General features: G+C 70.8%; 82 protein-coding genes (2 of these 82 only partly in view). 42 read left to right on the forward strand and 40 right to left on the reverse strand.

Annotated elements, in window-relative coordinates:
* The 5 genes from WMF45_RS42755 to WMF45_RS42775 all read right to left on the reverse strand — a co-directional run.
* A protein-coding gene (locus WMF45_RS42755) for a DUF1585 domain-containing protein (RefSeq protein ID WP_437712228.1) crosses the window boundary here: on the reverse strand, window positions 1-802 show its start. It extends 1,193 nt beyond the left edge of the window; only the first 802 of its 1,995 coding nucleotides appear in the window; the start codon lies at window positions 800-802; its stop codon lies beyond the left edge, outside the window.
* On the reverse strand, window positions 799-2,355 hold the full coding sequence (locus tag WMF45_RS42760; RefSeq protein WP_437712230.1) for an ABC transporter ATP-binding protein: 1,557 nt from the start codon (window positions 2,353-2,355) through the stop codon (window positions 799-801). The genes WMF45_RS42755 and WMF45_RS42760 overlap by 4 nt, the downstream gene beginning before the upstream one ends.
* Window positions 2,352-3,434, reverse strand: coding sequence for an ABC transporter permease (locus tag WMF45_RS42765; RefSeq protein ID WP_437712231.1), 1,083 nt, complete (start codon window positions 3,432-3,434; stop codon window positions 2,352-2,354). Before WMF45_RS42765 ends, WMF45_RS42760 begins: the two co-directional genes overlap by 4 nt.
* A 69-nt stretch (window positions 3,435-3,503) precedes the next feature.
* Window positions 3,504-4,622, reverse strand: coding sequence for an ABC transporter permease (locus WMF45_RS42770; RefSeq protein WP_437712233.1), 1,119 nt, complete (start codon window positions 4,620-4,622; stop codon window positions 3,504-3,506).
* Window positions 4,623-4,641: 19 nt separating this feature from the next.
* Complete coding sequence (locus WMF45_RS42775) at window positions 4,642-5,676, reverse strand: BMP family lipoprotein (RefSeq protein ID WP_437712235.1); 1,035 nt, start codon at window positions 5,674-5,676, stop codon at window positions 4,642-4,644.
* A 272-nt stretch (window positions 5,677-5,948) separates the two neighbouring features.
* Between WMF45_RS42775 and WMF45_RS42780 the strand changes: the two genes are divergently transcribed.
* The 5 genes from WMF45_RS42780 to WMF45_RS42800 all read left to right on the forward strand — a co-directional run bounded on the left by WMF45_RS42780 (window position 5,949) and on the right by WMF45_RS42800 (window position 10,697).
* The gene (locus tag WMF45_RS42780; RefSeq protein WP_437712237.1) at window positions 5,949-6,635 is read left to right on the forward strand and encodes a hypothetical protein; all 687 of its coding nucleotides are present in this window, start codon (window positions 5,949-5,951) and stop codon (window positions 6,633-6,635) included.
* Window positions 6,636-6,640: 5 nt separating this feature from the next.
* Window positions 6,641-7,945 (forward strand): c-type cytochrome, encoded by a 1,305-nt coding sequence (locus WMF45_RS42785; RefSeq protein ID WP_437712239.1) that lies wholly within the window; start codon window positions 6,641-6,643, stop codon window positions 7,943-7,945.
* Between the two features lie 195 nt (window positions 7,946-8,140).
* Window positions 8,141-9,571 carry a sensor histidine kinase gene (locus WMF45_RS42790; protein ID WP_437719635.1) on the forward strand — a complete coding sequence of 477 codons (1,431 nt, stop codon included), beginning with the start codon at window positions 8,141-8,143 and terminating at the stop codon, window positions 9,569-9,571.
* A gap of 14 nt (window positions 9,572-9,585) precedes the next feature.
* A complete protein-coding gene (locus WMF45_RS42795; protein WP_437712240.1) occupies window positions 9,586-9,960 on the forward strand; it encodes a response regulator in 375 nt (124 codons plus the stop codon).
* Window positions 9,961-10,076: 116 nt separating this feature from the next.
* Entirely contained in the window at window positions 10,077-10,697 is a 621-nt protein-coding gene (locus WMF45_RS42800) for a DUF1349 domain-containing protein (protein ID WP_437712242.1), read from the forward strand.
* Between the two features lie 159 nt (window positions 10,698-10,856).
* Here WMF45_RS42800 and WMF45_RS42805 read toward each other — a convergent pair whose 3' ends face one another.
* Window positions 10,857-11,768, reverse strand: a complete 912-nt coding sequence (locus WMF45_RS42805) for a LysR family transcriptional regulator (protein ID WP_437712244.1) — start codon at window positions 11,766-11,768, stop codon at window positions 10,857-10,859.
* A gap of 141 nt (window positions 11,769-11,909) precedes the next feature.
* On the opposite strand from WMF45_RS42805, the gene WMF45_RS42810 reads away from it, so the two are divergent.
* Window positions 11,910-12,680: an SDR family NAD(P)-dependent oxidoreductase gene (locus tag WMF45_RS42810; protein WP_437712246.1), complete on the forward strand. Its 771-nt coding sequence runs from the start codon at window positions 11,910-11,912 to the stop codon at window positions 12,678-12,680.
* Between the two features lie 184 nt (window positions 12,681-12,864).
* Window positions 12,865-14,376 (forward strand): hypothetical protein, encoded by a 1,512-nt coding sequence (locus WMF45_RS42815; RefSeq protein WP_437712248.1) that lies wholly within the window; start codon window positions 12,865-12,867, stop codon window positions 14,374-14,376.
* Between the two features lie 44 nt (window positions 14,377-14,420).
* Here WMF45_RS42815 and WMF45_RS42820 read toward each other — a convergent pair whose 3' ends face one another.
* Window positions 14,421-14,894: a MarR family winged helix-turn-helix transcriptional regulator gene (locus WMF45_RS42820; RefSeq protein WP_437712250.1), complete on the reverse strand. Its 474-nt coding sequence runs from the start codon at window positions 14,892-14,894 to the stop codon at window positions 14,421-14,423.
* A 190-nt stretch (window positions 14,895-15,084) separates the two neighbouring features.
* Between WMF45_RS42820 and WMF45_RS42825 the strand changes: the two genes are divergently transcribed.
* The gene (locus WMF45_RS42825; protein ID WP_437712252.1) at window positions 15,085-16,251 is read left to right on the forward strand and encodes a serine hydrolase domain-containing protein; all 1,167 of its coding nucleotides are present in this window, start codon (window positions 15,085-15,087) and stop codon (window positions 16,249-16,251) included.
* A gap of 165 nt (window positions 16,252-16,416) precedes the next feature.
* Here WMF45_RS42825 and WMF45_RS42830 read toward each other — a convergent pair whose 3' ends face one another.
* A complete protein-coding gene (locus WMF45_RS42830) occupies window positions 16,417-18,516 on the reverse strand; it encodes a substrate-binding domain-containing protein (RefSeq protein ID WP_437712254.1) in 2,100 nt (699 codons plus the stop codon).
* Window positions 18,517-18,531: 15 nt separating this feature from the next.
* Between WMF45_RS42830 and WMF45_RS42835 the strand changes: the two genes are divergently transcribed.
* Both WMF45_RS42835 and WMF45_RS42840 read left to right on the forward strand, forming a co-directional pair.
* Window positions 18,532-19,047, forward strand: coding sequence for a glucuronyl esterase domain-containing protein (locus tag WMF45_RS42835; protein WP_437712256.1), 516 nt, complete (start codon window positions 18,532-18,534; stop codon window positions 19,045-19,047).
* Window positions 19,032-19,211, forward strand: coding sequence for an SDR family oxidoreductase (locus WMF45_RS42840; RefSeq protein ID WP_437712258.1), 180 nt, complete (start codon window positions 19,032-19,034; stop codon window positions 19,209-19,211). Before WMF45_RS42835 ends, WMF45_RS42840 begins: the two co-directional genes overlap by 16 nt.
* 28 nt (window positions 19,212-19,239) lie before the next feature.
* Here WMF45_RS42840 and WMF45_RS42845 read toward each other — a convergent pair whose 3' ends face one another.
* From WMF45_RS42845 to WMF45_RS42870, 6 genes are all read right to left on the reverse strand, one after another.
* The gene (locus WMF45_RS42845) at window positions 19,240-20,163 is read right to left on the reverse strand and encodes a response regulator (RefSeq protein WP_437712260.1); all 924 of its coding nucleotides are present in this window, start codon (window positions 20,161-20,163) and stop codon (window positions 19,240-19,242) included.
* A complete protein-coding gene (locus WMF45_RS42850; RefSeq protein ID WP_437712262.1) occupies window positions 20,157-23,036 on the reverse strand; it encodes a response regulator in 2,880 nt (959 codons plus the stop codon). Before WMF45_RS42850 ends, WMF45_RS42845 begins: the two co-directional genes overlap by 7 nt.
* A gap of 238 nt (window positions 23,037-23,274) precedes the next feature.
* Window positions 23,275-24,135 (reverse strand): sugar ABC transporter permease, encoded by an 861-nt coding sequence (locus WMF45_RS42855; RefSeq protein WP_437712264.1) that lies wholly within the window; start codon window positions 24,133-24,135, stop codon window positions 23,275-23,277.
* A complete protein-coding gene (locus WMF45_RS42860; protein WP_437712266.1) occupies window positions 24,132-26,414 on the reverse strand; it encodes an extracellular solute-binding protein in 2,283 nt (760 codons plus the stop codon). Before WMF45_RS42860 ends, WMF45_RS42855 begins: the two co-directional genes overlap by 4 nt.
* A gap of 7 nt (window positions 26,415-26,421) precedes the next feature.
* Window positions 26,422-27,501 (reverse strand): ABC transporter ATP-binding protein, encoded by a 1,080-nt coding sequence (locus WMF45_RS42865; RefSeq protein WP_437712268.1) that lies wholly within the window; start codon window positions 27,499-27,501, stop codon window positions 26,422-26,424.
* A gap of 39 nt (window positions 27,502-27,540) precedes the next feature.
* Entirely contained in the window at window positions 27,541-29,502 is a 1,962-nt protein-coding gene (locus WMF45_RS42870) for an alpha-amylase family glycosyl hydrolase (protein WP_437712270.1), read from the reverse strand.
* A gap of 605 nt (window positions 29,503-30,107) precedes the next feature.
* Between WMF45_RS42870 and WMF45_RS42875 the strand changes: the two genes are divergently transcribed.
* From WMF45_RS42875 to WMF45_RS42895, 5 genes are all read left to right on the forward strand, one after another.
* Window positions 30,108-33,644: an AAA-like domain-containing protein gene (locus WMF45_RS42875; protein WP_437712272.1), complete on the forward strand. Its 3,537-nt coding sequence runs from the start codon at window positions 30,108-30,110 to the stop codon at window positions 33,642-33,644.
* A gap of 327 nt (window positions 33,645-33,971) precedes the next feature.
* Window positions 33,972-37,631, forward strand: coding sequence for a protein kinase domain-containing protein (locus tag WMF45_RS42880; protein WP_437712274.1), 3,660 nt, complete (start codon window positions 33,972-33,974; stop codon window positions 37,629-37,631).
* Window positions 37,628-40,894, forward strand: coding sequence for a hypothetical protein (locus WMF45_RS42885; protein WP_437712276.1), 3,267 nt, complete (start codon window positions 37,628-37,630; stop codon window positions 40,892-40,894). The genes WMF45_RS42880 and WMF45_RS42885 overlap by 4 nt, the downstream gene beginning before the upstream one ends.
* Window positions 40,894-41,508, forward strand: a complete 615-nt coding sequence (locus WMF45_RS42890) for a hypothetical protein (protein WP_437546227.1) — start codon at window positions 40,894-40,896, stop codon at window positions 41,506-41,508. Before WMF45_RS42885 ends, WMF45_RS42890 begins: the two co-directional genes overlap by 1 nt.
* 168 nt (window positions 41,509-41,676) lie before the next feature.
* The gene (locus WMF45_RS42895; protein ID WP_437712278.1) at window positions 41,677-42,594 is read left to right on the forward strand and encodes a hypothetical protein; all 918 of its coding nucleotides are present in this window, start codon (window positions 41,677-41,679) and stop codon (window positions 42,592-42,594) included.
* Window positions 42,595-42,693: 99 nt separating this feature from the next.
* On the opposite strand, the gene WMF45_RS42900 is transcribed toward WMF45_RS42895, so the two are convergent.
* Complete coding sequence (locus tag WMF45_RS42900; protein ID WP_437712280.1) at window positions 42,694-44,217, reverse strand: MFS transporter; 1,524 nt, start codon at window positions 44,215-44,217, stop codon at window positions 42,694-42,696.
* A gap of 513 nt (window positions 44,218-44,730) precedes the next feature.
* Here WMF45_RS42900 and WMF45_RS42905 point away from each other — a divergent pair.
* The 5 genes from WMF45_RS42905 to WMF45_RS42925 all read left to right on the forward strand — a co-directional run bounded on the left by WMF45_RS42905 (window position 44,731) and on the right by WMF45_RS42925 (window position 51,537).
* Window positions 44,731-45,843: a tyrosine recombinase XerC gene (locus tag WMF45_RS42905; protein WP_437719636.1), complete on the forward strand. Its 1,113-nt coding sequence runs from the start codon at window positions 44,731-44,733 to the stop codon at window positions 45,841-45,843.
* Window positions 45,840-48,152 carry a sulfatase-like hydrolase/transferase gene (locus tag WMF45_RS42910; RefSeq protein ID WP_437712282.1) on the forward strand — a complete coding sequence of 771 codons (2,313 nt, stop codon included), beginning with the start codon at window positions 45,840-45,842 and terminating at the stop codon, window positions 48,150-48,152. The genes WMF45_RS42905 and WMF45_RS42910 overlap by 4 nt, the downstream gene beginning before the upstream one ends.
* A gap of 216 nt (window positions 48,153-48,368) precedes the next feature.
* Entirely contained in the window at window positions 48,369-48,794 is a 426-nt protein-coding gene (locus tag WMF45_RS42915) for a MarR family winged helix-turn-helix transcriptional regulator (RefSeq protein WP_437712284.1), read from the forward strand.
* A 54-nt stretch (window positions 48,795-48,848) separates the two neighbouring features.
* Window positions 48,849-49,832, forward strand: coding sequence for a TerB family tellurite resistance protein (locus WMF45_RS42920; protein ID WP_437712285.1), 984 nt, complete (start codon window positions 48,849-48,851; stop codon window positions 49,830-49,832).
* Between the two features lie 169 nt (window positions 49,833-50,001).
* A complete protein-coding gene (locus WMF45_RS42925) occupies window positions 50,002-51,537 on the forward strand; it encodes an Eco57I restriction-modification methylase domain-containing protein (protein WP_437712287.1) in 1,536 nt (511 codons plus the stop codon).
* Window positions 51,538-51,554: 17 nt separating this feature from the next.
* On the opposite strand, the gene WMF45_RS42930 is transcribed toward WMF45_RS42925, so the two are convergent.
* Entirely contained in the window at window positions 51,555-52,811 is a 1,257-nt protein-coding gene (locus WMF45_RS42930) for a formylglycine-generating enzyme family protein (protein WP_437712289.1), read from the reverse strand.
* 240 nt (window positions 52,812-53,051) lie between these two features.
* Here WMF45_RS42930 and WMF45_RS42935 point away from each other — a divergent pair, with 240 nt between their 5' ends.
* Both WMF45_RS42935 and WMF45_RS42940 read left to right on the forward strand, forming a co-directional pair.
* A complete protein-coding gene (locus WMF45_RS42935) occupies window positions 53,052-54,137 on the forward strand; it encodes an ATP-binding protein (RefSeq protein WP_437712291.1) in 1,086 nt (361 codons plus the stop codon).
* Between the two features lie 9 nt (window positions 54,138-54,146).
* On the forward strand, window positions 54,147-56,603 hold the full coding sequence (locus WMF45_RS42940; RefSeq protein ID WP_437712292.1) for a DUF5682 family protein: 2,457 nt from the start codon (window positions 54,147-54,149) through the stop codon (window positions 56,601-56,603).
* 72 nt (window positions 56,604-56,675) lie between these two features.
* Here WMF45_RS42940 and WMF45_RS42945 read toward each other — a convergent pair whose 3' ends face one another.
* Window positions 56,676-57,632: a hypothetical protein gene (locus tag WMF45_RS42945; RefSeq protein WP_437712294.1), complete on the reverse strand. Its 957-nt coding sequence runs from the start codon at window positions 57,630-57,632 to the stop codon at window positions 56,676-56,678.
* A gap of 171 nt (window positions 57,633-57,803) precedes the next feature.
* Window positions 57,804-58,733: a LysR family transcriptional regulator gene (locus WMF45_RS42950; RefSeq protein ID WP_437712296.1), complete on the reverse strand. Its 930-nt coding sequence runs from the start codon at window positions 58,731-58,733 to the stop codon at window positions 57,804-57,806.
* Between the two features lie 162 nt (window positions 58,734-58,895).
* Between WMF45_RS42950 and WMF45_RS42955 the strand changes: the two genes are divergently transcribed.
* The 9 genes from WMF45_RS42955 (at window position 58,896) to WMF45_RS42995 (ending at window position 66,541) form a co-directional block, all read left to right on the forward strand.
* Complete coding sequence (locus WMF45_RS42955) at window positions 58,896-59,216, forward strand: putative quinol monooxygenase (RefSeq protein ID WP_437712298.1); 321 nt, start codon at window positions 58,896-58,898, stop codon at window positions 59,214-59,216.
* 63 nt (window positions 59,217-59,279) lie between these two features.
* Entirely contained in the window at window positions 59,280-59,762 is a 483-nt protein-coding gene (locus WMF45_RS42960) for a hypothetical protein (protein ID WP_437712300.1), read from the forward strand.
* Window positions 59,763-59,848: 86 nt separating this feature from the next.
* The gene (locus tag WMF45_RS42965) at window positions 59,849-60,121 is read left to right on the forward strand and encodes a hypothetical protein (protein ID WP_437712301.1); all 273 of its coding nucleotides are present in this window, start codon (window positions 59,849-59,851) and stop codon (window positions 60,119-60,121) included.
* A 169-nt stretch (window positions 60,122-60,290) separates the two neighbouring features.
* Window positions 60,291-61,751, forward strand: coding sequence for a sensor histidine kinase (locus tag WMF45_RS42970; protein ID WP_437712303.1), 1,461 nt, complete (start codon window positions 60,291-60,293; stop codon window positions 61,749-61,751).
* Entirely contained in the window at window positions 61,748-63,133 is a 1,386-nt protein-coding gene (locus WMF45_RS42975; protein ID WP_437712305.1) for a sigma-54-dependent transcriptional regulator, read from the forward strand. The genes WMF45_RS42970 and WMF45_RS42975 overlap by 4 nt, the downstream gene beginning before the upstream one ends.
* Before the next feature lie 194 nt (window positions 63,134-63,327).
* Window positions 63,328-63,996 (forward strand): UPF0158 family protein, encoded by a 669-nt coding sequence (locus tag WMF45_RS42980; protein WP_437712307.1) that lies wholly within the window; start codon window positions 63,328-63,330, stop codon window positions 63,994-63,996.
* A gap of 23 nt (window positions 63,997-64,019) precedes the next feature.
* Window positions 64,020-64,652: an OmpA family protein gene (locus WMF45_RS42985; RefSeq protein ID WP_437712309.1), complete on the forward strand. Its 633-nt coding sequence runs from the start codon at window positions 64,020-64,022 to the stop codon at window positions 64,650-64,652.
* Between the two features lie 50 nt (window positions 64,653-64,702).
* Window positions 64,703-65,089, forward strand: coding sequence for an AgmX/PglI C-terminal domain-containing protein (locus WMF45_RS42990; RefSeq protein ID WP_437712311.1), 387 nt, complete (start codon window positions 64,703-64,705; stop codon window positions 65,087-65,089).
* Between the two features lie 210 nt (window positions 65,090-65,299).
* Window positions 65,300-66,541, forward strand: a complete 1,242-nt coding sequence (locus tag WMF45_RS42995; protein WP_437712313.1) for a VWA domain-containing protein — start codon at window positions 65,300-65,302, stop codon at window positions 66,539-66,541.
* Between the two features lie 960 nt (window positions 66,542-67,501).
* Here the strand turns inward: WMF45_RS42995 and WMF45_RS43000 are convergent.
* The 5 genes from WMF45_RS43000 to WMF45_RS43020 form a co-directional block, all read right to left on the reverse strand.
* Window positions 67,502-69,691: an ATP-binding protein gene (locus WMF45_RS43000; protein WP_437712315.1), complete on the reverse strand. Its 2,190-nt coding sequence runs from the start codon at window positions 69,689-69,691 to the stop codon at window positions 67,502-67,504.
* A gap of 16 nt (window positions 69,692-69,707) precedes the next feature.
* A complete protein-coding gene (locus WMF45_RS43005) occupies window positions 69,708-74,042 on the reverse strand; it encodes a HAMP domain-containing protein (protein ID WP_437712317.1) in 4,335 nt (1,444 codons plus the stop codon).
* Between the two features lie 111 nt (window positions 74,043-74,153).
* Window positions 74,154-74,594: a response regulator gene (locus WMF45_RS43010; RefSeq protein ID WP_437712319.1), complete on the reverse strand. Its 441-nt coding sequence runs from the start codon at window positions 74,592-74,594 to the stop codon at window positions 74,154-74,156.
* Complete coding sequence (locus WMF45_RS43015; protein WP_437712321.1) at window positions 74,591-76,192, reverse strand: ATP-binding protein; 1,602 nt, start codon at window positions 76,190-76,192, stop codon at window positions 74,591-74,593. The genes WMF45_RS43010 and WMF45_RS43015 overlap by 4 nt, the downstream gene beginning before the upstream one ends.
* Before the next feature lie 384 nt (window positions 76,193-76,576).
* Window positions 76,577-76,981: a winged helix-turn-helix transcriptional regulator gene (locus WMF45_RS43020; protein ID WP_437546281.1), complete on the reverse strand. Its 405-nt coding sequence runs from the start codon at window positions 76,979-76,981 to the stop codon at window positions 76,577-76,579.
* 142 nt (window positions 76,982-77,123) lie between these two features.
* On the opposite strand from WMF45_RS43020, the gene WMF45_RS43025 reads away from it, so the two are divergent.
* Both WMF45_RS43025 and WMF45_RS43030 read left to right on the forward strand, forming a co-directional pair.
* Entirely contained in the window at window positions 77,124-78,254 is a 1,131-nt protein-coding gene (locus WMF45_RS43025; RefSeq protein WP_437712323.1) for an alkene reductase, read from the forward strand.
* Window positions 78,255-78,445: 191 nt separating this feature from the next.
* Window positions 78,446-81,385 carry a HEAT repeat domain-containing protein gene (locus WMF45_RS43030; protein WP_437712325.1) on the forward strand — a complete coding sequence of 980 codons (2,940 nt, stop codon included), beginning with the start codon at window positions 78,446-78,448 and terminating at the stop codon, window positions 81,383-81,385.
* A 120-nt stretch (window positions 81,386-81,505) separates the two neighbouring features.
* On the opposite strand, the gene WMF45_RS43035 is transcribed toward WMF45_RS43030, so the two are convergent.
* The 11 genes from WMF45_RS43035 to WMF45_RS43085 form a co-directional block, all read right to left on the reverse strand.
* Window positions 81,506-81,928 (reverse strand): response regulator, encoded by a 423-nt coding sequence (locus WMF45_RS43035; protein ID WP_272102242.1) that lies wholly within the window; start codon window positions 81,926-81,928, stop codon window positions 81,506-81,508.
* Window positions 81,929-82,033: 105 nt separating this feature from the next.
* Window positions 82,034-82,696, reverse strand: coding sequence for a hypothetical protein (locus tag WMF45_RS43040; protein WP_437712327.1), 663 nt, complete (start codon window positions 82,694-82,696; stop codon window positions 82,034-82,036).
* Entirely contained in the window at window positions 82,647-83,369 is a 723-nt protein-coding gene (parA, locus tag WMF45_RS43045) for a ParA family partition ATPase (protein WP_437712329.1), read from the reverse strand. Before parA ends, WMF45_RS43040 begins: the two co-directional genes overlap by 50 nt.
* A gap of 374 nt (window positions 83,370-83,743) precedes the next feature.
* Window positions 83,744-84,142 (reverse strand): type II toxin-antitoxin system VapC family toxin, encoded by a 399-nt coding sequence (locus tag WMF45_RS43050; protein WP_437712331.1) that lies wholly within the window; start codon window positions 84,140-84,142, stop codon window positions 83,744-83,746.
* A 455-nt stretch (window positions 84,143-84,597) separates the two neighbouring features.
* Window positions 84,598-85,155 carry a flavin reductase family protein gene (locus WMF45_RS43055; protein WP_437712333.1) on the reverse strand — a complete coding sequence of 186 codons (558 nt, stop codon included), beginning with the start codon at window positions 85,153-85,155 and terminating at the stop codon, window positions 84,598-84,600.
* Window positions 85,156-85,301: 146 nt separating this feature from the next.
* A complete protein-coding gene (locus tag WMF45_RS43060; protein ID WP_437712335.1) occupies window positions 85,302-86,096 on the reverse strand; it encodes a glutathione S-transferase family protein in 795 nt (264 codons plus the stop codon).
* Between the two features lie 120 nt (window positions 86,097-86,216).
* A complete protein-coding gene (locus WMF45_RS43065) occupies window positions 86,217-86,708 on the reverse strand; it encodes an N-acetyltransferase family protein (protein ID WP_437712337.1) in 492 nt (163 codons plus the stop codon).
* Between the two features lie 60 nt (window positions 86,709-86,768).
* Window positions 86,769-87,065 (reverse strand): MafI family immunity protein, encoded by a 297-nt coding sequence (locus tag WMF45_RS43070; protein WP_437712339.1) that lies wholly within the window; start codon window positions 87,063-87,065, stop codon window positions 86,769-86,771.
* Between the two features lie 39 nt (window positions 87,066-87,104).
* Window positions 87,105-87,533 carry a hypothetical protein gene (locus WMF45_RS43075; protein WP_437712341.1) on the reverse strand — a complete coding sequence of 143 codons (429 nt, stop codon included), beginning with the start codon at window positions 87,531-87,533 and terminating at the stop codon, window positions 87,105-87,107.
* A gap of 112 nt (window positions 87,534-87,645) precedes the next feature.
* The gene (locus tag WMF45_RS43080) at window positions 87,646-88,440 is read right to left on the reverse strand and encodes a hypothetical protein (protein WP_437712343.1); all 795 of its coding nucleotides are present in this window, start codon (window positions 88,438-88,440) and stop codon (window positions 87,646-87,648) included.
* 337 nt (window positions 88,441-88,777) lie between these two features.
* The gene (locus tag WMF45_RS43085) at window positions 88,778-89,821 is read right to left on the reverse strand and encodes a hypothetical protein (RefSeq protein WP_437712345.1); all 1,044 of its coding nucleotides are present in this window, start codon (window positions 89,819-89,821) and stop codon (window positions 88,778-88,780) included.
* Between the two features lie 1,153 nt (window positions 89,822-90,974).
* Here WMF45_RS43085 and WMF45_RS43090 point away from each other — a divergent pair.
* The 3 genes from WMF45_RS43090 (at window position 90,975) to WMF45_RS43100 (ending at window position 97,561) form a co-directional block, all read left to right on the forward strand.
* Complete coding sequence (locus WMF45_RS43090) at window positions 90,975-92,213, forward strand: PAS domain S-box protein (RefSeq protein ID WP_437719637.1); 1,239 nt, start codon at window positions 90,975-90,977, stop codon at window positions 92,211-92,213.
* A 138-nt stretch (window positions 92,214-92,351) separates the two neighbouring features.
* Window positions 92,352-96,404, forward strand: a complete 4,053-nt coding sequence (locus tag WMF45_RS43095) for a hypothetical protein (RefSeq protein WP_437712346.1) — start codon at window positions 92,352-92,354, stop codon at window positions 96,402-96,404.
* Entirely contained in the window at window positions 96,401-97,561 is a 1,161-nt protein-coding gene (locus tag WMF45_RS43100) for a UDP-N-acetylmuramate dehydrogenase (RefSeq protein ID WP_437712348.1), read from the forward strand. Before WMF45_RS43095 ends, WMF45_RS43100 begins: the two co-directional genes overlap by 4 nt.
* Before the next feature lie 37 nt (window positions 97,562-97,598).
* Here WMF45_RS43100 and WMF45_RS43105 read toward each other — a convergent pair whose 3' ends face one another.
* The gene (locus WMF45_RS43105) at window positions 97,599-98,348 is read right to left on the reverse strand and encodes a trypsin-like serine protease (protein ID WP_437712350.1); all 750 of its coding nucleotides are present in this window, start codon (window positions 98,346-98,348) and stop codon (window positions 97,599-97,601) included.
* A 221-nt stretch (window positions 98,349-98,569) separates the two neighbouring features.
* Between WMF45_RS43105 and WMF45_RS43110 the strand changes: the two genes are divergently transcribed.
* A complete protein-coding gene (locus WMF45_RS43110) occupies window positions 98,570-99,433 on the forward strand; it encodes a nicotianamine synthase family protein (RefSeq protein ID WP_437712352.1) in 864 nt (287 codons plus the stop codon).
* Window positions 99,430-100,326 (forward strand): ATP-grasp domain-containing protein, encoded by an 897-nt coding sequence (locus WMF45_RS43115; protein ID WP_437712354.1) that lies wholly within the window; start codon window positions 99,430-99,432, stop codon window positions 100,324-100,326. The genes WMF45_RS43110 and WMF45_RS43115 overlap by 4 nt, the downstream gene beginning before the upstream one ends.
* 10 nt (window positions 100,327-100,336) lie before the next feature.
* On the opposite strand, the gene WMF45_RS43120 is transcribed toward WMF45_RS43115, so the two are convergent.
* The 4 genes from WMF45_RS43120 to WMF45_RS43135 all read right to left on the reverse strand — a co-directional run bounded on the left by WMF45_RS43120 (window position 100,337) and on the right by WMF45_RS43135 (window position 106,295).
* Window positions 100,337-101,926, reverse strand: coding sequence for an IS1182 family transposase (locus WMF45_RS43120; protein ID WP_437712356.1), 1,590 nt, complete (start codon window positions 101,924-101,926; stop codon window positions 100,337-100,339).
* Between the two features lie 101 nt (window positions 101,927-102,027).
* The gene (locus WMF45_RS43125; protein ID WP_437712358.1) at window positions 102,028-104,157 is read right to left on the reverse strand and encodes a 2-aminoethylphosphonate--pyruvate transaminase; all 2,130 of its coding nucleotides are present in this window, start codon (window positions 104,155-104,157) and stop codon (window positions 102,028-102,030) included.
* A 25-nt stretch (window positions 104,158-104,182) separates the two neighbouring features.
* Window positions 104,183-105,253, reverse strand: coding sequence for a TauD/TfdA family dioxygenase (locus tag WMF45_RS43130; protein ID WP_437712360.1), 1,071 nt, complete (start codon window positions 105,251-105,253; stop codon window positions 104,183-104,185).
* Window positions 105,254-105,257: 4 nt separating this feature from the next.
* The gene (locus tag WMF45_RS43135; RefSeq protein ID WP_437712362.1) at window positions 105,258-106,295 is read right to left on the reverse strand and encodes a TauD/TfdA family dioxygenase; all 1,038 of its coding nucleotides are present in this window, start codon (window positions 106,293-106,295) and stop codon (window positions 105,258-105,260) included.
* Window positions 106,296-106,964: 669 nt separating this feature from the next.
* On the opposite strand from WMF45_RS43135, the gene WMF45_RS43140 reads away from it, so the two are divergent.
* Window positions 106,965-107,117, forward strand: coding sequence for a hypothetical protein (locus WMF45_RS43140; protein WP_437712364.1), 153 nt, complete (start codon window positions 106,965-106,967; stop codon window positions 107,115-107,117).
* 2,487 nt (window positions 107,118-109,604) lie between these two features.
* Here WMF45_RS43140 and WMF45_RS43145 read toward each other — a convergent pair.
* Complete coding sequence (locus WMF45_RS43145; RefSeq protein ID WP_437712365.1) at window positions 109,605-109,841, reverse strand: hypothetical protein; 237 nt, start codon at window positions 109,839-109,841, stop codon at window positions 109,605-109,607.
* 243 nt (window positions 109,842-110,084) lie between these two features.
* On the opposite strand from WMF45_RS43145, the gene WMF45_RS43150 reads away from it, so the two are divergent.
* The 3 genes from WMF45_RS43150 to WMF45_RS43160 all read left to right on the forward strand — a co-directional run.
* Window positions 110,085-111,701 (forward strand): hypothetical protein, encoded by a 1,617-nt coding sequence (locus WMF45_RS43150; RefSeq protein WP_437712367.1) that lies wholly within the window; start codon window positions 110,085-110,087, stop codon window positions 111,699-111,701.
* 980 nt (window positions 111,702-112,681) lie between these two features.
* The gene (locus tag WMF45_RS43155; protein WP_437712369.1) at window positions 112,682-113,452 is read left to right on the forward strand and encodes a hypothetical protein; all 771 of its coding nucleotides are present in this window, start codon (window positions 112,682-112,684) and stop codon (window positions 113,450-113,452) included.
* A 1,181-nt stretch (window positions 113,453-114,633) separates the two neighbouring features.
* Window positions 114,634-115,343 carry the 5' portion of a hypothetical protein gene (locus WMF45_RS43160; protein ID WP_437712371.1) on the forward strand. The gene runs 394 nt beyond the window's last position, so 710 of the gene's 1,104 nt are visible here — the first part of the coding sequence; the start codon lies at window positions 114,634-114,636; its stop codon lies beyond the right edge, outside the window.

Consider the following 115,343-nt stretch of genomic DNA (forward strand, 5'->3'; position numbering starts at 1 on the left):
TCGCATAACGGTCCTCGCGCACCGGCGGGCGCGCGCGGCCCGGCGGCGGGGCCCCCTTCGGCGGCGGGGGGATGTCGCTCGCGTAGATGTGGCCGACCTCGGCGGTCTGCGCCTCTTCCTTGCAGACCCGGACCTCGACGGTCGGCGTCTTGCCGTCCGGCTCGACAAGGAGCTGCGGCAGGGGGACATAGGCGCTGTCCGGGTCCTTCCACCCGTCGCCATAACGCTGCGTCGGGACGACGGAGAGGTAATCGCGATAGAGCCAGTAGGGGCGCACGAGCGTCGTCCGCTCGTCGAGCAGCTTCTGGGAGATGCGGGCGGGCGTCCCCTTGATGGGCGCGTAGGCCGCCACCCCGAGCCCGCTCTCGGCGTCGGAGAAGCAGAACTCGCCGTCGATCACCGGGTTCAGACGGCGCTGGTTGACGCGGTAATAGACATAGAGCGGCTTGCCCTCCGGGCCGAGCACCTCCACCCGGCGGAGCGTCGTCGCAGACGGCGTGAACAGCCCCGCCGGGCCGAGCTCGAGCCGCAGGACATCCATGTAGATGCGCGTGAGCCGCTCGGCATATCCCGGGCCGTCGAGGTGGCGCTCTATCCAGGCGTCCAGATCGAAGCCCGGCGACTCGAGCTCGGCGAGCTCCTCGCGCGTCGGGAGCCGCCCCTTCAGATCGAGGGAGAGCGCCCGGAAATACCGGTACTGCTCCAGCGCCGGCGCTGCGGCGGACGGCGGCGCGAACGAGGCCGCGGCCGCCGCCGCGAGCGGCGCCGCCACGGCCAGCGCGCGCAGCGCCCTCCCCGTCATGCGTCGACCTCCTCCGCGGCGGGCGGCGGGGCCTCCTCGCCGGGGAGCACCCCGGCCATCAGCATCCCGAGCTCCGTCCGCGAGACCGCGCCCGCGTCCCGCGTCGCCACGATCTCGCCCCGGTACATGACCGCGATCCTGTCCGACAGCGCCAGGATCTCGTCGAGCTCCGCCGACACGAGCAGCACCGCCGCCCCCGCGTCGCGCGCCGCCACGATCTCGCGGTGGATGTGCTCGATCGACCCGACGTCCACGCCCCGGGTCGGCTGGCTGGCCACGAGCAGCTCCACGGGGCGGCTCATCTCCCGGGCGAGGATCACCTTCTGCTGGTTGCCGCCCGACAGCGCGGAGACGGGCGTCCCCGGGCCGGGCGCGCGGATGTCAAAGGTCTTTATCAACCGCCTCGCGTTCTCCTCGCGGGCGTCGTCGCGGAGCACGCCCCGCACGGCGAACGGAGCCTTGTAGTAGGTGCACAGCACGAGGTTGTCCGCGATCGCGTACGAGAGCACGAGCCCGTGGCGCTGGCGATCCTCGGGCACGTGCGATACGCCGCGCTCGATGAGCGCGCGGGGCAGCGCGCCGGTGACGTCGCGGCCCCGGAGGAGCACGCGCCCGGCGCGGGGCGGCGAGAGGCCGGTGATGGCCTCGCAGAGCTCGGTCTGGCCGTTGCCCTGCACGCCGGCGATCCCCAGGATCTCGCCCGCGCGCACCGAGAAGCTCACCTCGCGCACGACGTCGGCGCCGGATCCGCGGCGGCCCGCGACGCCGAGGCGCTGCACCTCGAGCACGACGTCCTTGGGGCTCGCCGGGGCCTTGCTCACCTGGAGCGCCACCTCGCGGCCCACCATCATCGCCGCGAGGCCCCGCTCGTCCGTCTCCGCCGGGATCGTGGCGCCCACCACGCGCCCGGCGCGCATGACCGTCACCCGGTCCGCGACAGCGAGCACCTCCCTGAGCTTGTGCGTGATGAACAGGACCGAGACCCCCCGCGCCGTCAGCCCCCGCAGCACGCGGAACAGCTCGTCCGCCTCCTGGGGCGTGAGCACGGCCGTGGGCTCGTCGAGGATCAGGATCTCCGCCTTCCGGTAGAGAGCCTTGAGGATCTCCACCCGCTGCTGCACGCCGACCGGGAGGTCCTCCACCCGGGCGTCGGGATCGACGTCCAGCCCGTGGCGCGCCGAGAGCTCGCGGACCTCGGCGCTCGCGCGCCGGCGGTCGAGCAGGGCCCCGCGCACCGGCTCCGCGCCGAGCACGACGTTCTCGGCGACCGTGAACACCGGGATCAGCATGAAGTGCTGGTGCACCATGCCGATCCCGAGCGCGATCGCGTCGCTCGGCGAGCGCAGCGCGACCGGGCGCCCGCTCCGGAGGAGCGACCCCTCGTCCGGGCGCAAGAGCCCGTAGAGGATGTTCATCAGGGTCGACTTGCCGGCGCCGTTCTCCCCGAGCAGGGCGAGGATCTCGCCCTTGCGGAGGTCGAGATCGACCTTGTCGTTCGCCAGGACGCCGGAGAACCGCCGGGTGATCCCCCGGGCCTCGAGGACGACCGTCACCGCCGCCCCTCCCGCTCGTACGGCAGGCCGTCGGCGGCCGGCGGCGTGGTCTTGCCGATGACGCCGGTCAGGAGCAGCAGCGTCAGGAGATAAGGCACCAGCCCGACGACCGACGATTGCTGCAGGAACGACCACGACGGCGGGATCTGGTCGCGGAAGAGCTGCAGGTTGATCTGGAACGCCTGCGCCGCGCCGAAGACGAGCGCAGCGGCCCACGAGCCGAACGGCGTCCAGTCGCCGAAGATCATCGCCGCGAGGGAGATGAAGCCGCGCCCGTTCGTCATCAGCGGCTCGAACGAAGGCACCGACTCCAGCGTGAAATACGCCCCGCCGAGCCCGGCGATCGCCCCGCCGATCACGACGTTCACGTAGCGCACGCGGGCCACGTCGATCCCGACCGTCGCGGCAGCGCGGGGGTGCTCGCCCACGGCCCGCGCGCGCAGGCCCCACCGCGTGCGGAAGAGCACGAGGTGCGTCAGCCCGACCAGCACGACGGCGGCGACCGCGATCGGCTGCTGCTCGAACACGGGGCCCACGACCGGGATGTCCGCGAGCAGCGGGACGCCGAGGCGCGGAAGGACGCCCGGCGCGTGAGGCACCTGCCCGCCGAACACGCTGCCCGACCCGAAGAAGAGCTGGCGGTTGAAGAAGCCGGTGAGCCCCACGGCGAGCAAGTTGATCACCGTCCCCGCGAGGATCTGGTCCACCGAGAAGGTCACCGCAAGCGCGGCCAGCAGGAGCCCCAGCGCGGCGCCGGTGGCGACCGCGATCACGACGCCGAGCAGCAGGCTCGGCAGCGGCGGGAAGCCCAGGATCGAGCTCGCGTAGATCGAGCCGAACCAGCCCGAGAACGCCGCCGCGAGCATCATGCCCTCGATGCCGAGGTTGACGACCCCGGAGCGCTCGCAGAAGACGCCCGAGAGGGCGCCCAGGGTGAGCGGCGTGGCGACGGCGAGCGTCGTGGCCGCCATGCTGGCCACGATCGTCAGCGGCGGCACCTGCGACGCGCCGACCAGCGTCACGACGAGGACCAGCACGCCCACGACCACCGCGATGAATGCGTAGCGTCGATAGCCCATCTTCGTCCTTCCCTGCTCCCGTTCCCCGCTCGCCGCTCCGGTCCCAGGCTCCTCACCCGAGCCGGCGCGCTAACCGCCCCACCCGCGCGTGAGCACGAGCCGCTCGCGCTCGCCCCGGACGCGGTAGATGCGCCGGACCAGCGCGTCCGCCGCGACGAAGAGCAGGATCAGCGCCTGGATGATGGAGATCACGTCGATCGGCACCTGCGTCAGGTACTGCATCCGGGTCGCGCCGCTGCGCATCACGCTGAACAGCAGGGCCGCGAGCACCGTCCCGCCGGGGTGCGCCTTGCCGAGCAGGGCGATGGCGATCGCGTCGAAGCCGTACCCCTGCGAGAACCCGAGCTCGTGCCGGTGGTGCAGCGCGCTCACCTCGATGGCGCCTGCCACCCCGGCGAAGGCGCCCGAGAGCGCCATGGTCGCGATCACGGTGCGGCTCACCCGGACGCCGGCGTAGCGCGCGGCGTCGGGGCTCTGCCCGGCCGTGCGGATCTCGAAGCCGAACGTCGTCCGCCGGAGCGCCCACCCGACGAGCGCCGCCGCCAGCAGGGCGAGCGGGAAGCCCCAGTGCAGCCGGAAGCCGTCCACGAGCGCCGGGATGCGCGCGCTCTCGTCGATGAGCGGCGTGCGGGAGAGCACGTTGGACGCTTCGGGGTCCTTCATCGGACCGTTCAGGAGGAAGCTGACCGCGTTGAGGGCGACGTAGTTGAGCATGATCGTGCTGATCACCTCGTGTCCCCCGGCGCGCGCCTTGATCCAGCCGGGCACCGCGGCCCACAGCCCGCCCGCGAGCGCGCCGAGGAGCAGCGTCAAGGGGACGTGCAGCGCCGCGGGCAGGCCGCCGCCCACGAGCTGCGGCAGCCAGTGGCCCGCCCAGGCCGCGGCGAGCGCCCCGAGCGCGAGCTGCCCCTCCGCGCCGATGTTGAAGAGACCGCCCTTGAGCGCCAGCGAGACCGACAGGCCGGCCAGGATGTACGGCGTCGCCCAGACGAGCGTCTCGCTCACCGCCCGCGGCGAGCCGAGCGCGCCCTCGAGCATGCCGGCGTAGGCCTCGATCGGGTTGCCCCCGGCCAAGGCGATGAGGATACCGCCCAGGACCATCGCGGTGAACACCGAGAGGGCCGGCAGGAGCAGCGGCCGGAGGGGCCGGATCAGCGACTCGAGGCGCCGGATCAGCTTCTCTCGCATGCTCGGGAGCCCAGGGCGATCACGGCCCCTTGGCCGGCGGCACCGCCGTCTTGAGCGTCCCGTCGAGCAGCCCTTTGCGGAGCTCCTCCATCTTCGCCTTCACCTCGGCGGGGACCTTGGCGTCGAGATCGTGATACGGCGCATACCCCGACTTGCCCTGGAAGTTCCCCGCCGGCAGCTTCCCCTCCTTGGCCGACTTGATGAGGTCGAAGGTGCCGTCGGAGATGAGCTTGACGGCGCTGGAGAGGAGGACCTTCTGCGCCTCGGGCACCGTGAAGTACTGGTCGGTGTCGACGCCGATGGCGTAAACGCCCTTCGTCGCCGCGCCGAGCAGCGCGCCGTTGCCCGTCTTGCCGCCGCCGCCGAAGACGATATCGACCCCCTTGTCGATCATCGAGACGGCGGTCGTCTTCCCCCACTCGGGATCGGTGAACGTCTTATCGAAGCCGACGTCGTTGTGGTAGACGACGCTGAGCTCGATGTCGGGCTTGACGTGGCGCGCCCCGGCCCGGAAGCCCTCCCCGAAGCGGAAGACGGGCGGGACGGCGTCGGTGGCGAGCACGGCGCCGATCTTCCCCGTCTTGGTCATCATCGCGGCCAGCGCGCCGACGAGGAAGCCGCCGTGGTCCTCGGGGAAGACAAGGCCCACGACGTTCGGCTTGGTCGCGCTCTGGAACTGGTCGATGCCGATGAACCTGACGCCGCTGAACTGATCCGCCGCGGCGCGCGTCGCCTCCGTGAGCCCGAAGCCCGACGTGACGACCACGTCGTACTTCTCCTCGGCGAACGTCGCGATGTTCTTGGGGTAGTCCTTCGGATCCGTCGTCTCGATGTACTGCGTCGTGGCGCCGAGCTCCTTCTGCGCCCGCTGGATCGCCTCCCAGGCCGACTGGTTGAACGACTTGTCGTCGATCTTGCCCATGTCGGTGACGAGGCCCACGCAGAACACCTCGGGGCTCGCGCAGTCGGCCTTCTTGCTGCTGCTGTTGCACCCCGGGAGCACACTGGCGAGGGCCAGCGAGACCGCGATCGCGACGCGCCGCTTCTTCAACATGCCGGATCTCCTTGGAAGACCCGCATTGGACACCGGGCCGCGCACCAAGGCAACCACCGCATCGCACCGGCGCACGTTTGCTCACCCGGGCGCTCTCATCTGTTGCGCGGCAGCACGGCCGGCTGCGCGGCAGCACGGCGCGCCTGGCGCGCCTCCCCTCGAGATGGCGATCGGGGGAGCAACATTTTTTCCTCGAGCGTTGTCACAGTCGATCGGCAGCGCCCGATGAGCGACGGGGCGCGCCGGCGCAGCCTTCCCGAGGAGGTCCTTCCATGAATGGTCCCGCCGTTCGATTCACGCTTTTTTGTGCTCTCATCGCGTCCGCCGTCGTCCCTTCGGCGGACGCGTCGGCCTGCGGTGGAGTCGAGATCATGCCCGCGATCGACCACCGCGTGATGGGGATCGCCCAGGCCGAGCAAGCGCTTCACGACGGCCGGTTCACCGCGGCGGCGGGGAGCGTGATCCGGATGTTCCCCGAGATCCGGCGGATCTCCTATGACAAGGACCCGCTGATCAACCGGGCCTTCCGCGTGCTCGCGGTGGCCACCGCGCGCGCGGACGGGGCGCTCCAGGTCGGACCGCAGCTGCCGCGCGAGCTGCTCGAGACGTGGGGCGGGGCGTCGGCCGAGGAGCGCAAGGGGAACATCGACTGGTCGATCCGCGCGCTGCGCCGGCTGAACGAGCAGCGAAAGAACGATCCTGCGCTCCAGACCGACCTGGGCGAGGCGCTCGCCAGGGCGCCCGAGCACCGCGGCGAGGCGCTCAAGCTGCTCGGCGATCTGGCCGAGAAGGACCTCCTGACGAGCCCCGAGGCGTACGCGACGCTGGCGCGGCTGCGCGCGCTCTCGGGGGACAACGCGGGGCACGACGCCGCGGCCACCCGGTGCGAGACGATGGCGCAGAACAAGGCGCTGTGCCGGACGACCGGCGCGGCCGGCGCGGTCGGCTCACCGAGCTGACGCCGATGCGCGCCCGCCCGCTGCTCGCCCTGCTCGCGGCGCTCGCCTCGGGCGCCGCGGGGTGTACCTCCGAGGACGCGCGGGGCCCCGCGCTGGCCGCGGCGCCGCGTGAAGCACAGCCGAGCGGCAGCGGCGCCGGGGCGGCCGCTCCGGCCGCCGTGGCCGCGGCGCCGGCCGGCGATCCGGCGCGCGGGGAGCGGCTCGTCGCGGAGCTCCAGTGCAACCGCTGCCACGACGGGACCGGGCAGGCGCCCGCGGCGCGCGACGCCCACTGCGTCCAGTGCCACCAGGACATCGCGGCGGGGCGGTTCCAGGCGCCGGCCGCGGCCATGAAGCGGTGGAACGAGAACCTCGTGCAGCTGCGCGACGTGCCGTCGCTCGCCGCCGCCGGCGACAGGCTGCGCCGCGACTGGATCCGCGCCTTCCTGCTGTCACCGCACGACGTGCGCCCGCGCCTGCACGCGACGATGCCGCGGCTCGCGATCGGGCCCGAGCAGGCGAGCGATATCGCGGCCTACCTCACGCGCGATCGCCGCGATCGCCGCGATCGCCGCGAACGTCCGAGTGCGCCGCTGGAGGGCGCGAGCGCGGCCCGGGGGCGCGAGCTCTACGAGGCCAAGGGGTGCGGCACGTGCCACGCCTTCTCCGGGGCGGCCGGGGTGACGGCGGTCGCGCCCGTGAAGGGGATGGAGAAGGAGACGCGCGCCGCGATCGCCCTGGCGCCGGATCTGAGGCACGCGCGCGACCGGATGGAGCCCGCCGATCTCGTCGCGTGGGTGCTCGACCCCGCGGCGATCAAGCCGGGCACCCCGATGCCCCAGGTGCCGATGTCGCCCGCCGAGGCGCGGGACATCGCGGCCTTCGTCACGACCGCGGAGCTCTCGCCGCGGGCGCCGGCGAGCGCGCCCGAGCGGCTGCCGCTGCTGTCGCGGCGGGTGACGTACGCCGAGGTGGATCGCCGGGTGTTCCGCGTCACGTGCAGGCACTGCCACTCCGAGCCGGATTACGCGCTCGGCGACGGCGGGCCCGGGAACACGGGCGGCTTCGGGTTCAAGCCGCGCGGGCTGAACCTCGCCACGTACGAGGGGATCGCCGCGGGTTACGTCGACGATCAGGGCGAGCGGCGGAGCGTGTTCTCGCGCGGGCCGGACGGCGCCCCTCGCCTCGTGGCCGCGCTGCTGGCGCGGCAGGCGGAGGAGGCGGGCCACGCGGCTCCGGCGGTGCGCGGGATGCCGCTCGGGCTGCCCGCGGTCGGGCCGGAGGAGATCCAGCTCGTCGAGAGCTGGATCGCGCAGGGGCGGCCGCAATAGCGAACGAGCGGGAGGGGGCGATCGCCAGGGTCGCTCCGGCGTTGTCGTGGTGCCCCCCTTGCTTCCACGGTGACACCGAGGAGGTGGCCGATGCCCCGGTGGTCTCAACGCGCTCAGCACGCGGGCTCGCCTCCGAGCGGCGGAGGCAACGGGCCTCCGGGGAGGATGTCCATTGGAAGGCGTCTTTCCTTGCTCGTGTTGAGTCAGCTGATGCTGGCCGCCCTGGGCATCACGATGTCCATCGTCGCGCTCAGGCGGCTGGCCACCGAGACAGCCTACCTGCGTCACTACGTCTTCCAGCCGTTCGTCGTCATCAGCAGCGGCATCGAGTCATCGAACGCTCTCTATGCCATGCTCGCTCGCCCGCCATCGGACGTGTCCGTGGAGGTCCGGGAGCCCATGATGCGGCTCCGCTCCTTCATCGATCGGTACCAGCGCGAGTGGTTGACGGCGACCTCCACCCTGCCGGACGCCATCCACCTCCGCGACGCGCTCGCTCGGGCCGGTGAGCTCGTGCTCCTGGAGGAAGAGCGCGAGGCGGCGGACACCATCGCCGCTGTCGTGATGCACATCGAGCGCACGACCGGGCTCATGGGTCCAACGTCCGCGCCGCACGTGCGGCGCGCCGACGTGGAGCACCTCAGCGACGCCCTCGTCAAGCTGCACAGGATCAACCTGCGCTACATGGAGATCGCTTACGACGCGTTCGATCGCGTCCGGCGGCGCATCCTCCTCGTCTTCATGGCCGTCGGCCTGGGGGGCGTCACGGCGGCGTCGCTCTTCGGCCTCGCGGTGCGCCGCGCCATCGCGCCGCGCATCCACCGGATGGTGACCGCCGTCCAGCGCTTCCGCGAGCGCGGCGTCTACGAGCCGCTCGGGGACCGGGGGGACGACGAGCTCGCCGTGCTCGCCCACACGCTGAACACGAGCTTCAAGGCCATCGCCGAGCGCGACAAGGATCGCGACCGGTTCCTCGCCGTCGCCGCGCACGAGCTGAAGACGCCGCTCACCACCATGAAGGGGTTCTCGCAGGTCGCGCTGACCCACCGGAACGACACGGCCATCCGCGAGCGCGCCCTCACGATCATCGATCGCCAGGCGACCCGCCTCGGCCGCCTTGTCCAGGACCTCCTGTGGTCGGCGCGCGTCTCCGGAGGCGAGCTCCCCTTCAAGCCCGAGGCGATCGACGTCGAGGAGCTCGCCCGCCGCGTCATCGGAGAGTTCGAGCTCGTGGCCAGAGATCACAGCATTCGCCTGGTGCCCCGGGGAGACGCGCACCTCCTGGGCGATCCAGAGCTGCTCGAGCAGGCGCTCTGGAGCCTGCTCGTCCAGGCCATATCGGTCGCGCTGGAGCACGATCCAGTGCTCGTCACGATCGATGCCGACTCCGCCGCGCGCGTGCTCATCACGATCGAGGTCCGGGGCGGGAAGGATCTCCCGGAGGACCTCGAGAAGCTGCTGGAGCCCTTCGGCGTCGTCGCGTTCGAGGGGCGGCGCGACGGGCCGCGCAGCACGGGCATCGACCTTCACCTCGTCCAGGGGATCGCCCGGCTCCACGGCGCGAGGTTCTGGATCGAGCGGAGGGCCGGTGACCTCATGGTCTTTTCGCTGGAACTGAGGCGCTAGCGAGCAGAGGGAACATGCTGCGAAACCGCGTGCTGGTCATCGACGATGACCCCGATTTCCGGGAGCTCGTCGCCCTCAGCCTGAACGGGTGGGGGCTCCATTGCCTCCAGGTCGCCGACTGCGCCGAGGCGCTCCCGCTCCTCGAGCGCGAGCGCGACGGGCTGCGGGCGGTGCTGTGCGACTACTTCATGCCAGGGCTCTCTCCCAGCGTCTGCGCGAAGGCGATCCTCGCGCGGGTCGATCCGGCGGTGCGCGTGGTGCTCGTGAGCGCGGCGGTGGACGTCTCGGCGCTGGCCGCGGAGCTCGGGCTCGCGCGGTTCCTCCCCAAACCGTTCGATCTCGACCAGCTCCACGACGTGGTGCTCGGCCCGCGCGAGCCCTCGGCGTGAGCGGCGCGGCCGGTCGCAGCGGGGCGCCCCCGGACGCGGCGCGCTCCGTGGTAGCCTCCCGGCCCTCGCCGCGCGCGGGCGGACCGCGCGCCGTGCGGCGCTCGGAGGTCTGCGTCATGACAGGACAGCTTCTGGAAGAGGGCTTTACCAACCCTGGAATCGATCCGCGGCTCACGTGGCGCAACCCGCCGGCGCGCTGGGCGGTGGCGCCGGAGAGGGGCGCGCTCGTCGTCGAGCCCGCCGCGAAGACGGACTACTGGCAGCGGACGCACTACGGCTTTCGCAACGACAACGGGCCTTTCCTCTTCACCCGCGCCGGCGGCGACTTCGTGATGACCTGCCATGTGCGGTTCCGGCCGGCGCACCAGTACGACCAGGCAGGGCTCATGGTGCGGATCGCGGAGTCGTGCTGGCTGAAGACGTCGGTCGAGTTCGAGCCGGACGGCCCGAGCCGGCTCGGCGCGGTGGTGACGAACGCGGGCTACAGCGACTGGTCGACCCAGCCATTTCCCTCGGATCGCCGGGAGATCTGGCTGCGCGTCCGGCGGGAGGGGCCGGATTACCTCGTCGACAGCTCGGACGACGGCGCGGCGTGGACGCAGATCCGCATGGCCCACCTGCACGAGGACGACGGGGCGCGCGAGGTGGAGTGCGGTCTCTACGCTTGCAGCCCGCTCGGCGAGGGCTTCGTGGCGGAGTTCGATCTGCTGCGGATCGCCCCGGGGCGCGCGGGTTAGAGCGGTTCCCACCCGCCCCCGATACGAGCGTCGCAGAGCGGCGGTCACCCGCACAGGAGACGGGTCCAGATCGGCGTTTTCGGCGCGGAAGCGCACTCCAGTGCGCTGAGCACCGAAAACGTCGAGATGGGCCCGTATCCGAAGCGGGTGACCGCCGCTCTAGCGGGCGAGCGCCTCGAGGTGCGAAGAGAGCACCTCGGTGATCCAGCTCATCACCGCGCGCACGCGGCGCGGCACGCTCCTGCCGTGCGTGTGGAGGAGCGAGACCGGCATCGGCGCGCAGGTGAGGGAGGGCAAGACCTCGACGAGCTCGCCCGCGGTGAGGCTGGCGAACTTGCCTACCCGCGGCGCCTGGATGATGCCCAGGCCCGCCACACACGCCGCGAGATAGGCGTCAGCGCTGTTGACCGTCACCACGCTGCGCATCGGCCACTCGCGGTAGCCGCCGTCGTGGGGGTACTCGAACGACGGCGCTTCGGCGCCGAGCGTCGACGAGTAATGCACGAGGAGGTGCCGATCGAGATCCTCGATCCGGCGAGGCGCGCCGTACTGCCGCAGATAGGACGGGCTCGCGAGGTTCACCATCCGCAGGACGCCGAGCCTGCGGCCGACGAGCCCGTCGCCCCCCGGGGCGCCGACGCGCAGGACGCAGTCGAAGCCCTCGCGGAGCGGCTCGACGCGCCGATCGGTCGTGCTGAGGAGCACCTCGAGCTCGGGGTGGCGCGCGAGCAGCTCGGGCAGGCGCGGGATGATGACGTCGCGCGCGAAGTTCACCGGCAGATCGATCCGCACCCGCCCGCGCAGGCCCCGCGCGGCCTGGAACATCGCGCCGAGCTCGTCGGCCTCGAGCGCGAGGCGCCGCGCCCGCGGAAGCAGCTCCTCCCCGTCCGGCGTGAGGCGCACGACGCGCGTCGACCGCTGGAGGAGCCGGGTGCCGAGCTCGGCCTCCAGGGCCTTCAGCCGCAGCGACACGCGCGCCTTGGGCATGCCGAGGTGCTCGCCGGCGCGCGTGAAGCTGCCGAGCTCCGCCACCTTCACGAAGATCTTCAGCGATCCGACGTCGACGGTCATTGTTTCGACTGGCGAAACAGTGTGTCGGAGCCTCGCGCCTTCCGCAACCGGGATCGGATCGCTATTCACTCTCGCAGACAGCGGCGCGCAGCCGCCACGGACAGCGGCGAGCCGCCGCGTCGCCATCGAAAGGACCCGAACATGAGCACATCCAAGCGTAGCCCCGTCGCCCTCGTCACCGGCGGAAGCCGCGGGCTGGGAAAGAGCATGGCGCTCCACCTCGCGGATCGCGGCGTGGACGTCATCATCACCTACCGCGGCGCCGCGGCCGAGGCGGCGGATGTGGTGAAGCAGATCGAGGCCAAGGGGAGGACGGCGGCGGCCATCGCGCTCGATCTGGGGAGCACCCGCGGGTTCGACGCGTTCGCCGCCGCGGTGAAGGCGGAGCTCGCCGGTCGCTTCAAGCGCGATCGCTTCGATTACCTTGTGAACAACGCCGGCATGGCTGGCCACGCGAGCTTCGCCGAGACGACCGAAGAGCAGTTCGACGCGCTCATGAACGTCCACTTCAAGGGCACGTTCTTCCTCACGCAGAAGCTCCTCCCGCTCATCGCGGACGGCGGGCGGATCCTCAACGTCTCGTCGGGGCTCACGCGGTTCAGCTTCCCGGGCTACGCCGCCTACGCCGCGATGAAGGGCGGGGTGGAGGTGCTCACCCGCTACCTGGCGAAGGAGCTCGGGCCGCGGAAGATCGCGGTGAACACGCTGGCGCCCGGCGCGATCGAGACCGACTTCGGGGGAGGCGTCGTGCGCGACAACGCCGAGCTGAACAGGATGATCGCCGCCCAGACCGCCCTCGGCCGGGTCGGCCTCCCCGATGACATCGGCGGCGCGGTCGCCGTGCTGCTCTCGCCCGATGGCCAGTGGATCACCGGCCAGCGCATCGAGGCGTCAGGCGGCATGAACCTCTGAGGCGCTCCGAGCTCGCGGCAGGCGCGTGCTCGTCGGGCCCGCGCCTGCAACGGGAGCAGCGAACACCACGAGCATTCCGACACAGAACGGCACAGGTCATCGAGCGTAATCGGGGCTTTTGCGAAGGAGCTCGACTGGCACATTTGGTGCTGAGTGGCAGCGCATCGCTAGGAGGCGAGCGCTCATGAGCAGGGAATTGCCTAACCATATCCTTCGAATCCTCGGGATCGGCATGCTCGCCGGCCTGTCGGTGACGCTCGGGTGCCAGGGCGATACCACCATGCCAGCTGGCACAGGTGGGGCCGGCGGCGCCGGGGGTGAAGGCGGCGCCGGGGGCGAAGGCGGCGCCGGGGGTGAAGGCGGCGCGGGCGGCAGCCCGGAGACGTGCGAGTCGCGGCGGGGCGACCACGGCGACGCCTGTCCCGCGGACGCGCCTTGCGCGATCACGCTCGACGTCGAGGTGACGTGCGCCGGGCACGACTTCGCAGCGGGCGGGGTGCGGGCCGTTCCGGCGGCGGGCGCGACGTACCTCGTGACGAGCAGCAACGCCCCGACGCGGCTGTTCGAGCTCGACGGCGGCGGGGCGACCCAACGCGACTTCGACGTGCAGTCCAATGCCGTGAGCGTGGCGCTCTCGCCGGACGGGAGGGCGTACGCCGCGGTGGATGAGACGCAAGGCACCGGTGACGGCTATCCCGGCGGTGTCGTGTTCCTGCCGCTCGCCGGAAGCGCGGCCGACAAGCAGATGGTGTTCGATCGCGACGACAAATACGTGCCGGTCCTCGATGTCGCGGTGGACTCCCAGGGCGAGCCGCACATCTGGATCCTCACGGACGCGCCGGAGATCGTCGAGCACGCGACGCGCACGTCCGGCGGCGCCTGGGACGTCGCGCCGGCGAGCCAGCTGGCCGACAGCGGTTGGCCCCGCTTCGTCCTCGCGCCCGACGACGCGCCGCTTTCGTTCGGCATGGTCCAGGCGGGCTCCGACGGCTGGCAGCTCCGGGTGCTCGACGGCGCCACGGAGCAGAGCCTTGGCGCTCCGGTCCCCGAGAGCTCGCCGATCCGTTACGAGCCCGTCCTGCCGCCGAAGCCTGCCGCTCAAGCGACGATCCCGCGCTTCGCGGCGGTCGTGCAGCACCCCGACGGGCTGCGGCTGGCGAGCGCCGGCGAGGGCGAGGGCGAGATAACGATCCCCGGCACAGCGACGCCGGCGTACAGCTGCCAGCGCGGCTTCGGCGACTCCCCGTCGCCGGGCTGCCCGGCCGACTGCCACGAGGTGACCTCCGGCCTCGAATGGTCGGCCTTCTCGGCCGCGCGCACGAGCGACGGAGACGTGTGGATCGCATTCCTGATCAGCCACCTCGACTGGACGATCGCCTACGAGGTGCAGAACGCCGATCTGCCGACGTGCGTCGGCAACATCGCGGCGGACGCGAGCCGCGGCGAGCTGCGCCTCGTGCGCGTGCCCGCCGACGGAGGCGCGCCCGAGGTCGCTGTGACGCTGCCGCTCCCCGCGATCGCAGGCGAGAGCCATTTCAGCGATGTGTACCAGCGCCACCCGCTCGTCGATGTCTCCGCGTTCGGCACGGAGCTCACCGTGGCCATGCGCACGCAGGCGTCGCGCGTGGGGCCCTTCACGGCCCGCGTGCTGCGCGTCGACACATCGCTCCTCGCGCCTGCCGCGCCAGGCGACTGAGACGCGCGCCGCACCTCGACGCCTCGGTCATCGACCCGGGCGCGCTACGGCTGGCGGAGCCGGCGCGAGGACAGGAGCTCGAGCCCTCCCGTGCGCTCCGCGATGCGCTGGAGCGACGCGAGCAGCGCGCCGGCCTGCTCCTCGCCGAGCAGCGCGCGGAGCCGCCTGTTCACCGCGGCGCGCGCGGCGCGCCCCGCCTCGACCGCCGCCCACCCGCGGTCGGTGAGCTCCACGAGCCGGTTGCGCTGGTCGTCCTCGGCGACGCGCCGGCGCACGTAGCCGAGCTGCTCCAGCTCCGCCACCGCCTTCGAGGCGCCCTGCGCCGTGATGCCGAGCCGCTCCGCGAGCTCCCTCACCTTCACCGGCCCCGGGACGAGGTGCTGGAACACGTATCCATGGCTCGGCCGGAGATCCCCGTGGCCGGCCCGCTCCACGCGGCGCAGCACCTCATCGCTGTTCGCGGTCGCGATGGCGGCGAAGAGCAGCACGAGGTCCTCGTCCGGGCGCGCGGGCTTCACGGCCGGAGCGTGTAACCCGCAACCGAGGTTGCGCAAATGACGTTGACGGCCGCGGGCGGCGGCCCTATTCATCAACCAAGGTTGCGCAATATTGGTTGCGCATCATCGGGGTCGGGCTCGAAGGGCCGGGCGGCGCGCCCGCGCGCGCCCGGGCCCGTGCTGCCCCGAGGAAGGGACGAAGGGACGAGCGATGCACCTCGCGATCCATGGCTCCTGCGACCCGGCGTTCGCGCCCGTGCGCGCGGCGTTCGCCTCGAATTTCGAGCGGTTTCCCGAGCTGGGGGCCGCCGTGTGCGCCGCCGTGCGCGGCCGCGTGGTCGTCGACCTCTGGGCCGGCTTCCGGGACGCGGCGAAGACCGCGACGTGGCGCTTTGACACGATCGTGAACGTCTTCTCGGCGACGAAGGGCGCCGTGGCGCTGTGCGCCCACGCGCTCGCGGAGCGGCGCGCGCTCGACGTGGACGCGCCGGTCGCCGCCGCCTGGCCGGAGTTCGGCGCGGCCGGCAAGGGGCGCGTCCTCGTGGGCCAGCTGCTCGACCACAGCGCCGGCCTGCCGGCGCTCCGCGCCGAGCCGGAGGAGGGCGCGCTCTACGACTGGCAGGCCATGACCGCCGCCCTCGCCGCGGAGGAGCCGTTCTGGGAGCCGGGCGCCCGGCACGGCTACCACGCCGTCACGTTCGGCTTCCTCGTGGGCGAGGTGATCCGGCGCGCGAGCGGCCAGCGGGTCGGCGCTTTCCTCCGGGAGGCCGTCGCGGGCCCGCTCGGCCTGGACTTCCACATCGGCACCGGCGCCGAGCACGACGGGCGGATCGCCGAGGTGCCCCCGACCATCGCGAGCCCGAGCGGCCTGGGCGGCGCGTTCGGCGCGAGCTTCCGCGACCCGGCGTCGCTCACCTCGATGGCCTTCACCAGGCCGCGCGACCTCGTGACGCCGGGCCTCGTCAACACCGCCCGCGCCCGGCGCGCGGAGATCCCCGCGCTGAACGGCCACGCGAACGCGCGCGCGCTCGCGCGGATGTACGGCGCGCTCGCGAACGGCGGGGCCCTCGCCGGCACCGCGCGCGTGCTGTCGCCGGAGGCGGTCGAGGCCGCGCTGGCGGAGCGCTCGGCCGGGCTCGACGCCGTCCTCCTCGCGGAGAGCCGGTTCTCGCTCGGGTTCATGCTGCCAAGCGCCCTGCGCCCCTTCGGGCGCGGCCCGCGGACCTTCGGCCACCCCGGCGCGGGCGGCGCGCTCGGCTTCGCCGACCCCGACGCGGGGCTCGGGTTCGGCTACACGCCGAACCAGACGATCGCGAGCGGCCAGGGCGGCGACCCGCGGTGGCCGGCGCTGATCGAGGCGGTGTACTCGTGTCTATGAGCCCTGGTTCTGCGCGTCCGGGGCGCGTGCCTCGTTCTTGAGAGAAGGACCTCTGAAAGCATACAAGGCACGAAGGAGAGGACGAAACCGAGGGATAGCCAATCCGCATCCAGCCAGAACTCCACAGAGGCTCGTCAGACGGCGACACCGTCGCGGCCCCGGCCGTCAGGCGAGGCGCGCCGCGCCGCGCCTCGCGCCGCCAGTGCGGAGGCCTCGTGTCGTCAGCTCGTGAAGGGCTCCCGCCAGCGACGAGTACGTGGCCAGACTGCCCAGCTCCACGTCCACGAGGCTCCTGGCGAGCTCGGGGCGCACGCCGACCAGGAAGAGGCGCGCGCCGAGCAGGGCGACCGCGCGGCTGGTCTGGCCCAGCGCGTGGGCGACCTGGGCGTCCACCGCCGGCACGCCGGTGATGTCGAGCAACACGAAGCGCGCCTCGTGCCGGCCCACCCCCTCGACCACGGCCGTGAGCACCTGGAGGGCGCGGTCCCGGTCGATCGCGCCGATGAGCGGCACGAGCAGCACGCCGGGCAGGAGCGGGATGAGCGGGCAGCCGAGCTCGCGCACCGTCTCCGAGAGCGTCCGCTCGCTCGCATAGGCCACCTGCAGCGCCGCGTTCTTCGCCGAGAGCGACTGGACGAGCTCGCCGCGCTCGAGGGCCGCGGCGAGCAGCGACGCCCAGACCCCGACGGTGCCCTCGTCGCCGGCCAGCTCGCGGAGGGTCGGCCCCATGAGCGCCACGACCCCCCAGTCGCGCCGCTCGGTGCGGATCGGCAGCAGCATCATCATGAGCGCGCCGCTCGCGGCCGCGGGCGGCAGCAGATGCTCCGGCGGAAACGCCTCCTGCCGATGGCGGCTGCCGATCGGGGGCGTCGCGCTGCCGTCACGGCTGTAGGCGCCGGCGACGACGAGCGTCGTCGCGTCCTCCCGGAGCGCAAGGCAGGCCCAGGTCGCGCTGGTCTTCGCGAGCCATGAGAGCGACATGGACTCCTCCTGGGAGCCGCTGACCAGCGCGAGGCCCACGTCGTGATTCGACCTCACGAGCATCCCGAGCTGCGCCACGAACTCGGCCTCGACGCTGAGCCGAGCCCGCGCGATCGAGAGGTGCGCGCCGTCCAGGAACGCCTCGACCCGCTGCGCCGACGCCGCATCCCCGCCCAGCCGCTCGCGGCGCCGCTCGTGGGACCGGCGGAGCAGGCGCACGATCGCCATCAAGGTGCCCATATCGGACGAGATGTCGACGGCCTGTTTGTAGGCGCGCTCCAGCGCCTTCGCCGGAGGGGGCGCGGCGCCCTCGATCGCCGCCTCGTACGCCTCGATCACAAGGGCGACCCCCGGCCATACCGCGGCAGGCGGTGTATCGGGCGCCAGGGGACGGGGCGCGAGGAGCAGCTCGACCATCCGTCGATCCAGGTCGCCGCCGCCGTGCTCCCCCGACGCCGCGTCCTCGTCGAGGAAGCTCTGGACCACATCGCATCCGCACGAGATCCGCTGGATCAACGTGTTCGGCGTGAGCACGAGCTCCGGCAGAGCCGTCTCGCCGGAGAGCATCGAGACGATGAGCTCACACGCGGCGCTCCCCAGCATCTCGAACTGCTGGCGCACGGTGGTCAGCGGTGGGTCGGAGGTCTGCGCCTCCGGCACATCGTCGAAGCCGACGATCGCCAGCTCCTCCGGGATGCGGACGCCCGCCGCCTTCAGCGACGGCATCATCCCGATCGCGTTCTTGTCCGTCCCGAAGACCGCCGCCGTGCACGCATTCCGCAGCGCGATGAGCCGCGGGGCGGCGTTCTCGCCGCCGGTATACCAGTTGTCGTCGGTCCGGACGACCAGCTCCGGGTCGAGCGGTATCCCCGCCTCGGCGAGCGTCTCTCGGTAGGCGTCGAAGCGCTCGCGCACATCGGACTCGTGGAAGCAGCCGACGAACGCGATGCGCCGGTGCCCGTGTCCGATCAGATGGCGCACCGCGCCCCGGATCCCGCTGTGGTTGTCCGGGATCACCGACGGGCAGTTGCCCTTGTGAACATGGGTGCCGACGACGACGAGCGGGACCCGCTCGGCGGCGAGCTGCTCGATGCCGTCCACCCCGATCACGACGATCCATCCATCCACCTGTTCTCTGGCGAGCGAAGGGGCCTGGAGCGAGGCGGCCGTGCCGCGCATCACCAGCATGCGACAACCGTGCTTCCGCGCCGCCTCGTGGATACCCGTCAGGACCGGGTTCCAGAACGAGCCGTCCAGGTAGGGGGTGATGACGCCGACGGTCATCCCACGTTGCATCCCATGAACGCCCGTATCGCGGCGGGGCGGCTCCGCAAGGCGATTCACATCACGCGTCGAGCGGCCGGCGTCTCCTCCTGTGGCCGGCTGTCCGCCCGCGCCATCTTCCTGGGCCGAGCCGTCAGAGCTGCCGCCCCGCTGCTCCGGCAACTCGACTTCACTGCCCCGGCTACCCTGAACCATCGCCCGGTCTCCCTGCTCCCCCGTCCCACGGCTGCGCTCGCGTGCCCACCTATATACCACGGTCCGGACGTATCTCTCTGCGACGGGGCGATGTCGAATTACTCGCTCGCAAACCACTTCGGTCCATTCGTGCTGAACGCCAACGCTGCCAATCTTCCCATGGACACCCATGCGCTGAGCGCCATGATCGTGCCACGTGGCCTGCTCGTCATCGACAACCCGCATCAACATCGGTTGAGCGCGCCAGCCGGCCACACAACCGTCCTGGCGATCGCGGAGGTCCACTCAGCGGCGCCCGGAGCCGAGGCATGCCAGGCCCCGTGGACACCGACATGAACCCGGCCGACGGCCCGCTCGCCTCCGAGTTCAAAGGCCAGATCGCCGTGCAGCGCTACGGACAAGGCGACGAGGTCGCCGGCATGGTGGCGTACCTGGCCGGCCCCGAGGGCGCCTTCGTCACGGGCGCCAACCTCAAGATCGACGGCGGCTTCACCGCCTGATCTTCCCGAGCCGCGACCGGAGACCGCCTCAGCCGCCGTCCTCGCCCGGCTCGCCGCCGGTCCCCGGCGAGCGGCACTTCATCACCATGTGGATCTCGTTGCCCTTCTCGTTGTGCCGCACCTCGTCCATGAACGTGCGGATCAGCATCAGGCCGCGGCCGCTCGGCTTGTCCAGGTTGGCGAGGTCGGTCGGATCCGGCAGGTTGCGCGGGTCGAAGCCGGGCCCCTCGTCGCGCACCACGTACGTCGCCTCGGTGCGCGTCTCGCGCGCCACGACGACCACGCGCCGATCCCGGTACGGGCTCTCCCCCCGGCGGCGCTCGACGAGCGCGGAGAAGGCGCTCGGCTGCTCGTCGAGCAGCGTCGAGCTGACCTCGAGGTTGCCGTGCACGATGGCGTTCACGAGCGCCTCGCGCAGCGCCACCGCGACCTGGATCCGGCCCGTCTCGTCGCACAGCCGCATCCGTCCCAGGCTCTGCTCGACGTGGCCCACCAGCGCGGGGACCTTCGCCACGTCGTTGTCGAGCTCGAAATGGGACTCGGTCGCCGTCAGGCACGAGAGGAGCTGCTGCTCCCGCCGGTCGAGCCGCGCCACCGCGAGGACGTTCTCGACCGTGTTCACGAGCTCCGCCGCGAGGTTCCGCTTCGCGACGTAGCTCGCGGCGCCGCGCCGCAGCGCCTGCACCGCGATCTCCTCGCTGCCGTGCGCCGTCATCAGGATCACCGGGAGGTACGGGTGCTCGCGGCGGATCGCCTCGACCAGCTCCAGGCCGTCCATCTCCGGCATCTGGAGATCGGTCAGCACGATCTCGGGCATCGACCTGGCGATCGTCTCGAGCGCCTCGACGCCGTTCTCGGCGTACACGGGCTCCATCCCGGCGCGCTTCTTGAGCAAGCTCCCGGAGAGGCGCCGATCCATCGGGGAGTCGTCCACCACGAGCACCCTCACCATCGCGTCACCTCGCTATCAGAGCGCCGCTCGCCCTGCACCGGCGGCGCCGGGTCCGCCGGCGCGCCCTCGCGCACGAACGCGGCGAGCTCGGGGAGCAGACGCTCGATCTGCGCCCGCAGCGCGAACTGCGCCTCGGCCAGGCTGCCGAGCTCGTTCGCGCGCGCCATCTTCTCCAGCGCGAAGGAGGCCTCGAACGCGCCCCGCGCGCCGAAGCTGTCGACCCCGCCCTTCAGGCTGTGCGCGGCCCGCTGGAGCTTGCGGGCGTCGCCGGCGGCCACCGCGTCGTCGATGTCGCCCATCCAGCGCGGGCACTCCTCCAGGAAGACCTCGGCGAGCTCGCGCAGGAGGTCGGCGTCGCCGCCCGTCCGCTCCAGCGCCTTCGTGCGATCGAACATCGGCCGGGCCGCGATCGAGGAGGGCGAGGGCTGCAGCCGCTCCTCCGATCGGGTGCTCGGCGGCCCGCTGTCGGACGCCGGCGAGGGCGCCGACGCGTACGAGCTCGGCGCGCCGAGCGACATGCGCGCCGGGTCCTCGATCTCCAGGGCGGACGGCCCGGCGGCGAGCCGGTCGATCATGTCGTAGAGCTCGTCGACCTGCACCGGCTTCGACAGGTAGCCGTCGAAGCCGGCCCGGAGGCAGCGCTCGCGGTCGCCCTTCATCGCGTACGCGGTCACGACGATGAGCGGCATGTGCCCGCCCTCGCGCCGCTCGCGGGCGCGGACGGCCCGCGCGACCTGGAGGCCGTCCATCTCGGGCATCTCCACGTCGAGCAGGGCCACGTCGTACTGCCCGGCCGCGATCTTCTCGACGGCGAGGCGGCCGTTCTCGACGATGTGCACGTGGTGGCCCTGCCGCTCCAGCCAGCGGCGCATCAGCTTCTGGTTGATCGCGTTGTCCTCGGCGACGAGCACGCGCAGGCCGCGCGCGCGCGTCCCGGCCGCGGCGCGGCGCGGGTCGGCCGACCGGAGCGAGGTCCGCGTCGGGACGCCGAAGGCGTGGAACACGGCCTCCTGGAGGTGGGACGTCTTCACGGGCTTCGTGACCATGGCGAAGACGCCGAGATCGCGGCAGCGCGCGACGTCCGCCTGCGCGGACGTCGAGCTGAGCAGCACGAGGACGCGCCCCTTCAAGATCTCGCGCTTCCGGCAGTGCTCGACAACGGCGAAGCCGTCGACCTTCGGCATGCGGGCGTCGACGATGGCGAGGCCGAACGAGCTGCTCAGCCCGACCGCGTTGCCCCCCGGCTTGCCCCAGGGCAGCGCCCACACGCCCGAGTCCTCCGAGAGCGCCGCGATCGCCGCCGCCCCCGAGTCGACGGGGACCGCCTTCATCCCCCAGCCCTCGATGGTCTCGGCGAGGATGCGCCGCGCGGTCGCGTTGTCGTCGGCGATGAGGACCTTCGTGCCGAGGAGGTCCTTCGGGATCTCCAGGCGGCGCGACCGGGCGGCGCCGTCGAGCGCGCGGAGCTGGAGGGTGAAGTGGAACGTGCTTCCCTTGCCGACCTCGCTCTCGATCCAGATCTTGCCGCCCATCATCTCGACGAGGCGGGCGCAGATCGTGAGGCCGAGCCCCGTGCCGCCGTACTTGCGGGTGGTCGAGCCGTCCGCCTGGGCGAACGCGTCGAAGACGAGCCGCTGCTTGTCCGGGGCAACCCCGATGCCCGTGTCGATCACGCTCACGCGCAGCACCACGGCGTCGCCGAGCGCCTCGCCCGCGTAGAGGCTCGGCGTGCCCTGGCTGTCCGCGCCGGCCTCCTCCTCGGCGGTAGGGGGCGCGCGCGCGTCGACCTCGGCGCGGACGACGACCTCGCCGGCGTCGGTGAACTTCACCGCGTTGCTCACGAGGTTGACGAGGACCTGGCGCAGGCGCAGCGGATCGCCGACCAGCGCCTCGGGCACGTCGGGGCCGACGTCGTAGGCGAGCTCGAGCCGCTTCTCGTGGGCGCGGAGCGCGAGCGTCTTCACGGCGTCGCCGATGATCTCGCTCGGGTCGAAGACGACGGGCTCGATCTCGAGCTTGCCGGCCTCGATCTTCGAGAAGTCGAGCACGTCGTTGATGATGGAGAGCAGCGCGTCGGCCGAGATCTTGACCATCTCGAGGTACTCGCGCTGCTCCTGGGTGAGCTCGGTCTGGAGCGCGAGCGACGTCATGCCGATGATGCCGTTCATCGGGGTGCGGATCTCGTGGCTCACGCTGGCGAGGAACTCGCTCTTCGCGCGGCTCGCCGCCTCGGCGGCCTCCTTGGCCTGCTGGAGCTCGTCCTCGACCGCCTGGCGCTGCATGAGCAGGGCGCGCAGGCTCGCGGAGTGCTCGCGCTCGTTCTCGAGCGAGGCCTCGCCCATGGCGTCCGCGCGGCGCTTGGCGATGCTCGCCATCACCGCCATGGCGGGGGTGGTGACGGCGTAGACGATGACCCGGAGGAGGTTGTCCTCCTCGTACGATAAAAGGACGCCCTCCTTGGAGAAGTAGAGCGCGAAGAAGACGCACGAGATGAGCGCCGTGACGATGCCGCCCCAGAGGCCTCCGCTGAACGCCGCGAAGACGATGATCATCGAGAGGATCGCGGGCGGGTTCGGGATGGTCCAGTCGAGCGCGGCCTCCAGCGTGGTGACCGCGCCGATGACGAGCAGCGCGAGCAGGGGGCCGAGCAGCGGGAGCACGAACTTCTCCCACGAGGGCCGGCTGAGGCGCCGCTGCAGCGCGGTGGGGAGCGGCAGGAACGTGCCGCGGCCCTCGGCGTCGCCGCCCAGCGACGGGCGGGGCTCGCCGCTCAGCGACGGGCGGGGCTCGCCGCCCACGCCCACCGATGCGCGGGGGTCCGCGTGAGCGGTCCCCGGCGCGGCGGCGGGCGGGGGATCCTCGGCCTTCGGCATGGCTTCATGGAGATAGCGGGGTCGCGATCGGGCGTCCACGGCCGCGAGGGCCAGATCCCATGGACGGGCGGCGCCCGGGCACGGCGGGCAAGTAGGAGGGACGCCCCTCGGCCCCGAGCAGCACGAGGCCGGGCAGCGCGGGTCGCGTCGCCGGCGGACCCGGCGCTGACGGCCCGCGCCGCCGGCGCCCCGGCCGCCGCGCCCCGGGGCGCCCGCAGCCGCGGTCACCGCGGCGCGCTCACCCCTTCACGCCGCCCGTCGTCAGCCCCGCGATCAGGTGGCGCTGCACCACGTAGAACGCCGCCATGACCGGCAGCGACACGAGGAGCGCCCCCGCCGCGAACCGCTCCCACTGCGCGTCGTACTCGCCGATGTACCGCTGCAGCACCACCGGCAGCGTGAACATCTCCTCCTTGCCGAGCAGCGTCGCCGCGAGGATGAACTCGTTGTACGCCGTCATGATCGCGAACAGCGCCGTCACGGCGATCGCCGGCCGCGCCGCCGGGAGCACGACCCGGAGGAACGCCTGGAAGCGCGTCGCCCCGTCGACCATCGCCGCCTCCTCCAGGTCGACCGGGATCGCCTCGAACGCGGCCCGGAGCTGGAAGATCGAGAACGGCACCGCCGTCGACGCGTAGCAGAGCACGAGCCCGGTCCGCGAGTTGAGCAGGCCGAGCGCGTCGAGCAGGAGGTACAGCGGGATCGCGCTCGCCACCGTGGGGAACATCTGCGTCGCGAGCAGCGCGCGCAGGCCGCGGTCCTTGCCGAGGAACCGGAAGCGCGCGAGCGCGTACGCCGCCGGGACCGCGACGGAGACGCCGGCGGCCGCCGTCGCGAGCGCGACGACGATCGAGTTGGCGAGCTGGCGGGGGAAGAGCCAGATCGGCTCGCCGCCGACCTTCTTCGACGTCGTGACCACCGCCACGATGTGCTCGAGCGTCGGCTGGTTCGGGATGGGCAGCACCTCCGGCACCGGCGGGCGCGCCCCGGAGAAGGCGATCGAGGCGACCCAGAGCACCGGGTACAGCGCGAACGCCACCGCCGCCACCAGCGCGGCGTGCACCGCGATCGACTCGACAGGAGAGGGCCTCCGCGTCACGCGACCTCCGTCGCCGCCGCCGGCACGGGCGCCGACCCGGCCTCGGCCCCGCCCTGCGGGATGGCGGAGACGGGCGTCCGCCGCCGCCGGAAACGAAAGGAGCGCGTCGCGAGCGTCAAGAGCAGGAAGATGAGCACCGAGTACGCCGCCGCGTAGCCGTACTGGGCCTCGCGGGTGAACGCCCACCGGTACGCCTCGGAGACGAGGATGTCCGTGGTGCCGTCCGGGTCGCCGCCGGACACGAGGAACACGACGTTGAACATGTTGAACGTCCAGATCGCGCCCAGCGTCACCGCAGGCGCGAGCACCGGCCTGATCAGAGGCAACGTAATTTTCCGTAGACGCTGCCATCGCGTGGCGCCGTCGACCTCGGCGGCCTCGAGCACGTCCTCCGGCACGGCGGTGAGCGCGCCCAGCGTGACCACCATCATGAACGGGAACCCGAGCCAGACGTTGGTCGTCACGTTGGCCGTGAACGCCGTCGTGAAGCTCGAGAACCAGGAGATGGGCTCGATGCTCGTCCCGAGCGCGGAGTTCACCGCCTCGATGAGGCCGGTGACGGCCCCGAACTGCCGGTGGAACATGCCCTTCCAGGACAGCGCGGTCACGTAGCTCGGCACGGCCCAGGGCACGATGAGGAGCACCCGGTAGAGCGCCCGGAGGCGCAGGGTCGGGCGGTTCAGGAGCAGCGCGAGCGAGACGCCGAGGAGGACGTGGAGGCAGAGGTTCACCGCGGTCCAGAGCACGGTCACCGCGAGCACGAGGTAGAACGAGCCGCTCGCGAAGAGCGGCCCGCCGCGGGCCGTGAGGATGCTGATGAAGTTGGCGAGGCCGACGTACCGGAGGCCCTCGCCCCTGCCGGCGAAGAGCGACGTCGCCGCGCCGATGACGAGCGGGATCACCACGAGCACGCCGATCGCGACGACCGCGTGCGCCACGTACTTGTAGGCAGGAAGCGAGCGCCCGAGCGCGCGCCGGAACGAGCGCCAGCGCGCGGTGCCGGGCGCCGCGCCCCTGGCGGCGCGGACCCACCGGAGAGCGAGCAGCAGCGCGAGCGCGCCGAGCGCGACGAGCAGCGGCGCCGGCGAGGCGGGGGGCGGGAGCGGCCGGCGGACGTCGTCGAAGCGGCGCTTGGCCTCGGCGAGCGCGACGTCGGGGGGCGCGTCGCCCCGGAGCACCTTGCGGATCGCGCGCGTGGCCGGCTCCCAGGTCGAGCGCATCGCCGGCGAGGTCGGCATCGGGATGGCCGCCTTGGCCTGCTCGGTGAACGCCGCGATGAAGGCGTCGCCGGCCGGGACGGCCACGTCGCTCCGCACCGGCGGCGTGCGCGCGACCTCGAGCCGCGTGGCCGCGGCCGCGGCGCCGGCGAGGTGGCGCGCGAGCGCCCGCGCCCCGGCGCGCCGCGCGCCCTGGGGCGAGAGCATCACCGCCTCGACGGTCAGGAACGGCCGCATCGGGAGGCCGGTCTCGCGCACCTTCGGGAGCGGGACGACGCGGGCGCGCCGCCGCGCCGCTTCCCCGAGGCCGCCCGCGAACCACGGCCCGCTGATCACGAACGCGGCGCGGCCCGCGTTGAACAGGTCGGTCACCAGCGCGCCGTTCGCGTCCTCCGGGACGACCCGGCGCTCGATCAGCGTGCGGACGAGCTCGAGCGAGCGCTCGGGCCCCGGGCCGACGAAGCCGAACTGGTCGTCCTCGCCCAGCATCGCGCCGCCGAACGCCGCGAGGATCGGCATGTGCGCGTAGGCGTTCGACGCCTCGTACGCGAGCGGGTACACGCCCTCGGGGAGCGAGCCGGCCAGCGCCGCGATGTCCTCGAGGGCCGCAGGGGCCTCCTTCACGAGCGCTGTGTTCATGTAGAGCGCCAGGCACTTCTGGCTGATCGGCAGGCCGAGGATCTCGCCCCCCTGCCGGACCGCGGCGAGCGCGGGCCCCAGGAACACGGCCTCGCCGCCCGGCGCGAGCGCGTCGCCCACGGGCGCGACGAGGTCGCGCGCGCGGAAGTCGCCGAGCCGCTCGTGGGCGTCGATGAACAGGTCGGGCCCCTCCCCCATCGGGATCGCGGCCTGGAGCTTCGAGGCGTAGGCGTCGAACGGGACGGCGAGGACCTCGACCTCCTCGCCCTCGAAGGCCGCGACGATGGCGTCGAGCGCCCTGGCCTCGTCGTCGCGGTAGGCGTGCCACAGCCGGATCGGCGCCGCGGCCGCGAGCGCGGGCGAGAGGAGGATCAGCGCGGGCGCAGCGAGCGCGAGCGCGAGACGACAGCGATGGCTCGGCACGGTCGCCTCACGCTTCTCGCAGGCTCAGCCCGGAGTCCGCGTCGAACAGGTGCACCTGGCGGAGGGCGACCCGCACGGTGTCCCCCTTCGCGACGCGCGCGGCCGGGTCGAGGCGCGCCACGAACGGCGCCCCCGCGACGGTGCCGTGCGCGTACGACTCGGCCCCGAGGGCCTCGACGATCGCCACCTCGAACGGGGCGCCGCCGTCGCCCGGGGCGAGGTCCACCTCGTGCGGGCGCACGCCGACCGTCACCTGCCGCCCGGACGAGAGCGCGCCCGGGAAGTCGGCCGCGTCGATGTCGATGGCGAGGTCGCCCTGGGCCGCGACCCACCGGCCGCCCCGGCTCTCCAGGCGCGCCTCGACGAAGTTCATGGCCGGGCTGCCGAGGAAGCTCGCCACGAACCGGGTGCGAGGCCGGGCGAAGACCTCGAGAGGCGGCCCCGACTGCTCGACGACGCCCTTGTTGAGCACGAAGATCTCGTCGGCGAGCGTCATGGCCTCGACCTGATCGTGGGTGACGTAGACGCTGGTCGCGCCGAGCCGATCGTGCAGCTTGCGGATGTCGACCCGCACCTGCGCGCGGAGGGCGGCGTCGAGGTTCGAGAGCGGCTCGTCGAACAGGAAGAGCTGCGCCCGCCGCACGATGGCCCTGCCCATGGCCACGCGCTGCCGCTGGCCGCCGGAGAGCGCCCGGGGGTGCCGGTCGAGGAGCGGGCCGAGCCCGAGCATCTCCGACGCCTCCTTCACGCGCGCCTCGATCTCGGCCGGCGGCGTCTTCCGGAGCTTGAGGCCGAAGGCGAGGTTCTCGCGCACCGTGAGGTGCGGGTAGAGGGCGTACGACTGGAACACCATCGCGATGTCGCGATCGCGCGGCTCCAGCCGCGTGACGTCGCGGTCGCCGAGCGCGATCGTGCCGTCGTCCGCCTCCTCGAGCCCGGCGAGCAGCCTCAGCAGCGTCGACTTGCCGCAGCCGCTCGGTCCCACGAGGACGGCGAACGAGCCGTCGGGCACGTCGACCGAGACGCCGCGCAGCACGTGGGTCTGGCCGAATCGCTTGTTGAGTCCGCGCACTTTGACAGACGCCATATTGGAGACTCTCTTGGAAGGGAGGAGTGCCAGGCAGGATCAGAGACCATGGATGACCTGGTCTTCCGGGATGAGCAGCGCCCCGCTCATCGGAGGCAGCTTGACGGTGACAGCGCCGTTCGCGCCCGCTCTAGTTGTCTTTTTTTCGGGCGAGAGCACGTCGACGAGCACGGTCCCCCGCGCCAGCCCCGTCGTCATCGCCGCCCCGTTGAAGCTCGTCGAGCTCTGCTTCCGGGGGTGCGTGTTGAGCACCACGAGCGCATAGTCGCCGTCCGGCTCCCCCCGCTCGAACGCGAAGATCCCCGCGTCCTCGTCCCCTTCGCCCGTCCGCTCCGTCGACCAGCGCACCCGCTGCTCGCCGGCGGTGAGCGCCTGGTAGCCCCTGCGCAGCGCCGTGAGCCGCTGGACCCACCGGAAGAGCGGGCGCTCCATGTCATAGCCGCTCTCCCAGAGATCTTCGCGGTTCGCCGGATCGTCGCCGCCGCTGAAGCCCTGCTCCGTGCCGTAGTACAGGCAAGGGATGCCTTCCTCCGTGAAGAGGAACAGGAGCGCATTCTTGAGCGCCGCCTCGGGATCGGCCTTGAAGGGCGAGGCGCCCGGGCCGACATGGAGGAAGCGCGGGACGTCGTGGTTGTCGATGAAGTTGACAAGCGCCTTCAGCGGCGGGACGCCGATGCCGTTCGCGTTCGGCTCGGCGCCGTAGTTGAGCGCCCGCGCGTCCCAGAGCTCCTCGATCCGCCGCGTGGCCCGGGCGTCCCGGAAGACGTCGTGGAAGACCCGATAGAGCTGAGGGAAGTACAGCACGGAGTCGACAGAGTCCCCCGTGATCGGCGCGGCGCCCGGACAGCCCCCCTCCGCCTCGTCGCTGTTCTCGCGCTCGAGATCGCCGCCGAGCGCTTCGTCGTGCGGATGAGCCGGGACCTCGTGCTTCGTGAAGCTGCCGACGAGGTCGTCCTTGCCGTCGAAGGCCTCTCCGAACATGAAGAAATCGGTCTTGCCGATCGCCGCCAGCTGCAGCCGGACGTTCTGCGTGAAATAGCGCCAGAACGCGTGCTCGACGTGCTTCAGCGTGTCGATGCGGAACCCGTCGACGTCGGTGAGCTCGACCCAGCGCACGAACACGTCGACCATCGCCCGCTTCACGTCGCAGCGGGAGGTGTCGATGTCCTTGAGGCCGCCCGGGAGATCGCCGTGCACGAGCTGGTCGACATCCTCGAAATCGAGGATGCGCCCCTTGCGGTTGTAGACCTCGGGGTCCTGGAAGAGCTCGGGCTGCGGCGGGAGGTGGTTGGTCGCGGGCTCGTGGCGGAAGACGATCGGCGCCGGACCCGACTTGCCGAGCGACGTCCGCGCCTGGACGCCGCGGGGGTCGAACTCAGGATCGTACTCGTTCACGGCCTCGAGCTGGAGTCGCCCGTCCTCGCCGCTGCCGTCCACACCCTCGTCGGGCTGCCCATTCTCGTTGATGTCATAATAGAACAGCTGGCCGACGTGGTTCGTCACGATATCGAGGATGACCTTCATGCCGCGATCGTGAGCCGACGCGACGAGACGGCGCAGCGACGCGAGATCACCGAAATGGGGGTTCAGCTCGGTGAAATCCTGCGTCCAGTAACCGTGGTATCCGTCGACGCCGGCGTCGGTGTCGACGTTCTTGACGATCGGCGAGATCCAGAGCGCGGTGACGCCGAGCGCCTCGAGGTAGGGCAGACCCTCCTCGAGCCCCTTCCAGTCGCCGCCGTGCCACCTGCCCGGCGCCGGGGACACCCGGGTGTTGTTCCCAGCGTCGCCGTCGGCGAAGCGGTCTATCAGCACCTGATAGATGATCTCCTCCCGCCAGTCGCTCGCGTGCACCCCGAGCGAGGTCGACCGCGCGGGCCCCTCGTCGAGCTCGGCGCACGCCGCCGCGAGGAGCGCGAGCGAGGCGGCCCCGGCCGCCCGCGCGAGGGCGGCCGCGCGCGCCGTCCGCCAGAGGGAGAGTCTCGATCGCCGCCGGTCCATCGTGATCACCTTAGCTCGGCGTGTCGAGCCATCACGCATCCACGCGAGCCGACACACGCGCCGGACGAGAGCCCATCTCGACGGATGAGCCCGATGGGCAGCGGCGCGGCCGGGTCAGGCCGCCCGCGCGCTCCGGCAGGTGCTTCTGGAGCGTCAGGCAAAGCCGTAGTATCCGCAGGAGCCTTCCGAGCCGCGGAGCGCAATGCGCAGACGAGCAGCGGCACGGCGGCCGGCGCGACCACGACGCGATTCTGCCCCGCCCTCAACACGCCTCGCACGGCGCGAACGCTACACCAGCAGCGGTGGCCCGGTCCACAATTTCTGGACGTAAAAAGCGGGTTTTCTCGGCGCGACACGATGGACGCACACGCAATCGCGCCGCGCGCAACGCAGACGCGCAGGCGCGCAGGCGCACAGCCGGGGCGCGCGTCGCCTGCGCCTTCGCCGACGAATCCCGATCGTGTGGGCGCCAGCCCATCCGGTCGACGCGACATTCGCGTGACATTCACCGCGCCGTCGCGAGCCCTGTTGTTTCATCGCGGACGCCAGCGACACGGGCTGTCGTTCCGTTGACGGTCCTGGCGTCGCATGGCACCGTCAGATTCGTGACCTTCTCGGCGCCTCCCGACCTCGATCAGGCGAAGGCCAGTGCCGGAGATCACAGGCGCCGGTTCCAGGCGGGCGGGACCGTGGGCGAGGGTGTGATCTATATCGAGCGCCCCGCGGACAGAGAGCTCTTCGAGGCGCTCCTGCGCGGAGAGCTCTGCTATGTGCTGTCGACCCGGCACACCGGGAAGTCCAGCCTGCGACTCCAGGTCTCGACGCGGCTCCGCGCCGAGCAGGTGGAGTGCGCGAGCGTCGATCTCGGGGCGCTCGGCACCGACACCACCTCGCCGGTGAGCTGGTACCTCGGGATCGCGTCGGAGATCGCCGAGCAGCTCGGGCTGGAGCCGCCGGACGAGTTCTGGGATGCCCACTGGCACCTCGGGCCGGTGCACTGCTGGTTGCGCTGGCTCGAGGACGTCGTGCTCGTGGAGATCTCCTCCGCGATCGTCCTGTTCATCGACGAGGTCGACGCCACGCTGGCCCTCCCGTTCTCGCGGGACGATTTCTTCGCCATCCTCCGGGCCTTCGTGAACCGGCGCGCGGAGCGCCCCGCCAACGCCCGGCTGACGTTCTGCCTGCTCGGGGCGGCGGCGCCCTCGGAGCTCGTCGCGGATCCGGCGCGCGCGCCGTTCAACATCGGCCGCCCGATCCGGCTCGACGACTTCACCCGCGCCGAGGCGCGCGGCTTCCGCGCGGGCCTGGAGGGGCTCGTGGCCGACCCCGACGCGCTGCTCGACGCGGTCTTCGGGTGGACCTCGGGGCACCCCTACATGACGCAGCGGCTCTGCGCCGATCTCGCCGGAGAGCGGCGCGATCTCGACGTCGACGAGGCCGTAACGCGGCGGTTCCTGGACCAGGGCCGGACCGAGGACCCGAACCTGCGCCACGCGGAGCGGTGCCTCGAGGCGCAGGGGCCCCGCTGCGGGCGGGCGCCGGCGCTCCTCCAGCTCTACAGGCAGCTGCTCGACGGCCACCGGGTGGGCGTCGACGCCGGCGACCCGGTCCAGCGGGCGCTGCTGCTCTCGGGGCTCTCCGTGGAGCGGACGGCGGCCTCGGGCGCGCCGTACCTCGACGTGCGCAATCGCGTCGTCCGCAAGGTCTTCGACCGGGCGTGGGTCCTGTCGCGGGAGGCGGACCGAGCCACCCGGGAGCCGCTCGCGCGCTGGCTGTCGCACGGGCGGAGAGACGACTACCTCGTGGGCGGCGCGGCGCTCGCGGAGCTCACGTCGTGGTGCGACGGGCGAGCCGACCTCTCGGCGGAGGAGAGGGCGTTCCTCTCCGCCTGCGCGCGGGCGGAGGGCCAGAGGCGGTCGACGCGGCGGCTCATCACCGTGCTCGCCGTCGCCGTCACGCTGCTCGGCGGCCTGACCCTCGTGCTGCTCTGGCAGATGGGGAAGGAGGAGCGGGCGCTCGTCCGCGCGCAGCAGGAGTCGCGCGAGAACGACGCCCGGCGGCTCGCGGCCCAGTCGGCGAAGGAGCGCGCCGAGGGCCTCTTGCCCCGCGCGCGCCTGCTCGCCGTGGAGGCGGCCCTCGCCGCCAGGGCGAGCGGCCGCCCCGCGGGCCCCGCCGTGGTGCAGGCGCTCGGCGACGCGGTCTGGGGCCCCGCCGTCGACCAGGAGGTGCTCGTCGGGCACGGCGGCGCGGTCCACCACGCGGCCTTCAGCCCCGACGGCCGCCTCGTCGCCACCGCCTCGGCCGACGGGGCCGCGAGGATCTTCCGCCTCGGCGGGCGCGACGAGCCGCTCGTGCTGCGCGCCGCCACCCCCGGCGGCGTCGTCGCCGTCGCCTTCAACAACGACGGGAGCCTCCTGGCGACCGCGTCGACCGACGGCGCGGTGCGCCTGTGGCGCCCCGACGGCCACGAGGTCCGCGCGCTCGGCACGAGGGACGCCGCGCCGACCAGCGTGGCGTTCAGCCCGGATGGCAGCCGCGTCGTCGCGGGGACGACGGGCGGCGCGATCTACGTGTGGCGCCTCGGCATGGAGGGCGAGCCGCCGCTCGTCGTGCCCCTGGGCGAGCGGCTCATCCGGCGCGCGGTGTTCAGCCACGACGGGGCCCGGATCCTCGCCACGGCCATCAGCGGGACGGTCCACGTCGTCCGCGCCGACGGGCACGGCCCCCCCGCGGAGCTGAAGGGGCACGGGCCGGGCGTCGAGAGCGCGGACACGAGCCCTGTGGACGACCGCATCGTCCTCGCGTCGGGCGACGGAACGGCGCGCATCCCCGGGGCGGACCGGCGCGAGCCCGTCGTCCTGCGCGGTCACGAGGGCGCGGTGCGCAGCGCCGCGTTCAGCGCCGACGGCGGCGCTGTCGTCACGGCCTCCGCGGATGGGACCGCGCGCGTCTTCCGCGCGGACGGCAAGGGGGCGCCGATGGTCCTCGAGGGCCACGAGGGGGTCGTGAACAGCGCCGCCTTCAGCCGCGACGGCGCGAGCGTCGTCACCGCGTCGGAGGACGGGACCGCGCGGGTATGGCGGCTCGACGGGCCGGGTGAGCCGCTGCTCCTGCGCGGCCATGCGGGGCCGCTGACCGGCATCGCCGTCAGCCACGACGGCAGCAGGATCGCCACCGCGGGGACCGACAAGACCGCCCGCGTCTTCCGGGCCGACGGCTCGGGCGAGCCCGTCGTCCTCCGCGGGCACACGGAGCACCTGCTCAGCGTCGACTTCAGCCCCGATGGGAGCCGCCTCGTCACCGGCTCGGCCGACAAGACGGCGCGGATCTGGCGCGCCGATGGGCGGGGCCAGCCGATCGTGCTCGGGGTCCACGACGACCGGGTGGTGGGCGTCGCCTTCAGCCCGGAGGGCACCCGGATCGTCACGACCTCGTGGAACGGCATCCTGCGCGTGTTCGAGGACGGCGTCCCGGGCGAGCCCGTCGTGCTGCGCGACGAGCGCGCGGGGCTGCTCCGGGCGGCGTTCAGCCCGGATGGTCAGCACATCGTGGCGACGTCGGGGCCCAGCGTGAAGGTCTGGCCCGCGGACGGCCGCGGCGCCCCGCGCGTCCTCCCGTCGGGGTACGAGGACCGGGCGATCGCCGCGATCGCGGTGAGCCCGGACGGGAACCATGTCGCGATCGCCGCGCTCGACGGCGGCGTGCGGCTGCTCCGCGTCGACGGCCAGGGCCAGCCCCTCCTCCTGAGCGGCCTCGGCGCGGCGGTCCGGACCGTCGCGTTCAGCAGCGACAGCGCGCGCCTCGTCGCTGTGTCGAGCGACGGCATCGCGCGGGTCCTCCCCGTCGACGGGCAGGGCGAGGCGATCACCCTCCGCGCCGAGGGCGTCACGCTGACGGACGCCGTGTTCAGCCCCGACGCCGCCCGCGTCGTGACCGCCGCGAACGACGGCGCGGCGCGCGTCTTCTCGATCGCGGCCGAGCCGATGCTGATCGCGCGCGCGTGCGCCTACGCCGGGCGCAACTTCACGCGCGAGGAATGGGCGCAGCTCATGCCCGGCATCGACTACCGCGCCACGTGCCCCGAGTGGCCAGGCGCCCCCGAGCAGGACGCCGGCGCAGCGCCGCGGCTGGACGTGCGCTGAAGCAGGAATCGTCGGTGATTGCCCGGGCGTGTCGGCGCGCCCCGCGGCGGGCCGTGATGGTCTCTATCGGCAGCACGCGAAACGTGAACCCACGTGAGCCCACGTGAACCAACGTGACCCCACGTGAACCAACGTGAACCAACGTGAACAGCGCGCTGCGCGCTGCGAGGCGCCTGGCAGCAGCCCCACAGGATGCCTCTCCCACCTTTATTCCGTGCGGGCGGACGTTCTTGTCATGGTTCGCGCTTCAGCGGGAACCATGTATGCTCGGCCAGGCTTGCTCGCCCTCTGCCGCGCACTGCGCGGACCCTGATCGCTGCCCGGTCTATGGCCCCGCTCGACCCGCACGCCGAGGAGCCGAACCTCGTGGACACCGCCGCTGCGCGGATCGGGACAGCCCTGAACGCCAAGTGGCGTCTCGACGATCTGCTCGGCGTCGGCGGCATGGGCGCGGTGTTCGCGGCGACCCACCGCAGGGGGACGCGGGCGGCGGTCAAGGTCCTCCACATCGAGTTCGCGCGCAACGCCGAGCTGCGGGACCGCTTCCTGCGCGAGGGCAAGATCGCGAACCGGGTCGATCACCCGGCGCGCGTCGCCGTGGTCGAGGACGACCTCAGCGACCGCGGCGAGCCGTTCCTCGTCATGGAGCTGCTCTCCGGCACCACGCTCCAGCGGCTCGCGAGCAGCGCCGGCGGCACCCTCCCCATCGCCCAGGTGCTGCCCGTCTTCGACGTCGTGCTCGATCTGCTCGAGAAGTGCCACTCGATCGGCATCGTCCACCGCGACATCAAGCCGGCGAACATCTTCGTCACGAGCGCCGGCCACGTGAAGGTCCTCGACTTCGGCATCGCCCGGATGCGCGACCCCGAGCGGCAGGCCACGCGCGCGGGGCTCACGTTCGGCACGCCGGCCTTCATGTCGCCCGAGCAGGCGATGGGCGTGTCCGGCATCGACGGCCGGTCCGACCTCTGGTCGGTCGGCGCGAGCCTGTTCACCCTCCTGTCGGGCAAGCGGCTCAACCGCGGCCGGAGCGAGTCCGAGTCGTATTTCCTCGCCGCGACGCAGACCGCGCCGTCGATCGCGACCGAGGTCCCCGACCTGCCGGTCGAGATCGTGGCGTTCGTCGACAAGGCGCTCGCCTTCGAGCGCGGGGGCCGCTTCCAGAGCGCCGCCGCGATGCGCGGCGAGCTCCGCCGGCTGACGGCCGCGCACGCCGCCGGCCAGCTGACGCCCTCGCGCGAGAAGAAGGCGCCGCGCGTGCTCGTCCGCGGCAACGACACCATCGACGAGGACCAGGAGCCGCCGTCGATCGTCGAGCAGACCTGCCAGCGGCTCGTCGGCGTCTGGAGGCAGCTCGCGCTCGTGCTCAGCAACATCCGCCAGTACGGGTGGAACCACCCCCACGTGAACAAGGGCATCCACTTCGCGTTCGACGAGATCACGCGGACGCTCTCGCAGAACCCCCTCGGCGTCCGCTGGGAGGTCACCCCGAGCGCGTTCACCTCGGGCGGCCAGCCGATCTGGCAGCCCGACAGGCCCCCGTTCGATCGCATCCCCTACCAGCTCTTCGCCGACGGCGTCCGGAAGATCCAGATCAAGGCCGGCATCACCGAGGCCGAGCTCCGCGATTTCGCCGCCATCCTGCTCCGCGACCAGAGCTTCGGCATGAGCGAGGACGACGACGCCGTGACCGCGCTCTGGGACCGGCGCTTCGAGCACATCGCGTACATGGCGATCGACCAGTTCGCCGGGGGCGACGCGGACCTGGAGGATTTCGAGGAGCAGTGCCAGGAGGTCGCGGTGGGGGCGCGCGCCCTCGCGCAGATCGAGAGCCTGTGGGACGAGAGCTCGCTCGCAGGCAGGGCGCTGCAGCGGAACGTCGAGGCCGCGCTCGCGGAGACGGGCGCGGCCGCCTCGGCGCTCGCCATCGACCCGCTGACCCGGAGCACCCTCGGCGCCCAGATCGCGCTGCCGTCGGAGCAGTGGAACGAGCGGTACATGGACGCGTTCGTCGATGGCTACGTGGACGCCGTCCGGCACGGCGACGAGGACCGCATGACGGGGGCGCTCACCGCGTGGACCGCCGACCAGATCGTCCTGCACAGCTACGAGCTCGCGTTCGAGGTGCAGACGATGCTCCGGCGCGCGTTCTTCACGCGGCTCGACGGCATGCAGCGCGGCGCGGCGGGCGCGGCAGGTGCGGCAGGTAGATCAAGCGCCGCGCTGCCGCAGCTCTCGCCGCGCGCCGTCGACCGGACGCTCGCGCACGCGATGTTCCCGGTCGAGGCGCTCCGGGCGATCCTCAACGATCTCGCGACGGCTCCCCCGGAGGAGCCGGCCACCGGCGCGGCGGCCACGGGAGCGCCGGCCACCGGCGCGGCGGGCCACGGCGTGGCGGCCGCAGGCGCTGCCCTCGGCGGCGCGGCGGCCGCCGGCGTGGCGGCGCAGGCCGGCGTGGTCCGGAGCGCGGCGCAGGCCGGCGCGAGCCGGAGCGCGACACAGGTCGACGCAGGCCGGAGCACGGCGCAGGCCGGCACGAGCCGGAACACGTTGCAGGCCGGCACGAGCCGGAACACGTTGCAGGCCGGCGCGAGCCGGAGCGCGGCGCAGGCCGGCGCGAGCCGGAGCGTGGCGCCGCTCGACCCGGCGATCGTCGAGGGGCTGGCCCACGCGCTCGACGTGCTCGAGGACGGCTCGCTCTTCAGCGCCGCATGCCAGTGCCACGGCGCTGTGCAGTCCGAGCGCCTGCGCGAGGTCCTGTTCGCCTACATGCGGCGGTGGGCGCCGGGCCGGGAGGCCGAGCTCGGGGACCTGCTCTCTCGCGCCCCGGCCCCCCTCGCCCTGACGCTCCTCCAGCTGCTCGCGCAGCTCAAGACGCCCGGCGCCCTCGCCGCGCTGGAGGCCGGCTTCGCGAGCCCGCACGTCGAGGTGCGCATCAACGCGCTCGCCGAGCTCCCCGACGCCGCCGCGGGCGAGGGCGGCTCCGCGAGCTCCGCCGCCGAGCGCGTCCGGGAGGAGCTCCAGAAGCTCCTCGACGACCCCGCGCCGCCGGTGCGCTGCGAGGCCCTGCGCCTCATCGGCAAGCTCGGCGTGCTCGCCGCGGGTCCGACGCTCGTGCGGCGGATCGTCGCGCCGTCGTTCCACGACCTCTCGGGGGCAGAGCGGCGGCAGTGGCTCGAGACCGTCGCGCAGCTGAACCCCGCGCGGGCCGAGAAGCTCGCGATCGAGCTGCTCGAGAAGCGCCAGCTCATCCCGTCCGAGGCGATCGAGCAGACCCGCGAGCTGGCCGCGCACTTCCTCTGCCAGGCGCGGAGCTACGAGGCGCTCCGCGCGGTCAAGGAGGCGACCAAGCCGCGCTGGTGGAACACCCCGCCGGTGCGCGACGCCGCCGCGCGCGCCGCGGTCGCGATCGCCGCGCGCCTCGTCGCGCCGACCCGCCCGAGCGATCGCCCGCTGGCGCAGGCGTACCCGGACGCGGGCGCGCCGCCCTCCCGCGCAAAGCGCTCGTACTCGCCCGTCTCGGTCCGGCGCGTGAGCCCGGGCGGGCCGCTCAGCCTGCCGGACCAGCTCGAGCCGTGGAGCACCCCGCGCCCCGGATCCATGTCCCCGAACGGCGACGCCGGCCGATCCGCCTACCGGCCGCCGCTCGTGTCGCCGGTGCCCGCCTCGACAAACGCCGCCTCGGCGCCTCCCACCTCCGTGCCGTTCAGCCGGCGTGGGCCGCCGCCGCCTTCCTCCACGTCGTCGACCTCCCCGACGGCCGCGCCGCCGCCGATGCCGCCGTCGATGCCGCGCCCGGCCGCGCCGCCGAGGTCCCCCGCCCCGCCCTCGAGCGCCAGCGCCGCGCCGTACAGCGTGCGGCAGGGCCCCGCCTCGTTGCCGTTCGGCGCGCCCTCCCGCACGGCCATCGAGCCTGCGCCCGGCAGCGCGGTGCCCTCGACGAAGCCGGCGCCGTCTCCGTCGCCCCGCGGCGGGAGGAAGCCGTGAGCGAGGAGAAAGCCAACCTCCACGAGAGCACCGGCGACACGGCGATCTCGGGCGTGAAGGCCGACGGGCGGCGCCGCGCGGCGCTCGGCCTCGTGCAGATGATCTACCGGCTCGCGAAGGCGTGCCTCCTGCACAGCGACTCGAACCAGGCGGTGCTGTCGCTCGTCCCGTCCGCGATCGACAGCATCGTCCAGTTCTGCGAGCTGTCGGGGAGCGAGGCCGCGACGATCGTGTTCGCGGGCAACACCCTCTTCATCAACGGCCAGATGCTCCGCGCCTCGCGCGAGACGTACGAGGTCGCCCTGGAGCTCGGCAGCTTCTTCGAGGCCTGCGACGTCTCCGAGCTCGTGCTCGACAAGGCGGTCCGTCGCGCCGAGCTCGCCGCCTTCGCCCGCCTCCTCGCCGACGCCCAGCGCGACCGCAGCATCGCCGCGCGGCTCCTCCAGTCGAGCCTGCGGGGCGTCCGCGTCCGCAAGCTCACGAACCCGTTCCCCGGCGGGGCCATCGACGGCGACGGCACCCGCATCGGCCGGATCAGCCGCACCTACGCGGCGGCGATCCTCGTGATGCGGTCGTTCTACGCAGCCCTGCGCTCGTCCCCGGCGATCCTGCCGCAGCGGGTGAAGCGCGTCGCGCAGAAGCTCGTCGCCGCGGCCGAGGAGGACGCGCGCCTCCTGCTCTCGGTCGCCGCGGGCAAGATCGCCGACCCGGACGAGGGGGGCCTCAGCGTGTCCACGGCGATCGTCGCGCTGGGCATCGCCCGGCAGCTCACGACCGACAGGAGGATGCTCGGGAGCCTCGTCACCGCGGCGCTGCTCTACGACGTGAGCCGGCTGCGGCTCACGGGGGTGCTCGCCGGCTCGGCCGACGGCGAGGAGCCCGTCGCGCGCTCTCTCCTCGAGCGCGGCCTGAGCGACGACGAGAAGGAGCGGCTGCCCGCGAGCGCGGCCGTCATGTTGACGGCGCTCGGCAAGCTGCACGCGCCCTCGATCACGCGCACGGTGATCGCCTACGAGGCGCTCGCGCTCCGGCAAGGCGGCCGGCAGGGCCCGCTCTACGGCGGCCGGCGCAGCCCCACGGTGCTCGCGCGGATCCTGGCGGCCGCCCGCCAGTTCACGGAGCTCCGGACGGCGCCGTTCCCGACGATCGAGACGGCGTCGGGCGGCGCCTCGTCGCTCGACGCCGTGCTCCAGCGCATGATCTCGGGCGCCGAGAGCGCGACCGACCGGGCGATCGGCAAGCTGCTCGTCGGCGCGCTCGGCATCATCCCGACCGGGACGTTCGTGCAGCTGAGCACCGGCGAGCTCGGGGTCGTCCTCTCGACGCCGCTGTCGCCCGCGCACTTCGCGCAGCCGCCGGTGCGCGTCCTGTTCGACGAGCAGGGCCACCTCCTCGGCGCGCCGTTCGACGTCGACCTCTCGCACCGGGCGCCGGGCGCGGAGCCGTGTTTCATCGTCCGGCCCGTCGAGGTCGAGCCTCACCACGAGCGGGCGATCCGCGCCGCGTTCGGCTTCCGTTCCGGGAGGGGCGCCGCGGGGGTGGAGTCGCGCGTGACGGCCGCCGCGCCGGTGCTCTTCGGCGACGAGGTCCCGCCGACGGAGCCGGGCGACACGCTCGCGCCGCGCGCTGTCCGCTCGGAGGAAGGCGCGCGCGCCGCGCAGGCGCGCAAGGAGGCCGCGTGGCTCGGCAGGCCGCTCGCGGGCTCCGCGCAGGCCGGGTCGTCGCCGACCAGCATGCAACCCCGGCAGCCGGCGCCGGCCGAGCGCCCGGCGCCGGCCGAGCGGGGCCGCGACGAGAACCTCATCTCGACGCAGCCGCCCCCCTCGACGGCGGCGGCGCGCGCGGCGATGGCCGTCCCTCCTCCGCCGCGGTTGCCGCGGGATTCGCGGCCCTTCGGGCAGGTCGCGTCGACGAGGTACTCCGTGCCGGCGCCCGAGCCGACGCGCCCGTCGCGGCAGATCGAGCGCCGGGACGACGCGACGGCGCGGGACCCGGGCGTGGGCCAGCTGCCGACGATCGGCCCTCCGGCAGCGTTCCCGGCGTCGCGGAGGTCGGGGGATCTCCGGCTCGGCGCGTCGTCGCGCCGGTCGGATTCCCGCGTTGATCCGGAGGATTGGGACTGGGACGACGAGCTCCCGACCATCGATCCGCCGCCGCCGGGGCCGCCGCCCACCTCGCGGAGCCCTTCCTTCGCGTCCGAGCCGCCGCCCGCCAGCGCGCTCGATCACGCGCCCACGTACACCCCGCCGCGTCCTCCCAGCCACGCGTCGGACCGCGCCCCGGGCTATCCGCCGGCGCATCCTTCCACCCACGCGTCGGACCGTGCCCCGGGCTATCCGTCGCCGCATCCTTCCACCCACGCGTCGGACCGCGCCCCTGCCCCTCGCTATCCGTCGCCGCATCCTTCCAGCCACGCGTCGGACCGCGCCCCTGCCCCTCGCTATCCGTCGCCGCATCCTTCCAGCCACGCGTCGGACCGTGCCCCTGCCCCTCGCTATCCGTCGCCGCATCCTTCCAGCCACGCGTCGGACCGCGCCCCTGCCCCTCGCTATCCGTCGCCGCATCCTTCCAGCCACGCGTCGGACCGTGCCCCTGGCCACGCGTCGCCCCGCGCCCCTGGCCCCACGCCCGCCCGGGCCTTCAGCCACGCGTCGGACCGCGCCCCTGGCCACGCGCCGCCCCGCATCCCCAGCCCCACGCCGGCCCGGGCCTCCAGCCACGCGCCGCCCCGTCCCCCCAGCCCGCCGCCGGCCCGTGCCTCCAGCCATGCGCCGGGCGGTGCCCTAAGCTACGCCCCGGAGCCTGTCCCGACGGAGCGGAACGCGCCGCGCGCGTTCTCCAGCGCCGGCTCCGGCTCGAGCCTGGACGAAGCGGACCTGACGTGGACCGACGAGCTGCCGACGCTCGATCCTCCCCCGCCGCCGAGCACGGAAGAGCTCGAGCGCGATCGGCTGCTCGCGGCGTACCTGGCCGAGCGCACGCCCTTCCCGCAGGCGGGTCTTCATGAATGGAGCTCGGCGCCCAGCGAGGCGCCGGGGCGCGCCGAGGCGGACGTCGACGGCAGGTGGCGCGGCGACGCGCTGTCCCAGCGGCCGGCGCCCGACTCGCGGGCGATGGCGCCGATCACCATGGCGCCGATCACCATGGCGCCGATCAGCTCCAGCTCCTTGGGCGCCACGAGGCGCCCGCGCGCGCCCATCCCGCGGGAGGAGCCGGAAGACGACGGGGGTGATCCTCCGGCGCCGGAGGGGCGGGACCGCTGATGGCCTGGCCCGCTGCGGCGAGCCGCGGGCTCGCCGCGCTGCTGCTCGCCGCGCCGGCGTGCGCCGACGACGGCGGGGATCCCCCGCCGGTCGAGCACGCCTGCAAGCTCGGGTACCTGGGCGAGGAGGGCGCCGACATCCGCATGGAGGTCATCGCGCTCGACTCGAGCGACGCGGCACACCCGGTGAGCGACGGCGACGGGATCGACATCATCATGCCGCCGCAGGGCGGGCGGGTGCTCTTCCTGGGCGTCCGCGCGACGAACCTGAGCGCCTGCGGCGTCCAGCTGTCCGGCTCGCTCCGCGATCCCGCGTCCGGGCGTGTGATGTCCGAGTCGAGGACGGTCAACCTCAGGCCGACCGGCGACGGCTGGGGAGCGAGCGTCGACGCCGACATCTCGACCTTCGCGAACGTGGGAGTCTGCCCGAACAACTGGTCGGGCAGCGACATCTTCGATCACGACTACGAGATCGAGGTGCAGGTGAAGGACAGGGAGGGCCGGACGGCGAAGCAGGTGCGGCAGGTCCGGCCGGCGTGCAACGAGCCCGAGTTCGAGGTCGAGTGCCGCTGCATCTGCAAGCACGGGTACGTCCTCGGCGAGGCGTGCGAGTAGGCCGGAGCGCTGCGAGTCCAGCAGCGGAGTGGCTGATCCGAAAAATAAAAAATCGTTCACAATGCGATCTCGTGATGCGCATGCACCACCGCGCGTAAGAGACGAAGCGGCGAAGAACACGGCAAAACGCGCTGGTTCCCGTGGACACGCTCTGTTACTGAGCCGCGCGTGGGGCAGCCGGACCAGTTCGCCAAACGCACCTTTGCCGCAGAGACGGAGCGGATCACGGGCGGTGCTGTCACATGGCAGGATCCGCCCGAGATCGGCCTGGTGAAGGTGCAGAGCGATGGGCTCCTGCTCGTACGCCACCCCGACCGTATTGCAGCGCTGCCCGCCCCGTGGCCAGAGGCCGGGAGCCACGAGGAGGTCCTGGTCGAGCTGAAAATGCCAGGAGATCATCTCGATTTCCCGGCCGTGGAGCGCGCGCTGCTCCGGCGGCAGGCAAGGCAGGTGCAACGGGCGGAAGAGAGCACTCATGCGTGGTCGGGCCAGGAGCCGCTCTGGCTCGTCGCGCCGCACGTGCCCGACTGGCTGCGGGCGCAACGCGCGCTCGTCGCGATCGGGCCGGCTTGCTACCGTGTGGAGCCGTCGAGCTTCCCCTTCCTGTGGATCGCAGCCAACGACCTTCCGCTGCGCGACGAGCTCGTGCCCTTCCTGGTTGCCCGCTCCGGACGGGCGCTCGACGAGTTTGCCCGGTGGGTCGCCTCGCGAATGCCGCTCGCGTGGGTGCTCGGCATGGTAAGATTCACCGCGATGTCGGCGACCGTGCGCGAAGAGCTGTTGTGGTGGGTTGGCAAGGGTGAGGACCCCGAGGTCAAGGCGCGGGAGCGAGAGATCCTTCAGGCTCTGCTCGGGGCAAACCCGGACGTACAGCAGAAGCTGGTCGAGAAGGGCATCGAGCGGGGCATCGAGCGGGGTCGCCTCTCGGAGGCCCGAACCGCGCTGCGCAGGGTGCTCGCGCAGCGGCAGCTCGCGCTGCGTCCTGAGGAGGACGCACGCATCGAGGGCTGCGCCGAGCTCGAGGTCCTGGAACGGTGGCTCGAGCGCGCCGTCACCGCCACGACGGCGGCCGAAGCGTTGACGTAACCGCAAGCTGCCCTGCCTGGGGGTGCCGCTCGTGCGGCGACCGGCCGCGCCGGCCGGCGCCAGGCCCCCGCCTCGCCCGCACCGGCGCGGCCACGCGCCCTACACGTCGAGGTCCTTCCACCGCCTCGAGCGCCGGGAGAAGATCAGCATCCCCACGAGCGAAGCGACCCCGATCGCCGCGAACGAATACCAGATCTCGTAAGGCCGGTAGGTGTCCCAGAGCAGGCGCGTGGCCTCCGCGGCGTCGATGTGCAGCGTCTCCTGCAGCGTCCTGAAGGCCTGCTGGCGCGACACCCCGAGGAGCTCCGAGAGCGACGCCGCATCGCCGTCCCAGGCCTTCCCCTTGGCGACATCGGTCTTCTCGGCGAGGTAGCGCAGGGCCAGCGTGGCCTTCTCGCCCCGGGTCCCATAGAGGATCCCCGCCATCTGCGCGCCGATCGCGGGGCCGATCGCCGCCGGGATGTTGACGTAACCGAGATAAAGCGCCTTCTTTCCCTTCGGCGCGATGAGCGCGAAATACTCGCTCTTCTTCGGGCCGGTCAGCATCTCGCCGATGGAGAAGAGCAGGATGCCCACGAAGAGGACATAGAGCGACGTCGTGGTCCCCGCGACGAGGATGCCGAAGATGGCGACGAGGATGCCCAGCGTCATCGCCGAGAGCACCTTCATCCTCGCCACCAGGTACGAGAAGGGCACGAGGAGCAGGACGATGCTCACCGAGTTCAGGTTGATCACGTTCTCCTGCTTGAGCTGGACCCCGCGCGGATCCTTGAGCTCGAGCCACGACGCCGGGAGCCAGGGGTTGTTCTGCACGAAGGAGGTGCTGCTGATCCAGTCCGTGTAGAAGTTCGGCATCAGGTCCCAGAGCTGGTACATCATCAGCCAGAACCCCGAGAGCAGCAGGATCACGGTGATGAGCCGCGCGTCCCAGATGTTCTGGATCGTGTCCTTGAAGACCTTCCACGCCCCGGAGGTCTTGTCTGCGCCGGAGTCGACCTCCTTGTACGTGAACAGCATCAGGAAGTTCAGGGAGATGATGGCGGCGCAGCCATAGAAGACCCACGGCCAGCTCTTGCCGTGGAGGTAGCCGGCGAGCGGCGGGCCGATCGCCGCGCCCACGTTCACGAGCCAGTAGAAGAGGCCCCAGCCGACCGATGAGTTCGACTTGTCCATCGACTGGGCCAGGGTGCCCTGGATACCGGGCTTGAAGAGGGCCGTGCCCGTCGCGAGGATGACCACGCCGAGCAGAAAGCCGGTGAAGCTCCGCTGCGTCGCCATCAGCAGATAACCGATGATCTTCAGCCACACCGTGATGAAGATCGTGCGCTTGTAGCCGTACCGGTCGGCGTAACCGCCGCTGACCATCGGGAGCAGCGACTGGATGAGGGCCCAGACCATGTAAATGGTGCCCTTGTCCTGCTGGCTGAAGTGGAGCCCTCCGGGTTCGTCAGCCTGGGCGATGTAAATGGGCATGACGACACGCACGCCGTAGTAAGCCAGCCGTTCCCACATTTCCATGGTGCAGCCCATCCAGAAGGAGCGCGGCAGGCTTTTCAGGGTCTGAGCAAAGGAAAGCTTCGGCGGCGCCTCGACGGCCGGCTCGCTCACGGCGGCGTTGGTCATTTCATGCTCCTCGTGCGCCCGGGCCCCGGGCAAGCCCTCGTACCACACCGAGAGCGGCGTACACACCTGGATCCCAAGCGCGTCCCGCCGCGGTCCGTCAGGGGCAACCACGATTGAGCAGCTCCTTCGCAGCGAGCGAGCAGGCGTCGGTCTCACGCGCGTCGAAACAGCCAGTCTTCACCGCCGCGCTCTGCAGTCCGATCCACGCTTCGACAGCGCAGAGGATGGATCATCCTGGACAGCAGAGCCGGGAGCGAGCGGCGCTCGCGCCATGTCGCCCACCGGGTGGGGGGTTCCCTCGTGATCCGTGAGGGGCGTCTCTTGTCAGGCCATGGCGAGATGCCCCCTGCGACCTCCACCTGCCTGCCGCGGGACGTGGCGACCGCGGTCCCGTCCGGCCAGCGCCCGCCTCCCCTGCCGCGCCGCGAAGCGGCGCCGGCCGAGCGGCGCTCCACCTCGGCCGCCGGCGAGTCTTTGCCTGCGGCGGCGTCCTGATGGTAGGGCAAACCCGTGATGCACGCGCGGCGGAGCGGCGATCGATCCGGCGGGACCACGCTGGAGCAGGCGATCGCGCGTTTCCTGACCTACCTTACGGCCGAGCGGCGGGCCTCGCGCCACACCGTGGCGGCGTACCGGCGCGACCTCGAGCAGCTTGCGCGCTTCGCCCGCGAGAAGGCGGCCGCGAACGCCGATCACCGCCCTGCGCGAGCGCGCGGCAAGGCCCTGGCCCCCGGCAAGGCCCCGGCCCCCGGCAAGGCCCTGGCCCCCGGCAAGGCCCCGGCCCCCGGCGAGGCCCCGGCCCCCGGCGAGGCCCCCTCTCCGGACGAGGCCACGGCCGTGGATGGCCTCGACGTGCTCCTCCTGCGCAGCTGGCTGGGCTCGCTCGCGCGCACCCACGCGCCCGCCTCGATCGCGCGCAAGGTGGGCGCCGCCCGCGCCCTGCTCCGCTACCTGGAGCGGCGCGGCGAGGTCGACAAGAACGCGGCGGCCCAGCTCGCCCTGCCCAAGGTCCGGCGCCCGCTGCCGACCTTCCTGGACGTCGACGCCGCCGCCGAGGTCATGGAGATCCCGGGCGCCGAGACGGCCGAGGGGCTCCGCGACCGCGCCATGCTGGAGACCCTCTACGGCGCGGGCCTGCGCGTCTCCGAGCTCTGCGGGCTCGACCTCACCCACGTCGACCGGCGCCCGGCCGACAGGGCCGCGGTGCGCGTCGTCGGCAAGGGCGACAAGGAGCGGATCGTCCCGCTCGGCTCCCACGCCCTCGCCGCCATCGAGCGCTACCTCGAGCGGCGCGACGAGCTCGCCGATCCGACGACCGGCGCCCGCGACCCCCGCGCCCTCTTCCTGTCCCGCCGCGGCGCGCGCATCGGCGTGCGCCGCGTCCAGGCGCTGGTGCAGCGCTACGGCGCGCTCGGCGCCGGCCGGGCCGACCTGCACCCCCACGCGCTCCGGCACACCTGCGCGACCCACCTGCTCGACGGCGGCGCCGACCTCCGCGCCATCCAGAAGCTGCTCGGGCACGCCTCGCTCGCCACGACGCAGCGGTACACGCACGTCTCGATCGACCACCTGCTCAAGGTCTACGACGCCGCTCACCCCATGGCGCGGAAGCGGAGCCCGGCGTGAAGCGAGCCTCGAGCTCGCCGGGCCCCGCGGTCCCGACGCTGGCCCGCGCGTGGGCGGGGCGCCTCGCCAGGAGCGCGCTCGGCGCCAGCGTCTTCGGCGTCGTGGCCGCGTCGCTCGACGCCGGGTGGGCCACGGCCGGCGCCGGCGACGACGCCACCTTCCAGCTGGCCACCTACCTCGCCGACATGGGGGTGTTCGCGCCCGTCGCGCTCGTCGTCGGCGTGCTCGCGGGCGCCGCCGCGATCGTTGTCGACCCGTCGAACCCGCCGTCGCCGGCCACGCTCGTGGGCGCGCTCCGGGTGCGGGCGATCGGCCGGCCCGCCGACGTCGCGGCGTTCGTGCCGCTCGCGGTGCTCGCGGCCTTCCTCTGGATGACCCTGTGCGCCCACCTCGCCCGCGCCCTGCTCGGCCTCGAGGCCGCGCCCCTCCTGGTCGGCACCGCCGTCGCCGCGGGCGCGCTCGGCCTCGGCCTCATCGCGGGCCTCGCCGTCCTCGCCCTCACGCCGCCGCTCCGGCGCGCGCTCGCCACCGCCAGCGACGGCCGCCCCGCCTGGGTCGATCCGGCGGTGACGGGCGGCGTCGCGCTCGCGATCGCCGCGGCCCTGTTCGCGCTCGGGGTCGCCACGGGCGGCGTCTCGGGCGAGGGCGGCTTCCTCGGCGTCTACGGCATCTTCAAGCGCCCCGAGCTCGACCTGCGCGCCCCGGCGCTCCTCCTGGTCGTCGCGCTCGCCGCCTTCCTCGCGCCGGTCGCGGTCCGGACGGCGCGCGCGCCGGTCGCGCTCCTCGCCGCGCTCCTGCCGCTCGCGCTCACCGCGCGCGCCGCCTCGGCGCTCAACGCGGAGCCCGCGGTGGCGCAGGCGATCGAGCGCGGCGCGCCCGTCGGGGGCAAGAGCCTCGCGGTCCTGCGCCGCCTCGCCGATCGCGACGGTGACCGCGCGGCCGCCCTCTTCGGCGGCGGGGACTGCGACGACCGCGACGCGCGCGTCCACCCGCTGGCCGAGGAGATCCTCGACAACGGCGTCGACGACGACTGCTCCGGCGGCGATCTGACGGCCGCCGCGCTCGCCGCGCTCGCCCCCGCCCCCAAGGCGGCCCCGCGCGCCGACGCTCGCGGGTCGTCAGCCGCGCGCCTGCCGGCGGACCTGAACGTCGTCCTCGTCACCGTCGACACGCTCCGCTGGGACCTCGGCTACGCGGGCAACCCGCGGCCCGTGTCGCCGAACCTCGACGGCCTCGCGGCCCGCTCCACGGTGTTCGAGCGCGCGTACTCGCTCGCCTCCTACACGGGCAAGAGCGTCGGCCCGATGCTCATCGGCAAGTACGGGAGCGAGACCCACAGGAACTGGGGGCATTTCAACAAGTTCAGCGAGGAGGACACGTTCGTCGCCGAGCGCCTGAAGCGCGCCGGGGTGCGCACGATGAGCGTGCACGGGCACCGCTACTTCGGCACCTTCGGCGGGCTCGATCGCGGCTTCGACGTGGTGGACATGTCCGCGGCGCCGCCGGAGGGCGCGCCCTGGGACGTCGACAACAAGGCGACGAGCGCCGCGCTGACCGACGCCGCGCTGCGGCTGATCGGGTCGGCCGACAACACGGGCGGGCGCTTCTTCCTGTGGGTCCACTACCTCGACCCGCACGCCGACTACCTCCGGCACGACGACGCGGCGGGCTTCGGCGCGGCCTCGCAGCGGGATCTCTACGACGGCGAGGTGGCCTTCACGGACCGGCACATCGGCCGGCTGCTCGACGCGATCGCGGCGGCGCCCTTCGGCGGGCGCACGGCGATCGTCGTGACGAGCGATCACGGCGAGGCGTTCGGCGAGCACAAGATGTTCCGCCACGGCTTCGAGCTCTGGGAGGAGCTCGTGCGGGTGCCGCTGGTCGTCCACGTGCCCGGCGCGGCGCCGTCCCGGGTCTCGGCGCGGCGCAGCCTGATCGATCTCGCGCCGACGCTGCTCGATCTGATGCGGGTGCCCGGGCCTGCCGAGGGCGCGGCCGCGAGCGACTTCCTGTCGGGCGCGTCGCTCTTGCCCGACGTGTTCCTCGCCCCGGGCGAGCAGGCCCAGGCGCGCGACGTGCTGATCGACATGCCGGCGGGGCCGTACAACGACGCGCGGCGGTCGTTCCTCCGCGGCGACATGAAGCTGACGATCTCGGGCGGCGCCCGGTTCGAGCTCTACGACCTGGCGAGCGACCCGGAGGAGCGGAAGAACCTCTGGGGCACGACGGCGGCGAAGGAGATCGAGCCGTACTACGCGGCGGCGCGGGCGCGCCTCCGCGAGGTCCACGTGACCGGCGCCCGCAAGTGACCGGCGCCCGCAGGTAACCGCCACCCGGACGCGACCGCTGCGTGAAGCGGCCGGCCTGCGAGGCTGGGCCTGTGAGGCTGGCCGCCCGCGCCGATCGGTGGCCGGCCGCGCGGCGCGCCTGCCCGCCCTCCGCGGCGGACGGACCCGCGCAGGCCATCGCGCAAACGCGCCGGCAACTACTTGCGCGTTAGCAACTAATGCGTAATAGACAATATTGTGAGTAAGCAAAAGGTCCTGGGCTCGCCGCTCGAGCGGTTCACGCGGATGATGTTCTCGCGCATCATCGCGGGGCTCGCGCGCGCGCTGCACGAGGAGGACTTCAGCGTGGCGCAGGTGGCCGCGCTGCACCTCATCGATCAGGACGGCCCGGTGCGCGTCACCGCGCTCGCCACGTCGCTCGGGCTCTCGGCCTCGGCCGGGAGCCGGCTCGTCGATGGCCTGGTGCAGCGGGGGCTCCTGGCGCGGCAGGAGGATCCCGAGGACCGCCGCGCGAAGACGCTCGCGCTCACGCCGCTCGGCCGCCGCTTCGTCGACCAGGCGAGCGCGGAGCGGGTCCGGGTGATCCTGGAGACGGCCAGGTCGCTGCCGCCGGAGATCTCGGCGGCGATCCTGTCAGCGATCAGCGCGTTTCAGCGAGAGTGAGCCACGTTCACGGAACGTGGTGCGTGAAACCCCTTGTCCGAAGAGGAGGTCAGCATGGATATCGTCGTGTTTCTGTCTCATGAGCTCCCGGCCGCGCTCGGCGCGCTCCGGGAGGTGGCCCTGGCCGGCGGCCCGCTCGCGCGCTTCGACCCGAAGCAGCGCGCCGTCCTGGAGGAGCTCGCGGCCCTGCACGGCGCCCGCGCCGACGTCGACGGGCTGCCGCGCGTCGCGCCCGAGGCGGTGGCCAGCGCGATCCCGGATCCGCACCGGCGCAAGCGGCTCGTGCAGCTCGCGCTCGTGACCGCGATGGCGGACGGCGAGGTGACGGCGGCCGAGGTGGACGCGATCGAGGCGCTCGCCCGGGCGCTCGGCGTGCGCGAGCAGGGCGTGGGCGTGCTCCGCCTCGTGGCGCGCGGCCACAGGGGGCTCGCCAAGGCCGCCGTGCGGCGCCGGCTCGTCGGCGCGTTCGCCGGCGAGGTCCTGAGGAAAGAGGGCCTGGCCGGCGTGCGCAGGCTCCTCGGGCCCTTCTTCCGCGCGGGCGCCGAGGATCGCTCGCGGGCCTTCCGCTACAAGCAGCTCGGGCTCCTGCCCGAGGGCACGTTCGGCCGGGTGTTCTGGGAGCACTGCACCGAGCGCGGCTTCCTGTTTCCCGGCGAGAGCCGGGACGCCATCCCGGAGCGCATGGTGTTCCACGATCTCGGCCATGTGCTCGCGGAGTACGACACCGATCCTGCGGGCGAGATCCAGGCCGGCTCCTTCCAGGCGGGGTTCATCCGGCGCGACGGGTTCGCCTTCCTGCTCTTCGTGATGCTGCAGTTCCACCTCGGGATCCAGATCACGCCCGTCGCCGCGCCGCAGGTCGGGCTCTTCGAGGCGCGCAAGGTGCTGCGCGCGGTGGCGCGCGGCGCGGCCTGCAAGGTCGATCTGAGCGATCGCTGGGACTTCTGGGGCGTCGTTCACCTGCCGCTCGGCGAGGTGCGCGAGCGCTTCGGGATCCCGCCGCTCGCCGCGAGGGAGCCGCGACAACAGGCAGCCTGAAGGGCGCGCCTGCGCGGCGTCCATGAGGCCTCCGGGCGACAGAAGGGGGCCTCCCGGTGCGCGTCGAGCTCGACCGCCGTGAACATCGCCTTCTTGGCGAGGCGACCAGGGACACTTGCCGTCCGGGCACGGTTGGCTCAACGCCCCACCTGGGGTAGCCACGTCGCCGATGAGCCGGGCCGCGAGATCCGAAGCAGTCCTCCCGCCGCCGCTCCTCGACCGCGTTGACCTCCACCGCATCGAAGCCGCGTGGGCGCTGGATCCCCGCACGCGGTCCGAGCTGGGCCAGTTCCTCACGCCACCGCCGGTGGCGTCGTTCATGGCGTCGCTGTTCGAGCGTTCCTGCGAGGAGATCCGCGTGCTGGACGCCGGCGCCGGCGTGGGCAGCCTCCTTGCGGCGTTCACGGCCAAGGCATGTGCCCGCGAGGTACGCCCGAGCGCGATCCGCGCGACGGGCTTCGAGATCGACCCGCGACTTGCAGCGCGCCTGCGTCGGACTGCGCGCGCGTGTCGCGACGAGTGCACCGGTGCCAGGATCAAGTTCACTGCCCACATCATCGAGGCCGACTTCATCCGGTCGGCCGTCGAGCAGCTCGACGGCGGACGGCTTCGCCCGAGCCTGCCGCGCTCGTTCACGCACGCGATACTGAATCCGCCGTACAAGAAGCTCAACTCGGGCACCGAGGCCAGGGCGGCGCTGCGGCGCGTGGGCATCGAGACCAGCAACCTGTACACGGCCTTTCTTGGGCTCGCGATCCTCCTCCTGGAGCCGGGCGGGGAGCTCGTCGCGATCACCCCCCGGAGCTTCTGCAATGGTCCTTACTTTCGGCCATTCCGGGAGCTGTTCTTCCGAGAGATGTCGCTGCGAAGGGTGCACGTCTTCGAATCGCGCAAAGCGGCGTTCGCGGAGGACGACGTCCTTCAAGAGAACGTCATCATTCACGCTGTCAGGGGCGGTCGGTGCGAGTCCGTCACCATCTCGTCGTCGCGTGGGCCCGCAGACGGGCTGCTGTCAGTCCGTTCCGTGCCGTTTGAAGACGTCGTCCGGCCTGGAGATCCCGAGCTGTTTGTCCATGTGGTGCCGGACGACGCCGGGGAGAGGGTCGCGGCCACGTTCGCCCGCATGCCGTCCCGCTTGAAGGACTTGAACATCAGCGTTTCGACGGGCAAGGTCGTCGACTTCCGAGCGCGCGAGTTCTTGCGGCGGGAGCCCGACAGGGGCACCGGTCCGCTGATCTACCCGACGCACCTCGCGTCGGGCGCCGTTCGCTGGCCCAAACGCGGCAAGAAGCCGAACGCCCTCGTGGACGCGCCGGAGACGGCCAATCTCTGGATGCCCGCGGGGAACTACGTGCTCGTCAAGCGCTTTTCGTCGAAGGAGGAGCGGCGGCGGGTCGTCGCCGCCCTCTTCACGCCCGAGAGCGCACCTGGAGCCAGGATCGGGTTCGAGAACCACCTCAACGTGCTCCACCGGAGCGGCAAGGGGCTGCCGATCCTGATAGGGCGGGGCCTAACTGCCTTCTTGAACTCGACCCTCGTGGATACGCACGTTCGGCAGTTCAACGGCCACACGCAGGTGAACGCGACCGACCTGAGGAACCTCGGGGTTCCGACCGTCGAGCAGCTCGAGCAGCTCGGGCGGCGGGTGCCTGATCCCGGCCTTTCACAGGAGGAGCTCGATCACCTTGTCGAGGACGTGCTGTGATGGCGTGAGGGCGGATCTCACTCGGCAGGTGGCGGTGTTCTCGCGCAGCGGACCCCGTTCCCGGAATAGCGACCCGGGCTCCGGTAGACACCTCCGCTGGTCGCATACAGACCAGGCTCGCCATCCCGATAGTTCCCGCCGTGGGTCTCCAAATAAAAGCCCCCCGAGGACCGCTCCAGGACGATGCAGTCGACGCAGGGTACCGGGGGCGTGCCCGTGACCGACCAGTCCCGAGTAAACTCCTCCATGCCTCCGCTCAGGTCCTGCTGTCCCCATCGCCCTGCTCCCGCCGGCCGCGATCCGACAGGGAGGATGTCGCTCAGCGCGCACTCCTGCGCGGGACTCCCGTCCGCGATGCAACCATAGTTCGCACGGCTCGGGTCGATCTCCTGGCCCCACGGGTATACCCGATGCTCGTCGCCGCCGGATGCCGCATAGTTCATCTCCGTGCTCGTCGGGAGGCGCCCTCCATCCCACACGCAGAACGCGAAGGCTTCTGCCCACGTGATGCAGTTCATCGGCAGGTCCTCGTTCGGCCCGACCTCATCGGTCCACGTCGACACCTCCGGCTCCGCGTAGCAGCGCAGCACGGCCTCCTTGAGCGCCGCGGTGTCCTCCTCGAACCAGTGGTTCCAGTCGGCAGACCAGCCGCTCCCCGGGACCTGCGGGTGCTGCCCCGCGCCTTCCTCGGGCGCGCTCGCCCGCGTCCCCTGGCCGGCCTCGACGAACGCACGAAACCGCCCCACCGTCACCTCATACGTGTCCAGGAGAAAGCTGCTCACCGTCGCCGGATAGGAGTCGTCGGTAGAGTTCACACCATCGAAGTGCCGATTGAACGTGCCACCCGGAACGAGCCTGCTGTCACAACAGCTGATGCCCTCGGGTCCGCACAGCGGCTCCTTCGCCGGCCCCCCCGATCCGCAGCTCCGCGGCCCAGCCGGCGCCCCGGCGCCCGCTCCGCTCCCGCCGCCGCCAGCATCACCGCCGCCCACCGCGGTGTCGCCCGGTTCGTCCCCACCAGCACCACCGCCGCCCCCCACGCCATCGCCGCCGGCCGCGCCGCCGCCGCCCACCACGCCATGGCCACCGGTCGCACCGCCGCCGCCCGGTTCGTCCCCGCCAGGCCCACCGCCGCCCGCCCCGCCGCCTCCCCCGTTGCCGGGAGCGTCCTGGTTCGGTTCCGCATCACAGGCAGCCACGCAACCACCGGCGACGACAGCCGCTGCGATGACCCCGAACCACGCGCCTCGCCCACGGCTCTTGCTCCTCATCATTCGCCGCCTCTCCTCTCGTGCCGATCCCCTGCCCATGCGCCTCGGTTGCGTCTTCCGTGCAAGCGGCGCCGCTTCGAGAGCAGGATCGGGCGCGAGCAGACACAGGGTCAAGCCACGCTCAGGAACAAGCAGCTTCTCGTCTCCCGGCAGGATCCACCCGTACTCCAGGAGATCGCCTCCGCTCGCGCCGTTCTCCCCCCCTCTCTCCGCCACGTTCTGCGGTAACCTCCTGCGCCACCCATGAGCGACCTCCGCCAGCCCGCCGAGACCAAGTACGAACACGAGCTCGCGGCCCTCGCCGCCAACGACACGGCGCCGAGGCCGCCCGGGTGGCGCCTCTCGCCGAGGGCCGTCGAGACCTACATCCTCGGCAGCGACAAGCCTGTCGGCGGCGTCGCGATCACCCCCAAGTACATCGGCGATCGCGCCCTCGTGCAGGTCGCCCTCGCGACCCTCGCCTCCGACCGCGCCCTCATGCTCGTCGGCGAGCCGGGCACCGCCAAGAGCTGGCTCTCCGAGCACCTCTCCGCCGCCATCAGCGGCACGAGCGCCCTCGTCGTCCAGGGCACCGCGGGCACCAGCGAGGAGCACGTCAAATACGGCTGGAACTACGCGCTGCTCCTCGCCGAAGGGCCCTCGCAGAAGGCGCTCGTGCCCTCGCCCATCCTCCGCGCCATGCGCGACGGGCGCTTCGCGCGCTTCGAGGAGATCACCCGCACCTCGTCGGAGATCCAGGACGCGCTCATCTCCATCCTGTCCGAGAAGCAGGTCGCCGTCCCCGAGCTCGACCAGGTCGTCCCCGCGCAGCGCGGCTTCAACCTCATCGCCACCGCCAACACCCGCGACCGCGGCGTCAACGAGATGAGCGCCGCGCTCAAGCGCCGCTTCAACTTCATCACCGTCCCCGTCGTCGACGACCTCGAGCAGGAGATCAGCATCGTGCAGAAGCGCGAGGCCGAGCTCCGCGGCGACTACCAGGTCGGCGTCGAGCCGCCCGCCGAGCTCGCCAAGCTGCTCGTCACGCTCTTCCAGGAGCTCCGCGCCGGCGTCACCAAGGACGGCAAGACCAAGGTGAAGACCCCGGGCTCCGTCCTGTCGACCGCGGAGGCCATCAGCGTGCTCTTCAACAGCGGCATCCTCGCGCAGCACTTCGGCACCGGGAAGGTGACCGCCGACGACCTCTCCCGCTCGCTGCTCGGCGCCGTGAGCAAGGAGGGCGGCGACGACCTCAAGGCCGTCCGCGAGTACTGCGAGACCGTGGCCAAGGGCCGCGCAGGGCTCTGGAAGGAGTTCTACGCCTCCGCCAAGAAGCGCCTCGCGATCTGAAGGGACCCGATGGACCTCGACCGGCTCGCCGCCGTGCACCTCTTCCCGGTGCGCCACCACTCGCCGCGCTCCAGCGCGACGCTGCGCGCCTACCTCGACGAGGTGCGCCCGAAGGCGATCTTCGTCGAGGGCCCGAGCGACGCCACCCCGCTCCTCGAGGCGCTCGTCGACCCGAAGACCGTCCCGCCCGTGGCGATCCTCGGCTACCGCACCGACGGGGAGCCCGCGTCGTCGCTGTGGCCGTTCGCCGCCTACTCGCCCGAGTACGTGGCGGTGAAATGGGCCTTCGAGCACGGCGTGCGCGTCGAGCTCATCGACATCCCCGTCGGCACGACGCTCGCGCCGTTCGACGGCGCCCTGGTCGGCCACGACGACGCCGACGATCCGGGCGGCCACGAGCGCGAGATCGACGAGGACCGCGGCGAGCAACAAGGGGAACACGGCGGACACGGCGAGCACGGCGGTCACACGGACGACGGCGGCGACGGGGACGGCGGCGACGGCGGGCCGGCCAGCGCGGAGGGGGAGCAGGAGAGCATCTATGCGGCGTGCGCGCGCGCCCGGGGCTTCCGCTCGTTCGAGGAGTTCTGGGAGGCCTCGTTCGAGGCGCCCCGCTACGAACCCGGGCCGTTCCGCGAGGCCCTGCTCGCGTACGCGGACCTCGTGCGCAGCGACGGCGACCGGCTGATCCACCGGGCGCGCGACGCCTACATGGCGCGGAGCATCCTCGAGCGCATGGGGCCGGACCTCGCCCCGAACGAGGTCGCGGCCGTGCTCGGCGCGGCGCACGCGGCGGCGTTCGCGGCGCGCGACGTCGATCCGGCGCTGGAGGCGCGGCTGCCGGCGCCGATCCCGTGCGCCGTGACGCTCATCCCGTTCAGCTTTCCGCGGCTCTCCGAGCAGCTCGGCTACGGCGCGGGCAACCGGGCGCCGCAGTACTACCAGCGCGCGCACGACGCGGGCGGCGACTTCCGGCGCGCCACCCTCGAGGTGCTGATCGACTTCACCGAGCACCTCCGCCTCCGCGGCTTCATGGCCTCGCTCGCCGACACCATCGAGGCCTTCCGCCTCGCGGTCTCGCTCGCCGAGCTCCGCGGCAAGGCCGAGCCCGGCCTCGACGAGGTGCGCGAGGCGACGATCGCCACGATGTGCCGCGGCGACGCCACGCACGTCGACGGCTTCCTCTGGCCGGCCGTCATCGGGCGCAACGTGGGCCGCGTCGGGGGCGGCATCGGGAAGAACTCGCTCCAGGAGGAGTTCTGGCGCGAGGTGCGCGAGCGCAGGCTCCCCGCCACCGACGCGCCCGAGTCGTTCCGGCTGTCGCTCACGAACGAGGTCGAGGTCGGGACGAGCGTGTTCCTCCACCGACTCCGCATCGCGAAGATCCCCTACGCGGCGTACGCCGGCACCCGGGCGGCCGGGCGGGGCGGCGCGGGCGCTCGCGGGCAGCGGCGCGGCCAGGCGGCGAGCGAGGTGCCGCCGGACGAGCTGCTCCGGCAGCTGAGCGAGACGTGGGAGGCGCAGTGGACGCCGGCGACCGACGTGGCGCTCGTCGAGAAGATCGTCCTCGGCGACACGCTGGAGCAGGTCGCGACGCGGCTGCTCGAGGAGGACCTCGCGGCGTGCCACACGACCGGCGAGGCCGCCGACGTGCTGCTGAACGCCGTGCTCGCGTCGAGCGCCCGCGCGGCGGCCTCGGCGCTCGACGCATGTGACCGGTTCGCCGCGGGCGACAGCGATCTGCCGTCGCTCGCCCGGGCGTGCCGCGCCTTCGCGGGGCTCGCGTCGTTCGGGTCGTCGCGGTCGCTGTCGTCGCTCGGCGACGGGGTGATCGCGACGATGCTGGAGAAGACGTACGCGCGCGCGGTCCTGCGCGTCCACGGCGGCTGCACGGGCAGCGACGAGGCGGTCGCCCCGGCCAAGGAGGCGCTGCGCACGCTGCACGACGTGGCCCTGTCGCAGCCGATCGTCGACCGCGCCGCGTGGTTCGAGGCGGCGCGGGCGCTCGTGGACAGCGACGCGGTGAACCCCACGGCGTCGGGCCTCGCGTGCGGGCTGCTCTACCTGGCGCAGGTCATCGACGACGCCGAGGTGGCGCGGATCGTCGGCCTGCGGCTCGGGAGCGCGGCCCCGCCCGAGGCGGCGGCGTCGTTCCTGGCCGGCTTCCTCGAGGTGAACGCGCTCGTTCTCGTGAAGAGCCGCCCCGTGGTCGAGGCGCTCGACGCGTTCCTCGGGGGCATCCTTCCCGAGCGCTTCAAGGACACGCTCCCCGTCCTGCGGCGCGCGTTCGGGGCGCTCGGCGCGACCGAGCGGCGGTACCTGCTCGAGAACGTGCTCGCCTCGCGGAAGCTCGGGGACAAGGCGCGCGCGGCGCAGGCGGTGCTCCTGGAGAAGGACCGTGAGAAGCTGAAGGAGATGAGCGAGGACCTGTCGCAGGCCATGGACGACCTCGACGACCTGCTCTGACGCGGGGCCGTGACGGCGCCGCGCCGCCGGCCGCCCTCACGCGGCCGGCGGGGCCAGCGGGGCTCGCTCGCCTCACTCCTCCCGGCCGGCCCGCGACCAGCCGCCGACGTTGAGGTCCGGGTGCTCCGCCAGGAAGCTCTGCAGGCCGGGCGGCGGGGACGCCCACGCCGCGAGGCGCTCCGGCGCCTTCTTGGCGGGCACCACCGCCGAGCGCGAGTAAGAGCTCCACGCGCCGTCGCCGCAGGCATAACACGCAGCGCGCGCGAGCTTCGCGGTCACCCGGAGCGCTCCCCGCGCGTCGTAGGCCGGCGCGATCTGCACGAGCTCCGGCGCATTCTCCTCTTGCCGGGCGGCCTCCGGATCGTCCTCGTCCTCGTCGAGGAGCGCCTCGGCCTCGCCCTGCAGCGCCGGCACGCCGGACACCTCGGCGAGCAGGTTGACGATCGCCCCCTTGTCGGCGTCCCACACCGTGAAGCCCACGCCCACGAAGCCGTGCGCGCCGCACGCGTAGGTGTACGTCCGCTCCTCGATGAACAGGTACGGCCCGACGCTCCCGATCGCCTCCGCCTCGTGCTGGATCACGTTGCTCCCGTCCGCGTCCGACGGCGCGATCACCTGCTGGCGCGCGCCCGTCCCGCGCAGCACGAGCTCCGCGCGGTTCGCGGTGCCCTCACCCGGCTCGTGCGTCTCCTCGGGCCCGAAGTCGCAGGGCGAGGTCTCCACCTTCACCTCGCGCACCTCCCAGCGCCACTCCCCTCGACCGGTCGCCACGACGATCCCGGGCTCCTCGCGGATCACCGCGCCTTCCTCGGTGAGGTGCCATGTCCGAGGCGGCCCATCGCCCGTGCGGCCCCAGACGAGGAGCTCCCCGCCGAGCGCGGCGCCCTCGGCGCCCTTGGACTCGGACGAACGCGGGGCAGGCGGGTGCGGGACGTCGAGGGCAACGGGAAGAGCCGACTGCGGGCGGGCGGCGCAGCCGGAGATCAGCGCAAGCAAAGCGATCGACGTGGCGAGTCGGGGGCGCGGCATGCCGGCCGGAGGAGCACGGCACATGCCGCAAAGCGCCGCCCGGAAAACCCACACCGCGCCGAGTACCGGTGTCGCCGCGGGCCCACGCCGCGTGGCAGACCAGCCCCATCGCGATCCGGTCTCGACCTACGCCTCGCGGAGGAGCTCCCGCTCCGCGTCAGGAGCTGATCCTCAGCCGCCTTCGCCCAGCCCCGCGACCGGCTCACACGCGACGGCGCGCTCGATGGCGGCGCGAAGCCAGCTGTGGCCCTCGTCGCCCTCGCAGCGTTCGGGCCAGACGAGCGTCAACGTGTAGCCCCTCGCCTCGAGCGGACACGGACGCACCACGAGATCGAGCTTCCGGGCCAGCGCCACGGCGACCCGCGCGGACACGGTGAGCAGCAGGTCAGAGCCGGAGAGGATGAACGGAGCGACGAGGAAATGCGACACGGTCAGGGTCACCCGACGGCGCAGCCCCCGCGCCGCCAGCTCCTGATCGATGACGTTGTGGTCCTCTCCGTGCGGCGAGATCATCAGGTGCTCGCAGGCGGCGTAGCGCGCCGCCGTGAGCGCCTTCCGGGAGGCCGGGTGGCCCCGCCGCATCAGACAGACGAGCTGCTCGGCCGCGAGCTGCGTGGACCGGCATCCGTCGGGCACCGGCCCGCCGCGCCCCAGCTTGGCGTCGAGCTCGCCGCGGCGCAGGAGCTCGGCGAAATCCGGCGGGATGTTGCGGCAGCGCAGGTTGACGTGCGGCGCCTCGGCGGCGAGGATCCTGGTCAACGGCGGGAGCACGAGCAGCTCCAGGTTGTCGGTCGCGACGAGCCGGAACGTGCGGGTCGAGCGCCCCGGGTCGAACCGCTCGGCCTGGCCGAAGACCTGCTCCAGCCGCTCGACGGCCTCGGCTGCTCTCGGCAAAAGGTCCCGCGCTCGTTCGCTCAAGGTCATCTGCCTGCCCACCTGGACGAGCAACGGATCCCCGAAATGGGCGCGCAGCCGTGAAAGCGCGTGGCTCATCGAGGGCTGCGTCACGCCCACCCGGCGCGCGGCGCGCGTGACGCTCCTCTCCTGGAGCAGAGCGTGCAAGGCCACGACAAGGTGGGTGTCCACCGACTGCAGGCGCATGGTCGATGGATACCACGCCGACCCATAGACATCACCTATGTGCTGGCGCGCCTGCTATCGATTCGACGTTCGATCCGCCGGCGCGTATCTCTGGTCTCCGGAGGGCTCGTGCCGCCGCACGGAGCCGGAGCCCCCAGGGCGCCCCCAACCCAGGAAGCTGCCATGATCATCGAATACATTCGCTACACGATCCCCGCAGAGCAAGAGCAGGCGTTCCTGTCCGCTTACCGCGCTGCGGCCACGGAGCTGCGCGGCTCCGTGCATTGCCTCGACTATGAGATCTCCCGATGCACCGAGGAGCCGGCGAGCTTCGTCGTCCGCATCCGCTGGGACTCGCTGGAAGGCCACCTCCAGGGGTTTCGCAAGGAGGCGTCGTTCCCGTCATTCTTCGCCAAGGTGAAGCCCTTCTACGGGTGCATCCAGGAGATGAGGCACTATGCCTTGACCGACGTCGCCGGCGCGGGGAGCCACCCTGGCGGCTGAACGAGCGCGCGTACGACGCGGGCTCCCCTGGTTTCGCGCAGGCCATCGTGCGATGCTCCCTCGATGACGCGGAAGATCGCATCGTTCCAGGCGCTCGCTCTCGGACGGTCGCTCTCGCTTCTTCTGCTCCTCGTTCACTGCACGAGCACGCCGAGCCCGGCGACCTCGGCCACGATTCCGGACGCTCCGCCTGGCCGAGGGCCTGGCTCGCTCGCGGAGCAGGGGCCCGGCCCCGAGCCGGCCCCCGAGCAGGGGTCGGCCCGAGGGCCCGAGCCCGATACCGGCAGCGCGCCGACGTCCGATCCCGACCAGAGCCCTGCCTCCGATCACGCGCCCAGAGCGGATCTCCCGCCGCCCACCAAGCCGGCGCGATGCGCTGCTCCGGCCCGACCTGCTCAGCACTTCGTCGACTGCGTCGCCCGCGAGGTCTTCGCCGCCGGCTGCTGCTACCCCAGCTTCGAAGCAGCCTGTGCGGGCCTCGGCTGCTCTCTGAGGGCCTGCGAGCTCTTGAAATCGGCCCCCGCTCAGGCCCGATGCACCCGCTGATGTCCATGCCTCCGGAGGGCGCGGCGATGGGCAGCTCTCGACAACAGCCATGTCCGCGGCGACGGCCCGGTCGCTCGTCGCCGTGGGTGTACAAGCCCGTCTCGGCGCTCCTCGCGCTCCTCGTGGCGGGCGCCTCGCTCACGGCCTGCTCCAGGGTCACCAGCGCGCCGAAGGGCCGCGAGGCAGCGCCGGAGCGCGACAGCGCCTGCGCGGATCCCGCGAAGCCCAAAGCGTACTTCTATCCAGCGGAGAACCGGACGGACTACGCGCCTGACGACCCCTGGAAGGACGGCTGCGCCATGCTGGTGCCAGATCACCTGTTCTGCTGCCCGGAGAAGGCGCCCGCCGAGCCGCGGTAACGGGTCCCAACGGAGCGGCCCACCAGGCTCCGCAGGGGAGCGCGCTCCGACGGCCCGCGCGGCCCGCGCGGGGGCCATCGCCGGTGCCGCAAAATGCGGCATGTCGTACTTTGCGGCGGCGTCGAGCGGCGTTGGCTCGCCGCGCGCCACCTGCGCTACGACGTCGGGCATGAAGCTGGCGCGCAAGCTGACGCTCGCCCTGGTGTTCGGGGTCTTCCTTGTGCTCGCGCTGAGCGCCTACGTGCAGATCCGCAGAGAGTCCAAGACCTTCGAGAACGACGTCCAGCGGGACCATCACGCGATGGGCCGCGCGCTGGCCGCCGCCATCACGGGGGTGTGGCGCACGGAAGGGCCCGCGCGGGCGCTGCGCCTCGTCGAGGACGCCAACGAGCGCGAGAGACAGGTGGACCTCCGGTGGGTCTGGCTCGACGAGCAGGCGGATGACGCCCATCGGCCCCGCCTCGCGCCGGAGCTGCTCGTCCCCGTCTCGCGAGGGCAGGCGGTCGTGCACAGGCTCCCTCGCGAAGACGCGGACGTGCTCGTCACGTGCGTGCCAGTGCCGGTGACCGGCGACCGCGTCGGCGCGCTGGAGCTCTCCGAGTCGCTGGCGGGAGCCCGCCGCACCATCCACGGCATGATCCTGAACACGGCGGTCACGACGGCCGCTCTGACGCTGGTATGCGGGTTGCTCGCGACGTCCCTCGGCGTCGGCCTGGTGGGACGCCCCATGCGCACGCTGATCGATCAGGCGCGGCGGATCGGCGCGGGCGATCTCTCCCGGCGCCTGTCGCTGCGCCAGGAGGACGAGATCGGCGAGCTCGGACGGGAGATGGATGCGATGTGTGATCGCCTCGCCGCGGCGAACCGGAAGCTCGAGTCCGAGGCGGCCGCGCGCCTCGCCGCGCTCCAGCAGCTCCGCCACGCCGAGCGGCTCGCCACGGTCGGCAAGCTCGCGTCCGGGATCGCACACGAGCTGGGAGCGCCCCTCCAGGTCATCGCGGGGCGCGCGCGCATGCTTGTCGACGGAGACGTCACGGGAGATGAGGTGCCGGCCAACGGGCAGATCATCCTCGAACAGTCGCAGCGAATGACGCAGATCATCCGCCAGCTGCTCGATTTCGCCCGGCGCCGTAGCGCAGAGAAGCAGGAGACCCCGCTGAGGAGCGTCATTCACAGCACGTTCGTCATGCTGAGGCCGCTGGCCGAGAAGCAGGGCGTCACGATGGTCCAGGAAGGAGACACGCCGGAGCTTGTCGTCCACGCCGACGCCGACCAGCTCCAGCAGGCGCTCACCAACGTGGTGGTCAACGCGATCCAGGCCATGCCGGCCGGCGGCACGCTGACCGTCGGCCTCCGGGCAGAGCGCGCCAGTCCCCCGGCCGACCAGGGAGGGGCCGAGGGGGAGTATGTCGCGCTGTCCGTTCGTGACGAGGGGCAGGGCATGTCGGCCGACGTCCTGGAGCACATCTTCGAGCCGTTCTTCACGACCAAGCCCGTGGGCGAAGGGACCGGGCTCGGTCTATCGGTCGCCTACGGCATCATCAAGGAGCACGGCGGCTGGATCCACGTCGACAGCCGGGCGGGCTCCGGGAGTCGCTTCACGATGATGCTGCCGCGGGGGAACTCATGACAGGGCGCGTCCTGATCGTCGATGACGAGCGCGGCGTCTGCGAGCTCCTCGACGCCGGGCTCAGGAAGCGCGGGTTCCGGACGGCGTGGCGGACGTCGGCCGCCGAGGCGTTCGAGCTCCTCGGCGTGGAGGATTTCGACGTCGTGGTCACCGACATGACCATGCGCGGCATGAGCGGCCTCGATCTCTGCGAGCGGATCGTCCAGAACAGGCCCGATCTCCCGGTCATCGTCATCACCGCGTTCGGGAGCCTCGACACCGCCACGTCCGCCATCCGCGCCGGCGCGTACGACTTCGTGACCAAGCCGTTCGAGCTCGAGGCGCTCCGGCTCACCGTGGAGCGCGCCCTGCGCCACCGCGCCCTCCGCGAGGAGGTGCGCCGCCTGCGGCGCGCCGTGGCCGAAGCCCACGGGTACGAGCAGATCCTCAGCGGCAGCCCGGTGATGAGGAGCGTGTTCGACCTGCTCGATCGCGTCGCCGACTCGGACACGTCGATCCTCATCACGGGAGAGAGCGGGACCGGCAAGGAGCTCGTCGCCCGCGCCGTGCACCAGCGCAGCCGGCGGAGCGAGGGCGCGTTCGTGGCGGTCAATTGCGCCGCGGTCCCGGACGCCCTCCTCGAGAGCGAGCTCTTCGGCCACGCGCGGGGCGCGTTCACCGACGCCAAAGGGGCCAGGAGCGGCCTGTTCGCGCGGGCCCACGGCGGAACCCTGTTCCTCGACGAGATCGGCGAGCTGCCGATCGGGCTCCAGCCGAAGCTCCTTCGCGCCCTCCAGGAGCGCGTCGTCCGGCCCGTCGGCGCCGACGAGGAGCTCCCGGTGGACGTCCGGCTCATCGCCGCGACGAACCGCGACCTCGAGACAGCGATCGAAGAGCGCCGTTTCCGCGAGGATCTCTACTACCGGATCAACGTCGTCCACGTCGACCTGCCGCCGCTCCGCTCCCGCGGCGCCGACGTGCTGCTGCTCGCGCAGCATTTCCTCGAGCACTTCGCGACCGTCAAGGCGAGGCCCATCCAGGGCCTCTCGGCGCCCGCGGCGGAGAAGCTCATGGCCTATGCGTGGCCCGGCAACGTGCGCGAGCTCCAGAACTGCATCGAGCGGGCGGTCGCGCTCGCGCGGTACGATCACATCACCGTCGACGACCTGCCCGAGAAGATCCGCACGTACCGGCGCTCCCACGTCCTTGTCTCGAGCGACGACCCGACCGAGCTCGTCCCCATGGAGGAGGTCGAGCGGCGCTACATCCTGCGCGTCCTGGAGGTGGTCGGCGGGAACAAGAGCCAGGCGGCGCAGATCCTGGGCTTCGACAGGGCGACCCTCTACCGGAAGCTCGAGCGGTACGGCATGCGCGGAGGACGCTCGGGCGACCCGAAGCCGTGATCCGCCCGGCGGCGCCGCGGCAGCGCCCGGCCGCGCCCCGCGGCCTCCCAGGGGGCGCGACTCCGCTCCTCGCCGGCCTGTTGCACAACGCGACACCCGCAGCTGCTGCCGGAAAACACGCTGCCAGGCGCGCCGCGCGGCCGCGCGCCTCCTGCGTGACTGGCATGCGAGCTGCCTGCGGGCCTGTCGCGCAGATGAGCACCACCACGCCGGAGTCCGCCGCTGCGAACCGGAGCATCCCTGTCGACTGGAACGCTCTCGCGAACGCCTTCGACAACAGCGCTCAGCACATCCGCTATTTCCTTCACCTCGAGACAGGCGCGGTGATCCGGCTTGTCGACGGGCTCGCCGACCCGGACACGCGCGCGCGCGTCGAGGCGGATCCGGGCTGCGTGCGCGTCGAGGCCATCGGCGCGCCGGAGCAGTACCGGTGGCTGCAGGCGTTCATCGCGACGGTCGACGACCTCGAGCTCCAGCTGCTGCTCCTGCAGTGCCTCCAGGGGCGGGGATCGTTTCGGCGGTTCAAGGCCGTGCTCTCTGGCAGGCCGGAGCAGCTCCGGCGCTGGCGCGTCTTCCGGCTCGCGCAAATCCGTGCCACCATCCTCGCGTGGTTTCACACCCGCGGTCTGATACCGGCTTCGTTCGAGCATGCGTGGCCCAGCGAAAGCGCTGAGCCGAGGAGATCTCACGCCGCCGACTCGGCTCGCCAGCGGCTCCACGCGGCGGCGAGCGCCCTCGCGCCGGGCGATCTCCACGCGCTCACGTCGCTCGCGGAGCTCCTGCGCGCGACGCGCTCCGGCGTGCCAATTCCCGCGGTTTCATCGAGGGGCGACGCAGAGCGCCCCGGTGGCCTGGGCCCGTGACAGCGGGCCATGGAGACGCGATCATGAACGAGTTCGACGATAAACGAGATGTGACGAGCCGCCCGAGCCCCCGCCGCTGGCTCGCCGCGCGGCGAGCCACGGGCCTCGGGCCCTGGGTCGCCGGCGCCGTGCTCACGGCGATGGCCCTGGGCTCGATCGCCTGCGGCGGCGTCACCACGTTCGAAGGAGGGAAGGCGCTCGCCGTCGTGGGCCGGCCGCCCGCGCCGCCCCCGCCGCCTCCGCCGCCCCCGCCGGAGCGCGTGGTCGTGACGGACGACAAGATCATCATCAACGAGAAGATCCAGTTCGAATACGACCAGGCGACGATCCGGACGGAGTCCCACAGCTTGCTGGACGAGGTCGTCAGCACGATCAAGAAGCACACGCACATCAAGAAGATCGCGATCGAGGGTCACGCGAGCGCCGAGGGGTCGGAGGACCACAACCTGAAGCTCTCGGATCGCCGCGCCAAGGCCGTGATGAAGTACCTCGTCGATCACGGGATCGCCGCCGGCATGCTCACCGCCAAGGGCCTCGGCAAATCGAAGCCCATCGCGGACAACGACACGCCCGAGGGGCGGGAGAAGAACCGTCGCGTCGAGTTCAACATCGTCGAGCAGGACGCCGCGCAGAAGACCGCGGACGCCGCGAAATGAACGCTGGTCCGAAGCCGCCCGTGAGCGGCGCTCCCCGCAAGGAGGCGAGCATGAAGCAATTGTTTTCGGGTCTCACCATGATGGCTCTGGCGAGCGCGTCCGCGGGCTGCTCCTTCGCCGTGCGGAACGCCGAGATGTACCGCGACGATACGGCCGCGCTGCTCGAGACGAAGCGCGAGGAGATCAGCGCTTGTTATGACGCGGAGCTCGCGCGGAACCCCGGCGCGAAGGGCAAGGTCACCGTCGCTTTCACGGTGCTCGAGGACAGCGGCCGCATCACGAACGTCGCCGTCGACCCCGCCGGCACCACCGCGTCGGACGATGTGGCGAGCTGCGTCGTGAAGTCGATCGACGGGCTCGTCCTCACCCCGCCCGACGAGAAGCAAGGCAAGGGGAAGTTCGTCTGGGAGTTCACCGCCGGGGCTCCGAAGGCGTAGCTCCGCCGCGCCGGCGGAGCGCGGCAGCGCCGCCGCGCTCCGCCGCGCCGTCCTCCTTGTGCCAGGCGGCCACGCCCCCTATCCTGCCGCTGTGCGGCACGCGCGCACGGCGCCTGCGGCCGCTCGCTGCGCGCGCCGCGGGGCGGCTCATCGGGCTCCCGCCAAACAGGCTCTCTGGAGAGCTCGCGATCCCTCCGACACCCCACAGCGATGAGCGCTCGCACCCCCAAGAAAGCTCCTCCGCCCCCCTCCCCCGCCGGCGCGACGGACGACCTCACCGACGGCGACCGCGACGCCCTCCTGCGCTGGCGGCTCGCGCTCGGGCCCGAGGCCGAGCGCGTCGATCCTCGGCTCTCCCTCGGGGGGCTCGGCGGCGGGGCGTCCGCGCTTCACGTCGACCCGCGGCGGCTCGGCGATCTCGACAAGGCCCTCTCGTTCATCTACGACGAGCGCGCCGGCAACCTCGGCGGCTCGCGGCCGTACGTCCCCGAGTGGCTCTCCGCGGTGCGCGAGTTCTTCAGCCACGACATCGTCGCGCTCGTCCAGAAGGACGCCATCGAGAAACGAGGGCTGACGCAGCTCCTCTTCGAGCCCGAGACGCTGCCCTTCCTCGAGAAGAACGTCGAGCTCGTCGCCACCCTCATGAGCGCGAAGGGCCTCATCCCCGACGCCGCCCGGGAGGCCGCCCGGCAGATCGTGCGCGACGTCGTCGAGGAGGTGCGGCGCGCGCTGGAGTCCGAGATCCGCACCGCCGTCCTCGGCGCCCTGCGGCGGAACACGACGAGCCCGCTCCGCGTCCTCAGGAACCTCGACTGGAAGCGCACCATCCGCAAGAACCTCCGAGGATGGGACGCCGAGCGGCGCCGCCTCGTCCCGGACAAGCTCTATTTCTGGGCGAACCAGACGCGGAGACACGAGTGGGACGTCGCGATCCTCGTCGACCAGTCGGGCTCCATGGGCGAGAGCGTCGTCTACAGCTCCATCATGGCCGCGATCTTCGCGTCCCTCGACGTCCTCCGCACTCGGCTCCTCTTCTTCGACACCGAGGTCGTCGACGTGACTCCGATGCTCGTCGATCCGGTCGACGTGCTGTTCACGGCGCAGCTCGGCGGCGGCACCGACATCAACCGCGCCGTGGCCTACGCCCAGGCGAACTTCATCGAGCGCCCCGAGAAGACGCTGTTCATCCTGATCACCGACCTGTACGAGGGCGGCAACGCCGAGGAGCTCCTCGCCCGCATGCGCCAGCTCGCCGACAGCAAGGTGAAGTCGATCTGCCTGCTCGCGCTGTCCGACAGCGGCAAACCGTCGTACGACCACGACATGGCGCAGAAGCTCGCCGCCCTCGGGACCCCGTGCTTCGGCTGCACCCCGAAGCTCCTCGTCAAGGTGGTAGAGCGGCTCATGCGAGGTCAGGACCTCGGCCCGCTGCTCGACGCCGAGGCGCGCTGAGCGCCCGGCGGGGGCACAAAGACCACGAAGGCACAGAGGACACAGAGGTTCTTTTCCTTCCTCTGCGTCGTCTGTGCCTCCGTGGCCCCTCGCCGCCGCTCTGGAGCGCTCCCCCCCGCCTCTGGTACACGCGCCGCAGAGCGGCGGTCATCCGCACAGGAGACGGGTCCAGATCGGCGTTTTCGGCGCGGAAGCGCACTCCAGTGCGCTGAGCACCGAAAACGTCGAGATGGGCCCGTATCCGAAGCGGGTGACCGCCGCTCCTGTCACCGCGCGCGGCGGGTCGCCTTCGCCGAGCGCTCGTCCGTCCGACGGGCGGCGGCGCGCTTCCGGGACGTGGCGCCCCGGGCAGCGGTCGCAGAGACCCGCCGACGGGCCCCGGCCGCCCGAACCACCTCTTCGAGAGAGGGTGTCTTGACCAGGAGGGGACCCGCGCTGTCCATGGCGCTGATCGAGGGGCCGACTAGGCTGATAGAAAGTTTCACTTGAACTACCGATATGTGTGGCGGACTGATCACGTCGCTCAGCGAGGGCTCATCACCTATAAACCGTTTTGATCTTTTACGCAGCGTCGCAGTGCGGAGATCACGAGCCCTGAGCGCCCGTCCGGACGTGAACTTGTCCACCCGGGAGATCCGCTCGCCTTCCGCCTCTCACGGCGGATGCACGCAGGCACCACGGAGGCACGAAGGCACGGGTCTGGGTTCGCTCCGTGCCTCCGTGTCTCCGTGGTGATCGGCGAGGGACTGCCCCCGGGTGTCGCACCGGGCGCTCTGTCACGAGCTTGTTGCACGATGCAGGCCAACGATGGCCGGATGCCGGCATCGCCGCTTTTCCCAGGGGGACCGTCAGACGCCTTTCACGGTTGAAACCACCGGTTGCAACGGTGGCGCAGCGCGACCGCATCCCTGCCCCGGCGGGCGCCAGGTGAGACGCCGGGTGAGCTCAGGAGAGCGCCTCTCAGCCGACGGGACCGGTCAACGACGATCCAGGGCGCTCGCCCAGGGGCCCGGACGGACCAGCCGCTCGGGGCGGGAGCGGCAACGCCACCTGGAACCTCGCCCCCATGCCCGGGGCGCTCTCCACCTGGATGGTGCCGCCGTGGGCCCTCAGGATCTGGTCCACGATGTACAGGCCGACGCCCAGCCCGCCATACGAGCTGGTGGGCGCCGCCCGCTCGAAGCGCCCGAAGATCCGGGCGATGTACTCCTGAGCGATCCCGATGCCCTGATCTGCCACCTGGAGCACCGCGGACCGCCCATCCACCGAGATGCGCACCTGGATCGGCTTGCCCCGCCCGTACTTGATGGCGTTCATGAGCAGGTTGGTGATCACCTGATCGATGCGCAGGCGGTCCCACCGGCCGACCGCGGTCACCGGCATGTCCAGGTCGAGCGTACAGCCGGCCCGCTCCAGCTCGGCCTCGAGGCGGCCCGCCACGTCGCGCGCCACGTCGCACAGATCCACGTCGTCGAGGCTGAGCTCGAGGTGGCCGCTGTTGATCCGCGCCACGTCGAGCAGCGTGTCGATGAGCCGCGTGAGCCGGTCGATCTGCCCGCCGGCCTGGGAGAGCTTCGCCAGCACCTGCTCCGCCGGCAGCCCGCCGTCCGCGCGGTGGAGGGCGCGGGTGAGGCCCTGGACCTGGAGCACCAGCGCGCTGAGCGGCGTCCTCAGCTCGTGCGAGGCGACCGCCACGAAATCCTCGCGGATCTGCACGGCTTCGCGCGTCATCCGCAGCAGCCGGGCGTTCTCGAGGCAGAGCGCCGCGCGCTGCGCGACGTCGAGGGCGACCGCGAAATCGGGCGGCTCGAAGCGCTCGCCCGGCTCGACCCACACCATGCTGAGCGCCCCGAGCACCTCGCCGCGCGTGACGAGCGGCACGCACAGGTAGCTGCTGGCGCCGATCTCCTGGATCACGGCGGGATCGTCGATGTCGAGCGCCACGGCGACGTCGCGCGGAGCGCACTCGACGCGCAGGTCGGGGCGGCCTGTCGTGAGCACCGCGCCGACGCCCTCCGCGGTCAAGGCGAGCTCCCGCGGGCCGAACCGCGCCGTGAACCGCGCCGCGTCGCGGGCCCTGTGCGCGGCCGCGAGCCGGCGCGCGCCGCCCTCCTCCCGCAGGTCGAGCACGCACCAGGTGCAGACGCGCTCCGCGGAGATGCGCACGAGGGCCGCCGCGACGCTGTCCTCGTCGAGCGACGCCGAGAGCGAGCTCGACGCCTCCGCGAGGATCTCCGAGCGGCGCACCGCGGCCTCGGCCTCGGCGCGGGCCGCCCGCTCGCGCGTCAGGAGGTGCAGGCGCTCCTGCTCGTGGCGCTTGCTGTCGTCGATGTCCGTGAAGCTGCCGAGCCAGGCGACCACCCGCTTCCAGACGTCCCGCTCCGGGACCGCCCGGCACAGGTGCCAGCGGTAGGCGCCGTGAATCGACCTGAGGCGACACTCGCCCTGAAACGGCTCACCCGACTCCAGGCAGCGCCGCCACTTGCTGACGAACTGGTTCAGATCGTTCGGGTGCACAGCGGCCTGCCAGCCCCAGCCGCGGAGCGCCTCGAACGCGAGCCCCGTGTACTCCAGCCAGCGCGAGCTCACGTAATCGATGCCGCCGTCGAGCTTCGCCGTGAAGACGCACTGAGGAATGGCGTCGGCCAGGTTCTGGTACCTCGCCTGCGCGGCGCGCCGGAGGTCCTCGACCTCGGCGTCGCGCCGCCGCTGCTCGGCCTGGCGCAGGAGCTCCGCCTGCTCCTTGATCTGCTCGCCGCGCCGGTGGAGCTCGACGAACACCGCGACCTTCGCCTGGACGACCTCCGGCTCGAGCGGCTTCAGGAGGTAGTCGACGCCGCCCACGGCGTACGCCCTGTAAATGGCCGCGAGATCGTCCGTCGCCGCCGTCAGGAAGATGATCGGCGTGTGGCGCGACCGCTCCCGCTGCTTCACGAGCGAGGCGACCTCGAAGCCGTCGATGTCGGGCAACCGCACGTCGAGAAGGATGACCGCGAAATCCTCGGACAGGATCCTGAGGAGCGCGTCCTTCCCGCTCGCCGCAGTCACGAGGCGGTAGCTCTCGTCGACAAGGATCGCCCTGAGCGCCGTCAGGTTCTCCGGCTGATCGTCGACAAGGAGAATGCTGGTCGTCTCGGGCGGGGTGGACACGGTACGGCTCCGTGGCTCAATCCGGCCGCACCCAGTGCAGGATGGTCGACATCAGCCGCCCCTCGTCCACCGGCTTGGCCACGAAATCGTTCAGCCCGGCGTCCAGGCACTTCTGTCGATCTTCCGGCATCGCCTTGGCCGTCACCGCGATGATCGGCAGCTCGTTGAAGCGAGGATCGCTCCGGATCTCCCGCGTCGCCTCGTAGCCGTCGAGCTCGGGCATCATGATGTCCATGAGGACGACATCGATGGACGAATCGGCCTCGCGCAAGATCTCGATACCGTGCCTTGCGTTCTCGGCCAGGACCACGTGCGCCCCGCGCCGCTCGAGCAGGCTCGTGATGGCGAAGACGTTGCGCGCGTCATCGTCGATGACAAGCACGCTCCGCCCGGCGAGCGCGACCGAGGAGGAGCCGTTCGTGAGGAGCGGCGCGACCGGCTCGGGCAGCTCGGCGCGCGCCGGCCTCGTCGCCTTCGGCTCCGTCCGCTCCGCCGGCAGGTACAGGGTGAACTTGCTGCCGAGCCCGGGCGTGCTGTTCAGCGAGATCTCCCCGCCGAGCAGGCTGGCCAGCTCCCGGCTGATCGTCAGGCCGAGCCCTGTGCCGCCGTAGGTGCGGCTGGTCGACGCATCCGCCTGCTGGAACGCGTCGAAGATGAGCGTCTGCTTCTCCGTCGGGATGCCGATGCCCGTGTCCGTGACGGCGAACGCCAGGACGGTCTTCGCCTTGACGAGCGTCTCCCGCTTGAACGTGAGCCCCTTGCTGGCCACCTCGATCTCGAGCGAGATCCGCCCGGACGACGTGAACTTGAACGCGTTGGACAGCAGGTTCTTCAGGATCTGCTGGAGCCGCTGCAGATCCGTCATGATCCCCGCGGGGACGCCGGTCGCGACCCGCACCCAGAACTCGAGCTCCTTCTGCTCGGCGATCTGCCGGAAGCTCCGCTCGACGTACTCGGCCAGCTCGGAGAGCAGCACCCGCTGGGTCTTCACGTCGATCTTGCCGGCCTCGATCTTCGACAGGTCGAGGATCTCGTTGATGAGCTGCAGGAGGTCCTGCCCCGCCGCGGCGATCGTCTTCGCGTACTCGACCTGCTTCGGCGTGAGCGTGTGCTCCTCGTTGTCCGCGAGGATCCTGGCGAGGATGAGCAGGCTGTTCAGCGGCGTGCGCAGCTCGTGCGACATGTTCGCGAGGAACTCGGACTTGTACTTGGAGGTGCGCGACAGCTCCCTCGCCTTCTCTTCCAGGGAGGCGCTGGCGCGCGCGATCTCGCGGTTCTTGATCTCGAGCTCCGACGCCTTCTCCTCCAGCTCCTGCGACCGCGAGCCGAGCTCGGTGTTGGACCGCTGGAGCTCCTGGAGCAGCTCCTCCGTCCTCATGCTGGCGCCGATCATGTTGAACACGACGCCGATCGACTGCGTGAGCTGCTCGAGGAACGTGAGGTGGATGGGCGTGAAGTTCTGGAAGCTCGCCAGCTCGATGACCGCCTTGAGGCCGCCCTCGAAGAGCACCGGCAGGACGCAGATGTTGCGCGGCGGCGCGTCGCCGAGGCCCGAGCTCACCCGGATGTAGTCGTCCGGGAGATCCGTGACGACGATGCTCTTCTTCTCCAGGCCGCACTGCCCGACGAGCCCCTCGCCCAGCGCGAACCGGTTGGAGATGCCCTTGCGCTTCTGGAACGCGTAGCTCGACGTGAGCTTGAGCGCCGGGTACTTCTCCTCGGACTCGAGCACATAGAAGGCCCCGTGCTGCGCCGAGACGAGCGGCGTCACCTCGGACATGATGAGGCGGGAGAGCGCCTCGATCGTCCGCTGCCCGGCCATCATCCCGGAGAAGCGCGCCAGGTTCGTCTTCAGCCAGTCCTGCTCCTGGTTGGCGCGCGTCGTGTCCCGCAGGTTCGAGATCATCTGGTTGATGTTGTCCTTCAGCTGGAGGACCTCGCCCTGCGCCTCGACCGAGATGGCCCGCGTGAGGTCGCCCTTCGTCACGGCGGTCGCGACCTCGGCGATGGCGCGCACCTGCGTGGTGAGGTTGCCCGCGAGCTGGTTCACGTTGTCGGTGAGGTCCCTCCACGTGCCGGCCGCGCCGGGCACCTTGGCCTGGCCGCCGAGCTTGCCCTCGATGCCGACCTCGCGCGCGACCGTGGTCACCTGCTCGGCGAACACGCGGAGCGTGTAGGTCATGTCGTTGATGGTGTCCGCCAGCGACGCGATCTCGCCCTTGGCCTCCAGGGCGAGCTTCTGGCGGAGATCGCCGTTCGCGACCGCGGTCACGACCTTGGCGATGCCGCGCACCTGCGAGGTGAGGTTCGAGGCCATGACGTTGACGTTCTCCGTCAGGTCCTTCCACGTGCCGGAGACCCCGGGCACCTGCGCCTGGCCGCCGAGCTTGCCCTCGGTGCCTACCTCGCGCGCCACGCGCGTCACCTCCGCGGCGAACGCGCGCAGCTGATCGACCATCTTGTTGATGGTGTCCTTCAGCTCGAGGATCTCGCCCTTCGCCTCGACCGTGATCTTCTGGGACAGGTCGCCGCTCGCGACCGCCTTCGTGACGAGGGCGATGTTGCGCACCTGGTTCGTCAGGTTGCCCGCGAGCTGGTTCACGTTGTCGGTGAGGTCCTTCCACGTGCCGGCGACGCCCGGCACCTGCGCCTGGCCGCCGAGCTTGCCGTCCGTGCCTACCTCGCGCGCCACGCGCGTCACCTCCGCGGCGAACGCGCGCAGCTGATCGACCATCTTGTTGATGGTGTCCTTCAGCTCGAGGATCTCCCCCTTCGCCTCGACCGCGATCTTCTGGGACAGGTCGCCGCTCGCGACCGCCTTCGTGACGAGGGCGATGTTGCGCACCTGGTTCGTCAGGTTCCCCGCGAGGACATTCACGTTGTCCGTGAGGTCCTTCCACGTCCCGCTGACGCCGCGCACCTCCGCCTGCGCGCCCAGCTTGCCCTCCGTGCCTACCTCGCGCGCCACGCGCGTCACCTCCGACGCGAACGCGCGCAGCTGCTCCACCATCTTGTTGATGGTGTCCTTCAGCTCGAGGATCTCCCCCTTCGCCTCGGCGGTGATCTTCTGAGAGAGGTCGCCCTTGGCGACGGCCGTCGTGACGAGGGCGATGTTGCGCACCTGGTTCGTCAGGTTGCCCGCGAGCTGGTTCACGTTGTCGGTGAGGTCCTTCCACGTGCCGGCGACGCCCGGCACCTGCGCCTGGCCGCCGAGCTTGCCGTCGGTGCCTACCTCACGCGCCACGCGCGTCACCTCCGCGGCGAACGTCCGGAGCTGCTCCACCATCTTGTTGATGGTGTTCTTCAGCTCGAGGATCTCCCCCTTCGCCTCGACCGTGATCTGCTTCGACAGGTCCCCGTTCGCCACCGCCGTCGTCACGACCGCGATGTTGCGCACCTGGTTCGTCAGGTTCCCCGCGAGGACATTCACGTTGTCGGTGAGGTCCTTCCACGTCCCGCTGACGCCGCGCACCTCCGCCTGCGCGCCCAGCTTGCCCTCCGTGCCTACCTCGCGCGCCACGCGCGTCACCTCCGACGCGAACGCGCGCAGCTGCTCCACCATCTTGTTGATGGTGTTCTTCAGCTCGAGGATCTCCCCCTTCGCCTCGACCGTGATCTGCTTCGACAGGTCCCCGTTCGCCACCGCCGTCGTCACGACCGCGATGTTGCGCACCTGGTTCGTCAGGTTCCCCGCGAGGACATTCACGTTGTCGGTGAGGTCCTTCCACGTCCCGCTGACGCCGCGCACCTCCGCCTGCGCGCCCAGCTTGCCCTCCGTGCCTACCTCGCGCGCCACGCGCGTCACCTCCGACGCGAACGCGCGCAGCTGCTCCACCATCTTGTTGATGGTGTTCTTCAGCTCGAGGATCTCCCCCTTCGCCTCGACCGTGATCTGCTTCGACAGGTCCCCGTTCGCCACCGCCGTCGTCACGACCGCGATGTTGCGCACCTGGTTCGTCAGGTTCCCCGCGAGGACATTCACGTTGTCCGTGAGGTCCTTCCACGTCCCGCTGACGCCCTGCACCTCCGCCTGCGCGCCCAGCTTGCCCTCGGTGCCTACCTCGCGCGCAACGCGCGTGATCTCCGAGCCGACGGTCTGCAGCTGCTGGACGACGTCGTTCACCTCATCGGCGATCTGACCGATCGTCCCGGGCACCTCGCCGATGCCGACGCGCGCGGAGAAGTTGCCGGCCTTCACCGCCTTGAGCACCTCCAGCACCGCCTGGAGCTGCATCTCCCGCACATCCAGGTGGCTGCCGTTGGCGCCGCGCTTGCGGGGCGGCGGCTTCTTCTTGCTCGCTCCGCTCCCGTGCTTGTCCTTCAAGGTCGCCGCGATGTTGTTCGATTGCATGACCACCTTCCTGACGACGATAGCGCGCCTGGAGTGCTAGTTCCCGTTTCAGGTGCTCAGGCCTCGTCGACGCCGGGGAGCTCGGCGTCATGAGACCCTGGAGGACGGCCGTTACGACTTGCCGCGGCGCAACACTTCTGCGACCTGCCGCTGGAGACGAGCATGCTCGATATCGCGAGCGCGACGCTCGAGCGCGCGTCGCATGCGAGAGCTTAGCTCATCGGAGCGAAAAGGTTTGGAGAGGTAGTCGGAGGCGCCGACGCGGAGGGCGCGCATCCCGGTCTCGACGGAGCCGAACGCGGTGATCGCGATGATCGCCAGCGACGGGTCCTGCTCCTTGGCCCGCGCGATCAGCTCGATGCCGTCCATCCCCGGCATGCGGATGTCGGTGATCAGCAGGTCGAAGTCCCCCGACGGCAGCAGACCGAGGCCCGACATCGCATCGGCCACGTGCGTCGCCTGGTAGCCGTGGTCCTTGGCGATGTCAACGACGAACCGGCCGAGATCATCGTCGTCTTCGACAACCAACACGCTCGGTGAGCTCTGACTCATGCTTTCTGCCCTTCCTCTCTACCCCCTCTACGCGACTCCGAGCTCGCCTCTGAGCTCGCTTCCACGCTCGCCGGTGAGCCGGACACGCTCGCCGGTGAATCGGACATGATCGCGGGAAGCGTGACACGGAAGCGCGCCCCGCCTGTGGACGAAGCGGCGACCTCCACCGAGCCGCCGGCTTCCTCGACGAGCCCACGGACGATCGCGAGCCCGAGCCCGCTGCCGCCGCCGGCCGCCTTCGTCGTGAAGAACGGGTCGAAGATCTGCTGCAGATCCTCGGAAGGGATCCCCGGCCCCGCGTCGGCGACCTCGAAGCACACGACGGCTGAGCCCGCTGGACCATCACACTCGGGCAGGACGCGCACCTCGAGCTCGCCGCCGCGGCTCTGGGCCTCGACGGCGTTCAAGCACAGATTGAACACGACCTGAAACAGACGATCGGAGTCGAGGGCGACGCGCACCCTCGCGGCGCCCTCGCACACGACGCTCGGCTCGATGCCGCGCCTCCTGCACTCCGGGCCGAGGAAAGCGACCACATCGTCGATGACGCGCCGGAGATCGCTGTCCGCCCGCTGCGGCCTCGGCGGCCGAGCGAGGGAGACGAGGCGAGAGACGACGCGCGTGATCCGCTCGGATTGCCGCGCGATGGTCTCCAGCTCGGCGCGCAGGTGCTCCGGGCAGCCGGGCAGGTCGGCCGCGCGGCGCGCGCGGCCATGGATCACGTTCAGCGGCGATCCGATCTCGTGGCCGAGCGAGGTCGCCACCTGCCCCGCGGCGGCGAGCGCCTGCGCCTGCTGCAGCTTGCGCTCCCCGTTCACCCGCGCCGCCTCCTCCCGCACGGCGCGCTCCCGCGCCTCGCGGAGAGAGCTGGTCATCGTGTTGAAGGCGCTCGCCAGGCGAGAGAGCTCCTCCGCGCCGCGCTCGGGCACGGCCGCGTCCAGATCGCCGCTCGCGACGCGCTCGGCCCCGGCGAGGATGGCCCGCGCCGGGAGCGCGACCGTGAAGCGCCCGACGAGCCCGGCGACGACCGCGCTGATCAGCAGCAGCACGACGCCGGTCACCGCGAGCCCGTGATTCAACGCGTTCTCCAGCACCTCGGCGTAGTGATGATCGCGCACAAGGACGGCGACCAGGGGCTGATTGGCGCTGCTCGGCTGGATGGAGACCGTGCGGAGCAGCACGGGTTGCCCGACCAGGCTGGCGACCTCCTCGATGTCGCCTCCTTCACGGAACGCCCGGCGCGCGAGCTGCCCGAGGCGCTCCGCTTCGCGCTCGACTCCCTTCGTGATGAAGATCGCCTCACCTTCCCTGGTGAACGCGGCGATGCCAAGGATGCGCTCGGCGCTCGCGAAGTGCTCCGCCCGCCGCCGGACGAGCGCGAGGTCCCTGCGCTGCAGCGCGCTCTCGACGAACGCCTGAAGCAGGGTGGCGTAGTTGCGGAGCTCCGCCGTGGCCTCCTCCCGCAGGACCTGCTTGCGGTGCGCCGACGCGAAGATGCCATACAGCAGGATGGCCATCGCGATGGGGAGGACGAGAGACAACCAGAACTGGTGCGCGAGCCTCATCCCCCCCGGTCGGCGCTGGTGCTGCAGTATCATACGGCGATCCACCGCGACCCCCAGGGGACGCCCACGCGTTGACACTCCGCGTCAAAGCGGAGTGCGTCTTCGTATTTGGCGGGCTCATCCGTGTCGTTCGGCTCGTTGCCGCGTACGTTCGTACGCCTCACTCGCCTGCCTGACGGCTGAGCTCGTATCCCTCGAATCTGCACCCCGCTTTGACAGCCACCGAGATGCGAAGCCTTCGAATTACATCACCATTCCACCTGAGCGGCAAGCGCAACCTCGAGCTCGACAGAAGCGCTCCTCTCACTACCTCGCCGCTACCTCGTCCCACGAGCGCTCGGCGTCAGGTATTGCCTGAGCGCTGCTCAGGACCGGGCGGACTCCTTCGTGGCATCCGTCACGCGACCTGCGTGGATGCTACGTGGATGACGCCCGCGCGCGCTTCGCCGCCGGCGCGGCTCGTGCCGCCCGTGCGGCGCGCTTCGCCCCCCCGCCGCGCGCCGCGCTCACCGCGAGCCGCTCTCCCCACCGCGAGATCGCCTGCGCCACCTCACCGAATCCCCGGCCGGCGTCGGTCAGCTCGTACTCCACGCGCACGGGGGGCCCCGGCAGGACGCGCCGCACCACGAGGCCCAGCGCCTCGAGCTCCTTCAGCCGGCTGGAGAGCATCCGATCGCTGATCGCGTCGAGCCGCTCGCCGATCTCGCCGAAGCGCAGCGCCCCCTCCTCGAGCGTCGCAATGATGAGCCCGTTCCAGGGCTTCGCGAGCACGTCCATCGCGACCTGAAACTTCTCGCAGAGGTGCTGGCACGCGTGCTTCATGTGTCGTCCCCGACACCAGAATGACCTATTCACTTCCAAAAGGGAAGTGACTTGACATCGTGCAGTGCAGATTCATGATGCCCGCCGGACGGATGCCACTTCCCTTTCGGAAGCTACATCTTCTTTGCAAGGAGCATCGATCGTGACCACCGCCAAAGACCTGCTCTTCAGCCCCTTCGCGCTCGGCCCCCTCTCGCTGCCGAATCGCCTCGTGATGGCGCCGCTGACGCGCTGCCGCGCCGGAGAGGGCAACGTGCCGACCGAGCTCAACGCGCGGTACTACGAGCAGCGCTCCTCTGCGGGCTTCATCGTCACCGAGGCGACGCAGGTCACCCCGGAGGGCGTGGGATATCTCCGCACACCTGGCATCCACACCGACGCGCAGGTCGCCGGGTGGCGGCTCGTGACGGACGCGATCCACCGGGCGGGGGGGCGCGGCTTCCTTCAGCTCTGGCACGTCGGGCGGGCGTCGCACCCCTCGTTCCAGCCGAACCGGCAGGCGCCCGTCTCGTCCTCGGCCATCGCCATCCGCAACGGCCACGCGTACACGCCCGAGGGCCCGCAGCCGTACACCACCCCGCGCGCCCTGGAGACGGGCGAGATCGCCGGCGTGGTCGCGCGGTTCGAGGGCGGCGCGCGCCGGGCCAAGGCCGCCGGCTTCGATGGTGTCGAGATCCACGCGGCGAACGGCTACCTCATCGACCAGTTCCTCCGGGACGGCGTGAACCAGAGGACGGATCGGTACGGCGGCTCGGTCGAGAACCGGGCGCGGCTCCTGCTCGAGATCACCGAGGCCGTGACGGGGGTGTTCGGCGCCGACCGGGTCGGCGTGCGGGTCTCGCCGCTGGCCGAGTTCAACGACATGAGCGACTCCGATCCGAGGGCGCTCTTCGGCCACGTCGCCGCCGAGCTCTCGGCGCGCAAGGTCGTCTACCTGCACGTCGTGGAGCCGCTCTCGGGGCAGGCGCTCGACGCCGCGGCGCGGGTGACGCCCCTCCTCCGCGAGCGGTTCCGCGGCGCCCTCGTCGTGAACGGCGGCTACACGCTCGAGACCGCGGAGGAAGCGCTGCGGACCGGCGCGGCGGATCTCGTCTCCTTCGGCGCGCCCTTCCTGGCCAACCCCGATCTTCCGGAGCGCCTGTCGCGCCGCGCGCCGCTCAACGCGCCCGACGTCGCGACCTTCTACTCCGAGGGCCCGCGCGGCTACATCGACTACCCGCGCCTCGGCGAGGCCGCGGCGGGGCGCGCCGGCGCCGGCGCACAGCTGGCCTGACGGCTCGAGGGCCCGAGGGCCTGATCCCGCGATCCGATGGCCTGATCCGGCGGAGGCAGGCGGAGGCAGCAAGAGCTCCCGCGCCGCCGCCCGTGATAGCCTTCCAGGCCGATGCCGGCCGCCCATCCGCTGCTCCCGAACGACGAAATCCCCACGGCGCCGCGCCCGGCGCGCTCGCCCGCGGAGGCGCCGTGAGCGCGGCCCCGGGCGACGTGAAGCGCATCGGGGCCGGCGAGCTCCGGGCGTTCATCCAGGACGCGGGAGAGCTCAAGAAGGGCACGCTGCTCTACGACGGCGGGCAGCTCCTCAACCTCGCGCGCTACGAGAACAAGCTGTTCTGCGACGCCAAGGGCTCGGGGGCCTCGCCTTACAAGGTGTCGCTCGTCTACAGCGACGCGCCGGCGCCCGCGTTCAAGGGGCGCTGCTCCTGCCCGGCGCGGACCTTCAACACCGCGTTCTGCAAGCACGCGGCGGCGCTGCTCGTCGCGTGGGCGCGCGCGCCCGAGTCGTTCGCCGTGAGCGAGGCGCCGCCGCCCGGCGCGCCGGGCGGGGACACCGCGCGCAAGAGCGTGAAGAAGGGCAGCGCGGACGCGCAGGCCATGATGAAGTCCGGCGTCGAGCAGGTCGGCACGCTCGTGCGCGAGCTCGGCGTGTCCGGCGTCGCGACCATCGGGAGCGACCGCATCGAGCAGATGGAGAAGCTCGCCGAGGCGCTCCGGGAGAACCGCCTCCGGCGCCTCTCGGCGCGCACGCTCGACCTCGCCGCGCTGCTCCGCGGGCAGGCCGCGGGGGGCCGGCAGGCCCGGGGCGCCCCCCGCGGCGCGCTGCCGGCGGTCGCCTACGCGAACGTGATGGCCGATCTCCTGCTCACCGCCCGCAAGCTCGAGAAGCACCTCGCGGGTGAGCCGCTCGACGACCGCCACGTCGAGGAGCTCGTCGGCAAGACGTGGAAGGCGTCGGACAGGAAGCCCGCCGGGGACCTCACGCTCGTCGAGTACGCCTTCTCGACGCGGACGACGAGCGACGATTTCGTCATCCGGGAGAGCCGCTTCATCGACCTCGAGTCGGGCCGCCACGTCAGCGAGAAGCAGATCCTCCCGGTGTTCCTGGCGAAGCGGACCGAGCCGAAGCGGAGCTTCGCCGGCGAGGTGCTCGCCGGGGCGCGGGCGACGACCTACCCGGGCTACCCGCCGCTCCGCGTCGACTTCAGCGATCTCGGCGACAAGCGCCCGCTCGACGCCGGCGCCCTCGAGGCCGTGCTCGCGCGGGCGCTGCCCGACGTCGGCGCGGCGCTCGCTGCGCTCCAGGAGCACCGCAAGGACGTCTTCGCGCCCGACCTCGTGCCCGTCGCGGTGCTCACCGACACGCTCTTCGCGCGCGGCGCGCGGCTCGCGGCGGTCGACGACAAGGGGGAGGCGCTCCACCTGCCCGACGACCCGGCGCTCGAGGAGCGGCTCGCCGGCTCGCTCCGCGACGCGCGGCTCCGCGCGCTGCTCGGGGACGTCGGCATCGACGCCGCGCTGCCCACGCTGTGGCCGCTCGCCGCCGTCGTCGAGGGGCCGCTCGGCCTGGAGCTGCGCCCTGTCCTGGATCAGGGCCTCGCCGCGCGGGGCGGGCCGCTCGAGGGCTCCGCGTGGAACGCCGCCGCCCGCGAGGCGGGCGCCTCGCCCGCGGCCATCGCGCTCGGCGAGGTCCGCGAGGAGCTCGCCGAGGCGCTCGTCACGGGCCTGACAGGGCTCAGCGCGCGCGCGACGGACCCGCTGGCCGCGCGGCTGCGCGACCTCCGCCTCGAGAAGCAGGCCGCGCTGCTCCAGGCGCTGCCGCAGCGGCCCGAGCCGGCCGATCGGCTCGACGACTTCATCAAGCTCTACCAGGTGCTCGAGATGGCGCTCGTCCGCCTGGCCGGCGCGACGCAGATCGACCGCGCCTCGACCGAGCGCGTGCCGACCTACGAGAGCGTCGCCGTGGCGCGGCCCGACGAGACGCTGTCCCCGGACGAGGTGGCGCGGCGGCGCGCGGCGGGCGCGATGAACCGCTACGTCGCCGCGGTCCACCACGCGCGCTACTACGCGTCGCTGCCGGCGAGCGAGCTCGTGGCGAGCATCTTCCCGATCTGGGCGGACGGCACCGCGACGCCGACCATCGCGAGGACGTTCGCGCCGCTCGGGGCCGAGGCGATCGCCGCCGCGGAGAAGGCGCTCACGGTGAAGGCGGGCCGCGTGGCGAAGCTGACGGCGGTGCGGGTGCTGCAGGCGGTCGTGCTGCACGGCGGCCCGGCCCGCGCCGAGGCCACGGCGATGCTCGGCAAGGTCGCGGAGCACGCGAAGGACGCCGGCCTTCGGGCGCTCGCCCGCGACGCGCTGGACGTCATCGATGCGGCGCCGTCGGGCGGGCCGGGGAACGACGCGGTGCGCGCGCGGCGCGCCGCGCGGCTCGGGCGCGTGCACGAGCTCGCGAAGACGCTGGGCGCCGCGCCAACCAAGGAGGAGCGGCTCGAGGCGCTGAAGGCGCTCTCCGAGCTCGGCGACCTCGCCGCGCTGCCGGCGTTCCGGCGCGCGTTCTACGCCGACGCCTCCCGCGAGGTGCGCGAGGAGGCCGCCTACGCGCTCGCGCAGCTCGGCGACGTCGAGATGGTCGAGACCTTCGTGCGGATGCTGGCGAGCCGCGGCGTGGACGAGCGGGAGGCGAAGATCGCCGCGTACGCGCTCGGCTTCCTCGGCGACGTCCGCGGGCTGAGCGAGCTGCTCTCGGCCTACGCCGACGGCTACAAGCCCGGCATCGTGGCCGACGCGATCCGCGCGTTCGGCCCCGTGGCGCTCACGCCGCTCGTGGACCTCATCGAGGCGCGGCCCGAGCTCGCGAAGCGCGCGGCGGCGCTCGACGCGCTGAAGAAGATGGACGACACCGCGGTGGCGGCCTGCCTCGTCGAGCGGATCGAGGCGCGGCGCGGCGACGCCGATCTCGCCGACAAGGCGCCGCTCTACCTCAAGCTCGCGGACGTGCACGCGCACAGCCGGCGCGAGGTCGCGACGGCGCTCATCTCGGCGCTCTCGAGTGCCCCCGGCAAGGAGGCGCAGGCGGCCGTCAAGGCGGCGCAGAAGGCGCTCGGCGTCGTCAAGCGCAGCAAGTAGCGCGGCGCCGTGACGCCGCGCCTGAAGGCGCGTCGCGCGCTGTCTCTCGGAGAGCGTGTGTGTGCGCGCCGCGCGGGGCGCTCCTCGCCACGACGAGGGCCGGAAAGCCGATGTGTTTCGCTACGGTAGCTCCACAAGTCTCCAGTACTTGTTGAGCGCCGCCATGAGCTCGACGAAGCTGAGGAACGTGACCGGCTTGAGGAGATAGCCAGCCACGTTGAGGTTGTAGGCTCCCACCTTGTCGCGATCGTCGTTCGATGTGGTCAACACGACGACCGACGTGGCCCCGAGCTCAGGATCGGCCCGCAGCTCGCGCAGGAACTCGATCCCGTTCATCTTGGGCATGTTCAGGTCGAGCAGGATGAGCCGTCGTTCGACCGGGACGACACCGCTGCGCAGCATCTCGAGGGCCTCGACGCCGTTGCCGGCGACCCAGAGGGGATTCGAGATGTTGTTCCGCTTGAACGCCCGGCGGACATTCATCACGTCGACGTCGTCGTCTTCGACGAGGAGGATGTTCAAGAGTTTTTCTTCGACGTCCATTGTCTCCTAGGTTCTCATTGGCGAGAAGGACGTGAACGTCAACTCCCGTCGAGGCAGCCGCGCCAGTCAGGTGCGATAGGGGCGGAGTCGATGCGCGCTGGTCGGTCAGCTCGCCCGCGGCCGCTGACGCCAGAGCGTCATCAGCACCCGTCCGACCTGGACCACGCGACCGACCCGCCCTTTTGGTCCGGTGTCCGCCGGACGGAACGGTTCGGTGCGGTAGCTCGCGCTCGGGGGCGGCGCCTCGCGGGGGGCGGCGGCCTCAGCCGGGGCCGCGGAGACGGACGCCGGCCCGAGGCGCTTGTCGAGGTGGACCTCGACCGCCTCGCCGACCAGGTTGCTCATGTCGCGGTCGTTTTCGATGCAATGGAGCAGCAGCCGATCCGCGAGCGGATCGGGCAGGTAGACGGTGACCGCGCGCCGGGAGCGGCCGTCGTTGCCGAGGAGCACCGGCGGGCCGGCGTGCGGCTCCGAGGTGGTGGCGAGCGCCTGGGGCCCGGCGGCGGCGCTGGCTGCCTGCGGCGCCGTCGCCGCGGGCGGCTCTGCGCCTGGCCGCGCCTCCGGTGCTCGCTCCTGCGGCGCCTCCTGCGCTTGCTCCTGCCGCGCCTCGACGGGCTTCTCGCCGTCGTGCGCTCGCTGATCGGCGGCGGGCTTCGACCTCACGACGTCGTCTGCCGCTTTGCCGCCTTCGCCGCCTGCGACGAACGCGTCGGCCTTTTCAGGCGACGGCGGCTTTCGCAGCGAGACCGCGACTTGCTTTTTGGCCATGGTGAAGCTTCTCCAGTTCTTCGAGAAGGTGGGTGATCTCTTTGGCCGCGGCGTCCCGCGGTGCGTAGCCCGTCACCCCTTGCCCGCAGGCGAGGGACTCCTGGTAGGCGATGCGATAGCCGAGCTCCGTGGAGAGCACCGGCAAGCCCGACGTCTCGAGCACCGCGCGCGCCGATTTGCCGAGCGCCGTGCGGCCTTGCTTGCGCGTGATGAGGATGCAGCCCTTGAGCGCGCTCCGCAGCGCGGCGGCCTCGCGGAACACCTCGAGCGCTGCGGTGAGGGCCCAGGCGTCCGCGGCCGTGGGACCGCAGGGGTAGACGGCGATGTCGGCGACCATCAGCGCCGATCGCGCGATCTCGCCGTGGCGCGGCGGGCAATCGATGACGGTGAGGTCGTATGCGGCGGCGACTTCCGGCAGCTGACCCGGCTTGTGCATCGAGGCGCCCATGGCCATGACGGTCGGCGTATCGTGCCCCGCCTCCGCGGCCACGTCGCCCCACGTGCGGACGGTCCCCTGGGGATCGGCGTCGACGAGCAGCACACGCCGGCCGTTCGCCAGCGCGGCCACGGCGAGGCTCACGGCCGTGGTGCTCTTGCCGATCCCACCTTTCTGTCCGGTGAGCGCGATGATCATGATAGACCCCCCTAGCAGAACCTTCGCCGGGCGGTCCACTTTCTTGCAAGCGCGGACAGGGCTTCTACCGAGCCGTCCTGAGGGGAATTCCCGACGGGGACGTTGATTTCTCGGTGCTGTCGATGGGTTGGCCGGCACATCGCAGGAGGTTGTTCAGCTCTCTATCCGGCGGCAGCGTCCCCTCCCGCGCGTCGCATAACCGTCATGATGAGGACGCTCACGGAAAGCGGAAGAGGCGCGCCCGGCGCGCGAGCGGCGCCTCCGGTGCGCCCGCCGCGCGTCGTCGGCGCGGCAGCGCGCGGCGCTGGCGAGCGAGCGATCCGGAGCCATTGCGAAGCCGCCACCGGCGCGCTCGCACCCGAGTTCGGCAGGGCGATCGTCCACGACGACGGCTGAGCGAGCGAAGGTTCAGCTCAGACCCAGTTGTCCATGCGTAGCCCGTGCACGCGGCTGAAATGTTTCGTGTTGTTCGTCACCAAGGTCACGTCGAGCACGAGCGCATGCGCCGCTATCAGCGCATCGAAGCTGCCGATCGGCGTACCTTGACGGACGAGCGCCGAAGCAACCGCTCCGAACCGAGCAGCTACTCCCTCATCGACAGAGACAACCGTCACGGCATCCGCAAAGGCGTCGATGAGACCATGCAGCTTCCTGGAGCGACGATGATCAGCGCCGTATCGTAGCTCCGCGAGCGTGATCGCACTCATACAGATCTCCGACGGTTTGTGCTCGAGCAACCGCGTGGGAACGCCACCGAATCCGCGGAGTGCGAAGCTCACGGTGTCCGTGTCGAGCATGTAGAGGAGCGTCATTCGAACGGATCCTCTATCCCCGTGACGGGCTCCTGCGCCGGCCGCTCAATCTCATCCGACCAGGCCCCAAGGCAGGCACGAAAGCTCGAAGGCCACTCGTCGATCGGCTCCAGAATCACGCGGCGTCCCTCACGCCGTACAAGCACCTCGCCATCGGGAAATCGGCAATCTTTGGGAAGCCTGACAGCTTGACTCCCGCCGTTTTGAAATATTTTTGCTCTACTAGCAGTGCCCATAACACATAAAGTATATACATTTGTATATACCTCGTCAAGTGTCCGTCTGATCCGGCTCAGCGCGAGCTGCCCAGCGCCCCGCACCGAGCTTCCTCCTTGTGCCTTCTTCCTGGCACCGTCCCAGGGACGCAACCAGCACCGCGCGCGCTCGGCCGAGAGTCCGCCCCGGTCGACAGGAGACACTCCGGCCTGCCGCCCTCGTCCACAGCGCTTCGCGAACTACAGGTTCTCCGGTTTGAAGAGCCTCCGGTAGCTCACGTTGCGACCGGACACCATGAACACCCCGTCGCCGCGGTAGTGGACGGTCGTCGGATAGCGCGGCGATGTCGCGACGTGCGCCTTCACCACCTCGAAGACGAACAGGCTGAGGCGCTTGATGGCGCTCGTGTCGACCAGCTTGCACTCGAAGCTCGCATGACACTCGGCGATGAGGGGCGCGCCGACCTTCGTCGCCTCGACGGCGGTGAGCCCGAACTCTTCGAACTTGTCGACCTCGGACCCGTGGCTGTTCCCTATCCCGATGACGGTGCGCACGAGATCGACCGTGGGCACGTTGATCACGCACTCTTTGCTGCGCCGTACCATCTGATGGCTATCGTTCTGGTCCCAGATGAAGCACCCCACGAGCGACGGCTCCTGCATCATCACCATGTGCCAGCCCATCGTCATGATGTTCCGCCGGCCCTTGTGCGCAGAGCTCACCAGCACCACAGGACCCGGCTCCAGGAAGCGCCTGACCTTCGCGACCGGAAAATCAGCCTTCTTGTAGGTCTTCATGCGATCACCCGAGGCACGGATGCACGACGAGCAGGCTGGCCCCTGACTGCCCGCATGGCGGATCGGCAGCGGCCTGCACGGCGGCAAAGCGCATCATGCCATGCACATCGCGGACAGCAACGTCCGATACCAGCGCACGAGCGGCGTCAGAGCACCTGTTTGATCAGCTTCAGCGGGCTCAACCGGTCCCAGACGTCCGCCTCGCGAAAGCTCGGCCGCGCCTTGACGGCCTTCGCATACCGGGCGAGGCGCGCTCGCCTGGCGATCTCGGCGTCGAAGCGCACGAAGCCCATCCGCGCGAGGAACACGGTCCACACCACGTCCGCGGGCCCGTAACCACCGGGGACGAGCGACTCGCGCCCATCCGCGAGCGCACCATCGAGCGCGTCCAGGAGCTCGATGGCCGCGCGCTTGCGCTCGCCGAACATCGCCACCACGCGCCCCGGGTCGAACGTCCTGACGCGCCCGGCGAACACCTCGGCGCGCCGCGTGTAGACGTCCGCGAGGTCCGCGTGCTCGGTCGCGAGCTGGCGCAGGCGCTTCTCCGTCGCCACGAGCGTCCTTCGCACAGCCGGCCGCGCGAGCGGGTTCCACGAGAGCAGCCACCCGAACGTGAGCTCCTCGATGGGGAAGGCGTAGTGGCGGTCGAGCCAGCCCCGCGTCGCGTCGTCGAGCGCGGCCTCGGTCGTGCCGAACGCGAACAGGAGGATGTCGCGGCTCTGCGAGAGCACGCGGCCGTCGACCTGCAGCGTCGGCACCGTCAGGTTCGGGTTGAGGCGCGCATAGTCCGGCGTGAGCTGCTGCGCCCTGCGGTGGATGTCGACGCTCACCGATTCGAAGGGAACGCCGCGCTCGACCAGCGCGAGGCGCGCGACCATGGAGTAGTACGACGAGGCAGCGTGATGAAGGCGGAGGCGTGCGGGGCTTGCGGGAGCGCTCATCGAGCCGAAGCGTACCACCGCCGCGCCCGAGCAGGCGCCTGGCCAGGCGGCGATCTGCTCGGCTGCGCCTCGCTGTCGGAGGGCGACGCGAGCCGCGCGCGTGTCGTCGTGCTGGCGGGGTCAGAGCTTGCGGTACATCCACACGCTGGGGATCTCGATGTCGAACCCCGCCTTCCGGTACGCGCGTCGCGCCGGAGCGTGGCTCGGATCGCCGCCGGTGCCGACGGTGGCGACCTTCATCCCAGCCTGCTTCAGGCGCGCCGCCGCGAACTCGTACATCGCGGTGCCGATCCCCTTGCCGGAGTGCGCGGGGTCGACGGCATTGAGGCCGATCTCGCCGACAAGCGTCTCCGGCGCGAGCCGAAGCGCCACGAAGCCGGCGACCTCGTCGCCGGATTGCGCCACGTACAGCTCCCAGCCCGAGTCGGGCGCCATCAGCGACGTCAGCAGCGCTTCCTGCGCTTCGTCGTCTCGCCGCTGCGCCAGCTCGTAGAGATCGTCGCCGAGGATAGAGCGGAACGAAGCGAACACGGGCGCAAAGGCCGCGCGCCGGATGTCCTGGAGGCGGGCCGCGTCCTCGGGGCGGGCACCGCGGAAATGGATCTCAGGCACTTGAACGTCCTCCTGCCCGGCGCCATGCACGGGCACGCGCTTGTATAGCTTCACGCGGACTCACCGCCATGTGAATTCTCCGTTTCTGAGCGACGCGAAATATTCACGCAGCCACTTCATCCTCGAGCTCTCACCCCATCCCATTGCGGCCATGGCGTGCTCGATGGCGTCGAATTGCGCTTGGTCCACAGGGAGATCGAGGTCGCCGATCCAGTCGATGACGTGCTCCATGGCGAGCCCCCACTCCCCGTACCGGTGAACCCAATCGTGCGCATCGCGGAAGCGCTCTGGGGGGAGCACGTCCTTGAAGGAATCGAGCGCGAGCGCGCACAAGGCCTGGATCTCTTGTTTCGTCATAAGGCCGACGACCCCGACCCAATAGCAGTTTCTGTCGAATTAACTGCCCGCACGGCCGGCTGCGTCCCATCGAGCTTGCTCGATGTCGCAGCCCCGCTCGATGAGCTCACGGATGTCGAGGACCAAGCGTCGCAGGAAGGCGAGGTCGACGACCTGGGACGGTGTGGTCGGCTTGAACCGTTCCACCGCGTCCGCGAGCTTTCCATGCGACAGGAGCAGCCGCTGGCGCAGCGCTTGCGGCCGATCGATCCCCGAGAACAACCCATCGTCGCGCGCGTAGACGTACTCGCAGGCCCCATGGTTCGCAATGGATGATAGTGGCCCTAGAATCGAGTCCTGCCAGCCTTCGAGTCTCACCCAGTACGACCGAGCCCGGAGCGACCGCCAGCGGTGGCACGCGAAGGGCGCGATGAAGGCAGCGGCGAGCCGCTTCCGAAACGCGAGATGCTGTCCGTCGATGTCGCCCATGTCAGTTAGCTCCAAAGGTCGGCCGGTCTGTCGTCGCGCTAAGCGCGGCCGGCAACACCGGCTTGTTGGGCTACATTCGCCAGATCCGCCACCTCAATCCCCTCCAACGAGCTCAGGTATCACCATCGCTTCCGGTTTTGGGCGTTCCTTCTGCAATATTTGCAACCTCGGTCGCGACATTGCTCACGACATCCAACTGTTCCGCCACGGACGCAGGCATCAGGGCTTTCGCTGCCCGGGCTCCAGCCGCAAGCTGCCGCAGAGAGAACCTACTCGTCCACCGCTGAAGACGTGTCGCGAAGGCTTCGGTCCAAGTACGTTTATTCATCGATCCAAGCGTCGACTTAAGAAACTCAACATCGCGACCAAGCTCTTCAATACGGCCCTTAAGAGTGTCCTTATCCGCCGTTTCTCGACGAAGCTGCTCAACCAACTCAACCTTAAGCTGATCGAGAGCCGCTACATATTTGGACATTTCTTCGCGAGACAAAGGTTCGCTAGGAATCTTCTCCAGGCGCTCACGAAGCAGATCGATGGACCTTGCGTGCTCGTCAAACTGCCTTGCCACCGGTGCCGAGACAACGTCCTCATGGAGGCGCCCAAGCCAAGCACCAATCTCGGCGATTAGACCACTTCGCTCTTCCGCCGTAAAGGTCTCCACGGCAGACTCTCGGCCGGGATTGGCGGTACACGAAAACATATAACTCCCGCTGTAGTCGCCGCTCTTCGTCTTGGTCTTCGGAACGTGAAAGCTAAAGAAGAATGAGTCATCATATCGATACTTAATCGATACGCACGGCTCCTTACTTTGATTTGCAAATTCACGAACAACAAAGTCCTCGGTCGCAAAGAAGGGATGTGACTCAAGGACATCGTGGACGACTTTCAGCAATGTGGCACGAATCATGCAAATGCTCCGTTATTGCGCGATAATGTGGTATCGAGACGACTGTTCATAGATTCCGACTCAGAAACTATGGGCCAACGATGCACGACGGCGAACGAACTTCTCACAAACTGCATGTTACACTGAGGTGGCAGCGCCGCTGCTCGCTAATGCAACTGGGACGCGGCGCTGCGATGACGCCGGCCTCCGAGGGCTTGTACGCGCATTTGCCTACCCAGTCCTGAATGGCCTGAGGCCGCCGGCCCAACACTTCCTTCTGCTGCAAGCATGTGAGGAAGCGCGAGGCGCGCCCGAACATGCTTGACAGCAGCAAGGGGGAGTTGGACAGCCGCTGTCGTCATTTAATCCCATTCTCCGGCCCCAAAGCTGTGAGTTGCTGGAGAGCCTTCTCCTCTTCCACACTGATTGTTTCTCCAGAGAATTCAACCTGCGGATAGTCCGGATCATTTTTGATCCGATCGAGCAGATGGGCTTCGGCGTCCGCGAGCGCTTGGACGCTGCTCGTCTCCTGTGCGAGGTCGCTTAGAAATTGACGAAATCGAATGCGCCAAGGCGGCTGCCCGGACACCTGCATTGCTAAAAAATGCCGCAATTCGTCATAATAATACTGCTGGTCCGGGGCCGCCACGCGATCGAGTGTCTTCAGCAGACGATCGTATTCACCCATGAGGTGAAGCAAATCAGTTGTGCTCTCGCTGAAACGGACGGCGTCGTTGAAATAGGACGTGTATGGCATATGGGACGAAACGGTGCGCAACATTCGACCGACCGATCTGACATCAAATGCAATAAGGGAATCTTCGTCTTTGCCAGGCTGCATCGTGAGAAATGACGCGTTGCCGAGGTCGATGAGGATCACCTCAAAAGACATGCGTGGACCAATGGCAGCCTCCCGAACAATTGCATTACGCTCGTGAACATCACCGTGGGCGATGTGCTTCGCGTGAAACAATGAAACCGCCGACACGAGACTGTTACACGTATCGAGCACGATGCGCGCCAAGCGGAGCTTGGGAACCTGGTGCCATGACGCGCTCTCCCGCGGCGCATTAAGCCGCTCTACAAATTGTTCCCAAACTAAGCCACTTATATATCGCGTTACTACAGCGTAGGCTGTGGCACCATGATGCTTGAAGGGCTCGACTGTGAAGAGATCTGCGTACTGGGCAGAGGGAGCCAGTCTGGATATCCTGAAGTCACGCTGCTTTGGAACGTCGAGCGGGACATGGGGCAGCTTGATAACAACATCAGCGCCAGACGCAGTTTCTATCGCGCGGAACGTCACGCCGCGGGCGCCTTGGCCCAGAGGTCGAACTTGTCCGTACTTACCTCCGTAGGCCGACAAAAAGGACGAGAGAATCGGCTGAGAAATTTCAGTCATAGGTAATACCATTTCACTGGGCAAACTACATGCTGGGCCCCGTCTGTCCAACTACCATCAGACGGCCCGGTCGACTCCCTCGCCCAAGGTTAACGAACTCCTTCGGTCGAGGGCCGCCTAATGCGCAAAGTACAGCCCATCGAACCCATTCCCTGAACCCTGTCAGGTGTCACCGCCGCGGGTCGTCTCAAACGTTCTCCTGTCTGCGAGCACCACGCTCGCCCGATCTTCTGCATGAAGCCCATCGTACACGCCGCTTCACCTGCGTGGCTCGCTCTTCGCACCTGCAGAGCGCGGCCTAGCCAGGTCCGCCTAGCTGGCGCGCAGGGGCACCCGACCCTCCCCGGCGGTGTGAAGCAGGGACGTAAAAGTGGCTCCTGGTCGCTAGCTCATCCTCGTCGAAAGGGCTCTTCACCCCCGCCCGCCGTGGTTCAGAACGAATGTAATTAGAGGTCATTGCCGTAGCGACGTGCCGGCGCCCGAGCAACTCTTGGCTCGTCCGGATATCGTAGCCCCTCCGTGGAGGTGCGTGGCAAACCAAGGCCGGAGGTCGTTGCCGTGCACCGCTTCGAGAGCCTTGCCTGGAGAGGCGCGAAGCGCATTGCCCGCTTAAGCACCATCTCGATCTCGTGCCGGTGTGCCGTCGCACGTGACCGGTCTCGCCGTGCGCATACGCCCGCGTCGCGGGGAACACCGACCGCCGCGGCCACTCACGACCCGCGTTCGACTACTTGCGGACCAGGGCGTCGGGCAGTTCGACCCAGTCTGCGCCGTCACGAAGATCCGCCGCAATCTGACGGCGGCATCCTCCCGACAGCATGTATGCCTCGAAGGGCTCGACCCCGGGGGGCGGCCCAGGTTGGCGGCGACAGATGAGGGGCGACCCCGCAGGCTGGAGCCCGCGGGGCAGCGCAGGTTGGGCGGCGGCCGGCTGCACACCCACCGGCGAAGCGCGCCCACTGCGCGCGCCCACACGCGGCTCACTGCAACCCGCCCCGCCGTCAGTCAGGCCACGTTTGCCTGCGGAAGTCCGCATTTGTGTCCCAACGAAGTTCATCTCACAAGCTCAGCTCACCCTTCGTCCTCCCTGCCGGCCTCCGGTCGGTCGTCCTCGACACCGGCAGCCGGCCCCGTTTACCTTGGACGAAAGATGATGAGCACCGTGACCGCTCCCGGCTCCCCGGGCCTCGCCGCGAGCTACATGAGGGCTGTCCGCAGCGCGCCTTTCGCGGTGATCGAGTGCGCCGGGAAGCTCGACGATCTCGTGGTCGCCGAGTGGAACACCGAGGCAGAACGCATCTTTGGATATACCGCTGACGAAGCGGTGGGCCGCCGCCTGACGGACACGATCGTGAGCGAGCCGGACGCCAGGACCTTCGGGCGTTCGCTCGGGGAGGAGAGCGCCCCGCGCCGCTGCACCCATGCCCGCAAGGACGGGCGCGCCGTCGTGTGCGAGTGGCGGGTTGCGCCCGTGCTCGACGACGGCGGCGAGCCGATTCGGCTGCTCTGCTTCGGCCAGGATGTCACGGAGCAGGTCGAGGCCGTCGAGAAGTTGAAGGAGAGCGACATGATCCTCCGGGCCATCCTCGGCACCGTGGACACGGCCGTGACCCGGATGGATCGGGAGGGAGTCTGCACCTTCCACGAGGGCAAGACGCTCCCGTCTCTCGGCCTCAGGCCGGGCCAGTTCGTCGGAATGAACGTGTTCGACGAACCTCCCGCGCCGATGGACATGGAGCCGATGCGAAGGGCGGTCCGGGGCGAGTTCGTCCGCACCCGCGTCGAGGCGTACGGGATGGCCTGGGAGACGTGGATCATCCCGCTGACCGACGAGCGCGGGGAGCGCAACGGCGCGGTCAGCTTCACGCAGGACGCGACGGAGGCGAAGCTCCGGGAAGACGAGCTGAAGGCGCGGCTCGACCTCATCGAGCGCCAGCAACAGGTGATCCGCGATCTGTCGACGCCCATCATCGAGGTCTGGGACAGCGTGCTGACCCTCCCCATGGTGGGCGTCGTCGACAGCAGGAGGGCCGCCGACGTGATGGACGACCTCCTGGCCGCCATCGTGGACAAGCGGGCCCGCTTCGCGATCCTGGACCTCACCGGCGTCGAGGTCGTCGACACGCAGACGGCGAGTTATCTCATCGAGCTCATCCGCGCCATCCGGCTCCTGGGCGCCGAGGGGGTCATCACGGGCATCCGGCCCAACGTGGCGCAGACGATGGTCTCCCTCGGGCTCGATCTGTCGGGCATCGCGACCGTCGGAAACCTCCGCGCGGGCCTGAAGCTCTGCATGCAGCGCGTGGCCGCGGGCGGCGCGGCGCCGAACGGCGCACCGCCGCGCGCCCCCGGGGGCGCGGCGCCGAGGCTCCCGGGAACCGGCGGGCGCTGAGGTCCAGGACACGAGGCGGGCCTCGGAGGTCGGGTAGATCGCGGTGGCCCGCGGAAGTTCACCTTTGCGTCGGCAATCCCAGGCCCGTAAGGAACGGCGGACAGGCACCGCGCGCGCGGCGCCGTGGAGACGCCGATCGTGACCACCCACCCCCGCAGCCCCAGGAGCGGCGGCCAGCGCCCCGGGAGCCCTCGCCTCGCCGAGCGCCCCCTCGTCGCTCGCCGCCCCCTCCTCGTCGCTCGCCGCGCCGCCCTGGCGCTCCCCCTCGCGCTCGCCGCCGCCGCGCCCGCCGCGTGCGCCCCTCGGGGCGCAGCATCGCCGCTCCCCGCCGACGCGCCGCTCCCCGCCGCGTTCTCCGCCGCGCTCGAGGCCGAGATCACGAGCTCCGCCGCGGCCGCGCCGTACCTCGACGCCCTCGACCGCGCCGTCGAGGCGCCGAGCGACGACGGCGCCCTCGCCACCGTGATCGCGTCGCTCGACGCGCTCGTCTTCGGCGCCGGCACCGCGGGCGGCCCCGATCCCGACGCCGCGGCCATCGCCTTCCGCTCGCGCGAGGCGCTCCCCGAGGTCGCCCGCCGGCTCCAGCGCGCCTGGGCGTTCGCGGACGTCGACGGCCGCGGCGCGCCGGAGATGCCGTTCGTGCGCGGCGCGCTCGCGAGCGCCCTCCACCGCGTCGCCCTGTTCGTCGGCGACGAGGCCGCGGCGGCGACCTGGAGCGCGCGCCGCGGCTGCGCGGGTGAGGCCGCGCTCGTCGGCCCGCTCGACGCGGCGCCCCTCCACGGCCTCGCCCGGCCGTCCCCCGTGAGCTCCGCGCCGGGCGCGCCGCTCGCAAGGGCCTACCCCGGGCTCGCGCCGTTCGCGCAGAGCGCCTCGCCCATCGTCGTCCGCGCCGACGCGTGCGCCATCGACATCGACGCGGTGAGCGCCCTCCAGGGGACGCGCGCCGTGGTCGTCGACCTCCACAACCCGATCGCCCAGCGGGTGAGCCTCGCGCTCGCGTCGTCGTCCGCCGCCGTGCTCGAGGTGGGCGGCGTACCCGCCCTCCACCGCGACTACGCGGCCGGCGGCGCGCAGGTCACCCGCTTCGCGACGGTCGAGGCCCAGCCGGGGACGCTGCGCGTCGTCGTGCGCGTGGCGCAGAAGGGCGACGGCGACGCCATCGAGCTCACCGCGTGGGGCGAGAACGGCCTGCCGCTCCGCGCCCGCGCGCCGCGCCCCGGCGCCGCCGCGACCGCGTCCGCGTCCCGCCCTGCCGCGGTCAGCCTGGCGCTGGCGTCGCGCGGCGCCGCGGACCAGCGCCCGGGCCCGGCGAACGTCGAGGTCGCGGCCGCGGCCCTGCTCGCGCTCGGCGACGCGCGCGCGGCCGAGCACCTCCTCGATCCGGACGGCGACGGCCGCCTCCACCAGAGCGACGCGCGCCCGCCGGCCGCCGCGCCGCCCCCGGCCACCGCCGTGCCGCGCTCGCCGCGCCTCGACCTGCTCTACGCCAGGGCCATCCGCCGCGTGGGCGATCTCCCCGAGGCCGAGGTCGTCGAGCGCACCCGCGCCGCCGTCGAGCGCGTGCTCGCCGCGTGGCCCGCGTCCTGGGAAGCGCGCCTCTACAAGGCGGAGCTCGCCGAGCGCCGCGGCGGCCGGGGCGAGGGCACCATGGACGCCCTCCGCGAGCTCGGCGTCCGGGTCGCGCCACCGGGGCTGGCCGGCCCGAGCGCGCCCGCCGTCGCCGACGCCGATCGCATGGTCCTCGCGGAGCTCGCGGTGGCCGCCCGCCGCGCGAACGTCACCGACGTCGCCGAGGCCGCCTACGCGAAGCTCGCCGCCGCGGCGCCCGGCTCGACGCTGCTCGCCGTCGTCGACGACCGCATCCACGGCCGCGCCGGCGTCGACGCGGTGAAGGCCGCCTGCGAGGGCGGGCTCGATCGCTCGAGCGCCGCGTGCCTCGGCGCGCTCCTCGACGCGAGCGACCGCGACGCGGTCCTCGCCGAGATCAAGCGGCTGCGCCGGCTCCGCCGCGCGCCGGACGCCCTGCGCGAGGTCGAGCTCCGCGAGCGCGTCGCCCGCGGCGACCTGCGCGGCGCGCTCGCCGTGTACGACGCCATGCCGCCCGGGCAGCGGGCGATGCTCGAGGCGCTCGGCCTCGCCGCCGGCCGCGGCGACGCCCGCGCCGTGCGGGGCCGCCTCGCCCGCGACCGCACGACGGCGCGCGACACCCCGGCCGGGATCGGCCCCATCACCCGCGCCCTCGGCCTCGCGCCGGACCCGGCGCCGGCGCTCGAGGCCGAGGGCCGCAAGCTCGTGCTGGAGGACCAGAAGAAGGCGTTCCTCCCCGGCGCCGCGACCGCGGTGCTCCGCCACGTCGAGCGGTTCACGATCTCGCCCGACGGGCTCGTCCACTACGTCACGTACGACCTCCGCCGCGTCTCCGGCACCACGGACGTGGCCCAGGGCGCGGCCACCTACGGCCCGCTCATCGAGGGCCGCGCCATGCCGCGCCTCCTGCGCCGCCGCATCCACAAGCGCGACGGCCGCATCCTCGCGCCCGACGCGGCGTCGAACGCCGCGCAGGACCAGAGCGACCTCTCCCAGCTCGAGCAGGGCGACTACGTCGAGCAGGTCACCGAGGGCCACGCGCTGCCGGGCGACGGCGGCCAGCTCGTCATCGACACGTGGGACCTGCTCCCCGAGCGCACGAGCGTCCGCGAGGCGACGATCGAGGTCAGCCGCCCGACGTCGCTCCCGCTCGCGCTCTGGTCGCACCCGCTGCTCGGCGCCGCGGAGCAGCGCGCCGAGGGCGCCTCCACGATCAACGTCTGGCGCATCAAGGACCAGCCGCCGCGGCGCATGGAGGACGGCGTGCCTCGCGTGGAGATGGGCGTCGGCGTCAGCCTGGGGACGCAGACCTGGGGCCACGTGGCCGCGGCGCTCGACGAGAACATCCGCGCGCTCGAGGACCGCGACCCCACCATGACCCGCTGGGCGCGGGAGGCCGCGGGCGCCGACCGGACGCCGTCGCCCGCGCTGCTCGATCGCGTCGTCGCGGCCGCGGGCAAGGCGGTGAAGGTCGCCGGCGGCGCCGAGCTGTCGGACATGGCGGCGCTCCTCGGCGGCGGCCCGCAGCGCACGACGGCGCGCGCGATGATCGAGCTCGGCCAGGGCAGCCGATCGTGGGTCGTCTACCGCGCGCTGCGCGAGCTCGGCGTGCGCGCCGATCTCGCGATCGCCGAGACCGAGCCGTTCAGCTCGTCGGCGGACTTCCCGCCGCACGCGGGGCGCTTCCGCCACCCGCTCGTGATCGCCCGCCTCCCGGGCGGCGACGTGTGGATCGACGCCGACGTCGAGGGCCCGCCGCTGCCCCCCGGCCGCATCAGCCCCGAGCTGCGCGGCCGCGCCGCCATGCTGCCGAGCGGCGAGCTCGTCACCGTGGCCGGGACGAGCGGCGAGACCGGCGACGAGGTCGACCTGCGCCTGACGGTCGACGCGCAAGGTAACGCCGCGGGGACGTTCACGATTTTGCTGCACGGGCGGGCGGCGCAGGCGCTCTCGGAGGCGTTCGAGACCGTGGTGGGCACGGCGCGGCGCGAGATGCTCCGGGGCGTCGTGCTCGGCTGGCTCCCGTGGGCCGACGTCGAGGACGTTGTCGTCTCGTCGACGGAGGGCTCGTGGGAGGTCGCGCTCCGCGCCACCGTGACGATCCACGGCTTCGCGCAGCCGGTGGGCAAGGACGCCGCGGCGTGGACGCTGCCGGGGCTCGAGCCGGTGCACCTCGTGTTCCCGCGCGCGTACACGAGCACGCTCGGCGCCTCGTACGCCTCGAGGGGGGCGCGCAAGAGCGCGCTCGCGATCGAGACCGCGCTCCAGTACCACGTGCGCCGCAGGATCGAGCTGCCCGAGGGCTACGCGGTCGCGCGCGCGCCCGAGGGCGTGCGCGTCGAGCACGCGGGCCTCGCGGCGTCGCGCAAGGGCAGCTACGGCGCGGCGATCGAGGAGGACTTCGCGCTGAGCCTGCCGACGGGGACGGTGTCGATCGACGAGTACAAGGCGTTCGTCGAGCGGGTGCAGGCGGTCGACAGCGGCTTCATGGCGGGCATCCGGGTGGCGCGGCCGGCGGCGCCGGCGCGGCCCTCTGGCGGCGCGCAGGGGCCGGGCGCTGTCCGCGGCGGGGCGCGGCCGCAGGCGCCGGAGAAGAAGCCGTGAGCCTCGACGTCCGCGAGTCGGTCCCGCTGGCCCCGCTCACGACGCTCGGCGTCGGCGGGCCGGCGCGCTACTTCGCCGAGGCCGCCGATGAGGCCGCGGTGGTCGAGGCGTTCCGCTTCGCCGAGGCCCGCGGCGTGCCGCTCTTCGTGCTGGGCGGCGGCTCGAACCTGCTGGTCGCGGACCGGGGCATCGACGCGCTGGTGCTGCGCGTGCGCGTCCGCGGGATCGAGCTGCTGCGCGGGCGCGAGGAGGCCAGCGGCGCGGAGACCGGCGGCGGCGGCGGAGAAGCCGGCCGCGCCCTCGTGCGCGCGGGGGCGGGCGAGGCGTGGGACGACCTCGTGGCCCGCTCGGTGGCCGAGGGCTGGGCGGGCCTCGAGTGCCTGTCAGGCATCCCGGGCGACGTCGGCGCGACGCCGATCCAGAACGTGGGCGCGTACGGCCAGGAGGTCGCCGAGACGATCGTCGAGGTCCGGGCGATCGATCGCGCGACGGGGGCGGCCGTGGTCCTTTCCGGCGCGGACTGCGGCTTCGGCTACCGTGACAGCCGGTTCAAGCGCGCGTGGCGCGGGCGGTACGTCATCACGGCCGTCACGTTCGCGCTGCGCCCGGGGGGCGCCGCGACGGTGCGCTACCCCGAGCTCCAGCGGGCGCTCGCCGCGCCTGCGGGGGGCGCCGCGCCGCCGCTCGGCGAGGTGCGCAGCGCGGTGATCGCGCTCCGCCGCGGCAAGTCGATGGTGCTCGATCCGGCGGACGAGAACGGCCGGAGCGCGGGGTCGTTCTTCATGAACCCGACGCTCGCGCCCGGCGCCGCCGCGGGCGTCCTCGCGCGCATCGAGGCGGCGGGCGTCCTCGCGCCAGGCGAGGCGATCCCGCAATTTCCGGCCGACGGCGGCCGGGTGAAGCTGTCCGCGGCCTGGTTGATCGAGCGCGCCGGCTTCGCGAGGGGGACGCGCCACGGCGCCGCGGGCATCTCGACGCGCCACACGCTCGCGCTGGTGAACCGCGGCGGCGCCACGGCGGAGGAGCTGCTCGGCCTGGCTCGGCGCGTGCGACAAGGGGTGCTCGATCGGTTCGGCGTGGCGCTCTCGGCCGAGCCCGATCTGGTCGGGTTTGCGCCCGGCGAGATCGCCGATCTCGTCGGCGGCGCCCACCTGTAGACGGGCCCCGGGCGACCGAGGACCCCTCCTCGACAGCTCACCGCCCGGCGTCGTGCGCGTTGTTGTACGAGGGCGAGTCGAAGCCCTGCTCGCCGCCGAACCAGATGGCGAGCTGGCCACTTTCGTCCCGCCACAGGATGTCCGAGCGCAGGTTGCCGTCGAAGTCGCCGATGGCCTGCACCTTCCAGAAGAGGCTCGGGTCCTGGCCGCCGGGGTAGGCCTCGCCGACGATGTAGCCGCCATCCATGAACCAGATGGCGACCTGACCATTGGTGTGCCGCCACAGCAAGCTGGTGCTGGCCGAGCAGTCGCACGTGTCGCCGTGGCCGCTGCACTGGTTCGATGGTGACGACGGGCACATATGCGACTTGATCCAGTCGAACTCCGAGCCCGTCGTGACTCCCTTGCTGACCCAGCCGTGGGTCGCCGTCCACGTGTGCATCGAGTGGACGGCGTAGAGCCGGCTCGCCTCGACGTTCAAGACGGCCCCGCTCGAGTCGCCGCCGCAAAAGACCTGGTCGTTGAAGCGCAGGATGTCGTGGCCGTCCTCGTACCCGCCGACCTTGGCGGCGTCGAAGTTCAGGGTGCCGAAGGGGGTGCTGCAATCGGCGCCCGTGCGCCCGAAGCCGGCGATCGTGACCCTCGATCCCTCTGCGGGGGAATCGCTGGCCACGACGAAGGGCTTCACGTGCGCCGGCGCGACGCCGTTCAGCTTGATGACCGCGACGTCATGCTCGATCTGCCTCTCGGTCCATGACGGGTTGTAGTCCGGCTGGATCTTGGCCACGCCGCTCAGCACGCGCGGGCGCGCGCCCGGCGTCGCCGGAGCACCCTGGATCTCTCGTCCAGAGGCGGGGGCGCGACCCCGGGCTCCCCGGCCGAGCCATCCGCGAGCGCGATCACCTCCGTCAACACCCATGGGCGCCGAGGCGGTCCCGGTTGTAGAGCGCCTCGTTGCTGCTTAACTTCCGACACATCTCCCCAACACGGTTCCAGGCGAGAAGGTTCATGCAATCAAACAAACATTCTTTGTTGGCTGAATTGCGCGCCCTGAGCTCCGAGCTTGAAGAGCTTCGCCAGGAAGCCGGCCGTTGCGGCGATTTCGATCCCTTGGAAAAGAAGCTGGGCTCCGTTCGCCAGTTCGTCATGGATGCGGAGAACGCGTCACGCTGGCGGCGCTGGGAGGGCGATCTCGAGCTTCTTCACGACGCCACGATGCTTCGCGATGCCCTGGATCGCGCCCTATGCGACCTCGAAAAGGACCATTCCCGCCACCTTTGCCAGCGACCGGCAGAGGGAACCTTGCCCTTGGAAGCCTACCTGGATGCGACGTACACGGAGTTTCGGAGGTCGTTCCGGTCGGAGCTGGCGGCTTCCGGGATCGGCCCAAAATCGAAGATTGTTTTCATAGGGGCCGGGGCGCTGCCCGTCACGGCGCTGCTCTTCGCCCGGGAAAGTGAGGCGGAGTTGCTGTGTCACGATATCGATCCTGAAGCGACCCGTCTCGCGAAAAATCTTGTCATGCATCAGGGTCTGGCGGAGCGGATCCGGTGTAGCTGCCGTCCGCTCGAAACGATCCCTTGCGTCAGACAGGCGAGCCATTTCATCATCGCCGGACTGGTCAAGGAGAAGGCCGCCGTTCTTCGGCAACTGGGCGGCCAGATGCAAGGGCAGGCGAAGATCATCCTTCGCTACGGCAACGGCATCAAATCCCTCTGCAATTATCCGTTCGAGAAGGAGCTCTCCGGGTCCTGGCGCGTCACCCCGCTCATCCATACCGGAGTGGTCTACGACGCCGTGCTTCTTGAGCGACACAATCGAAGCGAGGCGCGCGCGGTTGCCGCCGTCGACCAGAAGCAGGGTGTGTCGTGAAGCTGCTGCTGGCGACCTGCGCGAAGATCCCTCCCGAGGCAATCGGCTGCGATCTGGCGCTCAAGAAGGCCCTGGAACATCGGGGCGTGGAGACCGTCTTGCGTCCCTGGGACCAGATCGAACCGCGGGAGGAGGCAAAAGGCCACGCGGCGGGCGTGGTGGTCCGCTCCGTATGGGACTACACCGAACAGAGTGAGAAATTCTTCCGATGGATCCATGGATTGCGCGACGAGGCGATCCCCGTGATCAACGAAGTGGACCTGCTACTATGGAACTCGCACAAGCGGTACTTGCTCGACCTCATCGCCCACGGAGTACCCTGCCCGGTCACGCGCATCGTCGATCAAAATACAGAGTTAGAAACCACGGCGTCCGAAATTCCTGGTGATCGGCTCGTCTTGAAGCCCTGCATCGGGGAGAGCGGCGTGGGCGTGACCCTCGTTGAGCGCCGCCAGGTGGCCGCGCAGGCCGAGGCCCTGCGCGCCGAAACGGGCCGGAACGATCTCTTGCTCCAGGAATTCATGCCGGAAATCCGCGAAGGCGAGCTGTCCCTCGTGTTCATCGACGGACGTTTCGCCCATGGCGTGAGGAAGCGTCCCAATCCCGACGATTTTCGGGTGAACGCGCGTTACCGCCCGCTTGTTCCGGTGTCCGTCGTTCCCGAGAAGGAGCATGTGGCGGCCGCGGAGGAGGTCTTGCGGCATGTCCCTGGTCGTCCCGTTTACGCGCGGATCGATGGCGTCCTGCGCGGTGGCCAGTTTGTCCTGATGGAGATTGAGGTCCTCGACCCCGCGCTCTATCTCGACATGGTCCCCGCGTCGGCAAATGCGCTGGCGGACGCCATCGTGGCGGCAATACATCCTAGAGCGACAAACACATTGAAAACCATTTAATTCCGTCAGGTTACGCTGCCTGCTGTATCAGGCGCTGGGCCGCCTCGAGATTCTGGATCGCTGCTGCGCGCCGGAGGTCGAAGAGATTTCGCCTGGCGCCGATGTAGCGTGCAGTGTGGCCCTTCCGTGCCGCGATGTGGGCGAGCGCATGCTCCACAGCTACCCGCTGGCGGAGCACGGCGCGACCTGCCCCCGTTTGCTGCAGCTTCCGGAATTTGCGCTGCAGAGCCTCGTCCTTCGCGATGGACACGGTCCGCCCCCGTCCCGAGGCGGCTTGGGTGCATCTGGCTCGGAGGGGGCACGCGCCGCACTCCTCAGGATCGAACTGGACCGTGTCGCCTGGCTCGAATACCTCGACCTGTCCTGCCGGACAGGTGATCGTCTTGGTGCGCAGGTCGATCTTGAAGTCGCGCTTGCTGAACAGGTTGGGGTTGCGAGCACGCTGTCCCCAGGGCTTCGAGAACACCTGGCCACCATCGCGGATCACATCGCCGACGACGGGACTGTTCACATAGGCGCGATCGATGTGGAGCTCGCCGACGTGCAGCCGCTGACGCCGGATGTCCTCGGCGATCGGTGCAGCCCCCTCTTCTTCGGGGCGATTCGCTGGCGTGACCGCACAGGCGACGATGACGGGAAGGTCCAGGTCGCGTGCGATGTGTTCCTTGTAGCCATCGAACCTCTTCGAGCGGCTCTTTCTGCCGTGGCGCATCTCGGCGTCCTCAATGGATACACGGCGGTCGGCTGCAACACCTTGACGGATGCGAACGGTCCCATCCTCACCCGTTTCCAGGTCTTGGTCCCGAACCTGTGTGACCGCATCCAAGTAGAAGCGGAGCGGCTGCTCGACGACGTCGTCCAGATGGCGGTCCACCCACTGATGCAGCGACGAGACCTGCCGCTCCAGGATCTGAATCGCCGCCGCCTTCTGTTTCGGGTCGCTCCAATCGAGGTCGAGCCCCGCCTTGATGCTGGGCGCCAGCAGCAGCGGAATGCCCGCCTTGCGGCAGATCTCCTCGGGCGGGCGCTCCATGATCTTCGACACGACGCGAACGATGCTGCGTGCTGCATGGCCGAGCAGGTTGATCGTGTCCTCAACCCGCCCGGCTCCCGCTAAAGGGCGGCTATCGACGGCCACGCGCAGCGCTTTGGACACCGCACGCCTCTCGCCCTCCGTCATCGCGCCGGACCGAACGAGCGCCACGGTCCGCTCCAGCAGCACCCGGTCCATCTCATGCTCGACCATCCGCTCTCGGAACCCCTGCAGCGCGCCCTGCGAGAACGCGGGCGTGGCCGCCCCCAGGCAGCCGAGCACCATCTGCCAGCGAAGGTCGACGATCGACAGCTCCACCGCCTCGGCATCCGATGCACCGACGTAGCCCTGGAGCAGCGTGACCATGCACATCAGCGCCGGCGGATGCGGCGGCTCACCTGCGCCCGTGGTCCGGTACATGCTCTCGAGCTGCTCCTGGAACGTCTCGTCGAATAGCTCGTGCCGGTGCAGCCTGAGAAAGCCGAACAGGGCTCGCACCCGGGTCAACCGCTTCATGAGCGCCTGTTCCTGCCGCGACAGCTCCACCGGTGGCAACCATCGTTCCATCCGTGCACCTCCGGATGCGGACGAGATCATGGTCCGACGAGACCGTCGAGCGCTTCCGTCGAAGCGCTCGGGATTACCACAAAATCAAACTGATCGGTCCTCTAGCTGATCCACGGGAGGTCCTTGTAGCGAGAATCGATTTCGCCGAGGACTTCGCGGATGACGTTCATGATCATGCGGATGTCCGATTCGACCAGATCGCCCATGACACCGATGCGGAACGTTCCAGCGGCGGTCAGTCGTCCCGGGAAGATGGTGATCCCGCGCCGCTCCAGCGCTTCGTAAAAAGGCCGGAAGTCATGCGCGAACGGCTCGGGAACATGGAAGGTCGCGATGATGGGGATGGCCACCTCGTCGGGGATCAAGGTCCGGAATCCCCATCGGCGGAAGCCGTCGATCAGGATGCGCCAATTGCGCCGGTAACGTGCCCCGCGGGCGGCCACGCCGCCTTCCCGTCGGTGTCGTTCGCAGGCCCTGGCCAGGGCCGCGACAACGTGGGTCGGCGGCGTCCAGCGCCAGGTGCCGCTCTTTTCCATCGTGCTCCACTGGGCATGGAGATCGAGCGAGGGCGACATGGACCTGCCCGCCGAGGCGGCCAGGGAATCTTTGTTGACGAGGACGAGGCCGATGCCCGGGACGCTTTCCAGGCATTTGTTGGGAGAGATGATGAGCGCCTCGAGATCGAGCGTGGCCACGTCGATGGGAAAGCCGCCGAAGGAAGCGACGGCATCGATGATGAGGCGCTTGCCCCTGCACCGGGCCACTTCCGCTACCATCTCGATCGGATTGAGCACGCCGGTGCCGGTCTCCGCGTGGCACATGGCGATGTGCGTGATGGAGGGGTCGGCGTCGAGGGCTCTTTCCAGATCGGCGCGCGTTGGCAGCGGCAGCATCGGAAGGTCGAGGGTCGTGACCTTGAGGCCAATGCCCTCGGCGATTTCCCTGAGCCGGATTCCGTAGAAGCCATTCTGCACGATCAGGATCGTGCCGGTACGAGGCACCAGGGTCTGCATGGCCGCTTCGATGGCGTAGCTGGCGCTGCCTTGCAGGGGAACGCAGGCATGCGTCTCCGTGCCGTTGGCGATCTCGAGCAGATAGCGGCGGATCGCGGCGGTCATGTCGACGAAGTCGCCCGCGTAGGGGTTCCGGTCGAGCAGCATCGTCTCACGGATCTCCGTCGGGACCGTGAGGGGCCCCGGCGTGAGCAGGTAGTGGTCGTGTCGGCGATTCATTATAGCTTCAAGGCACCCACCCTCAGCAATAGAAGCAGGGCCGCCCGTGGAGAGGGATCGGCCAACGGCTTCGAAAGCCGCCACGCCATTGAGCACCTCCTCCATGGGGATGGGATACGGGGCCTCTCCGGAGATGGCATCGGCAAAAGCCTCGAGCTCGGCGCGCTCCGTGGAGACAGCCTCAAAGGAAAAGGGACCACCTTTGCCTGCGAGGTCGACAATTTCGAGCGTGTCCGGGCCACGAATCTCCGCGGAACCCTGGGTCCCGAATACCTGAAGGCGAAATGTCGGCGCCGTCGCCATCATCGTCGTCGCCGAGGCCGTGGCTCCGGAGGCCAGGGTGAAGAGGGCGGAGACGGTGTCCTCAAGCGGCCCCAGGGCCGGGATGCGCGAGGAGCCCACCGCGAACACGCCGGTGACGGGACCGCCGAGATGGATGATCGCGTCGATCAGATGAATGCCACCCCCGGCGAAGCCGCCCGCCGGATTTTCCTCCGCCGTCAAACGCCATTGGCCGGGGGAAAATCGCCCGATGAGATTCGCGGTAAAGTTGCTTTCGATGTGACGAAGGGTGCCCAGGCGGCCCTCCTCGACGACGCTCTTCAGTTTGCGCATCGCGGGAAGAAACCGACGGTTGAACCCCGTGGCCACCACGACTCCCGCCGCCGAGGCGGCAGCGGAAGCCTGCACCGCGCTGGAGGAGGTGAGCGTGAACGGCTTTTCGACGAAGACGGGGCGCCCCGCGCGGACGCAGGCCTCGATCTGCGCGGCGTGGAGGGAATGGGGTGTGGCGAGCACGATGCCCGCGATCGTCGGTTGGGCCAGCGCTTCTTCCAGCGAGGCGAGGACCTTGATTCCCCGCGAGGCCGCCGCCTGTTCGATGCGCCCGGGAGCACGGCTGACCGCGGCGACAAAACGGACTTTGGGGCTGACGCCCTGCACGGCATCCACGAGGAAGGTGCCCCACCGCCCAAGTCCGACGATTGCCAGGTCGATCATCGACGTCTTTCAGGTAGAGGTTCCGTCACGTGGCCGATACCAGTGGCGCTTCGCCGTTCTTGGCCGACACGTAGAACCCATCATGGGTGTGCAAGCGTTGCAAATGGGGATGGAGGGGACGGCGGTCCCCGGGATGCAACTTGAGCCAGAGCCGCAGGAGGAGCCGGCGCCGCCCGACTTCGGGCCAATCCTCGAAGGTGGAGCGCGAATGAAGGACTGTGTAGTTGCTCATCAACGAGGCTTCTCCCGGTTCCAGCATGAACTTGTAGGCGAACTCGTCGCTGTCGGCGATCTGCTGGAAATAGTCGAGCGCGTCCCGCTGAAGCTGGGTCATTTCCTTGTTCCTCGCGGCCTGCTCGACGAACGGCTTGACCATGAAGACGCTGAGCTGGCCCTCGACCTCGCTGAAGACCGGAACGCGGTAATCGGTTATCAGCGACCGCTCGCCCTTCGCCTCCTCTCCCAGCCAATGGACGTAGTAGCCGGCATGGAGCGGGGCGAGATATTCGGGGTGGGTCTCGACGATCTTGTCATGAATGGCGAGGGCGCTCGCGATTCCGCTGTGGCCGCCCAGCTTGGCCTTGCGGATCGCCAGAAGACCGACCAGCGCGCCGAAGTCGCTATGCATGTCCAGCGGAATATTGGAGTTGTAGGCCCGCCCGCCCTCGCGATCGATGACCTGGTTCAGCCGGTCGCCGTGATGGCTCTGCGCAATCGGCACTCCGAGCTGCTTGCCCACGGCCCAGAACAACAATCCCATCTCCTCCGGCGTATAGGTCCCGACCGGCCAGCCGCGGATGATGACGACGCCGCGCTTGTGGAGAACTTCGTCGGCGATCCGGCGGATATCGTCGTGAATCTCGACGAGGGGAAAATCGCCCTCGGAAGCGGTCCGGAGCGTGAGGTTGCGTTTCCGCGCCTCATCCATGACCTTTTCGAACGCTCTCAGGTGCCGGGGCCCGAGATCGAAGGAGATTTTTTCTTTCGTCAGGTCCGAGGCTCTCCAGGCCCCGGGATGGCCAGTGTACCTTGCAAGGCTGCTCGACATGTCGATCTCCCGCGTGAAGGGTTGCAGGGCAAGAGGGCCAATCACCACCAGATCACTTCGCCGGCGGCGGGGAGAAGTTTCCAGCAACCGTGTCGTAGAAGCGACGGATGCTCGAAGGGACCGGCTGCTTTTCCTGGGAAGTCCTCAGCCACAGCCGCAGGAGAAAGCGGCGGCGCTCCTGTTCCGGCCAGTCCTCAAAGGGAGCGCGGTCGTGCAGAATGGCGTAGTTGTTGACGAACAACGCCTCGCCCGCTTCCAGCATGAAGGTGAATTTCAGTTCATCCCCGACGGCATGAAAGTAGTCGAGCGCCTCGCGCTGCAGCTCCGTGAGCGGTTCTTTCCGCTCCGCGACCGCCTGCTCGACGACCCTTCTGTTCATGAAAGAAACGCTGACCTGCCCGTCGAGCTCGCTGAAGAGGGGCACGCGGTAATCGGGGTTGATTGGACGCTCACCCTTCTTCTCGTTGCCCGTCCAGTAAACATGATAGCCCTGGTACAGAGGCGCCAGATATTCCGGATGCGTGGCGGCGATGCGGTTATGAATCGCTGTTCCGCTGGCCAGGCCGCTCAACCCCCCCGATCTGGCCCGCCGGATGGCCATCAGCCCCATGATCCCACCGTAATCGGTATGGAGCGTCAACGCGTTCTCGGACGTGAACCCTTTGCCCCGCGTCCCCGGCGCCAGCTGGGGGACATCCGTCACATAGCCGAGACGATCCCCTTTCCAGCTTTGAACGATGGGCTCTCCCCATTGCTTGCCCAGTGCCCAGTAAAGGAGAGCTATCTCCGCTTCCGTGCAGCGGTCCATCGGCCATCCGCGAACGATGACCACGCCGCGGCCATTCAGGATCCTGTCGGCGATGAGCTGCACATCGTCCTGGATGTCCTCGAGCTGAAAGTCCTCGTCGGAAGCGTTCTCGAGCGTGACGCTGCGTCTCCGGGCTTCCCGGATCACGCGGTCAAAGGCCTCCAGGTGTCTGGGCGCGAGATCGAAGGCAACTTCGTCCTTGGTCAGGTTCTTTCCATCCCAGGCCCGGGGGTGTTTGATCTGTTTCGTTTGGATCTTGGAGGGAGCAAACGATGCTTCCATGGTGGGTCATCCTCTCGGGGGCGTGAAGCCGGCAAGGCTGACGAGATCGTCTTTTCCCGCCTGATCCTTTCGATAGTTCTGCACTGTCACCGCACAGTATACCGCTTCCCAGGCAACGTCATGCTGGGATCCTGAGGGGGACCGGCATGAATCGCCTCGGACCAGAGCACATCCATGCTGTTGCGGGCCGGTGCACGCAGCCGTCTTGGCAAGGTCGGCGCGAGAACTCCGCGGCGCGCACGCGCCGCCGCTGAGGCGACATCCATGCCGGGCAGCGCGGCCTCCGAGCGGCGAGGACTTCGCGGGCCGCGGCGGCCTTCGCGTCGTCTAGGTGCTGCCCCGGGACGCTCCGCGCCCCTCCCCTGCTCCGCCGGACAGCTCGCCGGCCGAACCAACCACGCGGCCCGAGCTCGCGCCGCCCCGACCGCTGCTCGATCGGGATCTGCTCGCTGTGGTCGCATGGCTTGACTACCGGCCGATCGGCGGCTCGGCGTGGGGGACGTTCGCGCTCGACGGAGACCTGCACATCGCTCTGTCCATCGTCCCATCGTCGAGGGCCCCGGGCCGGGTCAGGCGCGGTGGACCGCCCTGGAGCTGCCGAGCACCCCGCGCCCGGCCATCTGCGAGGCGCTGAGGGGCCGCAAGGGGGCCCCCTGGCCTCGGGCCGTCATGTTCTCGCGCGAGGTCTGGGCGGCGCTCGGCGCCGGCACGCTCGGCGCCGGCGGCGCTCTTCTGCACGAGGGTCGCCTGCATGACCTGGTATGGTGGTTCACCGGGGGCTTCTTCGCCGCGCGCCTGATGCCCGCCGACGAGCACGCCTGACCCCCCAACACCTTCCGGACGCGTACGAGCACCGGAGCGCTCCCGTGCTCTTCCCGGCCTCCGTGCTCCACCGCACGGCCCTACGCAGCCACCCACGCGCCAGAGCTCCGCGCGGCCGCCGTGTTCGCCCTGCCCGCGCGTGCGGGCAGCTCTCCCCCGGCGGGTGTTGGCGCTTGCCGCCGCGGAATGCGACCAGGCCCCACTTCGTGTAGCCTCGATTGTGCTCCCGGACGAGCGCCGGGACGGGAGGTTCTTCGACGCGGATGCGTGGGTGGCCGCCAAGGAAACGTGTTGAACGTGCGCTCGATGCCCTTGTGCATTGTTGACCAGGCGGCGACAATCCGCAGACGGAAGACCATCTATCAACATGGAGAGCGTTCATATGCATGTGCGTGAAAGACAGCCGATAGTTGTACTCGTGGCCGCGCTGAGTCTCATAACCGCGGACTGTGGCACTGCGGAGCCAGAGAATGGCGAGTGGCATGAATCTGAAGATACCCACAATTCATACTACTGTGGCGATGGAAGCTGCAACGGCTCGGAAAACTGCTCGTCGTGCAGTAGGGACTGTGGAAGTTGTTACTGTGGCGATGGAAGTTGCAACGGCTCGGAAAACTGCTCATCGTGTAGCAGGGACTGTGGAAGTTGTCCGCCTAGCTGCGGCGATGGAAGCTGCAACGACTCGGAAGACTGCTCATCGTGTAGCAGGGACTGTGGAAGTTGTCCGCCTGGCTGTGGCGATGGAAGCTGCAACGACTCGGAAGACTGCTCATCGTGCAGCAGGGACTGTGGAAGTTGTCCGCCTAGCTGCGGCGACGGAAGCTGCAACGGCTCGGAAAATTGCTCATCATGTAGCAGGGACTGTGGCTCCTGCCCTACAACTTGCGCCTCTGTTGGAGCCGAATGCTCCACGAGCATTCATTGCTGCGGCAATCTGTCGTGTGGGTCTATAAGTGGATGGTCTGGCGCTCGCGAGGTTTGTCGGCCCCTATGTGCTCGACATGAAGACTGCTTGTCGCCTTCGAGTTGCTGCTCCAATGGGGTCTGCGTTACGGACGAATTATGTCCTGCCATCCGATGCGTAGACAAGGTCGGCAAGTCATGCAGTACAGACGCCGATTGCTGTCCGTCTGGTCCAGAAGGGGTCGAAAATCGTTGCACTTACGCTGTATTGTTTGAGTCCGGGAAAGCTTGTCTTCCGGTTTGCTCGCGCAATGATCAGTGTAGCTCTGGGTGTTGTCGTACTGCCGTCGGATGGAATGACATGCGGTATACGTGTGGTGTTGCTTCCGATTGTGCAGGTCAGTAGCTGGCTGATCTGACCCACGCCGTTCCGCTCGAGTGCGCCGTGGGGAACGTTCGCGCCAGACGGGGACATGTGGCTCTGCCTGGCCGTCGTCGAGGGGCCAAAGCCGGGCCGGGCGCAAGGGAGGGATCTTCTCGCCCGACGAGTTCCCCGAGCCCTTCCGCGGGCAGGTACGGGCGGCGCAGGGCGAGTTCGGGATCCTCTCCTCCAGGTAGAAGCACCGCGCGAGCTCGGGGCCATCACCGTCCACCTGGTCGAGCTCGGCGCCGCCGTCGGCGAGTTCCTCGAGCGCGGGCTCGGCGCTACGGCCTGCGAAGCGGCCGCGGGCGTCGAGGAGGACGCCAGCGAACTCGCGATCGCGCTGGCGTTGTACATGGCGCCGGAGCAGGCAGTGCAGCTGCCGATCGCACGGGCCCCGATGCCCCGCGCCCCGCAACGCGGCGCCACCGGGTCGTCTTGGCTGCCCGGCAGAGTCCCTGATGCCCGATAAGAAAAGCGCTATCGCGTACCATCCTCGGGTGGCGAGCGCTACGAGCTCGTCCTCTGGCACAGGGGCGGTTCTGCTACGCCGAGTTCGTCCACGTCGGCCCGGCCTCGGCCGCGCCGCCGCCCGCGAGCGCCGACGCATGCACCCGATGCCCCGCGCGCCGCTCGGCCGGCTCTCGCTCGACGAGGTCCCAGAGCCGTTTCGCGGGCAGGCACGGGCGGCGCAGGGGCGAGTTCGGGGGGCTGCGTGCCGGCTACGGCGCGTTCGATGCGCGAAGGCTGCGCGAGGTTCGTTTCGGTCGGGTAGCTTTGAGCAGGACAGGGTTCGCAGCGTGACCGTGCTGTCCGAGGGATCGCCGCTACCGCGTGCCACGCCGGAGAGCGCGCCTCCCGCAGTGGCCTCGCCGCGCGCCCAGACGCCGCCGCGGCCGCTCCTCGAGGCCGATTGTGGAGACCGCCCATCGTGATCACGCAGATCACGCCATCGTGATCACCGCGATCGCGCATCGTGAACGCCCTCGGAGCGAAGCGACGCTGGTCCGTCGGGGTCTGGGGTTCAGGTCTCCGTGGTCCCTTGCCCTTGCGGAACGAGGAGGCCTTCAGCGTGATACGGTGCACGTTGTGGACGATGCGGTCGAGCACACGGTGCTACACCACGGCAGGCGAGAGCCCCAGGCCCCCCACGGCCCAAGCTCTCATGCCGGCGCCATGCGGCACCACGAGCCGGCATTGAGGATGCTCGCCACCGCGTTTGCGGTCGTCAACTTGTCGGTCGGCTGCACGGGTGAAAACTGCGCCGGTTGGCTGCCGAAGGACTCGATGCTAGGCCATGAGTCAAGAAAAATCGACGTGGGGAAGTGTTCGCCCACCGATCGGTTGACGCACACCCTCGCGGTACTGAACAGCGGCCGTCCGGCCCAGTCCTGGACCACGGTGTCAGCATGTCATCCGTCCCGATTGTCCAGGTTCGGGCTCCGGTGGACCGCTTAACGGTCACGCGTTCACCGAGCGGGCGCGGGCGCGAGAAGCAGGCACTTCGGCCGGCCAGTCGGGCCACGCACAACAACCTCGGGGAAACGACGGCCCGGCGCGCCTCGTGGCCCGACGGCGAGACGAGTGAAGCGACAAGCGCGTCATCGATGTACTGCAAGACACAATTCTGTAAGCTGGTGGTCATGGCCACATCTAATGAACGACGCCTGCCGGTTCTCACCCTTATCGGCGCCGCGTGTGCCGCCAGTCTGGCGCTCGGATGCCAATCCGTTCTCGGCATCCATGATGTCGATCACGACACCTCTGGCGGAGGCGCTGGAGGAAGCGATGCACCACCGGATACGAGCAGCATCAGTAGCAGCGGCGGATGCCTTCCGATAAACCCGTCTGGACCTATTCAGGACTCGTGCGTCGTGTTCGCTGATGCGAACGCGGCCCGCGGAGGCGACGGGACGCGGGACAGGCCTTTCATCTCGCTGCAAGACGCAGTCTATTACGCCGCTGGGAGTGCGGTGCTCGTGTGCAGGGATGGAGTCTTCAACGAAAGCGTGACGATCGACGCTGGCATCGAGGTGGTCGGCGGCTTCGATTGCGCTGCGGACTGGGCGTGGAGACCCAGCGCGTGGAGCACGATCGAAGCGCCCCCGGACGAGGTGGCACTGACGATAACAGATCGCGGAAACGGCGCGAAGTTGCGGAATTTCGCGATCAGGGCTGCGAGCGCAAGGGTTACCGGCGGGTCGTCGATCGGCGTGGTCGTGGCGGACGTCGAGGCGGAACTTATGCAGGTCGAAGTGGTCGCGGGGGATGCGCTGGATGGAGCAAATGGCGAGACGCCGTTCGAGGCGCCGGACCCTGGGGAGAACGCACCGCTCAATGCATCGAATGCGTGCGTCATCGCTTCCGAGGTCGATGGCGCCGAGCCGGGTGTGACGGTGTGCGAGGACGGCGAAACGCGCGGTGGAGAGGGCGGGCCCGGCGCGCTCCCGGACAGGGACGTCTACGGGCAGCAGGGAGGAGACGGTGTGCCGCTGCCGGAGCCGAATCCGAACAACAGGGGGCTTGGTGGTGCCGGTCAACGCGAGCCGATCCGTAACTGCGGCCGCGGAACGAACGGCGCGAGCGGTGCTCCGGGTGAGGCTGGCGCGGCCGGCTCGGGCACCACGCTGGCGCTGGCCGGGGTCATCGGAGGTGCGGGCGGCGACGGCAAGCCCGGGCGGCGAGGTCAAGGAGGCGGAGGCGGAGGCAGCGCGATGTCGGGGTCGTTCTGCCCAGATGGATCCAACGTTGTCGCAGGCCCAGGCGCCAGCGGTGGGGGCGGCGGCGCCGGCGGTTGCGGCGGCAAGGGAGGTCGGGGCGGCCAGGCTGGCGGCTCGAGCATTGGGCTCCTCAATCTCGGAGCCAGGGTCGTGCTGAACGACGTGACCGTTGCTGTCGGCAAGGGAGGTAAAGGCGGAGAAGGTGCCACAGGACGCGCCGGCGGGCTCGGAGGCAGCGGCGGCATCGGTGGCGAGGCGTCCGGTCGTGATAACTCGATCCCCGGCTGCCGCGGCGGGGACGGCGGCCACGGAGGGGACGGCGGGCCTGGCGGTGGAGGACGCGGCGGCCACGCGGTGGGTATCGCCTATGCCTACGCGCCGCCACCCGGCTGGGCGGGGTTGAAGAGCTTCGTGCAAGGCACGGCCGGCGATGGGGGCATCGGCGGGCCTGGCGCCCCCGCGGAGAGTGCGGGTATGCCGGGGGTCAGTGGTCCTTGCTGGAACTTCGGTGCAAACGAGCCCTGCGACGGGTCCCCGTAGACTCAGAGACTCCGCCGGGCGCCGCGACGAAGCCTCTCCCGCGGCAATCAACACGTGATCACCAGCCGGGGGTAGCGCACCCCTTCGGCGGTCATGCCGGATCCTCCTTCGGGGCTGACTGTGTCTTCAAGCTGCCTGAGCCACGCAAGCCGGCTCTTGTCGGCGGCGGAGAGGGCCAGCGGCAGGGTCTCTCGTTTCCGAGCGTCGGTCGCACTCCGGATGAAGACGGCGCGGGCGGGAAACCACACGTCGCGCCGGCACGCGCTCCCGTTGCTCAAAGGCGGGGAGAGAGACCTGGAGCGAGCGCACCGCGGCCGGTGTCGAGTTCCTGGAGCGCGCGTGGCGCTGCTGGCGGACGGGCGGCGGTCGGAGCGATGGGCAACAGCATTGGCGGCCGAGGTCGACGAGGCGTGTCCGGCCAAGACGACCGGGTGCGCAAGGGAAGCCAACCACCCACCCGAGCGACCGGAGTCGCCCGGGCCCCTCGCGCGCTCAGAGGCGCAGACGCGGACGTCGATGAAGGCTTGCGGGGGGCTGGTCACGCGAAGCATTGCCCCCGGTCCCTGAGTGTCAAGGACCACGTCCCCGTGCGGCGTCTCGCTAGATGGCGCCCGAGCAAACGGCACGGCCGCGGTGGGCGTGACGGCGCTGGCTTCCCCTGTGGCCCGGGCACGGGGCACGTGGCCGGTGACGAGGGGCTCGAGGGCGAGCTCAGACCGCGGTGGCCACGCCGAGTTCGCCTGCCATGTCCCCTGCGCCGCGAGGATGGGGGCCGGGTGGTAGCTAGATCTGGTGCGCGGTAATAGAAGGCTTATCGCGCACCATCCTCGGATGGCCAGCGCTACCATCTCGCCCTCTGGCCCGGCGGGAGGTTCTGCTACGCTGAGTTCGTCCACGTCGGCCCGGCCTCGGCCGCGCCGCCGACCACCGCAAGCGCCGGCGAGTTCTGCCAGGTGGCGTCTGTGGACGTCGGCCCGTCCGTGAAGACATCCACGCCGGGCAGTGCGGCGTCCGAGCGGTGCCCGAACACCGGCCCTGCGAATGCGCGCAGCCCCGAGGCGATCACCCGTCCGAGGCCGCGCACACCGATCGGCCGGCTCTCGCCGGGCAAGATCCCCGCCCCGCTCCGCGCACAGGCCTCCGGCGCGCAGCACGCGCCCGGTGCGCTCGGCCTCGCCCACGTTGCGCTCGACGGCGACTGGCTCCACCCGCGGCGAGGCCTGCAGGGCGAGGGCTTCGTGGATCACGGCGGCTTTCGCGTCGTCCCGATGTTGCCTCGGGACGCTCCGCGCCCCTCCCCTGCTCCGCCGGACAGCTCGCCGGCCGAGCCCACCACGCGGCCCGAGCTCGCGCCGCCCCGACCGCTGCTCGAGCGGGATCTGCTCGCTGTGGCCGCGCGGCTTGACTACCGGCCGATCGGCGGCGGTGCGTGGGGGACGTTTGCGCCCGATGGAGACCTGAGCGTCGCCCTGTCCGTCGCCGAGGGCCCCGGGCCGGGTCAGGCGCGGTGGACGGCCCTGGAGTTCCCGAGCACCCCGCGCCCGGCCACCTACGAGGCGCTGAGGGGCCGCCAGGGGCCCCCCGGCCTCGGGCCGGTGTTGTTTTCGCGCGAGGTCTGGGCGGCGCTCCGCGCCGGCACGCTCGACGCCGGCGGCGCCCTGGTGCACGACGGCCGCCGCCACGACGTGGCATGGTGGTTTGACGGGCGCTTCTTTGCCGCGCGCCTGGTGCCCGCCAACGAGCCCCCGTGAGCCTGACCAACCCCCGCCGCGGCGGCCTGCTCGTCCTCCCCTCGTAGCTCCCGTGCCGCAGGCCCTGGCGTGCGAGCACCCGAACTCGCCGGTGTCGATGACCTCCAGGATGCCATCGGGGCTCTTCCAGGAACCGGGTCGCTCACCAAATGCGTCGGGTGGCGAAAGATCCAGCCGGTTAGAAGAGTAAGGAACGAGCGAAAGCTGCGCGCCTGCATCGTCCAGCCGAGGGGTTCGACAAGGGCGACAAACGACGGTACGAGAGTGAGCACGGGTCTCCTGCGGCGTCGAGTTGGGTGTGAGAACCCTCGCGGTATCAGCGGGGCCCGTGCTGTTTCACACGCCGACGACCCGGGTCGAGTGATCCTGGGCGCTAGACGGGCGTGTCTCGATCGCGTTTGGCAGACACTGCAAGTGCCCCGCGCAGGCGGAGAGCGTGTACCATGGGCTTCATGCAGGGCATCGAGCGCGCGTGGTGGCCGCGGAAGGGCGGAAAGTTCAGGCGAGCCGCGGCGGCGACGCTGTGCGGTGTTCGGACGAACGGATCTGGTGAGGCTCGGTTTCGGGCATTAGGCGGTTCTCAGCCGAAGGGCTTCGGCGGATCTTGGTCAAACGATTTTCGAAAGGGATGTCCAATGATAGTAGGGCTGGCGAGTCGCGTGCGACCTCTATCGAAACTGGAAGACCAGCGAATGACGGCAGGAGTTGCAGCGATTGTTTTGGTGGTTGGCTGCATGGTCATCACGGCATGTGACACCAATAGGGACGGCGGCGACACGACTGACTCGGGTATGGGGGGTGAGACGGGAGGATGCACTCCCGGTGCGCAGGTCGCGTGCGCATGCATTGGCGGGGGGCAGGGCGTGCAGATCTGTAACAGCGGCGGTACAGCACTCGGCACGTGCATCGGCTGTGACGGAACCGGTGGCGCCTCTAGCACCTCGACGTCCGGCGCCGCGTCGTCCAGCAGTTCGTCTGCGACCTCGAATTCGGGTTCCAGCAGCAGCGGTACTGGGTTGCCGTGCGCCGCGCCATCCGACTGCCCTTCACCCGGCAATGTCTGCATCACGGCCACCTGTATGGACGGCCACTGCGACTTCGCTCATCTCCCGGCTGGAACACCGCTGGCGACGCAAACACCGGGCACGTGCCAGAAGGCTGTCTGCAACGGGATGGGCGGCATGACGATGATCGTCGACAACGAGAACGTACCAACTGCTCCCAGCCCGTGCCAAGTTGGTACCTGCACCGGCGGTGTGCCCGGGGCCTCGAATGTGACCGACAGTACGACGTGCAACGCTGGTGGGACTCAGTGCTGCGGCGGCGTTTGCATCGACACCACCGCCGATGCGAGGAACTGCGGAGCCTGCGGCCACAGCTGTGATGAGGCGACATGCGCGGGCTCGATCTGCGCCTTCGTTTCCGGACAAAACGAGCCCTGGGGCATCGCGCTTGACACGACGTACGTCTACTGGACTAACGTTGGCACCATCAACCAGGACGGCACGGTAATGAAGGTGCCGAAAAGCGGCGGCACGCCGGTAGTCCTCGCCTCCGCGCAGGCTCTTCCCGTCGGAATCGCGGTCGACGCAACCAACGTCTATTGGGTTAACAGTGGCACGCCCGACCGGAGCGACGGCGCAGTGATGAAGCTGCCCCTCGCCGGGGGCCAACCGACGGCACTGGCGTCGGGCCAACAGGGACCGCTCAATGTCGCAGTGGACGCGACCCACGTCTACTGGACCAACAAAGACGGAGGCGCCGTGATGAAGATGCCTATCGCCGGAGGCGTCCCGGTGACACTTACCTCAGGGCTACGCAACCCGTGGGGTATCGCGCTGGACGCCAACAGTGTCTATTGGACGAACTACAACGGGGGCTCAGTGATGAG

The sequence above is a fragment of the Sorangium sp. So ce448 genome (genome assembly GCF_051520915.1).
Classification (GTDB): Bacteria; Myxococcota_A; Polyangia; order Polyangiales; family Polyangiaceae; genus Sorangium; species Sorangium cellulosum_B.

What these genes read in the sequence shown, in the direction of transcription:
- WMF45_RS42765 (WP_437712231.1), bottom strand. Translation starts at nt 3,434, where the DNA reads ATGGGCTATCGACGCTACGCATTCATCGCGGTGGTCGTGGGCGTGCTG.
- WMF45_RS42770 (WP_437712233.1), bottom strand. Translation starts at nt 4,622, where the DNA reads ATGCGAGAGAAGCTGATCCGGCGCCTCGAGTCGCTGATCCGGCCCCTC.
- WMF45_RS42775 (WP_437712235.1), bottom strand. Translation starts at nt 5,676, where the DNA reads ATGTTGAAGAAGCGGCGCGTCGCGATCGCGGTCTCGCTGGCCCTCGCC.
- WMF45_RS42780 (WP_437712237.1), top strand. Translation starts at nt 5,949, where the DNA reads ATGAATGGTCCCGCCGTTCGATTCACGCTTTTTTGTGCTCTCATCGCG.
- WMF45_RS42785 (WP_437712239.1), top strand. Translation starts at nt 6,641, where the DNA reads ATGCGCGCCCGCCCGCTGCTCGCCCTGCTCGCGGCGCTCGCCTCGGGC.
- WMF45_RS42795 (WP_437712240.1), top strand. Translation starts at nt 9,586, where the DNA reads ATGCTGCGAAACCGCGTGCTGGTCATCGACGATGACCCCGATTTCCGG.
- WMF45_RS42800 (WP_437712242.1), top strand. Translation starts at nt 10,077, where the DNA reads ATGACAGGACAGCTTCTGGAAGAGGGCTTTACCAACCCTGGAATCGAT.
- WMF45_RS42805 (WP_437712244.1), bottom strand. Translation starts at nt 11,768, where the DNA reads ATGACCGTCGACGTCGGATCGCTGAAGATCTTCGTGAAGGTGGCGGAG.
- WMF45_RS42810 (WP_437712246.1), top strand. Translation starts at nt 11,910, where the DNA reads ATGAGCACATCCAAGCGTAGCCCCGTCGCCCTCGTCACCGGCGGAAGC.
- WMF45_RS42815 (WP_437712248.1), top strand. Translation starts at nt 12,865, where the DNA reads ATGAGCAGGGAATTGCCTAACCATATCCTTCGAATCCTCGGGATCGGC.
- WMF45_RS42825 (WP_437712252.1), top strand. Translation starts at nt 15,085, where the DNA reads ATGCACCTCGCGATCCATGGCTCCTGCGACCCGGCGTTCGCGCCCGTG.
- WMF45_RS42830 (WP_437712254.1), bottom strand. Translation starts at nt 18,516, where the DNA reads ATGACCGTCGGCGTCATCACCCCCTACCTGGACGGCTCGTTCTGGAAC.
- WMF45_RS42835 (WP_437712256.1), top strand. Translation starts at nt 18,532, where the DNA reads ATGAACGCCCGTATCGCGGCGGGGCGGCTCCGCAAGGCGATTCACATC.
- WMF45_RS42845 (WP_437712260.1), bottom strand. Translation starts at nt 20,163, where the DNA reads ATGGTGAGGGTGCTCGTGGTGGACGACTCCCCGATGGATCGGCGCCTC.
- WMF45_RS42850 (WP_437712262.1), bottom strand. Translation starts at nt 23,036, where the DNA reads ATGCCGAAGGCCGAGGATCCCCCGCCCGCCGCCGCGCCGGGGACCGCT.
- WMF45_RS42865 (WP_437712268.1), bottom strand. Translation starts at nt 27,501, where the DNA reads ATGGCGTCTGTCAAAGTGCGCGGACTCAACAAGCGATTCGGCCAGACC.
- WMF45_RS42870 (WP_437712270.1), bottom strand. Translation starts at nt 29,502, where the DNA reads ATGGACCGGCGGCGATCGAGACTCTCCCTCTGGCGGACGGCGCGCGCG.
- WMF45_RS42880 (WP_437712274.1), top strand. Translation starts at nt 33,972, where the DNA reads ATGGCCCCGCTCGACCCGCACGCCGAGGAGCCGAACCTCGTGGACACC.
- WMF45_RS42890 (WP_437546227.1), top strand. Translation starts at nt 40,894, where the DNA reads ATGGCCTGGCCCGCTGCGGCGAGCCGCGGGCTCGCCGCGCTGCTGCTC.
- WMF45_RS42900 (WP_437712280.1), bottom strand. Translation starts at nt 44,217, where the DNA reads ATGACCAACGCCGCCGTGAGCGAGCCGGCCGTCGAGGCGCCGCCGAAG.
- WMF45_RS42905 (WP_437719636.1), top strand. Translation starts at nt 44,731, where the DNA reads ATGCACGCGCGGCGGAGCGGCGATCGATCCGGCGGGACCACGCTGGAG.
- WMF45_RS42920 (WP_437712285.1), top strand. Translation starts at nt 48,849, where the DNA reads ATGGATATCGTCGTGTTTCTGTCTCATGAGCTCCCGGCCGCGCTCGGC.
- WMF45_RS42925 (WP_437712287.1), top strand. Translation starts at nt 50,002, where the DNA reads ATGAGCCGGGCCGCGAGATCCGAAGCAGTCCTCCCGCCGCCGCTCCTC.
- WMF45_RS42930 (WP_437712289.1), bottom strand. Translation starts at nt 52,811, where the DNA reads ATGATGAGGAGCAAGAGCCGTGGGCGAGGCGCGTGGTTCGGGGTCATC.
- WMF45_RS42935 (WP_437712291.1), top strand. Translation starts at nt 53,052, where the DNA reads ATGAGCGACCTCCGCCAGCCCGCCGAGACCAAGTACGAACACGAGCTC.
- WMF45_RS42940 (WP_437712292.1), top strand. Translation starts at nt 54,147, where the DNA reads ATGGACCTCGACCGGCTCGCCGCCGTGCACCTCTTCCCGGTGCGCCAC.
- WMF45_RS42945 (WP_437712294.1), bottom strand. Translation starts at nt 57,632, where the DNA reads ATGCCGCGCCCCCGACTCGCCACGTCGATCGCTTTGCTTGCGCTGATC.
- WMF45_RS42950 (WP_437712296.1), bottom strand. Translation starts at nt 58,733, where the DNA reads ATGCGCCTGCAGTCGGTGGACACCCACCTTGTCGTGGCCTTGCACGCT.
- WMF45_RS42955 (WP_437712298.1), top strand. Translation starts at nt 58,896, where the DNA reads ATGATCATCGAATACATTCGCTACACGATCCCCGCAGAGCAAGAGCAG.
- WMF45_RS42960 (WP_437712300.1), top strand. Translation starts at nt 59,280, where the DNA reads ATGACGCGGAAGATCGCATCGTTCCAGGCGCTCGCTCTCGGACGGTCG.
- WMF45_RS42970 (WP_437712303.1), top strand. Translation starts at nt 60,291, where the DNA reads ATGAAGCTGGCGCGCAAGCTGACGCTCGCCCTGGTGTTCGGGGTCTTC.
- WMF45_RS42975 (WP_437712305.1), top strand. Translation starts at nt 61,748, where the DNA reads ATGACAGGGCGCGTCCTGATCGTCGATGACGAGCGCGGCGTCTGCGAG.
- WMF45_RS42980 (WP_437712307.1), top strand. Translation starts at nt 63,328, where the DNA reads ATGAGCACCACCACGCCGGAGTCCGCCGCTGCGAACCGGAGCATCCCT.
- WMF45_RS42985 (WP_437712309.1), top strand. Translation starts at nt 64,020, where the DNA reads ATGAACGAGTTCGACGATAAACGAGATGTGACGAGCCGCCCGAGCCCC.
- WMF45_RS42990 (WP_437712311.1), top strand. Translation starts at nt 64,703, where the DNA reads ATGAAGCAATTGTTTTCGGGTCTCACCATGATGGCTCTGGCGAGCGCG.
- WMF45_RS42995 (WP_437712313.1), top strand. Translation starts at nt 65,300, where the DNA reads ATGAGCGCTCGCACCCCCAAGAAAGCTCCTCCGCCCCCCTCCCCCGCC.
- WMF45_RS43005 (WP_437712317.1), bottom strand. Translation starts at nt 74,042, where the DNA reads ATGCAATCGAACAACATCGCGGCGACCTTGAAGGACAAGCACGGGAGC.
- WMF45_RS43010 (WP_437712319.1), bottom strand. Translation starts at nt 74,594, where the DNA reads ATGAGTCAGAGCTCACCGAGCGTGTTGGTTGTCGAAGACGACGATGAT.
- WMF45_RS43015 (WP_437712321.1), bottom strand. Translation starts at nt 76,192, where the DNA reads ATGATACTGCAGCACCAGCGCCGACCGGGGGGGATGAGGCTCGCGCAC.
- WMF45_RS43020 (WP_437546281.1), bottom strand. Translation starts at nt 76,981, where the DNA reads ATGAAGCACGCGTGCCAGCACCTCTGCGAGAAGTTTCAGGTCGCGATG.
- WMF45_RS43035 (WP_272102242.1), bottom strand. Translation starts at nt 81,928, where the DNA reads ATGGACGTCGAAGAAAAACTCTTGAACATCCTCCTCGTCGAAGACGAC.
- WMF45_RS43040 (WP_437712327.1), bottom strand. Translation starts at nt 82,696, where the DNA reads ATGGCCAAAAAGCAAGTCGCGGTCTCGCTGCGAAAGCCGCCGTCGCCT.
- WMF45_RS43050 (WP_437712331.1), bottom strand. Translation starts at nt 84,142, where the DNA reads ATGACGCTCCTCTACATGCTCGACACGGACACCGTGAGCTTCGCACTC.
- WMF45_RS43055 (WP_437712333.1), bottom strand. Translation starts at nt 85,155, where the DNA reads ATGAAGACCTACAAGAAGGCTGATTTTCCGGTCGCGAAGGTCAGGCGC.
- WMF45_RS43060 (WP_437712335.1), bottom strand. Translation starts at nt 86,096, where the DNA reads ATGAGCGCTCCCGCAAGCCCCGCACGCCTCCGCCTTCATCACGCTGCC.
- WMF45_RS43070 (WP_437712339.1), bottom strand. Translation starts at nt 87,065, where the DNA reads ATGACGAAACAAGAGATCCAGGCCTTGTGCGCGCTCGCGCTCGATTCC.
- WMF45_RS43075 (WP_437712341.1), bottom strand. Translation starts at nt 87,533, where the DNA reads ATGGGCGACATCGACGGACAGCATCTCGCGTTTCGGAAGCGGCTCGCC.
- WMF45_RS43080 (WP_437712343.1), bottom strand. Translation starts at nt 88,440, where the DNA reads ATGATTCGTGCCACATTGCTGAAAGTCGTCCACGATGTCCTTGAGTCA.
- WMF45_RS43085 (WP_437712345.1), bottom strand. Translation starts at nt 89,821, where the DNA reads ATGACTGAAATTTCTCAGCCGATTCTCTCGTCCTTTTTGTCGGCCTAC.
- WMF45_RS43090 (WP_437719637.1), top strand. Translation starts at nt 90,975, where the DNA reads ATGAGCACCGTGACCGCTCCCGGCTCCCCGGGCCTCGCCGCGAGCTAC.
- WMF45_RS43110 (WP_437712352.1), top strand. Translation starts at nt 98,570, where the DNA reads ATGCAATCAAACAAACATTCTTTGTTGGCTGAATTGCGCGCCCTGAGC.
- WMF45_RS43120 (WP_437712356.1), bottom strand. Translation starts at nt 101,926, where the DNA reads ATGGAACGATGGTTGCCACCGGTGGAGCTGTCGCGGCAGGAACAGGCG.
- WMF45_RS43125 (WP_437712358.1), bottom strand. Translation starts at nt 104,157, where the DNA reads ATGATCGACCTGGCAATCGTCGGACTTGGGCGGTGGGGCACCTTCCTC.
- WMF45_RS43135 (WP_437712362.1), bottom strand. Translation starts at nt 106,295, where the DNA reads ATGGAAGCATCGTTTGCTCCCTCCAAGATCCAAACGAAACAGATCAAA.
- WMF45_RS43140 (WP_437712364.1), top strand. Translation starts at nt 106,965, where the DNA reads ATGTTCTCGCGCGAGGTCTGGGCGGCGCTCGGCGCCGGCACGCTCGGC.
- WMF45_RS43150 (WP_437712367.1), top strand. Translation starts at nt 110,085, where the DNA reads ATGGCCACATCTAATGAACGACGCCTGCCGGTTCTCACCCTTATCGGC.